This is a genomic window from Tardiphaga sp. 841_E9_N1_2 (assembly GCF_051811065.1).
GTDB classification, from domain to species: Bacteria; Pseudomonadota; Alphaproteobacteria; order Rhizobiales; family Xanthobacteraceae; genus Tardiphaga; species Tardiphaga robiniae.
Genome location: NZ_JBPWQC010000001.1, coordinates 1 through 115,343, shown reverse-complemented (window position 1 = coordinate 115,343; position 115,343 = coordinate 1). Strand labels below are relative to the sequence as shown.

The following is a 115,343-nucleotide window of genomic DNA, read 5'->3' as shown; positions in this document are numbered from 1 at the left end:
GTCGACGTCGAGGTCGTTGGTCGGTTCGTCGAGCAGCAGGACATTGGCGCCGGACTTCAGCATCTTGGCGAGATGCACGCGGTTGCGTTCACCGCCGGACAATGCGCCGACCTTCTTCTGCTGATCGCCGCCCTTGAAGTTGAACGACGAGCAATAGCCGCGCGAATTAACTTCCTTCTTGCCGAGCAGGATCAGTTCGTTATTCCCCGAGATTTCTTCCCAGACAGTCTTCTTGCCGTCGAGCGCATCGCGCGACTGATCGACATAACCGAGATGAACGGTCTCGCCGACGGTGATCGTGCCGCTATCGGGCTTCTCCTGGCCGGTGATCATCTTGAACAGCGTCGTCTTGCCGGCGCCATTGGCGCCGATGACGCCGACGATACCGCCGGGCGGCAGCTTGAAGGTCAGATCATCGATCAGCACGCGATCACCATAGGCCTTGGTGAGACCTTCGAAGTCGACGACGTTGTCGCCGAGGCGCTCGGCCACCGGAATGGTGATCTGCGCACCCTGGGTCTGCTTCTCGCTGGCCTTCTTGAGCAGCTCGTCATAGCGCTGGTAGCGCGCCTTCGACTTGGCCTGACGTGCCTTGGGCGACGAGGCGATCCATTCCTGCTCGCGTTCCAGCGTCTTCTGATGGGCTGCGTCCTCGCGGCCTTCCTGTGCCAGGCGCTTCTGCTTCTGCACCAGCCAGGACGAGTAGTTGCCCTCGTACGGAATACCGCGGCCGCGATCGAGTTCGAGAATCCAGGACGTCACATTGTCGAGGAAATAGCGATCATGGGTCACGATCAGGATCGCGCCGGGATAGTTGCGCAGATGGCCTTCCAGCCATGAGACGGACTCGGCGTCGAGATGGTTGGTCGGTTCGTCGAGCAGCAGCAGTTCGGGTGCATCAAGCAGCAGCTTGCAGAGCGCGACGCGGCGGCGTTCACCGCCGGAGAGCTTGGTGACGTCGGCATCATCAGGCGGACAACGCAGCGCGTCCATCGCCTGGTCGACCTTGCTGTCGAGATCCCAGAGGCCTTGCGCCTCGATCTCGTCTTGCAGCTTGGTCATCTCGTCGGCGGTCTCTTCCGAGTAGTTCATCGCCAGCTCGTTGTAGCGATCGAGAACAGCCTTCTGCTTGGCGACGCCAAGCATGACGTTCTCGCGGACGTTCAAAGACGCATCGAGCTGCGGTTCCTGTTCGAGATAGCCGACGCGCGCGCCCTGCGCGACCCAGGCCTCGCCGGTGTATTCCTTGTCGAGGCCCGCCATGATCTTGAGCAGCGTTGACTTACCGGCGCCGTTGACACCGAGCACACCGATCTTGGCGTCCGGGTAGAACGACAAATGGACGTTATCCAGCACCTTGCGGGTCGGATAGGCCTTGGTCAGACCCTGCATGAAGTAGACGAATTGGCGAGCCATCGTGATCCTTGAAAACCGTCGCGGGCGTGAAAAATGGGTTGTCGCTGATGTAGCGGCGTGGCCCCGAAAGGGCAACCGGGGGTCTTAAGGATTTGGTAACTCTGCACTTCTTCGAGGCAGCCATTATGACAATTAAAACCGCTTTTTAACGACTTCCGCCAAGAGTGCTCCCAGGGCGATCAATCATGCCCCTCGCGACTGAAGTCGCGGGCAGACAGGCGGAGCCTCGTCATGGCGATCATTACATCAGTCCCCTCTCCAGCCGCCGAAACCCGCGCGGCGCGCCCAGGCCTACTCCACGAAATCCGGACGTTCTGGCAGCTGTTCTTCGTCGCCGCCTTCGATCCTTACCGGCCCGAGCAGCATTACATGCGCGGCCCGGGCCCCGCCTGTCGCGCCAAGGACCCGTCCGCGCCGGTCCCGCCCTCACATTAAGCTGATCGCACTGCCGCCGACGATGCAGACGCTTGCGCACGCCCGCGAGGCGCGCAATGTGTCCATCCCCTGACGGCTTCAACACCGTCATCACCACACCGGATGGACGATCCCATGACGCGGCTGCGCTGTGCAATTCTCGACGACTATCAGAACGTGGCCTTGAGACTCGGCGACTGGAGCGTGCTTGACGATCGCATCGAGGTCACGGTCTTCGACAAGCCATTCGCGTCGGCAGACGAGGCAGCCACGGCGCTGAAGGATTTCGAGATCATCTGCGCCATGCGCGAGCGGACGCCGTTTCCACGCGCGATGTTCGAAGCGCTGCCGAAACTCAAGCTGCTGATCACCTCAGGCATGCGCAATGCCGCGATCGATTTCGAGGCCGCCAAGGCTCATGACGTCACCGTCTGCGGTACCGCGATGGTGGGCAATCCGACGGCCGGCCTGACCATCGGCCTAATGCTGGAACTGACCCGCAAGATCGGCTTTGAAAACGCACGCATGAAGGCCGGCAAGCCTTGGCAGGTGACGATCGGCGAGGACATCGAAGGCAAGACACTCGGGATCATCGGCCTCGGCAAGCTCGGCAGCCAGGTCGCCGGCATTGCCCGCGCGCTTGGCATGAAGACCATTGCCTGGAGCACCAATCTGACGCCCGAGGCCTGCGAAAAAGCCGGCGTGACCTACGCGACCAAGGAAGAACTGTTCGCTCAGGCCGACATCATTACGATCCACCTCGTGCTGAGTGATCGCTCACGCGGATTGGTGTCACGGGTGGATCTCGCGCGGATGAAACCGACAGCCTATCTCATCAACACAGCACGCGGCCCGATCGTGGATGAAGTCGCGCTGCTCGAGACCTTGCAGGCCGGGAAAATTGCCGGTGCCGGCATCGACACCTATTCCCATGAACCACTGCCGCTCGACAGCCCGCTGCGCAAGCTCGACAATGTCGTGATCACGCCGCATCTCGGTTATGTCACCGCCGAAAATTACAAGCGGATCTATGCGGAGATGATCGAGGGGATCGGCGGCTGGTTGAACAGCGCCCCCGTCCGCAAGCTCAACTGACGCAAGCGTTCAAAACGCAAAAGAAAACGGGCGCTGTGTGATCACACAGCGCCCGTTTTCTTGAAATCAGCTGAAGGAAATCAGCGAATGCTGACCGGGGCCGGTAGCGGCTGAACCGATGTCGGCTGGGTACCGGGCAGCGGCGCCGGCGCGGCGCTGGCGCTCGGGCCGGGGACCGGCTGCGCGGAGGCGGTCGTTGCCGGAGCCTTGCCCGGCATCACCACCACGCGGGTACCGACCTTGACGCGCTCGAACAGATCCGAGACGTCGTCGTTGAGCATGCCGAAGCAGCCCGACGACACGGACTTGCCGATAGTCGACGGCTGGTTGGTGCCGTGAATACGATAGACCGTCGAGCCGAGATACATGGCGCGGGCACCGAGCGGATTGCCTTCGCCGCCGGCCATAAAGCGCGGCAGATAGGGCTGACGCTCGATCATCTCGGTCGGCGGATGCCAATCCGGCCACTCTGCCTTGCGAGTGATCTTCTGCACACCGTTCCAGGTGAAGCCGTCGCGGCCGACACGGACGCCATAGCGCATCGCGCGGTTGTTGCCGAGCACATAGTACAAATAGAAGTTCGGCGTATCGACGACGATGGTGCCCGCGGGCTCCTTCGTGACGAAATTCACTTCCTGCCGGCGGAACTGCGGCGGCAACTGCGCCGGACCAGTTTCTGGCTGATCTTCCGGAGGCAATGAAGCCACCATCACAGAGCTGCCATTGGCACCAAGACCCTGTCCCTGCACCGAGCCGGTCACAGGGGCACCCTGCCCGCCCATGCCTTCAGGCGGACGCACTGCGCCATCACCGTTGCCACGGTTCGAATAGACCACCGCCGGCGGCGCCATCGGGCGGCCGTAACGCGGGTCGTCCGGCGACATCACCGGCCCCTGCGGCATGGCGCGATCGGAATAAACCGGGGCAGCACCAGCAGGACGACCATAGCGCGGGTCATCCGGAGACATCACCGGGCTCTGGGGCGCAATTCCGGGCGCGGACAGCCCCGTCATCGGCCGGCCACCACGAGAGGGCGGCGCGTCATCTTCGTCGAGTGCGTCAAAGTCCGGCATGGCGTCCAGCGCGCGATCGGCGCGCGAATTGGCCGGATAGCCGCCCGGGGGATAATTGGGATCGGCCGGAATCGAATAGCCGCTTGGCGTGCCCACAGGATAGCCCTGCGCCACCGCGAGCGAATGACCCGCGACGCTACCGAGAGCCACGGTCGCCAATGTCGTCAAAACACGCTTGATCATCATTGCCCTTGTATAAGCTCAAGCAAAAACCGGAACATGCCGTCAGATCGCGCAGGATAGCGGCGCATTCAAGACAATTCCGGAAAAAAGCTTCCCATTTCGGTCATATTCGCGAGATCACACGCCGGCGTGGCTATCTTGCCTCACCCCCGCTGAAATCACTGCTCAGGAATGCGTCCTCAGTTGTGCATCTCACTTTTTAACAAACGGTTCCTGAGGCCGTGCGTTATCCTCAAATGGTCCTGATTCGCGACGCTTTGGCGGCAGCCGATTCTGCGGAACGGGCCGCTTCCAGTGTTGTCACCGCGTCCCCGTCGTTCGAAAGCCTTCCACGGTCTGTCCGAAGGCGGAACTGCCATTCATGCTTCCGGGTTTCCGATTTCTGTTCGCAGCCGTCCTGCTCACAGTCTCGTTGGTGGTCTTCGGCCTTGGTGCCGCAGCCCTGCTGCGCTCTGCCCATCAGGAATTCGCGACCATTCCGACCAGGCGCGCGCCGCCGACCGTCTTTGCCCAGCAGCCCGTCGAAGCTCCGCCGACATTGGCCATGCTGCGCGTCGAGGCACCAGTGCCCACCCCTGAGGCTGTCGCGCCACCAGCGGTCCCCGTGACATCGGCGGCAGAACAAGTGCCCCCCATCGCGGCTCCTGCGGAGCTGGAAAAGATTGCCTTACCCGAGACCGCCGCGCCCCTGTCGACCCAGGCCGCAGCGGCCGCCGAGATGACTGCCCCGGTGGCGGCGACGCCGAAGCCTGAAGTTGCAGCGAAGTCGGAAGCAACGAAGGTCGAAGAGCGGGAACCTCTAACGACGGTTGCCGTCGCCCCAGCGACCTTCGTCGAACCAGTTGCTGCCCCTCCTCCCGAGCCTGCCACCGTTCCAGCACCAGCCGCCGCAGCAGAGGTTGTAGCGGGGCCACAACAGACGGCCACGCTGACCGACGATGACGCAAAATTGTCTTCGACGAAAATTGCGATGCTAGGCGGACCGCCCGTCGATACCGAGTCGGTTCCACTGCCAAAAGCGAAGCCTGCTGCAGAGCCCGCCAAGAAGATCGTGAAGAAGCGCATCGTCGTCAAAAAGCGGCGTGTGGCCGCTAGGCCTATGGCGGCCGCTGCACCACAGCCAACTGACCCGTTCGGATTGCCGGTCGCGCGCTGACCTCGACCCCGGTTACGCCGGTCCGGTCGCGACGGGCGGACCGTCGGGCTGCCCCCATTCCGACCACGAGCCGTCATAGAGCGCTGAACCGCGCACGCCGAGACGATAAAGCGCCAGCGTCAACACCGCCGCAGATACGCCCGAGCCACACGTGGTGACGATGGGCTTGTCCAGATCGAGCCCCGTGCCGGTGAAGGCTGCGCGCAATTCTTCGAGCGGCTTCATCGTGCCGGTCGCAGCGTCGAACAACAGGTTGTAAGGCAGGTTGCGGCTGGCGGGGATGTGACCGGAGCGAATGCCCGCGCGCGGTTCAGGGACACTTCCCTCAAAGCGATTGGCGGCACGCGCATCGATCAATTGCTCTTTGCGCGAATCCAGATTGGCAACGACCTGCGCCTTGCTGCGGATGTACGATTTGTCGAGCGTGGCGTTGAAAGTGCCAGGCTTCGGTGACGACTTTCCGGTCTCCGTCGCGCGACCTTCGGCCTTCCATTTCTTCAGCCCGCCATCGAGCACCTTCACATTGGCGTGGCCGTAAGAGAGGAACATCCACCACGCCCGCGGCGCCGCGACCCAGCCACCCGCATCATAAGTGACGACCGTATCATCAGAGGAAATGCCGAGCGCGGCGATGTCGCGCGCGAACTGGTCAGCATCCGGATACATATGCGGCAACGGCACGGAGTGATCGGAGATCGCATCGACGTCGAAGAACACCGCGCCCGGAATATGCGCGGCGAGATAGTCATCGACCGGCAGCGGCAACACGCCGGGCATCTTGAACGACGCGTCGACAACCTTGACTTTGGGATCGCCGAGATGCGCGGCGAGCCATTCGGTCGAGACGAGAGGATCTGTGGATGTCATGCACAAGTGCCCTTTTATTTTGAAACACCGTCATGGCCGGGCTTGTCCCGGCCATCCACGTCTTCACTCGCGGCAAGACGTGGATACCCGGCATTCGCCGGGCATGACGGCCGAGAGTTACGATTACTTCGACGCCTTCGGCTCGACCTTCTCGACCGCGCCGCCTGCATTGCGCCAGGCGGTGAAGCCGCCGCCCAGATGCGCCACCGGCTTCAGGCCCATATCGGCCGCGGTCTTGGCGGCCAGCGCCGAGCGCCAGCCGCTGGCGCAATGGAAAATGAACTTCTTGTCTTCCTGAAAGATCGGCTTGCCATAGGGACTTTCCGGATCGATCCAGAATTCCAGCATGCCGCGGGTGCAGGAGAACGAGCCGGGGATCTTGCCTTCGCGCTCGATCTCGCGGGGATCGCGGATATCGACGATGACGACGTCAGGGCTCTGCGCAGCCTTCATCACGTCTTCGACGCTCATCGTCTCGATCTGCGCGTTGGCTTCGTCGAGCAGCGCCTTGTAGCCGCGGGTAATCGTCTGCGTCATGCTTTCCGCACCAGTTCCTTCATTGCACCTTCGAGACCTTCAATCGTCAGCGGATACATTCGCTCCGAGAACAGCCGGCGAATGATGGTCGTGGACTCCGAGTAGTCCCAGTGCCGCTTGGCGACAGGATTGAGCCATACCGCATTCGGATAGGTCTGCGTGATGCGCTCCAGCCAGACCGAGCCGGACTCTTCGTTCACATGTTCGACCGAACCGCCGGGCACCATGATCTCGTAAGGCGACATCGAGGCGTCGCCGACGAACACGATCTTGTAGTCATGGGCGTATTTGTGCAGCACGTCCCAGGTCGGCGTGCGGTCCGTGAAGCGGCGTTTGTTCTGCTTCCACACGCCTTCATAGAGGCAGTTGTGGAAGTAGAAATACTCCATGTGCTTGAATTCGCTCTTCGCCGCCGAAAACAGTTCCTCGACCTGCTCGATATGCGAATCCATGGATCCACCGATATCGAAGAACACCAGGACCTTGACCGCATTGCGCCGTTCCGGCCGCATGTGGACGTCGAGATAACCATGATTGGCGGTCTCGCGAATGGTGGTGTCGAGATCGAGTTCATCCGGCGCACCGGTGCGGGCAAACTTGCGCAGACGGCGCAGCGCCACCTTGATGTTGCGGATTCCAAGCTCGACATTGCCGTCGAGATCCTTGAACTCGCGCTTGTCCCAGACCTTCACCGCGCGCCGGTGGCGGCTCTTTTCCTGGCCGATACGGATGCCTTCGGGATTGTAGCCTTCGGCACCAAACGGTGATGTCCCGGCGGTGCCGATCCATTTGTTGCCGCCCTGATGACGTTCCTTCTGCTCTTCAAGGCGCTTCCGCAGGGTTTCCATGAGCTTGTCCCAGCCCATGGCCTCGATCTGCTTCTTTTCTTCCTCGGTGAGATATTTCTCGGCGAGCTTCTTCAGCCACTCGGCCGGAATCTCCGCCTTTTCCATGGCGTCGAGCAGGCTCTCAAGCCCCTTGAAGACCGTCCCGAACACCCGATCGAACTTGTCGAGATTGCGCTCGTCCTTCACCAGCGCTGCACGGGACAAATAATAGAAATTCTCCACCGACTGATCAGCGAGGTCGGCGTCGAGCGCCTCCATCAGCGTGAGATATTCGCGCAGGGTCACCGGGACCTGTGCATCGCGCAGCGATGTGAAGAATTGCAAGAACATGATTGACAGATTGCCCGACCACCCGCGTCCGTCAAGGGCCGGATGTGGTAGAAGCCTACACAGCTCCGTGGCGCGCCATCGCGGCGCATATCCGGAATAAGCGAGATTTGTCAGTCAAACCGGGGCGAATTCCGCTCCGCGGCATGGTCAAGCAATCGCTTGTCAGATTGCAGGTATTTGTTTCAACAATTCCGGCGTCAGTAACCACGCAGCGCGGTGTCCCGCCATCGGCGGGCATTCTTAGCTATCGTGAAAGCAACGACGGCCATGGTGATGGCCTGTTTTGCTGTCAACATAGAATCGAATGACCGTACCCACGACACTGACCAGCAGTTCGCCGAGCCGACTCTCCGCGCCAGGTGTGATCGTCACGCTGTTCGTGCTGGCGATGAGCGCGTGCGTGCTCGGGCTTGTCGTCTGGAAGGCGCTCGATGCCCGCCAGACCGTATTGGCGCAAAGCGAAACCGACAGTCGAAACCTCGCACATTCGCTGGTCGAACATGCTTCGCGCTCGATACAGGCCATCGATATCGCCATGAGCGGGATGGCGGATCTGCTGAAGTACCAAAACCCACAGCCGGATCGCTTCAACACGTTTCTGGCCAACACGGCGAATGCACTGCCACAGCTGCGCGAAATCGGTGTATTCGATACGCTTGGGAACTGGCGCTATTCCTCGCTGCCGGAAACGCCAACGCACAATAATTCCGACCGCGACTATTTCACCTATCATCGCGATCACACCGACTCCAATATCAGGATCAACGCTCCCATCACGTCGCGGCTAACCGGCCGCACGTCAATCATCCTGTCGAAGCGGATCGACAGCCCCGATGGCAGCTTCAAAGGCGTGATGACGGGCGCGATCGACAATCAGTACTTCAGCGATTTCTACAAAACATTCCAGATCGGCGAGAGCGGCGGCATCAGCCTGATCCGAAGCGACGGCATACTGCTGATTCACTGGCCATCGATGGAGGTTGGAAAGGACCTCTCCGGAACTCAACTCATTCAGACCCGTCTGAAACAGAGTCTGGCAGGCTTCTACAAGATCGATTCGCCGTTTGACGGTATCACCAAATATTTCAGCTACGAGCAAACCACGCAGTATCCGCTGATCGTGACAGTTGCGATTCCCGAGGATCAGGTGCTGGCCATATGGAAGAGCAACCTGCTGTCCGACGTTATCGTTGCTTCAGTCCTGCTCTGCACCGTGATCCTGCTCGCCGCACTGCTATCGACCCAGTTCCGCTTCCGGCTCAACATGGAACACGCGCTTCGCCAGCGCGAGTCCCGCTATCGCCTGCTCGCCGACAACATCGCCGATGTTATTATCCTGCTCGATCGCTTTGGAAATATCGTCTTCGTCTCGCATTCGGTCGAATTCGTTTTGGGGCATAATCCGAAAGATCTGCTCGGGCGCTCCTGTTTCGAACTGGTGCACCCGGAGGATGTGGAAGCCGTGAAGGCGGCCAGCGCGCAATTAAAAGATCTCACAGCGAACCGCACCGTGATTTTTCGAACTTATCGTGACGACCATTCACTCGCTTGGGTGGAGGTTAACTTCAAACTGGCCACCCGCCAGATCGATCGCGACAAGGTCGAAATCGTAGGCGTGCTACGCGACGTCACCCTTCGAAAAAGCATGCAGGACGAGTTGACGTCGTTGAATACAAAGCTCGCCGAACTCGCGACCACTGACGGGCTGACGGGGCTCGCCAACCGCCGCACACTCGACGGCTTTCTGCGCCGCGTCTTTGAGCAGCACGACGAGATGTCGGTGCTTTTGATCGATGTCGACAACTTCAAGGGCTATAATGACAGCAACGGCCACCAGGCCGGCGACGAATGCCTGAAACGCGTCGCATCCGTCATCGCCGACGCCACGATCAATACGCCGGCATTGTCCGCACGTTATGGCGGCGAGGAGTTCGCCATCGTTTTGCCGGACGTATCCGAGGCCGATGCGATCACTATCGCGGAAGCCCTGCGTTTTCGAGTCAGGGCATTGGAGATTCCAAATATGGCATCAACCCGTGGCCACCTGTCGATCAGCGTCGGCGTCGCCAGCCGGAACAGCCTCACCTCGAACGAAGCCGTCCTGGTCGGCGAGGCCGATCTGGCGCTTTACGAGGCCAAACGACGTGGTCGAGATTGCGTTGTCGCCAATTCGGCGCTGCAACGCGAATATTTCAGCGCGGGCTTTTCGCACAACGGCTGATCCGCCAATTGCCGCCAGACCGCCCGGCTTTTCCCCGCCATGATATGTTCTTCGTCATCGCAAAAGGTCCCGCGAAGTGCCCGGAATGGTGGCTGGACCTGACCAATAATTCAATTAAACTTCGCCCGGAAACGTGCCGGCTGGCCAAATTGGCCGACGGCTGATGATCACAACAGGAATGGCGCGTCACTTGATGTCGCCCGCGAAGGATTGATCCATGGGAATTCTCGCAGCATTGCTGATCGGTGCCATTGCCGGCTGGTTGGCCGGGTTGATCGTTCGTGGCGCCGGCTTCGGCCTGCTCGGCAATATCGTAATCGGCATCATCGGCGCACTGGTCGCTGGCTGGCTGCTACCGCGATTGGGTGTGAGCCTTGGCGTCGGGGCGATCCGCGACATCATCAACGCCACCATCGGCGCGGTGATCGTGCTCGTCATCCTGTCGCTGATCCGGCGCTGACGTCGCATCCCCTCACTCTGCGATCGCCTACCGCGATTCCCATCATTTTCGGCGGCGCGCGTCCGCGCGACAAGAAGAACAAGGCAAAGTCTCCATGAAATTTACCGGCACCGAAAACTATGTCGCGACCGATGATCTCAAGGTCGCGGTCAATGCCGCTATCGTGCTCGAACGCCCGCTGCTGGTGAAGGGCGAGCCGGGCACTGGCAAGACCGTACTGGCCGAAGAAGTCGCCAAGGCGCTGGGCGCACCGCTGCTGACCTGGCACATCAAGTCGACCACAAAGGCGCAGCAGGGCCTGTACGAATACGATGCCGTCTCGCGCCTGCGCGACAGCCAGCTCGGCGATCCCCGCGTCTCGGATATCGGCAACTACATCAAGCGCGGCAAGCTGTGGGAAGCTTTCACCCATGCAGAGCGACCGGTGCTGCTGATCGACGAAATCGACAAGGCTGACATCGAATTCCCGAACGACCTTCTGCTCGAGCTCGACCGCATGGAATTCCATGTTTACGAGACCGGCGAGACCATCAAGGCGGCAAAGCGCCCTATCGTGATGATCACATCGAACAACGAGAAAGAATTGCCCGACGCGTTTCTGCGCCGTTGCTTCTTCCACTACATCAAGTTCCCCGACATCGACACCATGAACCAGATCGTCGAGGTCCACTTCCCCGGCATCAAGCATCGCCTCGTCGCCGAAGCGATGCGTATTTTCTTCGAGGTGCGCGATGTGCCCGGCCTCAAGAAGAAGCCATCGACGTCGGAACTGCTCGACTGGCTGAAGCTGCTGGTCAATGAGGATATGTCGCCGGAGATGCTGCGGGAGCGCGACCCGCGCAAACTGATTCCGCCGCTGCACGGCGCGCTGCTGAAGAACGAGCAGGACGTGCACCTGTTCGAGCGGCTGGCGTTTTTGAACAGACGGGAAGTCTGATCCCACCATCGAGGTATACAGCCTTCACGAAAAACCGTCCTCAGGGGCGGTTTTTTAATACCTATTCCAGAGATATTTTTCAACTTCAGTATACATAAACTGGTTCTAATCCCCGTTTTATTGAGATATCGTCCCTTCAAACGCCATCCCTGTATACAAACAGGACTCAAGAACTGCGCCACGGAGGAATACGATGCCCGCTTCATTCCCGCTGAACGCCTGGTACGCCGCCGCCTGGGATGCCGACATCAAGCACCAGCTTTTCCCGCGCACGATCTGCGGCAAGCATGTGGCGATCTATCGACGCTCCGATGGCGGCGTCAGCGCGCTGGAGGATGCCTGCTGGCACCGGCTGGTGCCGCTGTCCAAGGGACGTCTCGAGGGCGACACGGTGGTCTGCGGCTATCACGGCCTGAAATACAACGCGCAAGGCCGCTGCACCTTTATGCCCTCGCAGGAGACCATCAATCCCTCCGCCTGCGTGCGCTCCTATCCCGTGGTCGAGCGGCATCGCTTTATCTGGCTGTGGATGGGCGACCCGGCGCTGGCAGATCCGGCACTAGTGCCGGACATGCACTGGAATGACGATCCGGAATGGGCCGGCGACGGCAAGACGATTCACGCGAAGTGCGACTACCGCCTCGTGGTCGACAATCTGATGGATCTCACCCACGAGACTTTCGTGCACGGCTCCAGCATCGGCCAGGACGACGTCGCTGAATCTCCTTTCGATGTCACCCACGGCGACAAGACCGTGACGGTGACGCGCTGGATGAAGGGCATCGAAGCGCCGCCATTCTGGGCCGCGCAGTTGCGCAAGCCCGGCCCCGTCGATCGCTGGCAGATCATCCACTTCCAGGCGCCGAGCACGGTGAATATCGACGTCGGCGTCGCACCGGCCGGAACCGGCGCACCGGAAGGCGATCGCTCGCAGGGCGTCAACGGCTTCGTGCTCAACACCATGACGCCGGAAACCGAGACCACCTGCCACTATTTCTGGGCCTTTGTACGCAACCACCGCATCACCGAACAGAAGATCACCACGGAAATCCGCGAAGGCGTCGCGGGTATTTTCCGCGAGGACGAGATCATTCTCGAAGCGCAGCAGAAGGCGATGAACGAGAATCCGGACCGCGTATTCTACAACCTCAATATCGATGCCGGTGCCATGTGGTGCCGGCGGGTGATCGACCGCATGGTGGCGAAGGAAACTACGCCCAAACTGCAGGCGGCAGAGTAAAATCATGAGCGAACGCGATACCGAACGCTCCGTCTCGCAGACCGTCCGTGCGCAGCTGGCACTGCGCGACATGATCCTGTCCGGGACGCTGCGCCCGGGCGAGCGCATCAGCGAATTGCAGGCTGTCGATATCACCGGCGTCTCGCGCACGCCGGTACGGCTGGCGCTAGTGCGACTGGAAGATGAGGGCCTGCTGCAGGCAATCCCGTCCGGCGGCTTCATGGTGAAGGCGTTTTCCGAGCGCGATATTCTCGACTCCATTGAGCTGCGCGGCACGCTGGAAGGCCTTGCGGCGCGCTTCGCCGCCGAGCGCGGCGCCAGCGCGCGCAATCTCGAACCGCTGAAAGAATGTCTGTCGGATCTGGATCAGCTGGTGCGGCAGGATCCGATCTCGGTCGAGGCCTTTTCAGCCTATGTGACGATGAACGCCCGTTTCCATGCGCTGCTGACTGACCTTTCCGGCAGCGCGCCGGTGATCCGGCAGATAGATCGTGTTTCGGCGATGCCCTTTGCCTCGCCCAGCGCCTTCGTGATGGCGCAGTCGGCCCTGCCGGAAGCGCACAACATCCTGCTGATCGGCCAAGAACATCACCGCATCGTCGTCGACGCCATCGAAAATCGCGAAGGTGCGCGCGCCGAGGCGATCATGCGCGAGCATGCGCGGCTTGCCGTGCGCAATCTGCGGCTGGCACTGCGCAATCGCAACCATCTCGACCTGCTGCCTGCACTGGCATTGCTGACCTCGACACCGGCGGATTGACGGAGACCTTCATGCGTTTTGCAGAACACTGGATGGGATGCCGCGTCGAGGCCACGCGCAATGTGGCGCCGAACATTCGCGAGATCACGCTGAAGCCGGATACACCGCTGTCGTCCTACCCTCTCGGCAGCCACATCAATGTCAGCCTCCTGATCGACGGCCAGCCACAGACGCGATCCTATTCGCTGGTAGGAGAACGCAGCAACGAGTTGCTGCGTATCGCTGTGCGGCTGGCACCGGATAGCCGCGGCGGCTCCAAAGCCATGTGGGCACTGCAAGTCGGCGCGCGGCTGGAGATCTCCAGCCCGTCATCGCTCTACGACATCGACTGGAATCGTGGGACATACTGCCTGATCGCCGGCGGCATCGGCATCACGCCGATCACCGGCATTGCCGCAGCGCTCCACAGCAAAGCCATCGACCTGCAGCTGCACTATGCAGTGAAGGCCCGCAGCGAAGCCGCCTATCTCGATGAACTATCGACGCTGCTCGGCGACCGCCTGACGGTGCACGCCAGCCATGAAGGCGCACGACTGGATTTCGCCGCGACCTTTGCTGCCTTGCCTCACGATGCCATTGTCGTCCTCTGCGGCCCGATGCGGATGCTGGAAGCAGCCCGGCGCGAATGGAACGCTGCCGGGCGCGCGCCCGCTGATCTGCGCTATGAAACATTCGGCTCCAGCGGTCTCCTGCCAACTACGGAATTTCGCGTCCGGCTGAAGGACAGCGGTGCCGAGATCGTGGTCCCGCAAAGCCGCTCGATGCTGGCAGCGCTCAACGACGCCGGCTTCGAGGTGATGTCGGACTGCGAACGCGGCGAATGCGGGGTCTGCGCCATCGATGTCCTCGCCATCGACGGCGAAATCGATCATCGCGACGTGTTCTTCAGCGATCACCAAAAGAGCGGCAATACGAAGATCTGTCCCTGCGTCTCGCGCGTCGTCGGCACAGTGACGGTGGATACGTTGTATCAGCCGGACGCTGTCTGACCGTCAGCGTTCACCGCGCAGCGACGCAATCATCGACATGATCGCGAGCAGTATGACCACGGCGCCATAGACATAAGCCACGACGGCCAGTCCGGCATATGGCACAGCCACACCTGCAGCGAGTGCCGGTAGGCTGAAGGCCAGATAGGACAACACATAGAACGCCGCCAGCAAACCGGCGCGCTGATGCGCCTCAGCGGTCGGCAGCAGCGTGCTCAGCGAGCCGGCGAAGGACGCGCCGAAGCCGAAACCTGCGATCACCGAACCGGCAAACAGCATCGCAACGCTGTGCTGCCAGATGCCGAGCAGCGAGACGAGGACGCCCAGCGACAGTGCGGCCGTGCCAATCACCAGCAACCGCTGCGCCGGAAGCTGCCGAAGGGCGGCCACGGTCAGTGCTGCAGCGAGCATCAGGGTCGCGACCACGACGCCCCCGACCCAAGGCGCGGAGACGCCCATCGTTGTTGCGACCACCGTGGGCATCAAGGACAGACTGAAGCCGCCCAACGCCCATGTGGCGACGGTGGCCGGTGCAACGCGCAGCAGCGCGGCGCGCGATTGGCTGGGCACGCGCACATGCGGCCGCAGCGAGGCCAGCGCTCCCGATTTGCGCGACACGGTCTCGGGCATCACGAACAGCAGCACAATCATCACAGCCGTCAGCGCGAATAGAACCTCATAAACCAGATGCAGCGGATCGGGCGCGAAGGTGACGAGCGCCGCCGCGCCGAGCGCGCCGACCATCAGGCCAAGAAAGGCGGTCACGCTGTTGAGGAGCGGTCCACGCTTGCGGTCAGTATCGAGGATCGCAGCACCCAATGCCGTTGTCGCCGTGCCGACGCACAGGCCCTGCACGGCACGCGCGAGGATCAATTGCCCGACATCACTGGCATAGGAGAACAGCACCATTGCGATAGCATTCAGCAACAGACCGCCGAGAATGACCGGACGGCGTCCGACATAATCGGACAGGCCGCCGACTGTCAGCAGCGCGGCCAGCAGGCTGATCGCATAGACCGCAAACACCAGCGTGATCATCAGCGGCGAGAGGTGCATCGACTGTTGGTAGAGCCGGTACAGCGGCGTCACCGCGCTACTACTGGCCGCGACCAGCGCGGCCCCGGCAAAACTGAATGCCGTCATGGCCGATGGCTGCAACACCCAACCGGCTCTGGCTGGTGATGCTTGGGCGTTGGAAACACAGGTCTTTTCGGCGCTGCCTTGCATGGCTCGTTCCTAAAAGCTAAGTAATTGCATTAGGCATCTAGGTCGCCCGAGAGCTTAATGCAAATATTTTGCGTTAAGAATCTCAGTTTTTCGCACATGTGCGACCGTGGGAGAACGATGTGACGGTGAAGGAACGGGTCCGGATCGGTGGACGCAGCGCGCGGATACAGAGCGCCGTGCATGATGCTGTCCGCAAATTGGGCGCTCTTTCCACCCGAAACCAGATCACCGTGCCGCAAATAGCTGCCGAGGCTGGCGTGACGCCGTCGACCATCTATCGGCGCTGGGGCGATCTCTCCGCGCTGCTCGCCGACGTCGCCGTGGCGCGGCTGCGGCCGATCGCAGATCCCGACGACACTGGTGCGGTCGAAACCGATCTGCGCGCCTTCATCGAGCAATATGCCGAAGAGATGTCGTCTCCGGTCGGCCAGGCCTTGATGCGGGACGTGTTGTCGGCACTGAAGGAGGGACTGCCCAGCGCCTGCGCGGGCTTCACCTGCGATCACCTCACCACCCTTAACGCACGCGCCAAAGCGCGCGGCGAGACGCCCTTCGACATCGACGAGGTGATCGACCATGTGGTCGCGCCGATCATCTATCGCGCGCTGTTCAGCGAACAAATACCGACATCCGATTATTGCAATCGCCTGATTAACCGGATTTATCCGCCTGCCCGCAAGCGACGCACCGCCGGCTGATCGTCAGCGCGGCTTCTCGTCCAGCTGATAGGTCAGATGCGCCTTCACCGTCGGCCATTCGCCGGGCAAGATACTATAGACAACCGTATCGCGCAGCGTGCCGTTCGGCGCGATCTGGTGATTGCGCAGGATGCCGTCCTGCTTGGCGCCGAGCCGCTCAATGGCGCGACGGGACTGATGGTTGAAGAAATGCGTGCGGAATTCCACCGCGATGCAATCCAGCTTCTCGAACGCATGCCCGAGCAACAGCAGCTTGCACTGGGTGTTGAGCGCGGTGCGCTGCACCCACTTGCCATACCAGGTCGAACCGATCTCGACCCGGCGGTTGGCGGCATCGACATTCATATAGGTCGTCATGCCGGCGATCTTGCCGTCGGCATCTTTCACCGTGAATGGCAGCATCGCGCCTGATGCCTGCAGAGCGAGCCGACGGTCAATCTCGGCGCTCATCTTTTCGGGCGTTGGGATCGCCGTGTACCAGATCTTCGAAAGGTCGCCTGACTTGGCGGCCTCGATCAGGCCATCGCAGTGATCTTTGGCAAGAGGTTCGAGCCGGGCGTGAGGTCCACTGAGCGTAACGGGTTCAAGCCACGGCATCGATCGTTCCTTCAGGCTACTTGTTCAAGAAATTGAGCGGCAAGCCACCGCGCGGCCAGTCCATCGCGATCAGCTCGCCCTTGCCCGACAGCGTGATATAGGCCGTCTTCAGCTCGGGGCCGCCGAATGCGATATTCGTGGTGACGCGGTCGCCAGTTTGTATCTGTTCCACCAATTTTCCGTCCGGCGCAATCACCGAGATGCATCCGCTGACCAGCGTTGCGACGCAGACGTTGCCCGAAGCTTCGACCGCGAGAGAATCGAACATCTGGTAACCGCCAAGGCCCGCGATGGGTCGACCACGCTCGCCGCGATAGATCACATCAGCCGGCTTCACCTCACCGGGTGCACCGACGTCAAAGGCCCACAGCCGCGCCGTCGGCGTCTCGGCCACATAAACGGTCTTCTCATCGGGCGACAGGCCAATGCCATTGGCGGGCAACATGCCGAAATGCCCTTCGACGACTTCGGTGGCACCCGGCTTCATGTAATAGAACGCGCCGACATCCATATCGCGATGCCGGCGCTTGCCGAGATCGGTGAACCAGAGCCCACCCTGCTTGTCGAACACCAGATCGTTCGGCCCCTTCAGCGGATGCGCACCGCATTTGTCGAACAGGGTTTCGACCTTGCCGTTAGAGAGGTCCACGCGCTGGATCGAGCCGCCGATATATTCATGCGGCTCCGGCGCACCGGGCATGATGGCGCCGCGCGATGCCGCCCAGCTGAAACCTCCATTGTTGCAGAGATACATCTTGCCGTCCGGACCGAGCGCAGCGCCATTCGGGCCGCCGGGAATTTTCGCGACCACTTCCTTGCGGCCATCGGGCCACACCCGCGTCAGTTGCTGCGCACGTATCTCGACCAGAATGACGGAGCCGTCCGGCATCACCACCGGGCCTTCGGGGAATGCGAGATCGGTGGCGAGGACACGGATGTTGGGGCTGGACATGGAAACTCCCTGACATTTTTTTGGTTTGTTATCGCACCCTGGGTGGGCGACGCAGCGTGACGAAAGTAGAGCAAACATGTCCGGCGCTGCCAAGCCGCGCAAATGCATGGCCGCTTGCGTGGAATTTCCATTCGGCTTTAGCTGCAATCAACGATAACGCGAAAAGTCCGAGGAAACCGATGCCGACCACCCCCGCAGTTGTGCCTGGAGCCGATGACGAAGTGCTCTACTCTGTCGCCGATGGCATCGCGACCGTCATGCTCAATCGCCCGCAACGGTTGAACACGATCTCGCGCGAGATGCTGACGCAGCTCAGCGATCTGTTTCTGAAAGCGGACGCTGATCCCGAAGTCCGCGTGGTGATCCTGACGGCCACCGGCCGCGCCTTCTGTGCCGGACTCGACATGGCCAACGCCACCAAGGGCACCGGCATCGGCTCCGCTAACGACGCCAACAACAGCCGCACCACGCTCGATCTGAAGACAGCGCCTCCGATCGTGATGTTCAACATGGAGAAGCCGACGATCTGCGCCATGAATGGTGCCGCCGCCGGCTATGGCATGGACGTCGCACTCGGCTGCGACATGCGCATCATGGCGGAGAGTGCCAAATTCGCCGCGGCCTTCGTGAAACGTGGCGTGGTGCCTGAATCCGGCGGCACCTGGTTTCTGCCGAGGATGATTGGCTGGGCCAAGGCAGCCGAGCTGATCTTCACAGGCCGCACACTGTCGGCGCGCGAAAGCCTCGAAATGGGCCTTACCAACGAGGTGGTTGATGATGCTGAATTGATGACGCGCGCCAATGCAGTGGCGGCCGAGATTGCCGCCAATGCGCCGCTCGCAGTGCAGGCTGCCAAACGCATGATGCGCTCAGGTCTGTCCGAGAGCTTTGGCGACCACGTCCATCACGTGTTCCTGCAATTGCTGCCGCTGTTTCGCACAGCGGATTTCCGCGAAGGCATGGCGTCGTTTCTTGAAAAGCGCCCAGCCAAATTTACTGGCAAGTGAGCGCGACGCACAAACATAGACGCGGTGTTGTGCGCCGCGTCATGCTTTGCTGATTAAGTCAGCTTTCCAACTTCAAGGCTTGGTGCATACTCCCGGCATTCGAGCCGCATCACAAAAGCCTGCATAGACGGGCCGATGCGGTTGATCGAACCACAGGGAGGACACTTGACCATGCAGCATGACTGGAAAGTTCTGCGAGTGACTTTGCTCGCCGGCGTTGTCGTAGCGCTTACGTCCACCGCAAGCCACGCGCAGAAGAAATACGATACTGGCGCCACCGATACCGAGATCAAGATCGGCAACATCATGCCGTATAGCGGCCCGGCGTCCTCCTACGCGACGATCGGAAAAACCGAGGCCGCCTATTTCAAGATGATCAACGAGAAGGGCGGCATCAATGGCCGCAAGATCACCTTCATCAGCTATGACGACGGCTACAGCCCGCCGAAGACGGTGGAGCAAGCGCGCAAGCTGGTCGAGAATGACGAAGTGCTGTTCATCATGAACCCGCTCGGCACGCCGGGAAATACGGCGATCCAGAAATACATGAACACCAAGAAGGTGCCGCAGCTGTTCGTCTCGACGGGCGCCGCGAAATGGGCCGATCCGAAGAACTTCCCTTGGACCATGGGCTGGCAGCCGAGCTACCAGGCCGAGGCGCGCATCTACGCGCAATACATCATGAAGAATCATCCCGGCAAGAAAGTCGGCGTGCTCTATGCCAATGACGACTTCGGCAAGGATTACATCATCGGGCTGCACGAGGGGTTCGGCGATAAGGTCAAAGATTACATCGTCTCTGAGGTGCCTTACGAGACGGCGTCACCGACGGTGGATTCACAGATCGTGCAGATCAAGGCAGCCAATCCGGATGTCTTCATCAACATCGCCACGCCAAAATTCGCTGCACAGGCGATCAAGAAGGTCGGCGAGATGGGCTGGAAGCCCGTTCACATCGTCACCAATGTCTCGGCATCTGTCGGCAGCGTGATGAAGCCCGCGGGCTACGCCAACTCGCAGGATGTGCTCAGCGCGGCCTATATGAAGGATCCCAAGGATCCGACATGGAAGAACGATCCCGGCATGCTGGAATGGTCGGCCTTCATGGACAAGTACTATCCCGAAGGCGACAAGGAAGACGGCGCCACCGTGTTCGGCTACGGCGTCTCGCAGGGCATCGTCCAGGTGCTCAAGCAATGCGGCGACGACCTCACGCGCGAAAACATCATGAAGCAGGCGGCGAGCCTGAACATGGAGATCGGCATCTATCTGCCGGGCACCAAGATCAAGACCAGCCCGACCGACTTCAGCCCGCTGGAGCAACTTCAGATGCAGCGGTTCAAGGGCGAGAGCTGGGAGCTGTTCGGCCCGCTGATGTCCGGCGAGAAGAACTCGTAAGCAATACGCTCCGGCGTCCCCTCTCCTGAGCCAGAGGGGACGCACGCGTGCTGAGCCACGCGCTCTCGTTGCTGGCCCCCTCTCCTCAATCGTGCATACTCGACGCAAGCCGCGGCGATCGATGGTCCACTCAGATGGACCGCACCGCGGAAATACAAGACGTCAGAGGAAACGATGCTCAGGATACTGCCCCGGGGAATGACTCTCGCTTTTGCCGCGCTCATGCTCGGCGTGCTGGCCACGCCATCTCACGCACAAAAGAAATACGATCCGGGCGCCAGCGATACCGAGATCAAGGTCGGCAATATCATGCCCTATAGCGGGCCGGCATCTTCCTATGCCTCGATCGGAAAATCCGAGGCGGCCTATTTCAGGATGCTGAACGATCAGGGCGGCATCAACGGCCGCAAGATCAATTTCATCAGCTATGACGATGCCTACTCGCCGCCGAAGACGGTGGAACAGGCGCGCAAGCTGGTCGAGAGCGATGAAGTGTTGCTGTTGTTCAATCCGCTGGGCACGGCGACCAATTCCGCGATCCAGAAATACATGAACCTCAAGAAAGTACCGCATCTCTTCGTATCGTCCGGCGCCTCGAAATGGGCCGACCCAAAGCACTTCCCGTGGACCATGGGCTGGTCGCCCAGCTACCACAATGAGGGGCGCATCTGGGCTGCATGGATTCTGAAGAACCATCCCGATGCGAGGATCGGCGTGCTGTTCCAGAACGACGACATGGGGAAGGACTATTTCAGCGGCGTACGCGAAGGACTCGGCGACAAGGCCGACAAGATGATCACGGTACAGGCGAGCTTCGAGACCAGCTCACCGACAGTAGATTCGCAGATCGTCCAGATCAGGACCGCCAATCCCGATGTGTTCCTGAACATCGCCTCGCCCAAGTTCGCCGCGCAGGCGATCAAGAAGGTGGCCGAGCTGAACTGGAAACCGGTGCAGATGCTGGTCAACGTGTCGCAATCGGTCGGCTCGGTGATCAAGCCCGCAGGCTTCGACAATGCGCAGGGCGTGATCAGCGCAGCCTATATGAAGGACCCCACCGATCCGCAGTGGAAGGACGATCCGACCATCAAGGAATGGCTTGCCTTCATGGACAAGTATTATCCCGACGGCGACAAGAACGACATCTACACGCTGTACGGCTTCGGCATCGCGCGCACACTGGCGCATATTCTCGAACGTTGCGGCGACACGCTCACACGGGAGAACGTGATGAAGCAGGCCACCAGTCTCGACTATGAGGTCGGCATCTTCCTGCCCGGTACCCGCGTCAAGACCAGCCCAACCGACTACAGCCCGCTGCAGCAGTTGCAGATGATGCGTTTCAAGGGCGAACGCTGGGAACTGTTCGGACCCGTGCTGAGCAGCGAGTAGGACGAGAGCGCCCTACTTCGCTGCATCCTTGGCAGGCGCTGGTGCATCCTTAGCCGCCGGCGCGTCTTTCGCGGCAGCTGGAGCTTCCTTCGCAGCCGGCGCCGGCTTCTTCTGCGCCGCCTGCAGCTCCTCCACCGTTTTCTGCAGGGCAACGACGGTAGCCTTCAGCGCCTCGACCTGACGGTTGGTCGCATCAAGCCGCTGTTGCTGATCAAGCCGCAGCTTGCCCAGCGTCTGCTGGAGGAAATTGACGTTGCTTTGCAGGCAGCTGGTGCGGCGCTCCATGGTCTTTTCGACCGTGCAGATCTCGATTCCCGGCACATCCTGCGCCTGCGCCTTGGCGGCGCCCAAAATGGTCAGCAATGTCATCGCTAGGATTGTTCGGCCGCGCATCATTTTCCCCATCATGTCCGTCATGCCGCCAAGACCAAGCGGTGCTGGCGCCCGGCTGTCAACCAGGTGTGATGGAAACGAAGAAGATGTCCGCCCGTTCCTTGGACCGGAGCACCTCATGGCGACGCGTGAACGACGGCTAGCCGAATTCGATGGCCAGGGTGATCCTGAGCCTGATCAGGCGGTGCAAGTGTTGTGCGAGGACCACAGCGGCACCTATCAACTGCCCTTCCCTTGCGTGTTCACGGATGGCGAATGGCGCAATGCCGAGACGGGCAGCATGGTCAAGGCACGCGTGGTCGGATGGCGGCTGCCACGTACATCGTGATGGCCGTGTGCCTGCTTTAGGGGGCCGGGGCTCCGGACGACCGACTTACTCGTACAGATACCCGACCGGCTTGCCTTCGGTCCGCAGCGGGCGAATGTCCTTCTGTGTAATAATCTTGGCTGCCAGGCCGTCGATTTCGTCGCGCTGGGTCGGCGTCCAGCTTCGAAGCTGCTCCATGCCCTTCAGAAGGCCAAGTCGAAGGACTTGCGTATTTTCGCCGAGACCGATGAGGCTGGTGGATCTCTTGCCTGCCGTCACCACGTCACCGGCGGCAAGTTCGAACGTCTTCCCAGCACTATCCACGAATTCGGCCGTGCCGCGAATGACGCGATAGACGACAACCTCACCTCTCGCGAAAGAAGCGGCATCCACGGCCGCCGCTGAACTCTTCGGCAAGAGTGACTTGCCATGCGGATCGGTTGCGATGATATGACCCGTAACAAGATGACCGCTCGGAGCCTCGATGCCAATATCGCGCACATAGACGGGCGCCGCCGACTTGATGCTGTCATCAACCAGCGGCTTGAAGAGCGCATCCAGTGCCAGCGGGTCCTGAAGCCAGAAGCCTGCATCATCCGGGCGATCATGCAGCGCATGGGTCCAGGCCATACGTGGCGTCTCGGCTTCGTTGATCTGATCCGGACCCACGATTGTCGGGTTCGGGAAGGTCGTCGGATCCGTCACGAAGGCTTCGAGAAACTTGCCGGAGTAGCCCATGGAGAGGGGATCGGGCACCACCGTCTGCGGCGTCTTCAGGTTCTCCTCGGTAGACAATCCCGACCAAGTGTAGAACAGCTGACGATGCACGATCGCGCTTTGCAGCATCACTGCGCCAGGGCCGACATTGTAGAAGCGCCCATCGTAATCGAAGGTGAACATGCCCGACGTAACCAGCACGAGCTGGAAGCCGCCTGGTGGCAGGTGGAGATGGAAATCGGTAGGACCAGTATCTTCGCGATAGATCGGCAGATTGGTCGCGACCTCATGGAGCAGGAAAGTTTCGTTGTTGGCGTGAAAGCCCTCATTGGCGCGGCTATAAAGTGCCTGCGGGCGATAGGTCGCCTCGTATGTCGTGTCCTTGTGCCGATCGATCGCTACGAAATCCCCATGATTCAGGCGGAGAGGATCGCCGTTCGGGTGCTTAAGCCCAGGCCATTTGAGGTCGATCGCAGCATGTACATTCATGGGATCCTCCAACGTGTTTAAAAACACCCGGGGACCGAACTGTGATTGGCGTGCAATCGATCGGCAGCCAACGCAATGCGGCTCGCGAGAAATTGCTGCTATGCGAAAATCGCGCCAGCTGGCGTCAAAGGCGTTTTGATACCAATCGCGCTCGTCAGCAGGTGATCTGGCGGCCAAACCGCGCAAATCCTCGGGCGAGCGCTACAAATTCTGGATACAAGTTGAGCACGCCGTGCCCGATCCGTAAGCCGGCGGGGCGTTGCCGAACTATCAATCAGTACTCGACCTCGAGCTCCTCGATATCGGTAGGCTCCTGCCTGGCCGCGGCAATCCATTCCTGCATTTCGGGCAGGTTCATCACCATGCTGGCATAGGCTGATAGCTGCGGATCGAGCTTGACGTCATAGGTCGCGAAGCGCGTCACCACCGGCGCATACATGGCGTCCGCCATGCTGCGGGTGCCGAACAGGAAAGGGCCGCCGGACTTCGACAGACACTCACGCCAGATCGTGCAGATCCGGTCGATATCGGCTTGCGCGCGCGACCAGACCTTGAAGTTCGGAAAATGCCCCTTGATGTTGACCGGCAGCGACGCGCGCAATGTCGTGAAGCCGGAATGGATTTCGCCCGAAATCGAGCGGCAATGCGCCCGCAGGATGCGGTCCGCCGGCAATAGCTTAGCTTCCGGCATGATCTCGTTGAGATATTCGGCGATTGCCAGCGTATCCCAGACCACCGCCCCTTCATGGCGCAGGCAGGGCACCAGGATCGATGAAGACAGCAACAGGATCTCGGCCTTGGCGGAAGCATCGTCCGGCGCCGTAACGACTTCGTCGAACTCAAGGCCTGAGAATTTTGTCAGCAGCCACCCTCGCAATGACCACGACGAGTAGTTCTTGCTGCTGATGGTGAGTGTTGCGTTGGCCATGACCTATCCCCTTACGCCCGAACCCAGGCAGCCCGTCAGCCCTCGGGGTAACCGGTTCCCGGCTGCCCATTGCTTGTGCTGCTTTAATTTTATTCAGCAAACCACGTGCCAGTTTTCCAGACGAATTGACTCTTCTCTGGCTTCAATATTGCATAGCAACAAAGCAGGGATAGCTCCGGATGATGTCAATGATGTATCAGGCCTACCAGAATCACATGGATCTGACAGCACCGTGGCGCACCGGTGCGTCTGCCGCATTGAAGTACCTCAATCTCGTCCCGGCCGGCACGTCCGAGAAACTGTTCGGTCGCCTCGCGGCAGCACTTGAGCTGATCTCGCGCTCCGCCCTCACCTATCATCGGCCCGAATTCGATATCGGCAAGGTGATGGTCGGTAACAGCGAGCATGAGGTGACGGAAGAAGTCACCTTCAAGACACCATTCGGATCGCTGCTACACTTCAAGAAAGAGAATGCACCGGAGCAGCCACGCATGCTGCTGGTGGCGCCGATGTCCGGCCACTTCGCGACGCTGCTGCGCGGCACTGTGAAGACCCTGCTGCAGGACCATGACGTCTATATCACAGACTGGCACAACCCGCGCGACATACCGCTCGATCAGGGCAAGTTCGGCCTCGACGAATATACCGAGCACCTGATCACATTTATGAACGAGCTCGGCCCGCGTTCGCACATGGTCGCGATTTGCCAGCCATCCGTGTCGGCGCTAGCTGCAGCAGCTATCATGTCGGAAGACAATCACCCCGCCCGCCCGGCAAGCCTGACACTAATGGCGGGCCCGATCGATACGCGCATTCAGCCGACCAAGGTCAACGAGTTCGCCAAGAGCAAGCCGTTGAAGTGGTTCGAAGAGAACATGATCAACTACGTGCCGTTCCAGTGCAAAGGCGCGTTCCGGCAGGTCTATCCCGGCTTCATTCAGTTGACTGCATTCGTCTCGATGAATCTCGAGCGGCACATCAAGTCACATGTCGATCTCGCCAATCATCTCGCCAAGGGCGAGACCGAGAAGGCGGAAGTCATCAAGACGTTCTATGATGAATATTTCGCCGTGATGGATCTGCCAGGAGAGTTCTATATCGACACCATCCGCGACGTGTTCCAGGAGCATCTGTTGCCGCAAGGCAAGCTGACCTACAAGGGCCGGACCGTGAACTGCGCATCGATCAAGCGCATGGGGCTGATGACGGTCGAGGGCGAGAAGGATGATATCTGCTCGATCGGCCAGACTTTGGCAGCCCAGGATCTCTGCACCGGCGTGCGAGCCTATCGCAAAGTCCATCACATGCAGGCCGGTGTCGGCCATTACGGTGTATTCAGCGGACGCCGTTGGAACAACGAGATCTACCCACTGCTACGCGATTTTGTTCACGTCAATTCGTGAAACCCTGCGTTGTATACAAATAGTCGGGCGCTTCACCCAAATTGGTGACGCGGATATCGCAGGAATGACCTACGTCGATACCGGGAATTGTTTCGCCGCTGCTTCAGCAGCACAGCAGCGGTTTCTTATTACCGCTTCGGCGGACCGTGTATTGACGACTGCACGATTTTTCACCGGACATACTTACGCATCAAGGCCGGCCATCGTGCCGGCCTTTTTCGTGGATTTTTCAGGCGTCCCGGTCTGGGATCAATTGAACTCGCGGCTGGCCCAGAAGCCGAACCAAGTCCACCTGCCGCTCGACGCCGGTTTTCAAGAAGACGGATTTCAGCTGGGTCCGCACGGTGTTCAAGCTGACGCTCTGCATTTTCGAGATGGCGGTGACTGAGTTGCCATCGATTAAAAGGCTGGTGATCCGCGCTTCAGCCGGCGTCAAATCGAACAAGGCCTGCAGAAGCTCCGGACCCGGGCTGCGCTGCTGGTGGGTGATCGGCGTCAGGAGCAGAATCGACATAGCGCCCGCAAAAACATCGAGGCCAGCCAGACGGAGGGGCAGCACATGCGCGATCAAGGGTGGGCTGTGCTCAGTCCCAGAAATTGGAATTGAACGGCCCGTTTTCGACAGAGACAAGGGCTTGCTCAGCGCCTCGATAAACATGGTCTGAGCGACCTGCGAGGCGAACTGCACCTGATCCTGCGCGCCAATGCCGACAATCGTCGTGCTGGAAATGAACCCAGGATTGGCCGCGATAACGCGCCCCTCCTGACTGACAGCACTCGCGGGAAGACCAATCATCTGAAGTGTTGCAACCGCCGTACGGGCGCGTTCGAAGCCCAGACGACCAGACAACACCGCCGCACGGGCCAGATGAGGCCGGAGGCCATCCAGTTGATCCGCCACAGCGCGTTCAACCGGCCCCTTGGCGTAAGCCTTCTCTACCGAAATCACGAGCGTATCACCGGAGGGAGACCGTACCGAGGTACCGGCGCACCAGCCGAGACCCGCCGGCCGGAGAATGTCCCGATAGAAGCTCTCATTGTCGAGTTCTTCCATCGTGAACCGGTCCAGGTCCGTCAGAAACCACGGCTCGTTTTCCGCGATTAGTCTGGCGCTTCGTGGATTCTTGGTCGCATAGGGACTCTTGGTCCAACGATCGATCCGCTCGCGAATTCTCTCGGATGACGTCCACCGCGGAATGCCAGGCGCGGATGCGAAAATCATCGCACCTTCGGCATCTGCCATCTCCGCCAGGCGATCAAACACCTGCGGCCAACGCTCCGGCAAAACTCCCGCTTCATAAATCTCGTCAACGAGCGTTTCAAAATTCACGGATGTATCCAGCAAAACGGTTTCCGGCGGCTCGCGTCTCGGTCATCACGGTCAGAAAGCAGCACCCACCATGCAACACCGCAGACACCAGACAATTCCCGAGACCATTCGGAAATCTGCGATCACGATGCTGATGTGCGCGAAATGCCACTTTCGCCAGCCGCCGTTCAGGAGGCGAATGGCATTGTGACCGCCTAACTAGACCGATCCCGCACTGCTCGCCAGTGCAAAGCGAGAGGTTTTATGCCAGAGGCGCTTTTGCCGGCGGCAACTCCCGCGGCAAAATCAATGCAGCGACGATCACCAGCGCCGACAAGGCGGCAAAGGCGTGCAACATCATGATGAAGCCACCCTGCTCGTACAACCACGCGACAAGCCCGACCGAGGCTCCCGCTGCGGTAAAGCCAACGAAATAACGCACGGCGTAGGCACGCGACCGCCACTCCTCGCTTGTATACTTGCCGACGATCGCCTCGTTGACGGTGATCTGCCCGAACAGACCAATGATAATGCCGATCGCGACGACAATCAGTGAGATGTTCGATTGCGACGCTGCGAAATACAGGAACGGCGCGAGCACCAGCGACAACGGAACGCTCACCGCCTTCAGCGAGTGCTTATCGATCAGTTTGCCGATGTTGTACTGGGTTGCCGCGCCGAAGACATAAACGCAGGCGGCAATGATGCCGAGCAATGCCGGGCTGTCCGTCATGTCGGACAAACGCTCGGCAAACAGTTTTGGCAGCGCGACGGTGATGGCGTTGAAGACGGTGGAGATCGCGACCACCGTGACCAACAATGCAAGGATCACACGCCACATGTCGGACTTCGCGACGCGCGCTTGCGCCGCCGCCTGTTTGAATCCCGAGCGATCTTCATGTGCGACCTCGCGCATGAAGACAACACCAGCTGCAACAGTGACGAGACCGGGAATGATGAAGGCCCAGCGCCAGCCGAGGAACTGACCGAGTACGCCGGTGATCAGTGCGGAAGACGCCACGCCGAAATTGCCGAACACGCCGTTAATGCCCATCGCGCTGCCGAGCTTGTCGGCATAGGAGACGATCATCGCCGTGCCGACCGGATGATAGATCGACGCGAACAGGCCAACCGAGAACAGCGCCGCACCAAGCTGCAAAGGCGTCTGCACCAGGCCGACAGCCATCATCGACAGACCGATGCCGTAGAAGAAGATCACCATCATGTGGCGACGGCTCCAGCGGTCCCCGAGCCAGCCGGTCACCAGCGAGCCGGCTCCAAACGCCATGAAGCCCGGCGTCGCATAGGGCAGCAGCTCGGTATAGGTCATATGCATGGCCGGACCCATCACGAGCACCGCTGCCGCAAAGATCAGCATCGCGTAGTGGTCGATGAAATGGGCGACATTAACGAGAGTGATGACCCGGCTGGGGACGTTCATGAATCGATTCCTTGGCAATCTTGGAATGCCGTTATATGAGCTTGCTCTAACGGGATGTTGCCAATGAATGTCGCAGAACCGCCAATCCTGGACTTATCCGATCGCCGGCGCCCGGCGACCGACGGTGTCCACATCCTGGCGACGCGCTACCCCAAGGGCATCCGGCTGGACACCCATGCCCATCGCGAGGCGCAACTCGTGTTCGCCGCTGCGGGCACTATGCAGGTCACGACTCCAAAGGGCCGCTGGTTGGTGCCACCGGACCGGGCAGTCTGGGTGCCGGCCCACCTGCCCCACGCCATCGACGTTCTGGCCGACATCGAGATGCGCTCGCTGTATTTCAACGTCGACTGGCTGGCGCAGGATCGACGCAATGGCGATCTCGCCGCGGAGTTCGTGGTTCGCGTATCGCGCCTGCTGCACGAGTCGATCCTGGCGCTGTTCGATGGGCGCGATGACGTCGCACGCAATCGGCTGTTGATCGAGATTGCCATGCTTGAACTGCATCAGGCAGGCGATCCCGCGACGTTCATGCCGCTGCCGCAAGAGCCGCGCTGCCGACGCGCCGCGGAGATGGTGCTGGCCGATCCGACGCAGACTTACGAGATCGAAACACTGGCGCGCGCCGTCGGCACGTCTGCACGTACACTATCGCGGCTGTTTTCGGCAGAGACGCAATTGAGCTTCAAGAGCTGGTGTCAACGCGCACGGATCGCGGAGGCGATCGAGCGTCTGTCGATGAACCGTAACGCGTCGGTGAAGCAGCTCGCTGCCGATCTCGGCTATGCCAGCTTCTCGGCGTTTTCGCACGCGTTCCGGCAAGTGACCGGCAAGAGCCCGACAGAGTTTATCGAGGCGAAGTAGCGCCGCTTAGCGCGGCACCACCGCAGTCGCCTCGATCTCGACGCGCGCGGCGAGTTCAACCAGACGCACGACCTGCACCAGCGCCATCGCAGGATAATGCGGTCCAAAGATCTCGCGATAGGCCTGACCGAGCGCTTTCAGATTGCCGAGATATTCTTCCATATCGACGACATACCAGGTCAGCCGCACGAGATGCTCGGGCTTCGCGCCACCTTCCGCGAGAATGTCGGAAATGTTCTGCAGTGCCTGACGCACCTGCGACACGAAATCCGGCTTCAGCTTCTCCTCAGCATCCCAACCGATCACGCCGCCGGTCACGACGATGCGGCCATCGGCCGTCATGCCGTTGGCATAGCCCTTGGGCTTCGGCCAGCCACTCGGCTGCAATGCGCGCGAAACGGATGCTGCAACATCGCCCTTTGCGTTTGGCACCACGGTCAATGTCGGGCCTTTTGGTGCATTCACCGGGCAATCCTCCCTGAAAGAAACGTCTTCAAACTTATGCGGCAACGGTCGGTGACGCGCCCGCCGCAGCCTGCTGGCGAAGCGCAAAGCGCTTCAGCTTGCCGGTCTCGGTCTTGGGCAGTTGCGTCACGAACTCGATGGCGCGCGGATATTTGTAAGGCGCGATCTCGCGCTTCACGTGGTTCTGCAACTCGGTCGCCAGCGCGTCGCTCCCTGCCTGACCGGGAGCCAGAACGACATAAGCCTTCACGATCATGCCGCGATCGGCATCGGGGCAACCGACAACGCCGCAATCGACGACGGCTTCATGGGTGAGCAACGCAGCTTCAACGTCCGGGCCGGCAATATTGTAACCCGCCGACACGATCATGTCGTCCGAGCGCGACTGATACCAGAAGTAACCATCCTCATCCATCAGGAAGGTATCGCCGGTGATATTCCAGCCGTTCTGCACGAACTTCAGTTGACGCGGATCGGCGAGATATTTGCAACCCGTCGGGCCCTTCACGGCGAGACGGCCTAGCGTGCCGGGTGCCACTTCGTTGCCCTCGTCGTCAACGATCTTGGCGACATAGCCGGGCACCGGCTTACCCGTGGAGCCCGGGCGGATTTCTTCCTCAATGGCGCAGATGAAGATGTGCAGCATTTCGGTGCCGCCGATCCCGTCCATCAGCTTGATGCCGGTGGCCTTCAGCCATGCATCATAGGTGCCCTTCGGCAACGTTTCGCCGGCCGACACGCATTTGCGGAGTGTCGAAAGATCGTACTGATCAATCTTGCCGAGGATGGCGCGATAGGCGGTCGGCGCCGTGAAGCAGACCGTGACCTTGTGCTTGGCGACGGCCACAGGCAGCTCTTCCGGGCCGGCCTTCTCGAGCACCACGAAGGATGCACCGATATGCAGCGGGAACAGCACGCCACCGAAGCCGAACGTGAAGGCCAGCGGTGCCGAGCCGATGAAGCGATCTTCCGGACTGGCGCGCAGCACATTGCGCGCAAAACCGTCGCACACCGCAAGCATGTCGCGGTGGAAATGCATGGTGCCCTTCGGGTCGCCCGTCGTGCCCGAAGTGAAGGCGATCAGGCAGATATCATCCGAAGCCGTATCGACAGCGGTGAATTCCGAGCTCGCCTCGGCGATCATCTTGTCGAGTTCGGCTTCGCCGGTGCCCCAATAGACAACGCGCTTGAGTTCGGGCGAAACCGCCTTGGCCTTCTCCATCTCGTCCGACAGCTTGCTGTCGCATAACGCCAGCGAGATCTTCGCCTTCTGCAGCGGATAGGACAGTTCCTTGGCGCGCAGCAGCGGCATGGTCGACACGCAGACGCCGCCGGCCTTGATGATGGCGAGATAGGTCGCAACCATCATCGGATTGTTGGCCGAACGCAGCAGCACGCGACCGCCGGTAACCAGGCCAAGCTCGTTGACCAGAACGTTGCTGATCTTGTTCACGAGCTCATAGAGCTCGCGATAGGTGTAGCTCTCGTTCAGCCCGATCATGCACGGCGCATCGCCGCGCCCCTCGGCGACCCAGCGATCGAGAAATGGCACCACGCAATTGATGCGCGGCGGATAGTGAAATTCCGGCCGGGTGAACAGAAACTCCGGTAGCTGTTCCGGCGGGGGCATATTGTCCCGCGCGAACGTATCAACATGCGCCGTAAAAGGCTTTGTCAGCTGAGTATCAGCGGCCATTGCAATGCTCCCGTCACGTCAGATGCCCGGCAACGTCATCCAAATATCATTTTAGACTTAAAACAGTTTTCCGCAACTGCGGAGTCTTGCGGCACGCCGAAATTTTCGGCTGACAACGTCGATTTGCGCGGATTGTTTAGGCAAGTCAGCCTAAAGCGTGGCCAGCGCCTTTAGCCGCAGCACCATGGCGGACTGCGGATCGGCTAGCGGTGCGACGGCGGTAAAATGATTTGCGCCGGGAAGCGCCTCGAAGCGCGCGGGAATATGGATACCCCAGGCATCGACGATGCTTTGGCTCTGTCGCAAATATTCGACACCCTCGTCGCTGCCAACCACCGCATCGAGAGACCCGTGTAAAGGCGCCGGCCAGAACAACGGGCTGACCTCACGGGCACCGGCATCGTTCAAATGCAATGCATTGTTGATCGACGTCGGCACCAGCGGCGCCAGATCGAACAACCCGGAGATCGCATAGGCACCGACAATCAGGTCCTGCGGCAGCGCGGAATCGAGCGCGCGCCAGTCCGTCGCCAGCATGCAGGCCGCGAGATGACCGCCCGCCGAATGGCCCGACACGACGAGCCGCCTGCCGAGCTTCGCCAGCTCGCGGGTCGCCGCACGCATCTGCGCGATGATATCACCGACCGAGACGTTCGGACACAAATCGTAGCTGGGGATCGCCACGCTGATGCCATGGCTGTTCAGCCCGCGCGCCAGATGGCTGAAGAACGAGGCATCCAGCGCCTGCCAGTAGCCACCGTGAATGAAGACGACAATCGGACCTTTGTCGCCAGCGGGAAAGTAGTCGATCGTGTGCCGTGCGCCTGAGCCATATGGAATGGCCCGCATCTGCACGCCGCTGTCGCGATAGGCTTTGGCGTCCTGTGCCCAGCCGGCGATCAGCGCAGAGCTTTCCGGCACTTTTGCGCGATTGTTGTATTCGGCTTCGAGATCGATCACTGCACTCACCGCGTCGCGTTTACGGCACCTTGCCGTTCGCTGCCTTTTGCGCCGCTTTCTGCGCAGAAGCCTTGGTCTTGGCCAGTAAACGCATCAGTTCGCGGACATCCTTCGGCGCCAGATCCGTGAAGATTTCAGCGATCCAGGTCTCGTGTTCTTCGGCCATCTTGCGGAACTCGGCGCGGCCTAGTTTGGTAAGCCGTATCACCTGCACCCGACGATCGGTGTCGGAGGTGCGGCGATCAACGTGGCCGGATTCCACGAGACGCTCGACCAGGCCGGTCACGTTGCCGTTCGACACCATCATCCGCTTCGAGACATCCGACAGGGTCATACCGTCGGGCACCTTGTCGAGCTGGGCCATCAGGTCGAAGCGCGGCAGCGTGACATCGAAGCGCTCGCGCAAGCGGCTGCGGACTTCGCCCTCGATCAAGGTCGTACAGGTCAAGAGCCGGAGCCACAGGCGCAGTTCGTCGCCGTGATCATCGGGAAGTTCGACGGCCTTGGTCTCGGAATCGAGAATCATGATGCAATCTTACCTGCTTGAAGCTCCTGCGGCGGCCGAGAGACCGGCAATCCACAATCTCGTACCGCCCCATACCGATCCTTTGACCTTCAAGGAATTTCCGTCCGACCGCAAGCCAAAACGCCGCAGCCTTGACCGCCGTCGATTTTGAATATTTCTTTAAGGTTCAAATAAATTGGCCTACGGTTTGCATAGCGTATTCGGCTGATTTCTGACGCCTGGAGGTCATTTACATTGCTTGCGGCTGCGCCCGTCGTGAGCATAATCTAGGCAAAAGAACAGAATTCTGGGTTGGCACGTTTTTCGGCTGCCTGTCGCGGCCGAGTGGAGGAGAAGTTAATGAAGCAGTCTTTCAAACTGGCCGGTTTGGCCGCCCTGATGATGAGCGTTTCGGCCATCCCGGCCATGGCGCAGGAAAAGATCAAGGTCGGCGTGATCGTGTCGCTGTCGGGCGCCGGTGCCGTGCTCGGCCAGCAGGCCCGCGACGGCTTCAATCTCGCGGTCAAGGATCTCGGCGGCAAGATGGGCGGCAAGGACGTCGAAGTCATCGTCGTCGATGACGAACTCAAGCCGGACGTCGCCGTGACCAAGGTCAAGGGCCTTCTGGAGCGTGACAAGGTCGACTTCGTGGTCGGCCCGATCTTCTCAAACATCCTGGGCGCGATCCACAAGCCGGTCACCGAGAACAAGACCTTCCTGATCTCGCCGAATGCCGGTCCGTCGAGCTACGCGGGCAAGGAGTGCAATCCGTACTTCTATGTGACGTCGTATCAGAACGACCAGATCCACCAGATCCTCGGTAACGTCGCCCAGAAGCGCGGCTACAAGAAGATCTATCTGATGACCCCGAACTATCAGGCCGGCAAGGACTTCGTCGCCGGCGTGAAGATGGACTTCAAGGGCGAGATTCTCGAAGAGTCTTTCATCCCGCTTGGCACGCTCGACTTCCAGGCCGAGCTCTCCAAGATCGCATCGATGAAGCCTGATGCCGTGCTCACCTTCATGCCGGGCGGAATGGGCGTGAACCTCGTCAAGCAGTACAAGCAGGCCGGCCTGCTCGACCGCATCCCGTTCCTGTCGACCTTTACCGTCGATGAATCGACGCTGCCGGCGCAGCAGGACGCGGCGATCGGCATGTTCGGTGGCTCGAACTGGGCACCGACCCTCGACACTCCGCAGAACAAGAAGTTCGTGGCAGAATACGAGAAGGCCTATAACAGCGTGCCGGCGACCTACGCCTTCCAGTCCTATGACGCGGCCATGCTGATCAATAGCGCCGTCGTTGCCGTGAAGGGCGACCTCTCGGACAAGGCCAAGGTGGCTGCAGCCATGAAGAAGGCCGACTTCCCGTCAATTCGTGGCGGCTTCAAGTTCAGCAACAACGGCTATCCCGTTCAGGACTTCTTCCTGACCAAGGTTGCCAAACGCGCTGACGGCAAGTTCCAGACCGAGATCGTCGAGAAGGTGTTCTCGAACTACGGCGATCGCTACGCCAAGGACTGCGCTGCGCAGTAATCGCCCTGGCGATCACTCATCACCGGGCCGTTGCCGCGAAGGCGGGACGGCCCGGTGTTTTATCGGCCCGTGTTTATCTCAGTATAGAAACCAAGTTATCTGATGACCCTCACGCTTGCCCTCGTCCAGATCCTGAACGGCCTGCAGTTCGGATTGATCCTGTTCCTGATCGCCGCCGGCCTCACGCTGGTGTTCGGCGTCATGGATTTCATCAATCTTGCGCATGGTGTGCAATACATGGTCGGCGCCTATCTGGTCGCCGCCTTCACCGCCATGACCGGAAGTTTCGTCGCCGGCCTCGCACTGGCGCTGCCAGCAGCCCTGATCTTCGGTCTGTTTCTGGAGGTCCTGATCTTTCGGCACCTGTATGACCGGGACCATCTCGATCAGGTGCTCGCGACCTTTGGGGTCATCATCTTCCTCAATCAGGCCGTGAAATACATCTGGGGCGCTGCGCCGCTAAATGTTGCAATTCCTGACGCGCTGTCCGGCGCGGTCGAGATCACCGACGGCATGCTCTATCCAGTGTGGCGTCTCGTCATTATCGCCGTCGGTCTTGCTGTCGGCCTCGCGCTTTATCTCGTCGTCAACAAGACCAAACTCGGCATGCTCGTGCGTGCCGGCGCCAGCAACGCTGCCATGGTCTCCGCGCTCGGCGTCAACATCCGCCTGCTGTTCACCATCGTGTTCGGCGTCGGCGCCATGCTCGCGGGCTTCGCCGGCGCCATGGTTGCACCGATCCTCTCGGTCGAGCCCGGCATGGGCGACAATGTACTCATTCTTGCTTTCGTGGTGATCGTCATCGGCGGCATCGGCTCGATCCGCGGTGCCTTCATCGCGGCGCTGCTGATCGGTCTCGTCGATACGCTCGGACGTTTCTTCGCGCCCACGCTGCTCAAGCTGCTGCTCGATCCCTCGGCGGCCAGCCAGACCGGCCGCGCCATTGCGCCGATGCTGATCTATATCCTGATGGCTGCGGTACTGTTCTTCCGGCCATCCGGCCTGTTCCCGTCCAAGCAGTAACGGGAGCAGACCATGAACAATCTCGTCGACCTCGACGCCCCCGCTTCCCCTGCCCTCGCAACGCCGCTGCGTACCAGCCGCGCCTATGTGCTGCCGCTGATCGTTTTCGCGATCTTCGCCCTTGTGCCACTCTCGGTGCTGTGGGGATCGCAGAGCTTCATCCTGGCGCTGGTCACGCGCATCATGATCCTGGCGCTGGCCGCCATGTCGCTCGATCTGCTGATCGGCTACGGCGCGATGATCTCGTTCGGCCATGCCGCCTATGTCGGCCTTGGCGCCTACAGTGTTGCGATCCTCGCCAGCCACGGCATCACCGACGGCTTCATCCAGCTTGCGGTGGCGCTTGGTGTCTCGCTCATCTTCGCTCTCTTCACAGGCGCGATCTCGCTGCGGACCAAGGGCGTCTATTTCATCATGATCACGCTGGCTTTCGGCCAGATGCTGTTCTTCCTCGGCACTTCGCTGGCTGCCTATGGCGGTGACGACGGGCTAACACTGGCCTCGCGCAGCATGTTCTTCGGCTCGAAGTTCCTGAAGAACGATGTGGCGATGTATTACGTCGCCTTCGGCGTGCTGCTCGGCGCTTATCTGCTGCTCCGCGCCATCGTCGCGTCACGCTTCGGTCGGGTGCTACGCGGCATTCGCGAGAATCCCGTGCGCATGGAGGCGATCGGCTTTGCGCCCTATCGTTATCAGCTGACGGCCTATGTCATTGCCGGCATGATTGCCGGCGTGTCGGGCTTTCTGCTCGCCAACCAGACCGAATTCGTCAGCCCGGCCTATACGGCCTGGCAGCGCTCCGGCGACCTGATCTTCGTACTCGTGCTCGGTGGTCTCGGCTCACTGCATGGCGCGATCATCGGCGCAGCCGTGTTCAGCCTGCTCGCAGATATCCTGTCGCATTACACGGAGAACTGGGCACTGATCTTCGGACCCATCCTCATTCTCGTCGTGCTCTATGCCCGCGGCGGCATTACCGGATTGTTCGGGAGCAAATCATGAGTAACGCTCCGCTTCAGCTGCAGAACATCTGCAAGAATTACGGCGCGCTACGCGTCACCGACGATGTGTCGCTGAATATCGAGGCCGGCGAATTGCACGCCATCATCGGCCCCAACGGCGCCGGCAAGACCACGCTGATCCACCAGATCTCCGGCCACGCGCAATCGGACTCCGGCCGCATTATCTTTGACGGCCAGGACGTCTCCCGTTTGCCAATGGCAGAACGTGCGCGGATGGGCCTGGTGCGCTCGTTCCAGATTACCTCGATCCTGCCGCGCTTCTCCGCGCTGGAGAATGTCGCCATCGCCGTGCAAGCGCGCAGCGGATCGAGCTTCAGTTTCTTCGGAAATGCGTCGAAGGAGCCGGCACTGAATGACGCCGCGATGGCGCTGTTGTCGCGCTTCGGCCTCGTCGCTCGCGCAAGCGTGCCGGCCGGGCAGATGTCGCATGGCGAGAAACGCCAGCTCGAAATCGCCATAGCGCTAGCGGCGAAGCCGAAACTGCTGCTGCTCGACGAACCCCTCGCCGGCACCAGCCACGATGAATCGCAGCGGCTGATCAACACGTTGCAGGAAGTGCGCAAGGAGCTTCCCATCGTGCTGATCGAGCACGATATGGACGCCGTGTTCGCGCTGGCTGACCGCGTCTCGGTTCTCGTTTACGGCCGCATCATCGCGTCCGGCTCGCCGCAGAGCATTCGTGACAATGCGGCGGTGCGCGCCGCCTATCTCGGCGAGGAGGCCGCCTGATGCTCTCAGTCTCAAATCTCCAGGCGGCTTACGGCGCGGCCAAGGTGCTGTTCGATATCTCGCTCACCATCAATGCCGGTGAAGTCGTCACCCTGCTCGGCCGTAACGGCATGGGCAAGACGACCACCATCAACGCCATCATGGGCCTGATTCATCCGACTGGCGGCACGGTCACCTTCGACGACAAGCCGATGGCAGGCTTGCCGTCCTATCGTATCGCCCAGGCGGGCATTGGCCTCGTGCCGGAAGGTCGCCAGATCTTCCCGACGCTCACCGTGGAAGAGAACCTGATCGCCACCGCCGCCGTGCGCCATCCGCCGGCGCGCTGGACGCTGGACAAGATCTACGAGCTGTTTCCACGCCTCAAGGAGCGCCGCAGCAATCTCGGCACGCAATTGTCGGGCGGCGAGCAGCAGATGCTGGCGGTCGGGCGAGCGCTGATGACCAATCCGAAGCTGCTCATTCTCGATGAAGCCACCGAAGGCCTCGCCCCGCTCATTCGCCTTGAGATCTGGAATTGCCTGAAGAAGCTCAAGGCCGAGCGTCAGTCCATTCTGGTGATCGACAAAAATGTCGATGCGCTCGCCGGCTTCGCCGATCGTCATGTAGTGATCGAAAAGGGCCGCGTCGTGTGGACCGGCACATCCGAGCAACTGAAGAGCGACTCCACCGTGAAGGACCGTTTCCTCCACGTTTGATCAACTGTTTTCGAGTACCACCCGACGCGTCGTAATGCGTGACCCAAGGAAGGACCAACCATGAAGACCGAGATCGCCGGCATCACCCGCGCCAATGAAGGCATGCAGGGCATCACCTGGAACATCCTCGGCCAGACCTATGTGCCGAAGAACTGCACCGAGGATTCGTTCTCGTGGCACGCCACTTTCCCGCCCGGCACCTTCGTGCCGCCGCACATCCATCCCGACCAGGATGAGTATCTCTACATCCTCGAAGGCAAGCTCGACTTCTTCCTCGGCGGCTCCGAAACTTCAGCCACGCCGGGCGATCTGGTGCGGCTGCAGCGCGGCATTCCGCACGGCATCTTCAACAAGTCCGATCAGAACGCCAAGGTGTTGTTCTGGGTTTCGCCGAGCCGCCGGCTCTATGACCTGTTCTGGGCGATCCACAACATGAAAGAACAGAAGCCCGAGGACGTGGTGGCGCTCGCCGCCGAATACAACATCCACTTCCTGCCGCCGCCTCCCGGCGCGTAAGGCGCGGCGCTTTTAGCTTCAGACACCAACGCAAAATGGCCGGGCAAAGCCCGGCCATTTTCGTATCAACTTGATCGCGCGTGTAGCGGTTGGATCAGCCGTTCACCACCGCTAGCCCGGGCTGCGCAGCAAAGCCAGCCTTGTGCGCATAGCCCTTCACAATCGCTTCACGCTGCGCGTAGCTCAGAACGTTCTCGACATTGTCGAAGCCATCCGGCGCGATCTGCTCGACAGCATCGATCACGCCTTCCGGACCGCCGCGGCGGTTGGAGCGCACGATCTCCGCGGTCATCGGCAGGCGCTTGCGCTCATAGGCCATCAGCGCCTGGCGCGGATGTTCGGCATGGGCCAGCGAGTCGGCCAGCGCGCGCGCATCGAGGATCGCCTGCGAGGCGCCGTTGGAGCCGACCGGATACATCGGGTGTGCGGCGTCGCCGAGCAGGGTGACGCGGCCACCCGACCAGTATGGCAGCGGATCGCGGTCGCAGCAGGGATATTCCCAGAACTCAGGCGTCGCCGTGATCAGCGCCGGCACGTCGATATGCGGCACATTGAAACGCGCCACATGCGGCATCAATTCGTCGCGCTTGCCGGGACGTGACCAGTCCTCGCGGCGCGGCGGCAGCGTGCCCCCCTCGCCGGTCTTCACCAGCACGGCCCAATTGGTCAGCCGGTTGCCCGGCGTCTCACCTTCGGCAATCGGATAGACCACGACCTTGGCGTGGAGACCGCCGGCGACGATCATCGAGTTGCCGCTGAGGAAAGCCGGCCAGTCGCGCGCACCGCGCCACAGCATCAGGCCATTCCAGACCGGATGTCCTTCATTCGGGAACAGCGTGCTCCGAACCTTGGAGTGGATACCGTCAGCGCCAATCAGGATATCGCCGCGCGCGGTTTCGACATGGTTGTTATTGCGATCGAAGAAATAAGCGGTGACACCACCTTCGTCTTGCGTGAAGTGGCCCAGGCGACGACCGGTGTGAATCGCCTCGGCGCCAAGGCGCTCTTCCACCGCACGATGGATCGCACTCTGCAGGCGGCCGCGATGGATCGAGAATTGCGGCACGTCATGGCCGGCGCCGAAGCCGCGCTTCTCGCGCCAGACTTCCTGCCCGTGACGGTTGAGATAATGCAGCTCATCGGTGCGGATCGCCACCGCATCGAGGCGATCGAGCAGACCGAGACCAGCGAGTTCACGGATCGCGTGTGGCAGCGTGTTGATGCCAACGCCGAGTTCGCGGATTGAGTCAGCCTGTTCGTAGAGTTCGCAATTGATGCCCCGCGCCCGCAGCATCAAGGCGGTGGTCAGACCGCCAACGCCGCCACCCACGATGATTGCTTTCATCAGCTCAACTCCACTCGATACAATGCCGCAGGATGGGTAGAGCCCTTGCGAAACCCATCAACGATACGCGCCGCAGTCATGGGTTTCGCTTCGCTCTACCCATCCTACGATTGTGATCAATAAACTCGCATGCCCAGTCATTCAGCTGCAAGTGGCTTAGCGGCCTCCGCCCGCATCTCGGCGCGGGTCTTCGGCTTAGCCTTAATTTTCAGGTCTTCGAAATCCTGCTTGTCCCTGACGCTGTTGCGGAAAATCTGGTCCTTGCCGGGCATATATTGTGGCGGGCAATAGGCGTCCTTTGCACCATACCAGGCCGCCGCCTTGATGGTGAAGGACGGGTCAGTCAGGTGCGGACGGCCGAGCGCGACGAGGTCCGCACGGCCGGCGGCCAGGATCGTGTTGACCTGATCGGCTGACGTGATGTTGCCGACGCACATGGTGGCGACACGCGCTTCATTGCGGACCTGATCCGAGAACGGCGTCTGGAACATGCGGCCGTAGATCGGACGCGACTCCTTGACGGTTTGCCCTGTCGAGATATCGGCGAGATCGACGCCAGCCTCGGCGAAGGCGCGGGCGATCTGCACCGCGTCGTCGCCGGTGTTGCCACCTTCGGCCCAGTCGGTCGCCGAGAAGCGAACCGACATCGGCTTGTGCGCCGGCCACGCTTCACGCATCGCCGTGAACACTTCGAGCGGGAAGCGCAGACGATTTTCCAGCGAACCGCCATATTCATCGGTGCGCTTGTTGGTCAGCGGCGACAGGAAACTCGCCAGTAGATAGCCGTGCGCCGTGTGCATCTCGAGCATGTCGAAGCCACAGCGCTCACCGCGGATCGTGGCGGCCACGAACTCTGCCTTGACGCGGTCCATACCGGTCCGATCGATTTCCGCGGGTACCTGACTGTCCGGATAATATGGTAGTGGCGAGGCCGAGGTGATGTCCCATGCGCCCTCAGACAGAGGCCGGTCCATGCCGTCCCACATCAGCTTGGTCGCACCCTTGCGGCCGGCATGGCCGAGCTGCAGGCAGATCTTCGCAGCCGACGTGCTGTGCACAAAATCGACGATGCGCTTCCACTGCGCTTCCTGCTCGTCGGTCCAGAGACCTGCGCAGCCGGGGGTGATGCGTGCGTCACGGCCGACGCAGACCATTTCGGTGAAGACGAGACCGGCGCCGCCAATGGCACGCGAGCCATAATGCACCAGATGGAAATCGTTCGGCACGCCCTCTTCCGCCGAATACATACACATCGGCGACACTACGGCGCGATTGGCAAGCACCATATCCCGCATCTTGAACGGCTGGAACATCGGCACTTCCGGCTTATCAATATCGACGTCGAAGCCCTGCGCGCGCACCTTCTGCGCAAACGACTTGTCGACTTCCTTGACGAAGTCCGGCGCGCGCAGCGTCAGGTTATCGTAGGTAATCGCCTTGGCGCGGGTCATGACGCCGAAAGCGAACTGCACGGGGTCAAAATCCCAAAAGCGATCCACGTGCTCGAACCAGACTAGCGACACGTCCGCTGAATGCTGGATCTTCTCGACCTCCTCGCGGCGACCGTGTTCATAGTCGTGCAACCCGGCCTCGACAGTGGGCGCCTTCGCCATCGCATCATGCAGCGCGATGGCATCCTCCATGGCGAGCTTGGTGCCCGAACCAATGGAAAAATGTGCCGTCGCCTTGGCGTCGCCGAGCAGCACCATGTTGTCCTTGACCCAGCGCTTGTTGCGGATCATCGGGAAGTTGCGCCACATCGAACGGTTGATCAGCAGCTTGTGGTCACCGAGGAACCACTTGAAGATCTCATGCATCCGATCGGCGGATTCCTGCTCGCCGAGGCCTTCCAGGCCGGCGCGCTTGAAGGTCTCAGGATCGGTCTCGAAGATCCAGGTCGAGCGGCCCGCCTCATACTGATAGGCGTGGGCGATGAACGGACCCCACTCGGTTTCCTGGAACAGGAAGGTGAAGGCATCGAGCGGCTTGGTCGAGCCCATCCAGGTGAACTTGTTCGAACGCAAATCCACTTCGGGCGCGAAGTGCTCGATATGCTTGTTACGGAAGTGGCTGTTGATGCCATCAGCCAGCACGATCAGATCGGCATCGGCGAAACGCGCTTCGTCGGTGATATCGACTTCGAACAGCAGATGGACACCGAGTTCGCGGGCACGATCCTGCAGGATCATCAGCAGCGTACGGCGCGAACAGCCGCAGAAGCCGTTGCCGCCGACGCGGTGGACAGTGCCGCGGAAGTGCACGGCGATATCGTCCCAGTACGCGAATTCCTGGGTGATGCGCTGATAGCTCGGAAGATCGTATTTCTCGAAATTGTCGAGGGTGGCGTCGGAGAACACCACACCGAAACCGAAGGTGTCGTCAGGGCGGTTGCGCTCATAGACCGTGATCTCTGCCTGCGGCCGCTGCTTCTTCAGCAGGATCGCAGAATAGAGGCCCGCCGGCCCGCCACCGATAATCGCGATCTTCATGACAGCCTCCGCAGTCGTGCCTGGATGGAGATATTTTAAACCTAAAACAATTCCTGGCAAGCCTGACAAACCGGCAATTCGCCAGCTTTGATGCACATCAAATTGTCAATCGGCGCGATGCATCTTGAATTTGCTCGCGCCAGCGCGAGGCGACTTGTTGAAACTCTGTCATGGCCGGGCCTGACCCGGCCATCCATCTTACCACCCGCATTGCCGCCAAAGATGGATGCCCGGGTCAAGCCCGGGCATGACGGTGCGTGTGTCTCAATTACCCTCGAACTTCGGCTTCTGCTTGTTCGCGAAGGCATGGAACGCCCGGGCGAAATCCTCCGTGGTCATGCACAGTGCCTGCGCCACCGCCTCGGCTTCGATCGCCTCTTCCACCGACATCGCCCATTCCATCGACAGCATGCGCTTGGTCATGGTGTTGGCATAGGTCGGGCCTTCGGAAATCTGCCTGGCCAGTGTCTGCGCCTGGCTCAGCACCTCTGCAGGCGCGACGATGCGGCTGAAGAAGCCCCAGCGCTCGCCCTCCTCGGCCGTCATGAAGCGGCCGGTATAGAGCAGCTCCGACGCACGGGACTGGCCGATGATGCGCGGCAGGATCGCGCAGGCGCCCATATCGCAGCCGGCGAGACCTACCTTGTTGAACAGGAAACCGACCTTAGCGCCGGTCGCCACCAAACGCATGTCGGAAGCCATCGCCATGATCGCGCCGGCACCAGCGCAGATGCCTTCCACGGCCGCCACGATCGGCTGCGGGCAGGCGCGCATCGCCTTGACCAGATCGCCGGTCATGCGCGTGAAGGCGGTGAGATCCTTGGTATTCATCTCGATCAAGGGGCCGATGATTTCAAACACGTCGCCGCCCGACGAGAAATTGCCGCCGGCACCGGTGACGACCACGACCTTGACGTCGTCATCCATCGCACAAGCGCGGAAGAAATCCGTCAGTTCGCGGTAGCTCTGGAAGGTCAGCGGGTTTTTGCGTTCCGGCCTGTTCAGCGTCACCGTCGCGATGCCATCGGCCACTGCCAGCAGGAAATGCTCAGGCTTGAACTCGGCCAGCGGCAGCGTGACGGGATTGGCGACCTTGTTCTTGACCATGACTGACATATTGGCTCCCGGTAATTTGTTCGGTTCTTGTTGTTGCGGTTCGATCAGACTTCGCCGCCAGCGACGGCGATGCTCTGGCCGGTGATGGAACTGGCGCCAGTGCCGCACAGCCACAACACGGCATCGGCGACCTCGCCGGGCGTCACCAGACGGCCCTGCGGATTGTGCTTCGCCAATTCGGCAACAGCTTGTTCGCGCGTACGGCCGGTCTTGCTCATGATGTTGTCGATGCTGCCTTCCAGCAGATCGGTTTCGGTAAAGCCTGGGCACACTGCGTTGACGGTGACACCGCTTTTCGCGACTTCCAGCGCCACCGAGCGCACGAGACCGATGACAGCATGCTTCGCAGCGCTATAGGCGCTGACATAGCCATAGCCCTTGAGGCCAGCCGTCGAAGCAACCGCGACGATGCGGCCGCTCTTGCGCTTGACCATCTCGGGCAGCACAGCCTGCGTTGCATAGACGACGCCCATGAAATTAACGTCCATCATGCGCTGGAACAGTGCTGCATCCGATTTCACGAATGGCGCAGACTCCGCAGCACCCGCATTCGCCACCAGAATATCGATCGGCTGGCGTTTCGCGGCATCCGCAATCGCGGCATTCAGCGCGGCTTGATCGGACACGTCGGCGGCCATCGCATGGTGCGCGTCACCAGCGGCAACGACCTCGTTCAGCACTGCAAGATTGCGACCCAGGATGGTGACGGTCGCGCCGGCCTGCACCAACGATGCTGCAATGGCGCGGCCGATGCCGCGGCCGCCGCCGGTCACCAGAGCGTGGGAGGAGCGAGACAATCCGGACATACGTCACCTTCCGCAGGCTCTCCATGAGCCTGCCTGGATATTATTTTAGACTTCAAGCTTTTGCAAGAAACAGGCAGGCCATGCTGCTAGCGGCTGCGGCGGAGCGTATCCGACGGGCTCTCGCCATAACGGGCACGGTAGAAGCTGGCCATCCGGCTCGGATGGGTAAAGCCAAGATCGAAGGCCATATCGATAACACGCTCGCCCGGCGCCGCCCGCAGCAGTCGTGCATTCAAATGCGTCAGCCGGATATCGAGCAGCGCATCGGAAATCGACATGCCGAAATGCTTCTGAAAGCCGAGCTGCAGCGACCGTATCCCGATGCCAGCTGCGCGCGCGAGCCGATCGAGATCGAGCGGCTCGGTGGCATGAGCCTCAAGATAGTCCCGTGCCTTTCTCAGCACTGACGGCGGCGGACCAAGGCGCGCAAGGGTGCGGTCGATGGTGTCGGTGAGCGTATGTCGCTGACCTGTCAGCAACAGTCCAATCACGGAGTCACGCAGGGTCGCCGCCATCATGGGCGAAATCTGCTGACCGGGTCCGCGGTGCTCTGCGAGATCGACCAAATATTCGATCTGGGACCGGATCGCGAGGCCGAACGGTGTGTCGAGAGCGACCTGCGGATCGAACTCGATGACCGCTCCGGATTTCTCCGTCAACGCCGCCGCGCGCTCCTCGACGAGCCGTCGTTCAACCAGCAGGATCAATTTTGCGCAATCGTCCTGCCAGACCATCTTTGTTGGCATGGTCGGCGACAGCAAGGACGCGAAACGCCCTGCGGACGCCTCTATCGTGCGGCCACCCGTATCGATCCGGGCACCGCCATGCATTGGTATCTGCAGCAGGAAGAAGCGATCGAGACAGCCGGGATCGATCGATACCGAACCGCCATAGGACACATAGTTCACCGAGAAGCCATCGAACGCGGCACAGTTATGGAGCGCGTGAAAATCCGGCCAGGAGCGCTGCAAGGGGTCGAGCGCATGCGGACAGAAGATGCGCCCGATCGAATCGGCCGCCTCGTCGATATCCTTGGTGAAAACGCGGGAGAACGCCGCAAGCCTTGCGCCGCGGGCCGGCTGGGCATTCCCTGATACGGCTGCGTCCAATACCATGGTCCGATCGCCCGCGTTATTTGAAGCCTAGACTATCCATGTCCCGTCACGCCGCATAGTCGGCGCCCCGCCGCAAATATTGCCGTGCTGCACAACGAATGCGCAGGCCGGCGCCTGCCAAAGATGAGTGTGCAGCGCAACGCGCCTGCGCCCCTCCCCCTACCGGTAATTATTTCGTCGTTTGGATAGCGGATTCGTTCAACGGCTAGAGACAGGCCCCGAGGTCACGCAGCATCCTTGCAGACGTGAAACCCAAGGGAGCAGGACCATGGCGGCACTTGAAAAAGGCATCACCCAGAACGGCACGGGATATGGTGGCACCACGTGGAATATCCTTGGACAGGTCTATTTCCCGAAGGCCGTAACCGACTCCACCTTTGCTTTCGAGACCAACAGCGATCCCGGTCAGTTCGTGCCGGTGCATATCCATCCGACCCAGGAAGAATTCATCCTGGTGCAGGAGGGTATTCTCGACCTCAAGCTCGACGGCCAGTGGGTCCGCGCCCATGCCGGCGATCTGGTCCGTCTGCCACGCGGCATTCCGCATGGCTACTTCAACAAATCGGACAAACCGGCCCGCGCGCTGTTCTGGGTCTCGCCGACACAGAAGCTCGAAGCCCTGTTCAAACAATTGCACAATATGAGCGACATTGAAGCAATCGTCCGCGTCTCTGCCGAGCATGAAGTAAACTTCCTGCCGCCGGAAGCCAACGACTAGGCCTCGCCCACCGAACTTCATCTTCACGTATCGCGGACGTTCCGCGCAGACACCCGTCTGCGCGTATGAGCCCGCACGCACGCCATACAGCACTGCATTCAGACAGGAGACGAGCCATGGTCAAACAGAAGAATGTTTGCGTCATCGGCGCCGGCATTGCGGGCCTTGCCGCCGCGAAATCCTTCACAGCACGCGGGCACAAGGTCACGGTGCTGGAGCGCAGTGGCGATCTCGGCGGCGTATGGGAGCCCGCCCGCTCTTATCCGGAGGTGCAGACCCAAAGCCCCAAGGAACTCTATCGGTTCACCGGCAAGCCGATGCCGGCGAGCTATCCGGAATGGCCGAAGGGACCGCAGGTCCATGCCTATCTCACAGACTATGCACGCGACTATAATCTGATCCCGCTGATGCGTTTCAACACGACCGTCGTCAGCATGAAACGCCGCGACGATGGCCTGCCCGGCTGGACGCTGGAGACACGCGATGCGGCTGGTAACACCGCGCAGGAAACATTCGATTTCGTGGCGGTCTGCACCGGGCAATTCAACGAACGCAAGGAGCTACATCACCCCGGCGAAGACGCGTTCAAGGCCGGCGGCGGCGTGATCCTGCACTCGGCGGAGCACACGGATTCATCTATCGTCAAAGGCAAGAAGGTCGTCGTGCTCGGCGGCTCAAAATCGGCCACCGATATCGCCGTGCATTCGGTCAATGCCGGCGCCAGCGCCGTTACCTTCGTCTATCGCGAGCCAGTCTGGCGCATTCCCTATTTCATCGGCGGCCTGATCAACTTCAAGCGCATCCTCTATATCCGCGCCCAGGAGGAGATGTTTCGGGGCTGGGGCTTGACTGCGCTCTCGCGGCTCAATCACGCCATTGCCAAGCCATTCATCTGGGCCAACTGGCGCGGGCTGGAGGCCATGTTGAAGACCCAGCTCAAGCTGAAGAAATGCGACATGGTGCCGGAAGGACGCATCGAGGACGGCATCAACTGCTCGGTGCCGATCGCCACGCCGAATTTTTTCCCGATGGTCGCCGATGGTCGCATCAAGGCCATCCGCGGTACCTTCGATCACTACGACGGCAAGACCATCGTGATGTCATCAGGCCAGCGCGTCGAAGCTGACGTTGCTGTGCTGGCAATCGGCTTCACACTCGGCGTGCCGTTCCTGCCGCAGCAATATCGCGACAAACTCATCCAGGATGACGGTCAGTATCGGCTGTATCGCGTCATCGCCAATCCGGATTTGCCGGACATGGGATTTGTCGGTTTCAATTCCAGCTTCTGCTCGGTGCTGACGGCGGAAATGGCCGCCAACTGGCTGGTGCGCTATGCCGACGGCAAGCTGGCGAAGCAGCCGACGGCAGCCGAGATGCATCGGAACATGGACGAGATGCTGCATTTCAAGCGCGTTGAGCGTCCGGCCGCCGGTGTCTATGGCGGACTGTGTGTGGCGCCCTATCACTTCAAGCATTTCGACGAACTGCTCGACGACATGGGCGCCACCAGCAAACGGCGCAGCGCGCTGGTGGAGAAGTTCACGCCGCCGGATGCGGACGCCTTTGCGCGGTTTCTTGCGTCGGCTCCGAACTACAAAGCGGAGGCGACTGCCGCGTGATCGTCAGGCGAGCCGTGATCGGCTTGCCTGATCAGCTCACTGTGCCTGGGCAGCCTTGATCAGCTCGCGACCGATGATGACCTTCTGGACTTCGGTTGCCCCTTCATAGATGCGCAGCGCGCGAATCTCGCGATAGAGCTCCTCGACCTTGACGCCCGACTGCACGCCCATGCCGCCGAAGATTTGAACCGCGCGGTCGATCACTGTCTGTGCCGCTTCGGTCGCGAACATCTTGGCCATGGCGGCTTCGCGTGTGATGCGCGCCGCGCCCTGATCCTTGGTCCAGGCCGAGCGATAGATCAGCAGTGCGGAGGCATCGATCGACGTGGCCATCTCCGCGAGGCCCGCTTGCGTCAGCTGAAGATCGCCCAGCGTATGGCCAAACATTTTCCGCGTGACCGATCGATGCAGCGCTTCATCGAGCGCGCGTCGTGCGAGGCCGAGCGCGGCAGCACCGACGGTCGAGCGAAACACGTCGAGCGTCGCCATCGCGACCTTGAAGCCTTCGCCGTCCTTGCCGATACGGTTCGCCAGAGGCACGCGGCAATTCTCGAATTTCAGCGTGGCCAGTGGATGCGGCGCGATCACATCGATCCGCTCTGCAATCGTGAAGCCAGGCGTATCCGCGTCGACAACGAATGCGCTGATGCCGCGCGCGCCGGATTCGCCAGTACGCAGGAACACCACATACTGGTCGGCAATGCCGCCATTGGAGATCCAGGTCTTGAGGCCATTGATGCGGACATGATCCGGACCATCAGGCACCGCCGTCGTCGTCATCGCAGCGACATCCGAACCTGCATCGGGCTCTGACAGTGCAAACGCTGCAATAGCCTCGCCACTGCCGACGCGTGGCAGATAGCGCGACTTCAACGCCTCCGAACCGAACAGGCTGATCGGACCGGTACCCAGTCCCTGCATCGCAAATGCGAAGTCAGCGAGACCGCTCTCATAGGCCAGCGTTTCGCGGATCAGACACAGCGAGCGCACGTCAAAGGTTGGAAACATTCCGCCATGGCTCGCCGGCACTGCCGCGCGCAACCACCCGCCGTCCCCCAGCGCCTTCACCAGACGCTTGCAGGAACCATCGACGTCATGGTGATCGACCAGACCGGGCAGCGTCGCCTTGGCCCAGCGCGACAGACCTGTGGCCAGCTCGCGGTGATGGTCCTCGAAAAACGGCCAGGACAAAAATGACTGATCGGACATGGCTTCCTCCCTCGATGCATCGGCAATCGACATTGTTTTAAACCTAAAGAAATTTCGGACAAGGGCGATGGCCGGACATCACAACATCGCCTAGCCGAAGGCGCATGGTCCATCACCCGGAGAGCCGACCTCTAAAAACGACGTGCCTTCGGATGAGGCAATCCACAACCCTTTAAGTCTAAAACTATCGCTTTTCATATATCTCGGACATGCTAGGATCGCCCTTGTCCGACAGCACAGGAGGCCTATGCGTGCCAAATTCTGCAGCCCTGACGACGAAGGACGGCCGCTTCGGCTTTGAAGCCAAAGGCGATTCCGCGGCAACGCCGCTGGTGTTTCTGCATGGGATCGGCGGTGCGGGCCGCGGCTGGCGCCACCAGCTCGAAGCGTTCGGCGACCGCTACTACGCCATCGGCTGGGACATGCCGGGCTATGGCGGCTCAAAACAACTGCCAGAGCCAAGCATCCCGGCCTTCGCCGAAGCCCTGAAGGATTTCCTCGCGCAGATTGGCGCCAGGAAGCCCGTGCTGGTCGGTCATTCCATCGGCGGCATGATCGTGCAGCGCTTCATGGTGGACTATCCCGATCTCGCCGGCGCCATCGTGCTGGCGCAGACCACGTCGGCCTTCGGCAGCTCCGACGGCGAATGGCAGAAGAATTTCATCGATGCCCGGCTTGGCCCGCTCGACCGCGGCGAGACCATGGTGTCGATGGCGCCGAAGCTGGTTGCCGGCCTGATCGGCGACAATCCGGATCCTGCCGGCCTTGAACTCGCACGCGACTGCATGGCGTCTGTGAAGCCCGACACCTACCGCGCCTCGATGAAGGCGATGATCGGCTTCGATCTGCGCAAGAACATCGCGAACATCAAAATACCGACTTTAGTCCTATCCGGATCGAAAGACAACAACGCGCCCGCGAAAACCATGGCCAAGATGGCCACACTCGTGCCGGGCGCGACCTATGTCGAACTTGAAGGCGTCGGCCATCTCGCCAGTTTCGAACGTCCGCACGAATTCAACGAAGTACTCGCCGACTTCCTCAAAACCAGCCACAACCTTTCGGGGTCATCCTCATGAACAAGCCCGCCAGTAAGCCAGACCTCGACAGCATCGTCCTCGACAAGCCGATGTTCGATCCGAAAGCCTATCGTCTCGATGACGAACAGGCCGGGCTGATCGCCAAGGCGCGCGAGCTGGCGCAGGCTAACTTCGCCGGTCGCGCGGCGAAGTGGGATACCGAGGCCACCTTCCCGCTGGAGAACTACAAGGACCTGCACAAGGCGGGGCTGCTGGGCATTTCGATCCCGAAAGCCAATGGCGGTTCGGGCGCCGGCTATCAGACCTATTCGCTGGCTGCTGCCGAAATCGGCCGCTATTGCGGCGCCACCGCGCTGACCTGGAACATGCATGTCTGCTCGACGCTGTGGTCCGGCCCACTGGCCGACGACCTCGACATGGATGACCAGATGCGCGCCGAACAGCACCGCCGCCGCGCTATCCACTACAAGCGCATCGTCGAAGACGGCGCGATCTATTCGCAGCCGTTCTCCGAAGGCGGCGCAGCAGCCGCCGGCGGCGTTGCATTCGGAACCGAAGCGAAGCCCGTCAAAGGCGGCTGGATCGTCAACGGCAAGAAGATCTTTGCGTCGCTGTCGGGCTTCGCCGATTACTACGGCGTGCTCTGCACCGAAGTCGCTGAGGGTGAGAAGGCTTCGCGCCGCAACACGCTGTATCTGGCGATTTCCGCCAAGTCCGAAGGCGTCTCGGTCGTTGGCGACTGGGATCCACTCGGCATGCGCGGCACGGTCTCCCGCACGCTGATCTTCAAGGACGTGTTTGTGCCGGAAGATGCAGCGCTGATGCCGCGCGGCGTCTACTTCCAGGCCGCGATGCGCTGGCCGCACATGTTCCTGACGCTGTCGCCGACTTACGTCGGTCTCGCGCAGGCATCGTATGATTTCACCGTGAAGTATCTCCGCGGCGAAATCCCGGGCATGCCGCCAGTCAAGCGCCGGATGTATCCGACCAAGCAGATCGCCGTGGCGCAGATGCAGATCAAGCTCGAACAGCTCAAGTCGACCTGGTTCCAGGCCGTGACCGAAGCCTGTGCCAATCCGAGCAAGGAGCAGGTGCTGCGCGCCTACGCCGCCCAGTACACCGTGATGGAAGGCGCCAACGAACTCGCCGCACTGGCGATCCGCACCTGCGGCGGTCAGGCCATGCTGAAGACGCTGCCGCTGGAGCGCATCTATCGTGACAGCCGCTGCGGTGCGCTGATGCTGCCCTGGACCGCCGAACTGTGTCTGGATCGTATCGGCCGAGAAGCACTCTACGAGGCCGGCGAGAAAGACGAGTAATCGTGGATCTCTCCAGCCTCATCGCCCGCAACGCCGCATTCACGCCGGACAAGCCCGCGATTCATTTCGAGGGCAAGACACTCAGCTATGCCGTGTTCAATGCGCGGATCGAGGCGACGGCGAAGGCACTGAAGGCGGAATGCGGCGTTGGTCGCGGCGACCGCGTCGCGATCCTGAGCATGAACCGGCCCGATTATCTGGTTCTGCTCTATGCCTGCGCCCGCCTCGGCGCGATCATGGTGCCGCTGAACTGGCGCCTCGCGGTCGCCGAGCAATTGTTCATCCTGTCCGATGCTTCGGTAAAGGTGCTGGTGCTTGAGGAAGGCTTTGCGGCCATCCTCCCGTCGCTTGCGAAGGACTTGCCGGATACGCGCGTGATCGCGTTCGATTTCGCGCCTGATGCCCCCGGCCAGACATTCGACACACTGCTGTCCCGCGCTTCCGGAGATGGCCGCAATCCGCATACCGACCTCTCCTGCCCGCTGCTGATCGTCTACACGTCAGGCACTACAGGGCGCCCCAAAGGCGCCGTGCTGCGCCAGGAAGCCGTGCTGTGGAACGGCGTGATGAGCCAGCACATGCATGGGCTTACGTCAGACGATCATGTCCTGACCGTGCTGCCATTCTTCCATGTCGGTGGCCTGAACATCCAGACAACGCCGGCGCTGCATCACGGCGCTACCGTAACAATCCATGCGCGCTTCACACCCGACTCCACGCTGGAAGCGATCACGCGGGAGCGACCCACCCTGACCGTTTGGGTACCCGCGATCATTCAGGCAATGAGCGAGCATCCCGCCTGGGCTGCGACCGACGTGTCCTGCCTCAAGGCCGTATCCACCGGCTCCAGCATCGTGCCGCCGCATCTGATCGAACGCCTGACAGCGCGCGGCATTCCCGTGCTCCAGGTCTATGGTTCAACCGAGACCTGTCCAATCGCGGTCTATACGCGGCTGGGCGGCGACCTATCGCGTACGGGATCGACGGGTTTGCCCGGCCTGTGCTGCGAAGCCATGATCATCGACGACAACGGCCATGAACTTCCTGCCAAGTCGACCGGCGAGATCGCGGTGCGCGGCCCCAACGTGTTCTACGAATATTGGGGCAACGAGGCCGCGACGCGCGAGGCGCTGCATGACGGCTGGTATCGCACCGGCGATATCGGCACGCGCGATGATGACGGCTATTTCTGGGTCCATGACCGCAAGAAGAACATGATTATTTCCGGCGGCGAGAATGTCTATCCCGCCGAAGTCGAACGCGTGCTGCTCGAACATCCCGATGTCGCCGATTGCGGCGTCGTCGGTGTGCCCGATCCGAAATGGCAGGAAGTACCAGTCGCCTATGTGCTGCTGCGGCCGAATTGCAGCGTGACCGCCGAGACACTGAAGGCCCATGTTCTCGCGCAGCTCGCCCGCTACAAGCAGCCGCGCGACATTGTGTTCGTCACAGACCTGCCGCGCACCGCGCTCGGCAAGGTGCAGCATTTCAAATTGAAGCAGGACAATCCTTCGTAGGATGGGTAGAGCGTCTTCGCGAAACCCATCAACGACACGGCACAGAGCGATGGGTTTCGCTTCGCTCTACCCATCCTACGCTAGAACTTAGAGGACGAAGATGAAGATCGCAGTATTGGGTGGCGGCAACGGTTCGTTCGCAGCCGCGGGTGATTTCGCACTGCAGGGCCATGACGTCCACCTGTGGCGCCGCGACGCCGAGGCTGTCGCCGAACACAAGAAGGCCGGCTCGCGCATCAAGGTCAAGAATGCGCAGGGCACGCACGATACGCAATTGACGCTGGTAACGACGGACATTGCGGAAGCGATCAAGGACGTCGAACTGATCTTGTGCCCAGCCCCTGCCTTTGCGCAGCCTGATATCGCCAAACGGATCGCGCCGTATCTCAAGGATGGTCAGGTCGTCTATCTGCCGCCGGCGACCTTCGGCTCGATGATCTTTGCCAAGGCCGCACATGACGCGGGCAACACGGCCAAGGTCGCCTTTGCGGAAACCGGTACACTGCCCTGGCTCGCGCGTAAGCATGGCCCGTTCGAGGTCGCCATCACCATCCGCGCCAAGCGGCTGCCGACCGGCGTGTTCCCGCTTCACATGATGGACTATGCCTGCAAGGTCATCGACAAGGCCTTCCCCGGCGTCATCGAGCCGTGTGGTGATGCGTTGTCCGGTGCGCTGATGAATGCCGGTCCGATCATTCATCCACCGCTGATCGTGATGAATGCCGGGCCATTGGAGCATTTCCCGACCTGGGACATTCACAAGGAAGGTACGCAGCCCGCGATCCGCCGCGTCACCGACGCGCTCGATGCTGAGCGCATCGCGATCCGCGAGGCCTTTGGCTACAACGGCGCGCATTTCCCCCTGGCGGATCACTACGCCAAGGAAGGCGAAGAGTGGATGTATGGCCGCGGCTCGCATGATCGTCTCACCGACAGCGGTGACTGGCGCGAGCACATCGTGCTCACCGAGCACCGCTACATGCGCGAGGATCTGCGCACGGGCCTGTCGTTCTTCCTGTCCTGCGCCACGCTCGCGGGCGTCGAGACACCGCTGGTCAAAGCCTTCCTCGCCATCGGCGGCGCGATCTGCGGCGAGAACTTCCTGCAGGGTGGCCGCACGCTCGCAAGCCTCGGCTTCGGCGATCTCGATCAGGCCGCGCTGCTGAAGCTACTGCGCGAAGGCTTTGCCGCATGAGCGCCCGTGCCGCCATCGCATGTCTTGGCGCGGGCCGCATGGGCCGCGGCATTGCCGTCGCCTTCGCGTACGCGGGCCACCATGTCGCGATCGTCGACTTCAAGGCGCGCGACGCGGACAAGTTCAAGGCACTGGAAGCCGAGGCACTGGGCGAGATCCGCAAGACCTTTGCCAGTATGGCGCGTTTCGGCCTGCTCACCGAAGCTGACATCGAGACGCTGGTGTCGCGCGTCAGCGTCGTGCCGGAAGCCGGCGCAGGTGCCGCACTGAGCGGTTCGGCGATCATCTTCGAAGGCGTGCCGGAAGTACTCGACCAGAAGCGTGACGCTTTGGCCCGCGCTTCGCAACTCGCAGGCCCCTCGCCGATCATCGCGTCGACCACATCGACCATCCTCGTCGACGACATCTCCAGCGCCGTCGACCATCCCGAGCGCTTCCTCAATGCGCACTGGCTGAACCCGGCCTATCTCGTGCCACTGGTCGAGGTCTCGCCGGGCGCCAAGACCGATCCGGCGATCACCGCGCGGGTGAAGGAAATGCTCGAAGGCATCGGCAAGGTCCCCGTAGTTTGCGCCGCGACGCCCGGCTATATCGTGCCGCGTATCCAGGCGATGGCCATGAACGAAGCCGCGCGCATGGTCGAGGAAGGTGTTGCCAGCCCCGAGGATATCGACAAGGCGATCAAATACGGCTTCGGATTCCGCTTCGCAGTGCTGGGCCTCTTGGAATTCGTCGATTGGGGCGGCGGCGATATTCTGTATTACGCCAGCAAGTATCTCACCGGTGCGCTGAACAACGACCGCTACGCGTCGCCGGAGATCGTCGGCCGCAACATGGCCGAGGGCAAGATCGGCCTCAAGACCGGCGAAGGCTTTCTCAATTACGAAGGGCTCGATGTCGATGCCTATCGCGAGGGACGGCTGTCGGCATTCGTGGATCTGCTGAAGCACTTCCAGTTGCAGAAGCCGCCGGTTTTGTAGCGACTGCGAACTCGGCCCCTCATCCTGAGGAGCCGCACACTTGCGCGGCGTCTCGAAGGATGGCCGCACATCCATTCATGGTTCGAGACGGCGCCGAAGAGGCGCCTCCTCACCATGAGGGCTGAGTGTTTGATAGCTGTCTTCACACTTCCGGAAAGCCCCGCAGCAGATAGCTGCGCAGCCAGTGCAGCAGGCTGTTCAGGATCAGGCCCAGCATCGAGATCATGATCAGCGGCACGAACATGTCCACGGTCTGGAACGTGCGCGCGGCCTGCACCAGCATGTGACCTAGGCCATCGGTCGAGGTGATCATCTCGGCGAGGAACACAACGATGCAGGAGATCACGAGGCCGATGCGGCAGCCCGTCAGGATCGATGGCATCGCGGCGGGCAGCACCACCTTGAACAGGATCTGCCAGCGCGGCGTGCCGGTGGCCATCGCCGACCAGATCAACTTCTGCTCGACCATCGACGCGCCGTAATAGGTCGAGAGCAGGATCGGGAACAGCGCGTCGGCAGTCACCAGCGTGATCTTGGAGGCGTGGTCGAAGCCGAGGATCAGCAGCAGCGCGGGATACAGCGCGATCTTCGGGATCGGCGCCAGCACGCGCACCAGCGGCTTGACGACGGCATTGACTGCCGGGCTCACCGCTGCAGCAAGACCGATGAACACGCCGACGACCACGGCAATGCCGAAGCCGGCGAACAGACGGATCAGCGTCGCGGCGATATCGTGCAGAAAGTCGCCGTTGAAGAAGTCCTTCGCCAGCTTTCCGAACACCGCGCCCGGCGGCGGCAACAAGCTCGTCGGCGCGAAGCCGAACGAGATCAGCGACTGCCACAGCGCGATGAACAGCACGATCGGCGTGATGCCCAGCAGAACCGAATTGATGCGTTCCTGGTTCATGTTGCGCTCACGTAAAGCTGAGAGGCATGTCGTCGCGCGGTTGCGACCAGCGCACGAGCGACAGGCGAAGCTTCTCGAAGGCCGCATCGAAGATGATGCCCATGGCGCCGATGATCAGGATCATCGCGAACACCGTGTCGTATTGTGCCATGTCGAGCGAGTTGAACAGGATGTTGCCGGCGCCGGACTGGCGCGCGATCATCTCGGAGGTGATCATGGTGATCAGCGCCAGCACCAGACCCGTGCGGCAACCCGTGAGAATTTCAGGCAGTGCTGCCGGCAATACGATGCGGAGCATGCGCATCGGCGCCGACATACCCATCGCCGCACCGGACCACAGCATCTTTTCTTCGACGGCCTTGGAGCCCTGGAAAGCGTGATAGATGATCGGCAGGCTGACACCAAGGAAGATGACGAGGATCTTGGAGACGTCGCCGACGCCCATCCACAGCATGATGATGGGCATCAGCGCTGCTTTTGGCACCGGATAGATGATCATCATCAGCGGATTGAAGAAGGCCGCGACAGCCTTGATGCGCCCCATCAGCAGACCGAGCGGGATCGCAAACATCACTGCGAGTACGAGGCCGATGGCCATACGACGGATGGAATCGAGAATGTTCAGCAGCGATCCCTTGTCCCCGAGGATCGACGGAATGGCCTTGATCGACTCCAGAGCCGTTGGGAAGCTTTCGGTATCCAGCCGCAGCGAGGCAATCTGCCAGACACACAGCAACCCGATGCAGGCGAACAATGGCGAAAGTGTCTTGAGCACCCCGCGCACGGTCATCACAGATGGTCCTTGCCGTCGTCGATCATCTTTTCGATGTCGACGATGTATTTCTGGAACCGTGCGTCGAGCAGCAGATCGGCGCGCTTGCGCGGCCGCGGCAGATCGATATCGACGATTTCCTTGATCGAGCCCGGCGAGCGCGACATCACGATCACCTTGTCTGAGAGATAGACGGCTTCCTCGACCGAATGCGTGACGAACAGCACCGTCTTGCGCTGTGTATCCCAGATGTCGAGCAGATCGTTCTGCAGCCGCGTGCGGGTATGCGCATCGAGCGCGCCGAACGGCTCATCCATCAGCAGCACGGCGGGATCGTAGGCCAGCGTGCGCGCGATCGCGACGCGCTGCTTCATGCCGCCGGAAAGTTCTTTCGGATAGAAATTCTCGTAGCCCTTCAGGCCGACCATCTCGAGCAGCTTGCGGCCGCGCGTTTCGGCTTCAGCCTTCTTCATGCCCTGCTGGCGCATGCCATACATGACATTGCCGAGCACGTTCTTCCACGGAAACAGCGCGAATTCCTGAAACACCGGACCGCGATCGGGACCTGGTCCCGTGATCGCCTTGCCCTTCACCTTGGCGACGCCATCGGTGGGCTGCACGAAGCCGCCGACAATATAGAGCAAGGTCGACTTGCCGCAGCCTGATGGTCCGAGGATCGAGACGAAGGCGCCGTCTTCGATGGTGAGGTTGATATCCGACAGCGCCAGATGGCTTTGCTTGCCGGAGGTCTGGAAGCGCTGCGAAACGTGATCGATCTCGATCATGGCTGAAGCTGGTTTGCGGCCGGATAAAGGTTCCGACTCGGCGTGAGCGTCCGAACGTAGCGACACCACCTGCATTCCCGGTCCTTCATTTGCCATGCACGCATTGCAATCACGACGGCCCGACTGTGTCCATCATGCTGACAGACGCAGCCTAGCCGGAAACTGCAATTACTTTAAGCTTCAAATTTATGCGGGCAACGCCTTTTTGCTAGTCAGCGCCTGCCGCGAACAGGGCAGCTTCCCGCAGCAGGGCTTTCGGCGCTTTTGGTGCGTTTAGTCGCGGAAATACGGCTCCACCGGGCCCGTCAACTTGATCAGCAGCGGATTGCCGTACCGGTCCTTTGCCGCGCCGGCGGGCACCTTCACCCAGCCTTCGCTCACGCAATATTCCTCGACATTGGTCTTCTCGGCACCCTTGAAGCGAATGCCGACATCGCGCTGCAGCACTTCGGCATTGTAGAACGGGCTTCGCGGATCGGTGGACAGGCGATCGGGCAGATCGGCTGATGCGTTGGTGTTGTCGGTCATAGCAGCGCCTCGATTTTCTCTCGCAGTGATTCAGGTTTGGCGGTCGGCGCAAAACGCTCGACGACCCGTCCGGAACGGTCGATCAGGAATTTGGTAAAATTCCATTTGATTCCCGAACCCAGCAATCCGGACTTTTCAGATTTCAGGTAATTATACAATGGATGCGCCCCGGCGCCATTCACGTCGATCTTCTCAAACAGTGGGAAGGTGATGTGGTAATTGGCCTCGCAGAAGCTCTCGATCGCCTTGGCGTCGCCCGGCTCCTGCGCGCCGAACTGGTTGCAAGGAAAGCCCAGCACGGAAAATCCGCGCGACGCAAAATCCTGCTGCAGTCTCTCCAGCCCCGCATATTGCGGCGTGAATCCGCAGGCGCTGGCGGTATTGACGATCAGCAGCACCTTTCCTTCGAACCGCTTGAGCGCGACAGGCTCACCTGTCAGTGCGTTCGCAGAAAAATCGGAGATGCCGGTCATCGCACTGATCCCTCTCAGGCCGTCACGGGATCGCAAGGCATCGGCGGGGTACCGCCGGCCTCGATGGCTTCGCCGGCCAACAGACACAGATCCTCGCGGTAACGGCCGGCGACGATCTGCACGCCGGTCGGCGCACGGCCGACAAGACCCGTGGCGACGCTGAGCGCCGGCAGGCCCATGAAGGGAATCCCGATCTGCGGCATCTGGGCGGCCCAGACGCGATCGAAGCCTTCCTGGCCCTGCATATCCAGATGATCCGGGAACGGCAATTCGCCGGACATCGGCATCAGCACCACCGCATAGGTCTGCAGGAACAGCTCCCAGTCGCGCACGAAGGTGGAACGGCGCACCAGCGCGCGGGAGAGGCCGCCATTCTCGAAGTCCTTGAGCTTGTCCTTCTGTCCGCGCAGACAGACCAGCGCTGCGGGATCGCCCTCGCGTTCGGCCGCATCCAGCATGCCCTGATAGCCATCGCCGAACCAGAGCTGCGTCTGCAAGGCGGCGGCCTCGCGCAGGGCCGGCGTGTTCTCGACTTCCTCGACGACCCACCCTGCCCGCTCCAGCCGCTTGCCGGCATCGCGCACGGCAGCTTCGACGTCGGCGGTGATGGCGAGACCATCAGGCCGTAAGCACATGGCGGCACGCTTCTCGCGCGTCGGTCCTTCGAGCGGCGCCGGCACCCACCAGGGATCGCGCGCGTCGGGCTGCGACATCGCGGCGAGGCCAAGACGGACATCGTTGATGGTGCGCGCCAGCGGGCCGGACACCGCGGTGATCTGGCCGGAAATGATGCGCTCGGGCAGCGCCTGATTGTAAGCCGCGATGCGGCCGAGCGTGGGACGCAACCCGTGCACGCCGCAGGCATAAGCGGGATAGCGAATCGAGCCCGCGATATCGGTACCATGAGCGATATGACCGATGCCGGCGGCGACCGCGCTGCCTGCGCCGCCTGACGAGCCGCCCGGCGTCAGCGAAGGATCGCGCGGGTTTTTGGTATCACCATAGAGCTGATTGGTGGTGAACCAGCGATAGGAAAATGCCGGGCAATTGGTGCGGCCGATGATGACGGCGCCAGCCTTCAGCAGATTGTCGATCACCGGGCTGTTGGTCTTGGCGATGATCTCGTTCTGGATCTTCACGCCATTCGATGTCGGATAGGTCGCGTAGTCGATATTCACTTTGACGGTGATGGGCACGCCGCCGAGCGGGCCGACATCGTCGCCGCGCGCAATCGCCGCATCGACCGCATCCGCCCGTGCCAGCGCCTCATTGGGTCGATGGTCGACCACGGCATTGATGGCAGGGTTCACAGCATCGAGCCGTGCGAGGCCAGCCACCGTCGCCTCCTTGGCGGACACCTTGCGGTCGCGAATGAGTGCGGAGAGGTCAGTTGCCGACAGGCGCCAGAGATCGTTCATGCAGTGCTCCATTGCTTGTCGCTTGTTAACGCAGGCGGCCGGAGATTGCCAATCAGGCACGATTTCGCAGTCTCGCGGCGCCGAAGCGTCCGAGCTATGAGCATTCCTTCCCACCCTCAATCGAGAGGGCGTGCGGAACGCCGGGTGCCCGTTGCACCCTTGGGCCTGATGCGAATGCGGTCTTCCGCAATCTAGAGTGCATCAGGACTTTCGGAGGCGCCGAGCAAGTGCCCGACGTTCCGCATACGGTGTTTTTTCGGTTGCTTGCACATCTGCCATGGCGAACGGTCCCATCACCAAAATGTCCCAGGGCGGAGGGACAGGGTAGCCTCAAGCGAATAAGCCGAACGCGTTTTGACTTGGTCGTCCGTCACACTGTCCAGGGAGTCTTTCCATCCCAAGATCGGCCGTCTCCTTGCCAGTGGCAGTGCTGGCGCAGATCCGTCCTGCCCGAAGACAGACGTCACCCGTGAACCGCGTAACGCCGCATCTCCGGCGTCCACCGCATCCAGCCCCGCGAACGTGACGATCGCGCTCGCCCCTCTCATCGGGGCCGGACGAAGGGGAAAATAATCCATGGCGGGATATTGTCAATAAGAAATAGGAAAAAATGTTAGGTGCTGGCTCGCCGCCCCACACTCGTCATTCCCCGGCAAACCAATTGGTTTGCCTGAGGGCGTGGCCGGCTCTTGCCGGATGCGAACCCGGAATCCCAGCATGTTCAGCGCAAAACACTCCGAGATTCCGGGTTCGCGCTCTGCCGGCTTCGCCGGCGTCGCGCGCCCCGGAATGACCAGGAGCGGCGTATCCGCCGCTCCTGGTCACTTCACCCTTGCGAGAAAATAAGCCAGCTCCACGATCTGCGCTTCGGAGATTGACTGCATCACGTCGGCCATCGTCGCGTCGTAACCATGGCGGGAGTTGTCCTTGTATTCGCGCATGGTCTTGGCGAGGTAGTCCTCGCGCTGATTGGCGATGCGCGGAATGTTGTCGCGGCCCGAGAAATCAGCGTTGTGGCAGCTATCGCAGCGAAATTGCGATGTCAGCGCTTTCGCAGCCTGCATTCGCGCAGGATCGCCCGCTTCCAGTGCGATAGGCTTCGGCAGCGTGGCGAGATAATCCGAGAACAGGCGCAGGTCGTCATCGGTGAAATCCTTCACCATGTCGTTCATCGGCTCCGCGACGCGGAGCTTCTCGCGAAACATGTAGATCTGGATCAGCGAATAGGCCGGCTGCTGCGCACCGAGCGACGGCGTGTTCTCGGTTTCGGAGACACCCTTCTCGCCGTGACAACCGAGGCACGGCGCGGCGCGCTCGGCGATGGGTTCGGCGGCGAAGAGTGGGGACGTCGAGAGAAAAAGAGCTACGATGACGGCAAACGGGCGCATCGGCTTTGAACTTTCTGAATACTGAAACTCCGGCGTGGCGAATTCCTTCTCCCCGCTTGCGGGGAGAAGGTGAGGATGAGGGGGACTCTCACCGCGCTCGGAGCAAGTGGAGAGTCCCCCTCACCCGACTTTCACGCGCTTCGCGCGTTGCAGTCGACCTCTCCCCACCCGGCGAAGCAAAGCTTCGCTAGGCGGGGAGAGGTGAGAAAACGTCGTCACTTCTTGTCCGCCACCTTCTGCTTGCCATAGGTGATGCGATAGATCGCGCCGTTCCAGTCGTCGGAGACCAGCAGCGATCCGTCCTTCATCTGCAGCACGTCGACGGGGCGGCCGACATATTTGTTGTCCTCGATGAAGCCGGTGAGGAACGGCTCGACGGACTTCACCGTGCCGTCCTTGTTCAGCTTCGCGACAACGACGTCTCCGCCGAGCTTCTGAGTCTTGTTCCAGGAGCCATGGCGCGCGATGAAGATCGCATCCTTGTAGGCGGCCGGGAACATCTTGCCGGTGTAGAACCGCATGCCCAATGCCGCCGTATGCGACCCGAGCAGGCCGACCGGCGCGGTGTAGTCGGCGCAGGACTTGCCCCAGCCGAATTCCGGATCGAGGATATTGCCCTGCAGGCAATATGGCGCGCCGAAGTCTTCACCCGCCTTGGTGACACGGTTGAGTTCATCTTCCGGCACCGCTTCCGACATCCAGTCGCGGCCGTTGTCGGTGAAGTACATCTGCTTGGTGGTCGGATTCCAGTCGAAGCCGACGGTGTTGCGGACGCCCTTCACATAGATCTCGGCGCCGGTGCCATCGAGATTCATGCGGCGGATCTGGCCATGGGCCTCGTCATGCAGCACGTTGTTGCCGGGCTGGCCGACCGGCACATAGAGTTTGTTGTCCGGCCCGATGCCGATGAACTTCCAGCCATGGGCTTCATCCTTCGGCAGGTTGTCGTAGATCATGGTCGGCTTCGGCGGGTTTTCGAGATTGTCTTCCACCTTGTCGATCTTCGAGATCTTCGACAGTTCGGCGATGTAGAGCGTGCCGTCCTTGAAGGCGAGACCGTTCGGGCGATAGAGGCCGGAGGCCAGCACCTTCACCTGGCGCTTGCCGTCATTGTTGATGACCGCGTAGACCTTGTCGACAAGACGGGAGCCAACAAAGACCGTGCCCTTGTCGCCCTCGCGCATCGAGCGCGCATTGGCCATGCCGGCCGCATAGACTTCGATGTTGAAGCCGGCGGGCACTTTCAGTTTGGCAGTCGGCAGCTTGTCGGCGGCGGACGGAATCGGCGGCGGCGCGACGGGCGCGAGCTTCGCTGCGGCAGCGCCATCGGGACGACCGATCAGCGGCGAGCCGGGCGGCAGTGCAGGCGCGGCGGCAACGGCCGGTGCTGCGGGCGCCGGAGCGGCGGCTTGTGGTGCGGCCGGCGCAGGCGCCGCTGCGGGAGCAGCGGGCGCTGCACTCGGAGCTGCTGCAGGAGCCGGTGTTGCAGGTGATGTATCGGACTGCTGGGCAAAAGCGCCGCTTGTAAAGACACCGATGAACGCACCGGCAAGCAATGCCCGGCGCGCGGACGTGTAGACACTCATGAATCTCTCCCCTTTTTTTTACGGAAGCCTTCTCTGCTCGCAGCACATGAGATGCGCCGCCCCCGAGACTTTCCGGATCGCACTGTTGGATATTTTTATGTCGCTGCGCAATCAAAACATCACGCGCGAGCAAGCCTGTGCGGATTCCCGCAATCGGCTAAAGCCTTTTCGGTTCTGATAGAGTTAGAACCGAGGCTCTAGCGTTGTGTATTGACGCGTTTTCTTGACGCGAACCGGTGCCCACTTCGCTCGAAAACGCTCTAATGCCGCGTTGCGGACTCATCGGTGGCATCGAGCAGTGCTTCGGTGAACGGAAATTCAAGCACGATCTCGCCGTCCTTGTCCGTGACTTCCAGCACCGCTTTGAGCAGATCGCTCGGCGTGCCCTCGGAGCGCAGCAATTGCAGGATCATCGACCGCGCCACATCCCAGGCATGATCGGGATCCCGCAGTTCCTCGCCTTCGGGATCGACCACCAGCTCGTCGTTGATGCGTGTGTTGAAGAAATAAAGCGGCATGGCAATTCTCTTGGCACTGGGCTTGGGCGCTGACGCAGAAGATTTCAGACCACGCGAATATCCCGGAAGATGCGGCGGGCCGAGGACGAATCGGTGCCTTTCAACCAAAGGCCTTCGCTATCTATGGAACGTTCTCGCCTTTGCAATGTTGCACCGCAATCCGATTGTGCATTGCACGCATATTGTACCCCCATCGCTTCACATTGTGATGACGAAGTTGTTGGCGAACCTTTGAGCAGGGATTAGAGTTGTGGTTATGCAGTACCTGACTGCAGAGAAGCGGGAGATAAATATGGCCTGGAAAGCACCGAAGATCGTCGAAGTTGCAGTCGGCATGGAAATCAACATGTACGCCTGCGCAGCGCGCAAGTAAGACTTGAGCTCACGCTAAGATCTTAAGTTTTGGGGGCGCCTTCGTCATTGACGGGCGCCCCGCGTCTTTTTACGAGACGCGAATTGGCCGGGATTCAGGGCGATCTCATGTTGCGTGTTGTCGTTCTTGGAGCCGCGGCCGGCGGCGGTGTTCCGCAATGGAATTGCGGATGCCTGATTTGTCGTGCGGCGCGTAATGAGCGACCCGAACTGCGGAGCGGGCAAGCCTCCATCGCGGTGTCTGCCGACAACGCCAACTGGTTCCTGATCAATGCCTCGCCCGACCTGCGACAACAGGTCACCGATACGCCCCAGCTTCACCCCCATCCCGATCATGTCAGACACTCGCCGATCGCGGGCGTGATCCTCACCAATGGCGAGGTCGATGCGGTGGCCGGGCTCTTGTCGATGCGGGAAGGTTCGCCATTTACAATCTATGCGCACACACGTGTGCTGGCGATCCTGAAAGCCAACAGCATTTTCAACGTGCTCTCGGACAAGAATGTGCGCCGCGAAGCCATCGAGATTGATACGTCTTTCGAACCGAAGCTGCAGGATGGCACGCCGTTCGGCCTGGAGGTGTTGCCCTTCAGCGTGCCCGGCAAAAGCGCGTGGTATCTCGAAGGCCAGGCGCATCCGGCCGGTGAAGATGGCGACGGCGACACGCTGGGTCTGCGAATTGCCGAGAAGGCCACCGGCAAGTATTTCTATTTTATCGCGGCCTGCGCGCGGGTGACGCCCGAACTGAAGACGCGCATCTCCCGCGCCCCGCTGGTGTTCTTCGACGGTACCGTGTGGCGCGACGACGAACTCATCGCGGCAGGATTGGGCCAGAAGACCGGCCAGAGCATGGGGCATCTGTCGATGTCCGGCGCGGATGGCGCCATCAGTGAACTGGCCAATGCCGGCATCGCCAGAAAGTTCTTTCTGCACATCAACAATTCGAACCCGGCGCTGCTGCATGATTCCACCGAGCGCGCCGCATTGACCACCGCCGGCTGGCAGATTCCCGGCAATGGCATGGAGATCACGCTGTGAATGCCCCAGGTGCTACCATGACCAGTGCAAACACGATCGGCGCCAACGCTATTTCCGCCTATTCGATTTCGCCAGGGGTGCCGCTGGATAATGCCGCGCAACTGGAAGAGACGCTGCGGCATATCGGCGCGACGCGCTATCACAGCCTGCATCCGTTTCATAAATTGTTGCACGGCGGCAAACTCAACAAAGGCCAGGTGCAGGCCTGGGCGCTGAACCGCTATTATTATCAGAGCACGATCCCCATTAAGGACGCCGTGGTGATCTCGCGCTTCCGCGACCGCGCGACACGCGTGGAATGGCGGCATCGCATCGAGGATCACGACGGTGATACCGGCGCAGAAGGCGGCATCGAGCGCTGGCTGAAGCTGACCGAAGGGCTCGGCCTCGACTCAGCCTATGTGGAATCCACCGAAGGCATCCTGCCGGCGACGCGTTTCGCTGTGGAGGCCTATGTGCATTTCGTGCGCGACAGGACGCCGCTCGAGGCCATCGCCTCGTCGCTGACGGAACTGTTTGCGCCGAACCTGCATGAAGAGCGCATCTCTGGCATGCTGAAGCACTATGACTTCGTCAATCCGGACATCATGAGCTATTTCAGCCGCCGCCTGACCCAGGCGCCGCGCGATGCCGGCTTCGCGCTGGATTACGTCAAGCAGCATGCCACGACGCCGGCCGAGCGCCGCGCGGTTTGCAATGCACTGATCTTCAAGACCAATGTGTTGTGGGTGCAGCTCGATGCGCTGTATCATGCCTATGTGGACGGCCATGTGCCGCCGGGCGCGTTCGTCCCGGCCAAGTAAGAAGGCAACGATGACGGAGCTCCGCAGCAATCGTCGGATCAGTGTCAGCGAGGCGAGCAAGCCGGTCTTGCCGCGCCACGCCAAGCTGAAGTTCGACGAGACGCGCCAGCGCTGGGTGATCCTGGCGCCGGAGCGCGTGCTGGCGCCGGACGATATCGCCGTCGAAATCCTCCAGCTTTGCGATGGCGAACGTAACGTCGCCGATATCATCGACCTCCTGGCGGCGAAATACGCCGCGCCGCGCGACGATATCGGTACCGATGTTCTCGCGATGCTGCAGGATCTCGCCGACAAGGGCTTTCTCACGCAAGCGCGGGAGAAGACATCATGAGCCCCACCCTCACCGACGCCAGCCGCGTCTTCACCGATCCCGCCGACAGTCTCGCGATCATGGAGCGCACGCGCTCGACCGCCGAGACCTTCGGCATTCCCCTCGCCGTGCTGGCCGAACTCACCCATCGCTGCCCGCTGCAATGTCCATACTGCTCCAATCCCGTGGAACTCGACCGCGGCAGCACCGAGCTGACCACCGACGAATGGAAGAAGGTGCTGTCCGAGCTCGCCGAAATCGGCGTGCTGCAGATCCACTTCTCCGGCGGCGAACCGACCGCGCGCAAGGACATCGTCGAGCTGGTGCAGCATGCGACGGATGTGGGCCTGTATTCCAATCTCATCACCTCGGCGGTGCTGCTGACGCGCGACAAGCTCGCAGCGCTCGCCGATGCCGGGCTATGCCATGTACAGATCAGCTTCCAGGGCAATGAGCCCGTGGTGGCGGATCGCGTCGGCGGTTACAAGAATGGCCACAACAAGAAACTCGAAGTCGCCAGATGGACGCGCGAACTCGACCTGCCGCTGACGGTGAACGCCGTGATGCACCGGCAGAACCTGCATCAGCTCGCCGATATCATCCTGATGGCCGTGGATCTGGATGCCGACCGGCTGGAAGTCGCCAATGTGCAGTATTACGGCTGGGCGTTGAAGAACCGTGCCGCCCTGATGCCGACGATCGATCAGATCGACGAGACCAGCCGCATTGTCGAGGATGCGCAGGTGCGCCTGAAAGGCATTCTCGATATCGACTATGTCGTCCCGGACTATTACGCGCTGCGCCCGAAAAAATGCATGGGCGGCTGGGGCCGGCAGTTCTTCAACATCTCTCCATCAGGCAAGATCCTGCCGTGCCATGCCGCCGAGACCATCACCGGGATGGAATTCGAATCCGTGCGCTCCAATCATTCGATCGCCTGGATCTGGCAGAACTCCGAAGCCTTCAATCGCTATCGCGGCACCGGCTGGATGCCCGAACCGTGCCAGAGCTGCGCGTTCAAGGAAGTGGATTTTGGCGGCTGCCGCTGCCAGGCCTTCGCGCTGACCGGCGACGCCGGCAATACCGACCCCGCCTGCACGCTGTCGCCTGTTCACGCCGAAATCTTCAAACTGGCCGCGACGGAATCCACTGAGGGCCGCGACCGCTTCATCTATCGCAACTTCAAAGGCGGCACGCTGGAGCCGGACGCGGACCACGTTCATGGCCGCTGATGTCCCCGCCCCGGTGAATGCGGACCTGTTCGCGCCGCTGACCTCGGAACATTTCGATGTCGGCGACGGCCACGCAATCCATGTGGAGAGCGTCGGCCGCAGCGACGGCATTCCCGCGGTCTATCTGCATGGCGGCCCCGGCTCCGGCTGCCAGCCCGATCACCGCCGGCTGTTCGATCCGCAGCGCTTTCACACCGTGTTGTTCGATCAGCGCGGCGCCGGCCGCAGCAAGCCCAAAGGCCAGCGCGAGGCGAACACGCTGCCGCATCTGATCGCGGATATGGAAACGATCCGCACCCAATTCGGCTTCGACAAATGGCTCGTGGTCGGCGGCTCCTGGGGCGCGACGCTGGCGCTGGCCTATGCGCAGGCCCATCCCGAACGCGTGACCGGCATCGTGCTGCGCGCAACCTTTCTCGGCACGCGGGAAGAATTGCACGATGTCTTCAACGTCATGCTGCCGCGGCATTATCCCGGCCTGCATGGAGATTTTCTGAGCGCCCTTGCCGAAGCCGAGCGCGCCGATCCGCTGCCGAACTTCTATCGCCGCATTCTCGATGCCGATCCGGCCGTGCATGTCCCGGCGATCCGCGCCTGGGGCGGCACCGAAGCCATCCTCTCGGAAATCGCGCCGAAGCGCACACGGCTCGACCTTGCCGAGCTTGGCAACCAGACGCGGCCGATGCCGGCTACGCCAGCGATGGAAGCGCATTACTTCAAGCACGACTGCTTTATGCGGCCGCATCAGCTCATGGAAGACGCCGGCAAACTCACCGGCATTCCCGGCGTCATCATTCAGGGCCGTTACGACTTCCTCTGTCCGCCCGCGACGTCGCATGCCCTGGCCAAGCGCTGGACGAATGCCGAGGTGCGCATCGTTGAAGGCGCCGGTCACAGCCTGTATGACCCCGGCATGCGCGATGCGGTCATGAAGGCCATCGCCGATGTGGCGTCGAAACTGAAATAGGACTTCTGGAATGCCGATCAAAGGCACGGGAATGCTGATGACGTCGATGGATATCGACGCCAGCCACGAGCAGGAATTCAACGCGTGGTACGACCGCGAGCATCTCGCCGAGCGCGTCGCCATCGAGGGCTTTGTCGAGGCCCGGCGTTACGTGGCCGTGAATGCCAGGCCGAAATATCTCGGGCTCTATTCAACTGCGACATTCGACGTGCTGGACAGTGATGCCTATCGCACGGCGCTGGCCAACCAGACCAAGTGGTCGCTGACCAATATCGGCCGTTTCCAGAACATGCTGCGCTCGGTGGCTCGGATCACTGTGAGCCGCGGTCAGGGCCGCGGCGCGGCACTTGGACTGGTGCGCATCCGGCCACCCGCCGAAGGCGCTGACAAACTGCGCAGCGCCATCGAAGCGCAGCTCGATCCCGGCGATATCAACGGCATCATCTCCATGCATTTGATGGAAAGCGATCCCCGCCTCTCGAAGCCGCTCACCGACGACCCTGCCGCGCCCAATCCCGCCGCCCGCGACTGGTATGTGATGATCGACGGCACGGATGTCGAAGCCGTCGCTGCGATCATGAAGGGCCGCTTCACTGCGGGCATTGCAGCGGCAAAGGCAGAGTTGATTTCCGAGGGGACCTACCGGCTGATGTGGGACCTGGCGAAGAGCGATCTTTGAACTCACGGTCGACGCGGCCTTTCTGAACCTCGCCCCGCTTGCGGGGAGAGGTCGGAGTCGGCGCGCAGCGACGGCTCCGGGTGAGGGGGAGTTAGAGGTGAAGCTCAGCAAAAGCCCCTCACCCCACCCTCTCCCCGCAAGTGCGGGGCGAGGGAGTGCATCGACCGCGCCCAGCCTCGATTGAACGCATCCCGCTTCTGAAGCGACCAAGGTGAACTTGCCCGCAACGGGCTGCCTCTCCTTGCGAGACGTCGATGACCATCCGTGTGCTGTCCCTTCTGGTTCTCACCGCCGCTCTGATCATCGGCAGCCCGCTGGCGCGTGCCGAGGACGAGCCGGCCAAGGTCGATGCGGTGAAGGCAGCCGAATTCAACAAGCGCATGTTTGCCGGCCCGCTGGGTCCGAAGCTGACCTATGCCTGCTTCGTCCGGCGCTATGACGCCGAGCATCTGGCACGGCATCCCAAGCAGAAGGTCAGCACCATGAAGCTGCTGGTCGTCGCCGGGCATCCGCCCGAGGAAAGCTACACGCCCTACTCGTTCCGGCTCGGCTTCAAATATCGCCATCGCAAAGGCGACTGGGATTCCAGCGGTTCTTGCGGCCAGATCCAGGATACCGACAAGGGCCAGGAAGTGAAGTTCGCATGCAGTGTCGATTGCGACGGCGGCGGCATTGCGATCGGCTTGGCCAAAGACATCGACGCAACGCTGGTCCGCGTCGAGCGCGTCCGCATCTGGCAGAACAGTAAGCCCGATGAAGAACCCGGCACCGACGCGCTCACCGGCGGCGAAGACGACAAGATTTTCCGGCTCGATCGCACGAGTCTGAAGGAATGTGAATCCTTGATCACGGACCGCAAGGAACTCGCGGCGATGCGCAGCAAGTAAGCGTGATTGACGCCAAATCGGAGCCAACCATGAATCGACGCAGCCTATTGTGGACCGCCCTGTCGACGGTCGGCGCGGGACTATTGGCATCGCGAGCGAGTGCCGCGACGGCCGACCAGAAGCCGCCTGCCAAGCTCAAGGTCGTCTATCATCTCGCCGATGCCGACCGGGTGAATTTCGCGCTTGGCAATATCCAGAACCATTTCGACGGTGTCGGCGGCCCCGACAACGTTACCATCGCGCTGGTCGTGCTCGGGCCGGCACTGAAGTCATTTGCCCGGGCTTCCGCCAATCCCGACATCACCGCGCGGGTCACCAAATTCACCAAGTCCGGCCTGCAACTGGCCGCCTGCAGCAACACCATGAAGGCGCAGGATGTGACGCTGGACGGCCTGCTGCCGGGCTTCACCATCGCCGACCGCGGCGGTGTCGTCCGGATCGCCGAGCTGCAGTCGCAGGGCTATCTGTATATTCGGCCTTAGGCATCGCTTCGGACGAGCATGTTGGAAATTAGAACTCGTCATGCCCGGGCTTGATCCGGGCATCCATCTTTATGTCCGCTGGAGGAAGTTGGATGGCCGGGTCAAGCCCGGCCATGACGCGGAGAGGTTCGCGATCCGCATCTCACTGCACCGCAGTCGCCCGCGCGAATACCCACAAAACCGACGCACAAAATTTGCACAATTGTCATGCCGCCGGGCCAATCTGGCGAACACGGAATTGCGATCCGGCCCCCGCGACCTGAATGGAACCGTTCGGCTTGCCATGCGTAGGGGTTTGGGGCGATCATTGGAACCGGGCCGCGGAACGTTTCGCGCGGCGATCGGCCTTTTGATAATTGCGAACAGAACAAGGCATCATGAATCCCGTCAAAGCACTCGAATCCCATGGTCAGGCCGTTTGGCTGGACTTCCTCGCCCGCGGCTTCGTCGCCAAAGGCGACCTCAAGAAGCTGATCGACACTGACGCCGTGAAGGGCGTGACGTCGAACCCGGCGATCTTCGAGAAGGCGATCGGAAGTTCGGACGAATATGATGCCCCGATTGCCGAGGCGCTGAAGTCCGGCGACAAATCGCCTGCCGACCTGTTCGAGCACATTGCCGTCGAGGACATCCAGCACGCCGCCGACGTGCTGAAACCGGTTTACGACAAGATGAAGGGCGACGACGGCTTCGTCAGCCTCGAAGTCTCGCCCTATCTCGCCAATGACACCAAGGGCACGGTCACTGAGGCGGAGCGCCTGTGGGCGAGCGTCAAGCGCCCAAACCTGATGGTGAAGGTGCCGGCAACGCCGGAGGGGCTGCCCGCGATCCAGCAACTGATCGGCGAAGGCATCAGCATCAATGTGACGCTGCTATTCGCGCAGAAGACCTATGTGGAGGTCGCCGAGGCCTATCTGAATGGTCTGGAAAAATATGTTGCCGGCGGCGGCGATCCCTCGCATGTGGCCAGCGTCGCCTCGTTCTTCGTCAGCCGCATCGATGCGCAGGTCGACAAGCAGCTCGACGACAAGATCGCCAAGGCCAATGATCCATCCGAGAAGGCGCGGCTCAAGGACCTCAAGGGCAAGGTCGCCATCGCCAATGCGAAACTCGCCTATCAGGAATATCTGGAACTGTTCGCCGGCCCGCGCTGGGAGAAGCTGAAGGCCAAAGGCGCAAAACCGCAGCGCCTGCTCTGGGCCTCCACCGGCGTGAAGAGCAAGGACTATCGCGACACGCTCTATGTGGAAGAGCTGATCGGCAAGAACACCGTCAATACCGTGCCGCCCGCCACGCTGGACGCCTTCCGCGACCATGGCGAAGTGCGCGACAGCCTCGAAGAGAATGTCGAGGATGCCAAGAAGGTGCTGGCCGATCTCGCCAAGACCGGCATTTCGCTCGACGCGATCACGACCCATCTTGTCGAGGACGGCGTCAAGCTGTTCGCCGATGCGGCCGACAAGCTATACGGCGCTGTGGCGCACAAGCGCGCAACATCGCTGGGTAACGGGATCGGATCGCAGAAGCTGGCGCTGGGCGACGGCATCACGAAGAAGGTCGCGACCTCGACCGAAGACTGGCGCGCGTCCGCAAAGATCCGCCGGCTCTGGCATAAAGACAAATCGGTCTGGACCGGATCGGATGAAGACAAGTGGCTGGGCTGGCTGAACAGCGCCTTTGCCGAGAAGGCCAAGCTCGCCGACTACAACGACTTCGCCAAATGGGTGAAGGCGCAGGGATTCACCGATGCGGTGGTGCTCGGCATGGGCGGATCGAGCCTCGGGCCGGAAGTGCTGGCGCAGACTTTTGCCAAGGTGTCGGGCTTCCCGAAATTGCATGTGCTGGACTCCACCGATCCCGCACAGGTGCGCGCCATGGGCGCTGCGGTGACCACGGCCAAGACGCTGTTCATCGTCTCCAGCAAGTCCGGCGGCACCACCGAGCCGAATGTGATGAAGAACTATTTCTTCGACGAGGTGACCAAGGCGGTCGGCGCCGACGAGGCTGGATCGCACTTCGTCGCCGTCACCGATCCCGGCTCATCGCTGGAGAAGGTCGCGAAGACCCAAAAGTTTGCGCGCATCTTCCATGGCGACCCGACCATCGGCGGGCGCTATTCGGTGCTGTCGCCATTCGGCCTTGTGCCGGCCGCTGCTGCAGGCGTCGACCTCACCAAACTGCTGGATCTCACGCTGTCGATGGTCCGCTCCTGCGGGCCGGATGTGCCGCCCGCTGAAAATCCCGGCGTCCAGCTCGGCCTTGCGATGGGCAATGCCGGGCTCGATGGCCGCGACAAGGTCACCATCCTGTCCTCGAAGAAAATCGCCGATTTCGGCGCATGGGCCGAACAGCTCATCGCCGAGTCCACCGGCAAGGACGGCAAGGGCCTGATCCCGATCGACGGCGAGACGCTGGGCGAACCTTCCGTCTATGGCACGGACCGCTTCTTCATCGACCTGCGCACATCTGGCGAAGACGACAAGGCGCATGACGACAAGCTCGCCGCGCTTGAAAAGGCGGGCCATCCCGTCGCGCGCATCGTGATGCCGTCCATCGATCATCTCGGCCAGGAGTTCTTCCGCTTCGAAATCGCGACAGCCGTCGCGGGATCGATTCTGGGCATCAACCCGTTCAACCAGCCAGATGTGGAAGCCGCCAAGATCAAGACGCGCGAGCTGACGGAAGCGTTTGAGAAGACCGGTTCGCTGCCACCGGAGACGCCGGTGGTGTCGTCAAAGGAAGCCGATCTCTATACGGACGATAGCAATGTCGAACTGCTGAAGAAGGCCGGCGCCAATGGCGATCTGACGTCATGGCTGAAGGCGCATTTCCGCCGCGTCACGCCCGGCGATTACGTCGCGCTGCTCGCTTATGTCGAACGCGACGGCGAGCATATCGACACGCTGCAGCACATGCGTATGGCGGTGCGCGACAAGAAGAAGGTGGCAACCTGCGCCGAATTCGGCCCCCGCTTCCTGCATTCGACGGGCCAGGCCTACAAAGGCGGGCCGGATACCGGTGTCTTCCTGCAGATCACCGCGGACGATGCCAAGGATCTCGCCATCCCCGATTACCGCGCCTCGTTCGGTGTCATCAAGGCGGCACAGGCGCGTGGTGACTTTGGCGTGCTGACGGATCGCAACCGCCGCGCCCTGCGCATCCATCTCAAGGGCGATCTCAAGGCCGGACTTGCTGTTCTCGACAAGGCGATTACTGCCGCATTGAACTAAACGACGATCCGCATGGCCCGGACATTGCTTCGGGTCATGCGCAATCAATAAAGGACATCACACAATGCAGCTCGGCATGATCGGTCTCGGCCGAATGGGCGGAAATATTGTCCGCCGCCTGATGAAGAACGGTCACACCGCCGTCGTCTATGACAAGGACGCCAAGGCCGTCAGCGGCCTCGCCTCCGAAGGTGCCACCGGCGGATCGTCGCTGGAAGATTTCGTGAAGAAGCTCGACAAGCCGCGCGCCGTCTGGGTCATGTTGCCCGCCGGCAAGATCACCGAGACCACCATCGATGCGCTGACCAGGCTGCTGGAGCCCGGCGACACCGTCATCGACGGCGGCAACACGTTCTGGCAGGACGACGTCCGCCGCGGCAAGGCGCTGAAGGAAAAGGGCCTGTATTACATCGACGTCGGCACGTCCGGCGGCGTCTGGGGCATCGATCGCGGCTACTGCATGATGATCGGCGGTGAAAAGAGCGTCGTCGATCGTCTCGATCCGATCTTCAAGACATTGGCGCCGGGCATCGGCGACATCCCGCGCACGCCGGGCCGCGACAACAGCGATCCGCGCATCGAGAACGGCTACATCCACGCAGGCCCCGTCGGCGCCGGTCACTTCGTCAAGATGGTCCATAACGGCATCGAATACGGATTGATGCAGGCCTATGCCGAAGGCTTCGACATCATGAAGAATGCCAATATCGAGGCGCTGCCGGAAGCGCATCGCTTCGATTTGAATTTGCCTGACATCGCCGAAGTCTGGCGCCGCGGCAGCGTGATCCCGTCATGGCTGCTCGACCTCACCTCCTCCGCGCTCGCCAAGAATGAGACGCTGGATACCTATTCGGGCTTCGTCGAGGACTCCGGCGAAGGCCGCTGGACGGTGAATGCCGCCATCGACGAGGCGGTCCCCGCCGAAGTTCTGACGGCGGCGCTGTTTGCGCGGTTTCGCTCGCGCAAGGAGCACACATTTGCAGAGAAGATTCTATCCGCGATGCGCGCCGGTTTCGGCGGCCACAAAGAGCCCGATCAGCATCCGGATCCAAAACGGCAGGACGCGCCTGATATCATCAAACCAAAGGCGTAGCCCGCATGACCGAGATACAAGCTCCAGGCCCTGCCAAATCCAAGAAGAAGCCAGACCCTTGCGCATTCGTGATCTTCGGCGTCACCGGCGATCTCGCCCACCGGCTGGTCATCGCGGCGCTGTATAACCTGCAGGCGGCCGATCTTCTGCCGGAGAAATTCTGCGTCGTCGGCATCGCCCGCAAGGACATGACCGGCGCGGAACTCCGCGATGACCTGATGAAGGGCCTGAAGCAATATGCGACGCGCCCGGTCGACGACGCCATCGCGCAGAAGCTGCTCAATTGTGTCACCTGCATCGAGGCCGATCCGGGCGAGCCGGAATCCTTTGATCGCATGCGCGAACAGCTCGACAAACTCGAGGAAGCGCGCGGCACCGGCGGCAATCGCCTGTTCTATCTGGCAACGCCGCCTTCGGCCTTCGCGCCGATCGCGCGCCAGCTCGGCCGTACCGGGATGCTGAAGGAAAATGGCTCGTGGCGGCGCCTTGTGGTGGAGAAGCCGTTCGGCACCGACCTCGAATCCGCGAAGAAGCTGAACAGTGAACTGCTCGGCCTGATGAACGAGCAGCAGATCTACCGGATCGATCACTATCTCGGCAAGGAGACGGTGCAGAACATCCTGGTGCTGCGCTTTGCCAATGGCATGTTCGAGCCGATCTGGAATCGCAACCATATCGATCACGTGCAGATCACCGTGGACGAGAAACTCGGCGTCGGCCATCGCGGCTCGTTCTATGACGCCACCGGCGCGCTGCGCGACATGGTGCCGAACCATCTGTTCCAGCTGCTGTCGCTGGTGGCCATGGAACCGCCCGCGCGGTTCGAGGCCAATGCGGTTCGCTCCGAGAAGGCCGAAGTGCTCGCCGCCGTCACCACGCAGACCGAAGCCGAAGCACTGCAGAATTCGGTTCGCGCGCAGTATGTTGCTGGCCATGTCGGCGATACCGACATTGGTGATTATCTGAAGACCAAAGACGTCAAGGATGGCAGCACCACTGAGACCTATGCAGCGATGAAGCTGTCGATCGACAACTGGCGCTGGGCCGGCGTTCCTTTTTATCTGCGCACCGGCAAGGCACTCGGCATCAAGCGCACCGAAGTGGCGATCAAGTTCAAGCAGGCACCGTTCGCGATGTTCCGCGACATGTCCGTGGAAAGCCTTGCCGAGAATTTCCTGGTCATCGCGGTGGAGCCGAACGAAGGCATCTCGCTGAAGTTCAACACCAAGGTGCCCGGTCCGGCCGTGGAGATCGACGGCGTCGAGATGAAGTTCCGCTACAAGGACTACTTCCAGGCCGCGCCAGCGACGGGCTATGAGACGCTGATCTACGACTGCATGATCGGCGACAACATCCTGTTCCAGCGCGCCGACAGCGTGGAAGCCGGCTGGCGTGCCGTGCAGCCGTTCCTCGATGCATGGAAGAAGGCCGGCAAGGATGGGCTGAAGACCTACAACGCCGGCAGCGAAGGTCCCGAAGAAGCCAACGACCTGCTCAAGCGCGACGGTCGTAGCTGGCGCGTGCTGAGCTGACGCGATGACAGCGCCCAATCGCCATATCGTCGTGGTCGAGGATGCGGTGGCTCTCGCCGAGGCCGCAGCCGACCGGCTGATCGAGCGCATCGAAGCCAATCCCGGCCGCATCGCCATCTGCATGACCGGCGGATCGAGCCCGAAGCGGCTCTATGAACTGCTCGCCACCGAACCCTATCGCAGCGAAATCCCCTGGGATCGCGTACACTGGTTCATCGGCGACGACCGCTTCGTTTCTTCAAGCGATCCGCTCAACAACATGAGTATGGCGCGAACTGCGTTTCTGGATGCATGCGCGCCGCTTGCGAATGTGCACCCAATCAAGACCGATGCGGCGAATCCGGATGAAGCCGCTGCGCTCTATACGCGCGAGCTGCAGTTGTTCTACGGAGCCGACAAGCTCGATAAAGCCAAACCGCTGTTCGATCTGGTGTTGCTCGGCGTCGGCCCCGATGGCCACGTAGCGTCGTTGTTCCCCGGCTATCCAGCCATCGAGGTGACAGAGCGCTGGGTCGTCGGCGTGCCCGAAGCCCATGTGAAGCCGTTCGTGCCGCGCGTCAGCCTGACGCTGCCGGCACTGGCCTCATGCCGCGAGATGCTGTTCCTGATGAGCGGCGAGGACAAGCGCGCAATCCTGACGCGGGTGCTGAAGGGCGAGGATCTGCCAGCCAATCGCGCGCGGTCGGACGGCGAAACCGTTTGGCTGTGCGACAAGGCCGCCCTGCCGGACGACGCGCGTGGCTGACACCGCGCCCAAGACTCTGGCACCCAAGATCCTGGCACCCAAGGCTCTGGTGGTGATGGGCGTCTCCAGCTCAGGCAAGAGCACGATCGCGAAGACACTTGCTGAACGCCTCGGCTGGCGCTTCGCCGATGGCGACGATTTTCACCCGAAGGCAAATATCGAGAAGCAGCGCGCGGGCCAGCCACTCACCGACGACGATCGCTGGCCCTGGCTGCAGAGCATTGCCGACGAGATCGACCGCGTCACCGCCGATGGCCAAAAGCTTGTCGTCGCCTGTTCTGCGCTCAAGCGCGCCTATCGCGATCTGCTATTGCACGGCCGCGACGACATTCGCATCGTCTATCTCGACGGCTCCAGGGAGCTGATCGCCAAGCGCATGGCGGCGCGGAAGAATCATTTCATGCCGCCGACGCTGCTCGACAGCCAGTTCAAGACGCTCGAAATCCCCGGACCAGACGAACGTCCCATGACAGTATCCATCGACGACGATGTCGACGGCATCGTCTCCGCCATCATCAAACAACTGCCGGCCTGAAGGATCAAACCATGACCAAGATCGCTCTCGTGGTGTCCGATGTCGACGGTACGCTCGTCACCCACGACAAACGCCTCACCGACACGGCCAAGGCGGCCGTGAAGAAACTGGAAGACGCCGGCATCGGGTTCACGATCACGTCGAGCCGCCCGCCCGTCGGCATGCGCTTCCTGGTGAAGCCACTGGGGATCACGCTGCCGATCGGCCCGTTCAACGGCAGCTCCATGGTGGACGGCGACCTCAAGCCGATCATGCAGCACCTGATCCCGGAAGCTGCCACCAAGCGCGCCATCGAAGTGTTGGAAGACCACGGCGTCGATATCTGGATTTTCACCAATGATGAATGGGTGATCAAGCGCGACGACGGCAAATATGTGCCGCATGAGCGCGACACCATCCAGCATGAGGCCGTGATGGTGGATGACTTCTCGCCCTATCTTGCCAAGGCCTGCAAGATCGTCGGCGCCAGCGCGGACTTTCCGTTGCTGGAGCGCTGTGAGGGTGCGATGCAGAAGGCGCTGGGCGATACAGCTGTCGCCGTGCGCTCGCAGAACTACTATCTCGACATCACTCCGCCCAACCAGAACAAAGGCACCTTTGTGCAGGCTATGGCGCAGCGCCTCGGCATCTCCCTTGAGGCCATCGCCACCATCGGCGACATGCGCAACGACCTGCCGATGTTCAAGGTGTCAGGCATGTCGATCGCCATGGGCAATGCGAGCGACGATGTGAAGTCGCAGGCGACGGATGTGACGACGTCGAATGAGGAGGAAGGCTTTGCGGGCGCGGTGGAGATGATTCTGAAAAGGAATGCCACGTGACGTAGCCCCCTCCCCCTTGCGGGGAGGGTTAAGAGAAGAGCTACTTCGCCCGCTCCACCTTCTTCTCCTGCGGACGCTTGGCGCTCGCCAGATTATGCGCCACGGCGATCAGCGCGATATGGGTCAGCGCCTGCGGGAAATTGCCGGTCTGGCGTTTGACGCCGCTGTCATATTCTTCCGCCAGCAGGCCGACATCATTGGCGATCGCGACGACGCGATTGAAGAGTTCTTCCGCCTTGGCGATCTCGCCCATCTTGATATAGGCCTCGGCCAGCCACAGGCTGCAGGCGAGGAACGCACCCTCGGCGGGCTGAACCTCGCCGGTGACCTCGCGCGGATCGTGGCGCAGCACGAAGCCGTCACGTATCAGATATTTCTCGACCGCTGCGATCGTGCCCTTCACGCGAGGATCGTCGGCCGGAAGAAAACCCAGAGCCGGCAGCAGCAGAATGGCGCCGTCGAGCACGTCCGAGCCATAGGATTCCACGAAGGTATTTTCGCGGGGATCGAACCCTTTCTCGCAGACGTCGCGGTGAATCTCTTTGCGCAGTTCCTTCCACTGGTCGACAGGGCCCTTGAGATTGAATGTCTCGGCGCTCTTGATGGCGCGGTCGAACGCAACCCAGCAGCCGACTTTCGACAGCACATAGTGCTTGCCGGGGCCGCGGCGCTCCCAGATGCCGTGATCGGGCTTGTTCCAGACCGAAGCGAGATGTTCGAGGATCTCGCATTCCACCGCCCAGGTGCCATCCTCGAGATCGAGTTTGGCAACGCGGGTCTGGTGGAAGGCATCAATCAACTCGCCATAGACGTCGAGCTGCAGCTGCGCATGCGCAGCATTGCCCACGCGCACCGGCAGCGCGCCGCCATAGCCGGGTAGCCAGTCGGCCTCCCATTCGAGCAGGCGACGCTGGCCCATGATGCCATACATGATCTGCATCTCGGCCGGCGCGCCGGCGACGGCGCGCAGCAGCCAGCGATACCAGGCGCGGGCCTCATCCGTGTAGCCGCTGTTCATCAGCACCAGCAGCGTGAAGGTCGCGTCGCGCAGCCAGCAGAAGCGATAGTCCCAATTTCTGGAGCCGCCGAGCTTTTCGGGCAGCGACGTGGTCGGCGCCGCGACAATACCGCCGGACGGCGCATAGATCAGCGCCTTCAGCGTGATCAGCGAGCGCATCACGAGATCGCGGTGCTCGCCTTTATAGGTGCAGCGGCTGCTCCATTCTTTCCAGAATTCCTCGGTGTCCTTCAGCGCCTCGTCAACGTTGATCGGCGCCGGCACCTTCAGATGCGACGGCCCATAGGTCAGCACGAACGGGACGCTGTCGCCCTGTTTGACTTCGAATTTCGCGACGGTCGTAAGGTTCTCGCCATGGGTCTCGACGGGCGTGTGCAGCACGGTCATGTCGGGCCCGCAAATCGCCAGCACTCCGCCGTCCTTGTCGCGCTTCACCCAAGGGATGGCCGCGCCGAATCCGAAGCGGATGATCAGCTCCATCCGGACCGTCACCGTGCCGCGATCGCCGCGGACGATGCGCACCACATCGGAAGCGGCGCCGCGCGGCGGCATGAAGTCGATCAGCGTGATGGCGCCGTCGTCCGTCTCCAGCGTGGTTTCCAGAATGAGCGAGTCGCCGCGATAGCGCCGTTTGCATGCCGTGATCGGAGCGTCGGGCGTGATTTGCCAGCGGCCGTGATCCTTGGTGCCGAGCAGCGCGGTAAAGCACGCGTCGGAATCGAAGGCCGGCCAGCACAGCCAGTCGATCGATCCGTTGCGGTTGACGAGAGCGGCGGTCTCACAATCGCCGATCAGCGCGTAATCTTCGATATTGCTGTACAAAGTCTTTCCGCCACCTGACAAAATTTAGGTCAATGCGGACAGACTCCTGTCCGCGGTTGCAATGTGCAGCGCGTCACGATCGATCGACGTGGCCATCGTCTCCACCGTGGCCGGCAGCCGCTGCCGCCAGTTCGGATGCTCATTGATGGTGCCGGGAATATTCGGCTGATCGATCACACCCAACAGGTCTTCCAACGCGAGGGCCAGCAAACGGGTCCGCGTGCGCGCGAGAAAGTGAGCGACGGCGTAGAAGTCTTCGGTATTGATGCCCTGGGCTCGCAGCGCCTCGCTGAGCATCTGCAGCGCGTAACGGCGGGCATCGTCGCTCTCGCCGGGATCGATGCCCAGCGAGCGCTTCAGCTGCAGATCGTGCAGGCTGCGCCAGCCGGCATAGGTCGGCAGATCATGGGTATTGAATGTCACCAGCGCATTCGGTGCGTAATAGTCGATACCGCGGAAGGCATAGCGTTCATCACGCTCGAACATCATCACCAGATACGACCAGATGCCCCAGGATGCGAGATGATCGCGGAAGCCGTCCGGCACGGTACCGAGGTCCTCACCGATCACCACACAGCGATTGGCGACGCTCTCCTGCGCCGTCACGGCCAGCAGTGCTTCCAGCGGCATCTTTACATAGGCGCCGTTGTCGGCGTCGTAGCCATGCGGCACGACGTAAAGCCGATTGAGGCCGAGCACGTGATCGAGCCTGACGGCGCCGGCATAGCGCATCGAGGCGCGCAACATGTCCTTGAACGGCGCGAAGCCCTGCACTTCCAGCCCTGCGGCATTGAAGCCGGCGAGACCCCAGTTCTGCCCGGCGGGCTGCAGCGCATCGGGCGGCGCACCGACTGACAGATGACGCGAGATCGCGATCTGCTCGTTCCAGGCATCGAAGCCGCCGGACTGCACGCCGACGGCGACGTCGAGATAGAGGCCGACGGGCATGCCGAGCTTCGTCGTCAGATCGAAACACGCCTTGAGCTGCAGATCGGCATTCCACTGCACATACTCGATGTAAGCCACGTCCTTGCCGTCCGGCCCGGCGCGGAAGGCGTCGCAGGTCGCGTCATCGGGCAGCAGCCATTCCGACGGCCAGTCCCACCACGCGGTCTGGTGCTGATGGCGCAGCACTTCGAAACAGGCGAAGCGCGTCAGCAGCGGCGCGCGCTCGGCGCGGAATGCGGCAAAGGCCTTCTGACGCTCGGATGTCGGATCGGCATAGAAAGCCTCGAAGGCCGCGCGCATGCCCTTCGACTTTGCCGCAGCAATGTCAGGGTAATCGACGAACTTGCTGGCGCGCATATTCGCCAGCATATCGCCGCTGTCATGGGCCGCATATTCGGGCAGCGCCTCGACGTCGATATAGAGCGGATTGAGAAACAGCCGGCTGTTCGGCGAATACGGACTGCATTCGGCCGGCCTGTCGTCGAAGAGCGCATGCAGCGGGTTGAGACCGACACCGCCGGCGCCGAAACTGGCGGCCAGTCTGATCAGGTCCTGCAGATCGGTGAAGTCGCCGATGCCCCAGTTGCGCTCGGAGCGCACGCCGTAGAGCTGTACGGCGAGAATCCAGGACCGATCGAAGGTACCGGAAAATGCCTTGGACGGCGCGACGATGAAGGGCGCCTCGTCGGGGAATTTCTTGGCGTCGACCAGCCTGAGCCGGTGCACGCCGACCGGCAGGTCGCGCGGCCAGGTGATCTCGCGCCCCTCCGTCGTTCCCTCGGCGATAACCTTAACCCCGTCGAGAATTTTCCAGGTCAGGGGAAACGTGGCAGCCTCATTGAGGACCGTGCGGGCACCCTCGCCGGCCCGGACCACGACCGGACTCGCCACGAAGCGATGCGGTGTGCGCACCGGCATGGCGTCCAGAATGAGCTTCAGGGCAGCTTCGCCCGTGGTGTGCCACTGGCCTTGACCGTCGTGAAAACCGGTCTGGATTCCGAGTTCGGCAGCTTTAGTGAAAAGGTCCATTCGGCACGCTGTTTGCAGAGCAACAATCGAAAGTTGCTGGGAAATTTCTGAATTTGCGGAAGAGGATAGCCGATTTCAACGCGTCGATCTAAGCTGAGTTCCATGGGGAACCAAACCCCTGTCACGGGGCTTTGTATATGATCGCACCGTCTCTTTTTGAAAAATCGAACAGGGACGACACCTCATGATGGCATCACCGTGAACAGAACATCGCAAATCGTGGACACCGCCGGTATCGGCGGGGCTTTCCATATCGAAAACATCTATCCGATCATCGACGCTGGCCGCTTCCCGGTCAAACGCATCGTGGGCGAACCTGTCGCCGTCTACGCCGACCTGTATCGCGATGGTCACGAGATCATTGCCGCAGCCATTGTCTGGCGCCGCGAGCAGGACCGCGAGTGGAATCGGGTCCCGATGACGCTGGAGGTCAATGACCGCTGGGGCGGCACATTCACGCCTGACCGCATCGGCCGCTATGTGTATGCGATCGAGGCCTGGACCGACGAATTCGCGACCTGGCGCCACGGCTTCGAACTGAAGCTGAAGGCGGGACAGGATGTCACACTGGATGCGCTGGAAGGCGCCGGTCTGATGACCAAGGCGCAGAATGGCGGGCCCGAGGCTTCGGCGCTCATCGTCAAGCAATGCGAGAATTTCCTGCAGACCGGCGACAATGAGCCGCTGCTGTCACCTGAGCTGCGCACCGCCATGGGCGAGGCACAGTTGCGCCCGGACCTGACGCGCTCACCTTTGCTGCCGCTGATGATCGACCGTGAACGTGCCCGCAACGGTGCGTGGTACGAGATGGTGCCGCGCAGCCAGAGCACGGTGCCCGGCCAGCATGGCACGTTCCGCGACTGTATTGCCCGCCTGCCCGACGTGCAGGCCATGGGCTTCGACGTGCTGTATTTCACGCCGATCCACCCCATCGGCAAGACCAACCGCAAGGGCAAGAACAACTCGCTGACCTCCGAACCAGGCGATGTCGGCAGCCCCTATGCCATTGGCGGCGCCGAGGGCGGCCATGACGCGATCCACCCCGAACTCGGCACCATAGAAGATTTCCATGCGCTGATCGCTGCGTGCAAGGAGCACGGTCTGGAAGTGGCGATCGACGTGGCCGTGCAGTGCTCGCCGGATCATCCGTGGGTCAAAGAGCATCCGGACTGGTTCAAGCGTCGGCCCGACGGCTCGATGAAATATGCCGAGAATCCGCCGAAAAAATACGAAGACATCCATAATCCCGACTTCGACAGCGAGGACGCGGGATCGCTGTGGAATGCGCTGCGCGACATGCTGCTGTTCTGGTGCGACCAGGGCGTCAAGATCTTCCGCATCGACAATCCGCACACCAAGCCGTTGCGGTTCTGGGAATGGGCGATCCACGAGGTGCAGTTGAAGCATCCGGACGTGCTGTTTCTGGCGGAAGCCTTCACACGCCCGAAGCTGATGAAGGGCCTCGCCAAGCTCGGCTTCTCGCAGAGCTATACCTATTTCACTTGGCGCACCGCGAAGTGGGAGATGGAGCAATATCTCAACGAACTATGCGGCTATCCGGAGCGCGAATTCTATCGCCCGAACTTCTTCGTCAACACGCCGGACATCCTGCCCTATCACCTGCAATCCGGCGAAGCCTGGATGTTCAAGGCCCGCGTGGCACTGGCGGCCGCGCTGTCGTCGACCTATGGCATCTATAACGGTTTCGAATTGCTCGAACACGAGGCCATTCCGGGCAAGGAGGAATATCTGAACTCGGAGAAATACGAGATCAGGACCCGCGACTGGAATGCGCCGGGCAATATCAAGCCCTACATCACCGCGCTCAATCACGCGCGCCGCGCCAACCCGGCACTGCAGCAGACATCGAACCTGCGCTTCATGCCGGTGGAGAACGACAACATCATCGGCTTCGTCAAGGAGTCGGTGGACGGCACCAATACAGTCGCCGGCGCCATCGCGCTGTCGCGCGATCCGTATGAATTCTGGCTGCCGATCGACACGCAAGTCACGGTCGATGGCGAGAAGCGCAACGTCGCCGCCGTCGAGAACATCATTACCGGCGAGCGCCATGGCGTCGAATGGGGCGGCATCCGCCTGCGTCTCGATCCCCAGCGCGATCCCGCCATCTTCTTCCGTTGCCTCGCCTGAAAGCGTTGACATGAACGTAATGACCGATATCGACGTTAAAGCGAAACAGCGCGCCGAGGAGATCGACAAGCTCTGGTACAAGGACGCCATCATCTATCAGCTGCATGTGAAGACCTTCGCTGACAGCAACCATGACGGCATCGGCGACTTTATCGGCCTGACCGAGAAGCTGGATTACCTGCAGGATCTCGGCGTCACCACCATCTGGCTGATGCCGTTCTATCCGTCGCCCGGCCGCGACGACGGCTACGACATCGCCGACTATGGTTCGATCCATCCCGACTTCGGCACGATGAAGGACTTCAAGCGCTTCATCCACGAAGCCAAGCGCCGCGGCTTGCGCGTGATTACCGAACTCGTCATCAATCACACGTCGGACCAGCATGACTGGTTCAAACGCGCCCGCCGCAGCCCGGCCGGCTCCAGTGCGCGCAACTGGTATGTCTGGAGCGACACCGACCAGAAATATCAGAGCACCCGGATCATCTTCACCGATACCGAAAAGTCGAACTGGACCTGGGACCCGGAGGCCAAGGCCTATTACTGGCACCGCTTCTTCTCACATCAGCCGGATTTGAATTTCGACAATCCGCGCGTCGTCTCTGCCGTGGTGCAGGTGATGAAACGCTGGCTGGATGCCGGCGTCGATGGCTTCCGTCTGGACGCGATCCCCTATCTTGTCGAGCGCGACGGTACCAATAACGAGAACCTGCCGGAAACGCACAAGGTCATCAAACATCTGCGTGCCGAGCTCGATGCCTATGCGCCGGGCAAACTGTTGCTGGCCGAGGCCAATCAGTGGCCCGAAGACGTGCAGGAATATTTTGGCAACAGTGATGAATGCCACATGGCCTATCACTTCCCGCTGATGCCGCGCATCTATATGGCGCTGGCGCAGGAAGACCGCTTCCCGATCACCGATATCATGCGGCAGACGCCGGACATTCCTGGCGACTGTCAGTGGGCGATGTTCCTGCGCAATCACGACGAGCTGACGCTGGAAATGGTCACGGACGTCGAGCGCGACTATCTGTGGTCGACCTATGCGAACGATCCGCGCGCGCGCATCAATGTCGGCATTCGCCGTCGCCTGGCGCCTTTGATGGACAACGATCGGCGCAAGATCGAGCTGCTGGACTCGTTGTTGCTGTCGTTCCCCGGCACGCCGATCATCTATTACGGCGACGAGATCGGCATGGGCGACAATATCTATCTCGGCGACCGCAACGGCGTGCGCACACCGATGCAGTGGGCACCGGACCGCAATGGCGGCTTCTCGCGCGCAGATCCTGCGCGGCTCTATGCACCGCCGATCATGGATCCAATCTACGGTTATGAGTCGGTGAACGTGGAGGCGCAGTCGCGCAGCCTATCGTCACTGCTGTCGGCGACCAAACGGCTCATTGCTGTCAGAAAATCGACGCTCGCTTTCGGTCGCGGCACCATGACCTTCATCCGCCCCGACAACCGCTCCGTTCTCGCTTATGTGCGCCAGCTCGGCGACGAAGCGATCCTCTGCGTCGCCAACCTGTCGCGCGCCGCGCAGGCCACCGAACTCGATCTATCGCCGTGGAAGGAACGCGTGCCGCTGGAAATGCTCGGCCGCACCAAATTCCCGCCGATCGGCGATCTGCCTTACATGATCACGCTGGCGCCTTACGGCTTCTACTGGTTCCAGCTGCAGCTCCGCGATGTCTCCGAGCATTCGCAGCCGCCGGTGGTACCGGAATTCGAAACGCTGGTGGTGCCGCTCGGCTCGACCTGGATGACTCTCGCCCGTACGCGCGGTGTGTTCGAGCGCGACGTGCTGCCCTCCTTCCTGGCGCGCAGCCGCTGGTATCCGGAGCGACAGCCAAAGGCGATCCAGCCCGCGCTCACCGGCGCGATCCCGTTCTGCGAGATCGGCGACAATCGTCCATGGCTGGTGTTCTTCGAAACCACGCAGCGCAATGTGGCGACGCGCTATCTGCTGCCCATGCAGATCGAGTGGACCCGCTTCGATCGCGAACGCTACAATCCGAAAGCCTTTGCCGCTGTCCGCCAGGGCGCACGCGAAGGCACCCTGCTCGATGTCGCCACCGACCACATCTTCATTGCGCTGCTGCTGCACAATTTGCGCATTTCACTGACCGTCGAAGAAGAGGGCAACCGTCTGGAATTCCGGCCGACGACCAAGCTCGCCGAAAAGCCGGCTGCGCCGCTGGAGAACATCCGTGCGGTCGAAACCGAACAGTCCAACAGCACTGCATTGGTCGACAACGATTACGTCGTGAAGATCTATCGCAAGCTGCAGGCCGGCATCAATCCGGAGATCGAGGTCAGCCGTTTCCTGACGGATATCGCCGGTTTCACCAATACGCCGGCTTTGCTTGGCAGTGTCGAACTGGTGGAGGGCGATCAACGCACCGCCGTCGCCATCGTGCATGCCTTCGTGCAGAATCAGGGCGATGCCTGGACGGTGACATCGGCCTATCTCGACCGTTTCGCCGATGAGCAGCGTCTGCTGGCGGTGGATGACCACGCGCCTCACAGTGAAGAGCAGGTACCGTATCTACTCTATATGTCGCAGACCGGCCGCCGTGTCGCCGAGATGCAGATGGCGCTGGCCAGCCGCGACGACATCCCGGATTTCAAGCCGGAGCCGACGTCGCCTGACGATATCAGGCTCTGGATCAATGAAATCGTCACGCGTGCGGAGCCGGTATTTAGTGCGCTCGCCCAACGTCGCAATGCTGCAAAGGATTCGGATCGCGCGCTGATCGATCAGGTGCTGGAACTGCGCCACGGCTTGCGGGGGTGGCTGACCGAGCTGCTGCCGGAGAATATCGATGGACTGAAGATCCGCCATCACGGCGATTTCCATCTCGGCCAGATGCTGATCGTCAAGGATGATATCTTTATCATCGACTTCGAGGGTGAACCGCGCAGGTCGATCGATGAGCGCCGCCGCAAGGCGCCCGCTGCGCGCGATATCGCCGGGCTCATTCGCTCGATCGATTATTCGGCAACGGCAGCGCTGGAACGCGCGCTCAAGGTAACTTCGGACGACACCGGCAAGCTGGCAGCCGCACTGGACGCCTGGCGGGAACGTGCCACCACGGCTTTCGTTGACGCCTATCGCGAGACCATGACCGATGCGCGGCTGTGGCCGGCAGACGCGGGAGCCACCAAAGAAATGCTGAACTTCTTCCTTCTGGAAAAGGCGCTTTATGAAATCGAATACGAACTTGCGCATCGGCCAGATTGGCTGCGCGTGCCGCTGACTGGCATCCTGCGCATTCTGAACCAGTATTCTGAGGAAGCCGTATGACCAATTTGCCCGCCGAGGCTTACGCAATCGTCGAAGGCCGCCACTCCGATCCATTTCACTATCTCGGCCCCCACAAGGAAGCCGATAAGACGGTCGTGCGCGCTTTCCTGCCGGAAGCCGTGAAGGTCGATGCCATTGATGATCACGGTGCGACGACGGCATTGGAGCGCGTGCATGACGCCGGGCTGTTTGTCGGCGCGCTGGCTAATGGCTCGACCAAGTATCAACTGCGGGCGCGCTATGGCGACAGATCCGTCGATCTTGACGATCCTTATCGCTTTCCGCCGATCCTCACCGAATTCGATCTCTATCTGCTCGGCGAAGGCACGCATCAGCGGCTCTATGACAAGCTCGGCGCCCATCCGATGGTGCTCGAAGGCGTCAACGGCGTCGGCTTCGTCGTGCTTGCACCCAATGCAAAGCGCGTCAGCGTGGTCGGCGATTTCAATTTCTGGGATGCGCGGCGTCATCCCATGCGCGTGCGCGGTGCCGGCTACTGGGAGCTGTTCATCCCGGGCGCGATGCCCGGCGATCACTACAAGTTCGACATCATCGGCCCGCATGGACAGTTGACGCAAAAATCCGACCCGATGGCCTTCGCCGCCGAGCTGCGGCCCTCCACAGCGTCCGTCGTGCTCGACGAAACCAGGATCCCGCATCCGCGCCATGCCCCGGATCACATCAATGCGCTGAACAAGCCGATGTCGATCTATGAGGTGCATCTGGGCTCGTGGCGCCGCAAGGGTGACAATGAATGGCTGACCTATCGCGACCTAGCAGAGACGCTGCCGCGCTATGCCCGCGATCTTGGCTTCACCCATGTGGAATTCCTGCCCGTCAACGAACATCCGTTTGACGGTTCATGGGGCTATCAGCCGACCGGCATGTTTGCGCCGACGAGCCGCTTCGGCACGCCGGCAGAATTCGCATTGCTGATCGACGCTTGCCACGCCGAAGGGCTCGGCGTGCTGCTCGACTGGGTGCCCGGGCACTTCCCGGATGATCCGCATGGCCTCGGCAATTTCGACGGCACGGCCCTTTATGAACATGCCAACCCGCTGCAGGGCCGGCACATGGACTGGGGCACGCTGATCTACAATTACGGCCGCACCGAAGTCGTGAACTTCCTCGTCTCCAACGCGCTGTTCTGGCTCGAGCGTTACAATGTGGATGGGCTGCGCGTCGATGCCGTCGCCTCGATGCTGTATCTCGATTACAGCCGCGAAGCCGGCGCCTGGATTCCGAACAAATATGGCGGTCGCGAGAATATCGAGGCCGTCAGCTTCCTGCGCCGCTTCAACACCGAGGTCTTCGCCAAATTTCCGAATGCGACCACGGCGGCGGAGGAATCCACTGCTTGGCCGCAGGTCTCACGCCCCGTTGAATTCGGCGGGCTCGGATTCGGCTACAAGTGGAACATGGGCTGGATGCATGACACGCTGAATTACATCAGCAAGGATCCGATCTATCGCAAGTACCAGCACAACGACATTCTGTTCGGGCTGCAATACGCCTTCTCAGAAAATTTCGTGCTGCCGCTATCGCATGACGAAGTCGTGCACGGCAAGCGGTCCATCCTGGGCCGCATGCCGGGCGACGACTGGCAGCGGTTCGCCAATCTGCGTGCGTATTACGCCTTCATGTTCGGACATCCCGGCAAGAAGCTGATGTTCATGGGCTGCGAATTTGCCCAGGAGCGCGAATGGAATCATGACACGTCGCTGGACTGGCACCTGCTCGAGCAGGACAAGCATGCCGGCATCCATTCGCTGATCCGCGATCTCAACGAGCTGTATCGCAACCAGCCGGCACTGCATGAACTCGATTGCGATCCCGCGGGCTTCGAATGGATGATCACCGACGATGCCGGCAACAACGTTTTCGCCTGGCTGCGTAAGGGCGCCAACCCGCGCACGCAGTGCCTCGTGGTCGTGAACTTCTCGCCCAACGTCTATCACGATTACCGCGTCCGCGTGCCGTTCACCGGCGCCTGGCGCGAGGTGTTGAATTCCGACGCCGCGCATTATGGCGGCAGCAATGTCGGAAATTCGGGCGAAGTCATTGCCAAGGGGCTTGTCCCCGAACTCAGTCTGACCCTTCCACCGCTGGCCGCACTCTTTCTCGTACCGGAATTCTAGAGCATGAGACTATCTGCCGGCATGCCCTCCCGCCTCGGCGCAAGCTGGGACGGACGGGGGACCAACTTTGCCTTGTTCTCTGCGAACGCCACCAAGGTCGAACTGTGTCTGTTCGACAGCCAGGGGCGGCGCGAGCTCGAGCGCATCGAACTGCCGGAGTATAACGAGCACGTCTTTCACGGCTATCTCAACGATGTCTCGCCGGGCCAACTCTATGGCTATCGCGTGCACGGGCCCTATGAACCGGAGCATGGCCATCGCTTCAATGCGCACAAGCTGCTGCTCGACCCCTATGCCAAGAAACTGGCCGGGCGTCTCGTCTGGAGCGATGCACATTTCGGCTATCGCACTGGCTCGTCGCGCGAGGACCTGTCCTTCGATCGCCGCGACAATGCGCGCGGCATGCCGAAGGCCGTGGTGGTCGACGAGACCTTCAACTGGGGCCGCAAGGAAGCGCGTCCCAGCGTACCCTGGGAAGACACCATCATTTATGAGGCCCATGTCAAAGGCCTGACGCAGACCCGCAAGGACGTGCCGCCAGGGCTGCGCGGGACCTATCGCGGCCTGTCGTCACCGTCGATGATCGAGCATCTCAAACGGCTTGGCGTTACCACCATCGAGCTGCTGCCGGTGCACAGCTTCGTCGATGACCGGCGTCTAGTCGAGATGAAGCTGGTGAATTACTGGGGTTACAATACCCTCTCCTTCTTCGCCCCCGAAGCGCGCTACGGCACCGACAATCCGCTCGATGCGTTCCGCACGACGGTCGCACGGCTGCATGATGCGGGCATCGAGGTGATGCTCGACGTGGTCTATAACCACACCGCCGAAGGCAATCATCTCGGCCCGACGCTGAGTTATCGCGGCATCGACAACGCTTCCTATTACTGGCTGATGCCGGACAATCCACGATTCTATGACGACTTCACGGGCTGTGGCAGCTCGATGAACCTTACGCATCCGCGCGTGTTGCAGATGGTGATGGATTCATTGCGCTACTGGGTCGAGGTGTGTCACGTGGATGGCTTTCGTTTCGACCTTGCGACTACGCTGGCGCGCGGGCCGAATGGTTTCGATCGCAATAGCGGTTTCCTCACCGCCATCCGGCAGGACCCTGTCCTCGCGAACGTCAAAATGGTCGCCGAGCCCTGGGACCTCGGCATGGGCGGCTATCAGGTCGGCGCGTTTCCATCGCAGTGGTCGGAATGGAACGACAAATATCGCAGCGCCATGCGCCGCTACTGGAGCGGCGAAGGCTCGCTGATCGGCGAAGTCTCCAGCCGCATGACCGGCTCGTCAGACGTGTTCAATCATGACGGCCGCAAGCAGCGCGCCGGCATCAACCATGTCACCGTGCATGACGGTTTCCCGCTGGCCGACCTGTTTGCCTATAACGAGAAGCACAACGAGGCCAATGGCGAGGACAATCGCGACGGCTCCTCGGATAACCTCAGCAACAATTTCGGCGTCGAGGGCCCGACCGACGATCCCGAGCTGCTGGCGCTGCGCCGACAGCTGCGCAAGAACCAGCTCGCCTGTCTGTTCCTCGCGCAGGGCGTGCCGCTGCTGCTGGCCGGCGACGAGGTCGGCAACACCCAGGGCGGCAACAACAATGCCTATTGCCAGGACAACGAGATCGGCTGGGTCGGATGGGACAATCTCGGCGACAAGGACGACGATCTCACCGACTTCATCGGCCATATGGCGCAACTGCGGCAGCGCTTCCCGCAGATCACCACGCAGCGCTGGCTCGACGGCCGCCGTGCCGATGGCAGCTATGGGGTACTGTGGCTGACGCCCTCGGCCGACGAGATGACCGAGACGGACTGGGCTTTTCCAGACGGGCGCTTCCTGTCCTATGTGCTTAGCGCTTCCGGCGACAACACCAACCCGATCTTCATCGTGCTGAATGCGGCGCCTGAGGGCATCCCGTTCAAGCTGCCGAAGATGCTGGAATACAAGAACTGGCGGCAGGTGCTGAACACCGCCGACGAAAAGCTCTCCATCGCTATCCTGCCGCCCGGTAGCGATATCGATGCGCCGCCGCGCTCGGTGCTTGCCTTTGCGGGGACGCCAGCATGAGCGCTCATTCGTTCGGACCACAGCTGACCGAGAAAGGCGCGGTCTTCCGCCTCTGGGCGCCGGCTGCGCAACGCGTCGACGTGGTACTTGGGAATCAATCCCATCCCTTGAAGCCCGGCGAAGACGGCTGGTTTACTGCGGAGGTCGCAAGTGTCGAGGCTGGCGACACCTATCGCTTCAGGATCGACGGCAAGACCGACGTGCCCGACCCCGGCTCACGCTTTCAGCCGAACGATATCGCCGGCCCTTCCGAAGTCATCGATCACAGGACCTATGCGTGGCGAGCAGCCGACTGGCGCGGGCGGCCGTGGGAAGAGACCGTGCTGATTGAAACCCATGTCGGTACCTTTACGCCGCAGGGCACCTATCGCGCGATGATCGACAAGCTCGATCATCTCATCGCCACCGGGATCACCGCACTCGAGCTGATGCCGTTGGCCGATTTCGCCGGCAAGCGCAACTGGGGTTATGACGGTGTGCTGTGGTATGCGCCGGACGCGATGTTCGGCCGCCCGGACGATCTGAAGGCGCTGATCGACGAGGCGCATCTGCGTGGGCTGACAGTGTTTCTGGACGTCGTCTATAACCACTTCGGCCCGGAAGGGAATTACATCGGGCAATATGCGCCGTCCTTCTTCGGCGAGGCGCATACGCCGTGGGGCTCGGCGATCAACTATCGCCTGCCGGACGTGCGGGCCTACGCGATCGAGAATGCCGTGGCGTGGCTGCGTGACTATCGCTTCGATGGGCTCAGGCTCGATGCCGTGCATGCGATTCCCGAACAGGGCGAGATCCCGATGCTGCACGAGCTGAGCCGCGAGGTCGGCAAGCTGGCCGCCGACACCGGCCGGCTGATCCATCTGGTGCTCGAGAACGACGACAACCGCGCCACTCTGCTCGATCCCGCCACCAACCCGCCGCGCGGCAAATATCGTGCGCAGTGGAACGACGACTATCACCATGCCTGGCACGTGCTGCTCACCGGCGAGGACAAGGGCTATTACAGCGACTACGCACCGAAGCCGCTCGATCATATCGTACGGGCGCTGGGCTCGGGCTTCGCCTATCAGGGCCAGTCGTCGGCGCATCGCGACGGCGCACCGCGCGGCGAACCATCAGGCGAACTCGCACCGGCGGCCTTCGTGAATTTCCTGCAGAACCACGACCAGATCGGTAATCGTGCGCTTGGCGATCGGCTGGAAACCTTGGCCAAGCCCGAGGCCATCGAAGCTGCACTGGCCATTACATTGCTGGCGCCGATGGTGCCGATGCTGTTTCAGGGCGAGGAATGGGGCTCGAAGGTGCCATTCCCGTTTTTCTGCGATTTCGAAGGCGATCTCGCCAATGCCGTACGCAATGGCCGCAAGAAGGAATTCGCCAGCGCCTACGAAAAATATGGCGACGAGATTCCCGATCCGTTGGACGAGAGCTCGTTCCGCTCGGCCTTCCTCGATTGGGATAATCGCGAAACGACCACGGGCAAGACGCGGCTGACGCTGGTTCGCGAGCTGCTCGCATTGCGCAAGCAGCATATCGTGCCGCATCTCGCTGGCGCACGGTTCGGCCAGGCTGAGGCGAGCGAGGACGGTTGGCTCACGGCCTTCTGGACAATGGGTGACGGCAGCAGGCTGCATCTCACGGCCAATCTTTCCGACAAGGCCGTCAACGCAGCACCGCCGAGCACAGGCACAACAATTTGGGGTAACACTACCACCGGCGTGGGGACGCCGTGGTCCGTCGTATGGCGGATCGGAGATAGATAATGGCTCCTGCGATTCCCGTCGCGACCTACCGTATTCAACTCACCAAGGATTTCGATTTCGATGCCACCGCGGGCATCGTGCCCTATCTGAAGGAACTCGGCATCACGCATCTCTACGCGTCGCCATTCATGAAATCGCGCGCCGGCTCGACCCATGGCTATGACATTGTCGATCACACCAAGCTCAATCCGGAGCTGGGCGGCGAAGAAGGTTTCGAGCGCCTGAGTGCCGCGCTGAAGGCCAACGATATCGGCCTGATCCTCGACTTTGTGCCCAATCATGTGGGCGTGCATTTCGCAGACAATCCTTGGTGGCTCGACGTGCTGGAATGGGGACAGGCCTCGCCGCACGCCGTCTCCTTCGACATCGACTGGGACACCCTGCCCTATCGCGCACGCGGCGGCCTGCTGCTACCGATCATCGGTAGCTCTTATGGCCAAGCACTGGACAATGGCGAGATCGAGCTGAAATACGACGCCGAGGAAGGCAGCTTCTCGGCCTGGTATTTCGAACACCGGCTGCCGATCGCGCCGGAGCGCTACAGCGAGATGCTGCGCACCATCGTCAAGGAAGCCGATGCCGGCAACACGCCAGCCGGCCGCGCAATCCTGACACTGGCGGCCAGGCACAAAGGCCTCCGCCATCCCAACCGGCGGGAAGCCCCGGCTTTCAAGCAGCAGCTGGCGTCGATCGACGGCGCTGCCGAGGTTATCACGCGCGGCCTCGACGCCTATCGCGCCGGGCTGGATCGGCCCGCCCAGATTCAGGCCATGCACATGCTGCTGGAGCGCCAGCACTACAAGCTCGGTCAGTGGCGCCTGGCATCGAGCGAGATCAATTACCGCCGCTTCTTCGACGTCAATACGCTGGCTGGCTTGCGTATCGAGGACGCCGATACGTTCGAGGCGATCCATTCGCTCGTCAAACGGCTGATTACCGAAGACAAGCTGCAGGGGTTGCGGCTGGACCACATCGACGGCCTTCACGATCCCTCGCAATATTTCCAACGGCTGCGCCGGCTGATCCGCGAGGCGCATGGCAACAGCACCAAGCCGTTCTATGTCGTGGTCGAGAAGATTCTCGGCGAGCACGAGAAGCTGGTGCCCTTCGCCGGCGTGCATGGCACCACCGGCTATGAATGGCTCAATGTGATCACGCAGGTGCTGGTCGAAGAAAAAGGCCTGGAACCACTGGGCGAAACCTGGCGACAGGTGAGCAACGTCTCGCCGAAATTCGAACCGCAACTGGTGGAAGCCAAGCGCCGCGTGCTCGATACGCTGCTGCTCAGCGAATTCACCGTGCTGACGCGTCTGCTGGCACGGATCGCCAACGGGCATTATTCGACGCGCGACTTCTCCGCCGACACGCTGCGTCAGGCTTTCGAACTTTACGTGCTGCATTTCCCGGTCTATCGCACCTATCTCTCCACCGCCGGTCCATCTGCCCTCGACCGACAACTGATCGCCACGACCATCGAGAAGGCTCGCGCCGACTGGTTCGGTGCCGATGAAGGCTTGTTCGACTTCTTGCGCGACGCTCTGACGCTGGACCTGCTGAAACCCGGCCGCCCCGCACATAGCAAGCCGCGGGTGCGACGCTTTGCATTGAAGGTGCAGCAGTTCACCGGGCCGACGATGGCGAAGTCGCTCGAAGACACCGCCTTCTATCGCTATCATCGCCTGCTGGCGTTCAACGAAGTTGGCGGCGAGCCGGCAGCGGAAGCGATACCTGTCGCCACGTTCCACGAGATAATGATCACACGCGCGCTCGAGCGGCCGCATGGCATGACTTCGACGGCCACCCACGATACCAAGCGCGGCGAGGATGCCCGCGCGCGTTTGCTGGCGCTGGCCGAAATGCCCGGTGAATGGGCCAGTGCTGTCAGCCGCTGGAAGTTGCTGAACGCGCCGCATCTGATTGTTGACGGCGAAATGCGCGCGCCCTCCGCAGCGTTTGAGTATATGTTGTACCAGGCGCTTATCGGCGCATGGCCGCTCGGCGGGCAGGACAATTCCTTCCTCGAGCGGATGCAGGCCTATGCGCTGAAGGCGGCGCGCGAGGGCAAGCAGGAAACGAGCTGGCTCAACCCCAACGACACCTATGAGAAGGGTCTGCGCACGTTTCTGGAGCGCATTCTCGACCCGGCCCAGTCGCCGGAATTTCTTGCAGCGCTTGAGACCTTTGCCAAACGCACATCGCTGATCGGCGCGTTGAATTCACTCAGCCAGATCACGCTGAAAGCGACCATTCCCGGCATGCCGGACTTCTATCAGGGCACCGAATTCTGGGATTTCTCGCTGGTCGATCCCGATAACCGCCGCCCGGTGGATTTCGCCGAACGCGCGAAAGTGCTGAAGGCACTGCAGCAACCGGATTGGGCGGCACTGGCGCAGCACTGGGATGATGGCCACATCAAGCTCGCCTGGACGCGCGAGCTTTTGAAACGCCGCACCGAGATGGCAGCCGTCTTCACCGATGGCGATTACGAACCACTTGAAGTGACCGGACCTCATGCCGCGCACATCATCGCCTTTGCTCGGCGGCATCAGCGCGACGCGGCAATCGTCGTGATCCCACGCGCTTTTTCCGAAGCGACACAAGGCGGGCGGCATTGGCCGGAGGCGACGGCCTTCGACGCGACAGTGATCGCGCCCGGCTACCTCGTTGAAGGTTCTGCGCAGAAGAACGGCGCGATCCAGCTCTCCGTTGCCAAGCTCTTCAGGCAGATTCCGATGGCGATCGTGAAGGCACATGCCGCGCCGAAACGCATTCGTTCGACGCGTTTGCGATAGCACACACGACAAGGCCGCCCGGGATCGATGGCCGGACGGCCTGGCGGATGTCGTGCCGACTCGAGAAAGGTCGGTTCCCTTCCTCCGCGTGCTCAAAGCTTTTCATCAAATTGTTTGCGAGTGGTTTACGATCAAACTCGTGTGCGCCGCACTATCGCACGGCATTTTTATGTTGCGCAGCAGCAGACATTGAAGATGCGTGAGATTTTCTGCACGCCGCAATCGCCGCTTCAACTCTTTTTTGTGAGCAGCAGATTTCCGCGCGATTTGATCGCCGCCTGCGCCACTTCCGCGAAACGCTGCAGCAACCAGGGCAGCAGCACTTCGACAGTGACATGATCCTCGGCTACATCGACATGACCGGACGCCGCCTGCCCCATGGCACGGACGCGGAAGATCATCCGGTCGCCGTCCCAGCGCTCCTCGTCAACTTTCAACATTGGTACATTAGTTGCTGCGCGTGTCAGTCCTGTCTTGAGCCGGCGCGCAGCTTCCTCGCGGCCGAGACTGTGCGGAATGGAAACGACGAGCGGTGCAGACATCTCATGATCCTTTGTTAGCTCGCACGGATGTAAGCGCGATTTCGCCCGAGGGTAGTCGTAATCGAAGTTTCACTCATGGAACCTTGGGGATGCCTGCGCGTTTTTATCGCATGAAGGCAGCAGGCTTGTCCGTCTGCCAGGCTGAGGAGAAATCCATGTCCATTGGTACTATCATTCTGATCATTCTGATTATCGCCTTGCTTGGTGGTTTCAGCGGTATCGGCGGCGGTCCGTTCTACGGCACCGGCTATTACGGCGGCGGCGGTCTTGGCCTCATCGTGGTAATTCTGCTGATCCTCCTGCTGCTTGGTAAGCTGTAAGAGCGGATATTGATTTCAAGGCGCGCGATCCGGAAGGATCGCGCGCTTTTCCATGTGCGTACGCTCTCACCGTCATCACCCGCGAAAGCGAGTAATGACGGTAAGAGTCATTTCATTTTCCCGATCGCCGACTTGATCGACGACGCAGCATCCTCGTAACCCGCCCACGCCTTGCTCTTCGCCATTAGCGACGGGACGCTGCGCACAGTGAAATTCTTCGGATCCAGATCTTTGCGCAACTGTGGCCATGTCAGCGGCATCGACACCGTGGCCCCCTTTCGCGCCCGCGGCGACAGCACCGAGACCGCGGTCGACATCCGGTCGTTGCGCAGATAATCGAGAAAAATCTTTCCACCACGCAGCTTCTTCGACATGTTGAGCAGATAGCGCTCGGGGTCGTCACTGGCCATGTGCTGGCACACGGCCTGCGCAAATGTCTTCGCCGTTTTCCAGTCGACCTTGTCCTTCGCGCCGTGCAGCAGTGGCGCCACCACATGCAGACCCTTGCCGCCGGTCGTCTTGCAGAAACTCTCCATGCCGAGGCGCGCGAGCCGTTCGCGCATCTCGCGTGCCGCATCCATGACGGCAATGAACTCCACATCAGGCGCCGGATCGAGATCGAACACTAAACGTCCCGGTGTATCCGGAGCATCAGGCGCACAATTCCACGGATGCAGTTCGAGCCCGCCGATCTGCGCGACGGCCGCAAGACCCTCGACGCGATCGATCTGCAGGTAAGGCTTGCGGTCACCGGAGACTTTCACGAGTTCGAGCAGGTTGGATGTCCCCGGCATTGCGTGGCGCTGGAAGAACTGCTGCCCGTCGATGCCGTCGGGCGCGCGCACGATCGAACACGGGCGACCCTTGAGATAGTCCATCATCCAGTCGCCCACGGCTTCGAAATACACCGCGAGACCGCGTTTGGTAACCGGCTCGCCATCGCCGGCATCCGGCCATAGCTCCTTGTCGGGTTTGGAGATCGATACGCCCATGACAACGGCATTGCCTGCCGCAGCTTTTGCGGGCGCGGCTTTTCTTGCGGAGCTTTTGGCAGTTTTCTTCGCGCTGCGCTTCGGCGTCGGCTCGACAAGTTCGGTCCTCTTGGGAGTCTCGGCCTCGACCTCATCGGCCGGCTTGTCGTGCCGCAGCCCCTTGAATGACGCCTGACGCACCATGCCCGCGCCGGTGAAGCCTGCGAATTCGATCTCGGCCACCAGTTCGGGCTTGAGCCAGTGCACGTCCCGGCCACCCGGCGGCGTCTCCTTGCCGCCGAACGGGCTGGTCTTCGCCGCTGCTTTCTTCAGCGCCGGCATGATGCGCGTGACCTTGTCCTGGCCAAATCCGGTGCCGACGATCCCGACATAGGCCAGATGATCGCCTCTATTGACGCCGACCATCAGCGAACGGAACTTGCCGGCATTACTCTTCCATCCGCCGATCACGACCTCATGGCCGGCCCGGCATTTGGCCTTGGTCCAGTGTTGCGAACGGCCGGACATATAGGGCTCCGACAGCTTCTTGGAGACGATGCCTTCCAGCGACAGTTTGCAGGCCGACTGCAGAATGGCGTCACCACCAGTCTCGAAATGATCAACATAGCGAATGAGGCTTTCCTTGCGACGGCCGCGGGCTTTGTCGAGTAGCGCCTTCAATCGCTCCTTGCGCTCGCCAAGCGGCAGCTTCCGCAGATCTTCGCCTTCGGCGAACAGAAGGTCGAACGCGAAAAAAATAAGCGTATCGGTCTCGTCATCCGACAGCGCCGCCTGCAGAGCCGCGAAATCCGGCGCGCCATGAGCGTCAAGGCCGACGATCTCGCCATCGATGATAGCGTCCGGCAGGCCGGTGGCTTCCTTGGCGATGGCCTGAAACTTCTCCGTCCAGTCGAGCCCCTTGCGTGTCTTCAGCGTGGCTTCGCCGTCTTCGACGCGGAGTTGCACGCGATAGCCGTCGAACTTGATTTCATGCGCCCAGCCATCCGCGGAGGGCGGCCGATCCACGACGGTACAAAGTTGAGGCGCGACGAAGCCAGGCATCCTTGCGACCTTGACCGGCTTCATGGAGGTTCTGGCTGCCTTTTTTGTCACGGCGCTCTTTGCTGCAATCTTCTTGGTCGCACGCTTGCCGACATCCGCCTTGGTCTTCACACCCTTCTTCGCACGCGCATCAGCAGCACTCCCCTCGCTGGAATCCCACACCGCGTCCGGCTTGATCTTCGCCGTCTTCGCGATCATGAACGGCTTCGGCGCCTTCCCTTTTCCTGAGGCGATGGCGCTCATGGTCCGGCCGGATGCCACTGACTTATCATCGTCGAGAATGGTGTTGGCGTTGCCCTCCCTCACAAACTCATCGCGATGCTTGATCAGCAACCAGTTGGTGCGCTTGCCGCCATTGCGGTCATGCTTCATGCGCACCAGCACGAAGCCGCCATGCAGCTTCTCGCCATCCAGCGTGAATTTGAGGTCACCTTTCTTGAAGCCCTTGTCCGGGTCGTCGCTCTCCCAATAGCCACGGTCCCACAGCTGCACGGTGCCACCGCCATATTGTCCCCGGGGAATCGTGCCTTCGAAATCGCCGTAATCCAGCGGATGGTCCTCGACCTCGACAGCGAGGCGCTTGTCAGCGGGATCCATCGATGGCCCGCGCGTGACCGCCCAGGACTTGAACACGCCGTCCATCTCAAGCCGAAGGTCGTAATGCAGCCGCGTGGCATCGTGTTTCTGGATTACGAAGCGGCGACGCTTGGCTGGCGCAACCACGATCTTGCCGGATGGCTCCTTGGTGACCGCGAAATCGCGTTTCCGGCGGTAGATCTGAAGCTGCTTGTCGGCCACACCGTCCCCCACTCACCACATTGGGCGCATGATCCGGCCCGGAACCAAAACCGGCAACTGCCGTTGAAGTTCCTGGAAATCCACGCCGGCGCAATACTTTGCGGCCGGTGCGCGTCATTTTGTAGATCGAGTTGGAGGACGAGTATGGCCCCGCCCCGCGCCTACTGGAAAGGCTCTCTCAAGCTGTCGCTCGTCACCTGCCCGGTGGTGCTGTATCCGGCCGCGACCTCGGTCGAGAAAACCAAATTCCACATGATCAACCGTGAGACCGGCAACCGGCTGAAACAGCAGATGGTGGATGTCGAGACCGGCGACGTCGTGGAGAAGGAGCAGAAGGGCCGCGGCTACGAGATCAGCAAGGGCGAATATGTCGAGATCGAGAAGGAAGAGCTCGAGGCCGTGCAGATCGAGAGCAATCACACTATCGACATCGACAACTTCGTGCCGCGCGACGAGATCGATCGGCGCTATCTGAACAATCCCTATTACATCGCGCCCGACGGCAAGGCCGGCGCCGATGCGTTCGCCGTGATCCGCGATGCCATGAAGGACAAGGACCGCGTGGCGCTAGCGCGCATCGTGCTCACCAATCGCGAGCACATCATCGCCATCGAGCCGCTCGGCAAGGGCCTGCTCGGTACCACGCTGCGCTTCCCCTATGAAGTGCGCGACGAGGAGGACTATTTCGACGATATCAAGAGCCCGAGGATTTCCAAGGACATGATCGACCTTGCGGCGCATATCCTCGACAGCAAGGCGTCGCATTTCGATCCCAGCAAGTTCAAGGATGAATATGAGACCGCGCTGAAGACGCTGGTGAAGCGCAAGGCTGCGGGCAAGCCGGTGAAGGTCGTCGAGAAGGAGGAGAAGCCGGACAACGTCATCAACCTGATGGATGCGCTGAAGGCGAGCCTCAAGGGTGGCAAGGGCAAGTCGACCAAACGCGCTTCGTCGTCACGACCACATGTAGCACGCAAGCGCCCGGTCAAGAAGGCTGCGCGGTCATCAGCGCGACATCGCAAGGCAAGCTGAGGGCATGAAGATTTTGGGAATGATCATAGGCATCGCGGTGATGTCGACCGCGGCAGCGCAGGCGCAGCAACTGCAGACACGGGAATGCAACGCCTCGAATATCGCCTTCGTCGCCGAAGCCATCGCCAAGATGGCCGATGGCAAGCAAAAGAAGACCGCTTCCGACGAGATCGGCCTGGCCAGCGAAGCAATGGCGGAGGGCAAGGACGATGAATGCAGGGACCACCTGCTGAAGGCGACGCTGCAGACGAAGTGAGGCGATGACGCTTCGGTCGAAACTGTCATGGCCGGGCTTGTCCCGGCCATCTACGTCTTTTCTCTCCCCAAGACGTGGATCCCCGGAACAAGCCCGAGCATAACGAAGATTGGTTCATATGCGTCGATCAACGTACATCGGCGCAGCCTCAGGCCTTCGTCGACTTCCGGGATTTTTTTGCCGCTTTCTTTTTCCCCGCCGTCTTCTTGCTGGCTTTCTTCACCGTCTTTTTCTTCGGCACCTTCTTGCCCTCGGCGCGAGCTTCCGACAGGCCGATGGCGATCGCTTGTTTGCGGCTGGTCACCTTCCTTTTCGAACGACCACTTCTCAGCGTGCCGGCCTTGCGCTTCTTCATGGCCCGCGCGACCTTTGCGGCGGCCTTCTTGGAATATTTCGCCATTCCATGCTCCCGTTGTGATCGAAACGATCAATCGTCATCATCGGTGATGGTTCCGCGTGGGTGATGTGCGAACGAACGCACTTATGAAATCCCTATAACGCGGCACCGCCGCTCATCTCGTTTTCAAACGGGCAGCCGATCATCTTGCAGCCATTCGCTCAAGCGAATGAACTGGAGACTGCAAGTGATCACCATCGAACCTCCCTCGTGTAGCTCATCCCTCGTTTTCATCGGCAAGAACGGCCGCGGCCAGTGGGTCGCGCAGGAGCAAAACGGCCTATTCGGCGGGTTATTCGTCAGCCGCGCGAATGCCGTGCGTTATGCACTGTTCGAGAACGGCCATCGCCCCGAAGCTATCATCGAGATGGCGGGCCTCATCGAACTCGATATGAACGCCCTGCCTTTCACGGCAGCAACCTCTGTCGAACGGTTACAACAACGGCGCGTCGCCTGAGCTTCCCGCCATGTCCACAGTTGCTCTTCGGGCTCATGCCCTCCCGCAAGCTCATGCCTCCCATCACGCCAACGACTGGCTGCACGGCATCATCGCCGATCTGCCGACGCCGTTCGACACGCATGGCGCGCTCGATCTCCTCACTTTCGCGCGGTTGTGCGAGCGTCAGGTCTGCGCCGGCGCCAGTGCCATCGTGGTCGGCGCGACCACCGGCGAAGCCGACACGCTCACCTCGAAGGAGCGCGCTACGCTGATCCGCACCGCCGCCGGCGTCGCCCGCGGGCGCATCCACGTCATTGCCGGCGCGGGATCGAACTGCACCAGCCGCGCCATTGAATCGACGCGGCTGGCATGGGCTGCCGGCGCCGATGCCGTCATCTCGGTCGTGCCGTATTACAACCGCCCGACGGCAAGTGGCATCGCAGCGCATTTCCGTGCGATCCTGGAGGCGACATTGCTGCCGGTCATTGTGCATGACGCACCGTCGCGTTGTGCCCGTCCGCTGGCCGACGACACGCTCATCGGTCTCGCCGCCTCGCCACGATTGATAGGCCTGCGCGACGACACCGGCGACGCCGGACGGCTCGCGCGATTGCGGCCGCTGCTGCCAGCGGGTTTCCGGATGCTGACGGGACAGGACACCGCAGCCCTGCCCTATCTGCTGCTCGGCGGTGACGGCGTTGTCTCCGCGATGGCCAATGTAGCGCCGCAGCTCTGCCGCGGCATGTATTACGCGGCCCGCCAGGGCTGCCCGCGCTATGCGACGACCATTTCCGACATGCTGGCGCCACTCGCCGCGGCATTGCCGCCGGATCAGGTTACATCGGCAGTGAAATATGCATTGACCTTGCGGGGCCTGGGGAGTGCCGCCGTGCGCCTGCCGCTGATCGAGCTTACAGATGCCGAGCAGCAGCAGGTACGCGCCGCGATGGAAGCGATCTGGGCACAGCCCGACGACGCACCGCCCCTGCGCCGCGCCCGCTAGGCTTGCGGGCGCTCGTTCTTCTCACGACATTTCGGGCCGGGTCCGCGCATATAATGCGCGGCCGGCCGATAGACAGCAGGTCCAATGACGAAACGCCATAGCCGGGCGAGAATGCCCGGCATGATAGTCGCGTAGGAGCCGATACGCGCGAATAGCGCTGCAGAACGGTCTTCCCTCATGGCTCGCTCCGGCGATCCTGAAGCACCGGCGTATCAGCGGCGCGCACACGGACGCGCGCCAGTTCACGCCGCGCGCGGCGCATCTTGTCGGCCACCAGGGCCATGTGGATGGCGGCGAAGAAGCCCTTGATGTGGTTACGCGTCAGCCTGATGGCTACGCAAAGCCGTTTCCATTGGATGTCGCCCGAGTGATGGACGATCGGCGGCTGATTGCGGCTGATGAGATAGGAGCGATAGGCGCTGTCGGCCGAGAAATCGTGCAGCTGCGTATCGCGATTGTAGAACATCGTCATGGTCGTTGTCCGTCTTCTCAAATCCCTGGCGCATGAGCGCGTCGGGATGGTGAGAAGATGCGGACATCGCCATATGAAATCGAGACGGGTAGCCGCGCCTGTTCATAGGCGCGGCATAAAGATCAGGAGGCTGGAACTGCCGGAAAGACCAGCGCTCGCTCAGCTCTTGGCCATGCAGTCTTCGATGTAGAACCAGCGGTCGTCGCCGGCGAGGCCCTTGACCTTGACGTCCTTGCGGCAGGCCTTGAGCTTGCCCTTGTTGGCGCTCCACTTCGCCTTCATGTCCTTCAGACTCTGCTTGTTCAGCTTCATCTTGGCGGGCGCAGCAGGGGTTGCCGGCGTCGCAGGCGCCTGTGCCGAAGCAACGCCCATTGAAGTCACAACGAACAGTGCGGCCAAGAGGCCCGTAGTGATGCGTGTCATCGTTATCCCCGAATGTGCTTGTTTTGAAGATTTTTCGTCAGATGTGAAACGGGACCGGAAGCTTTCGCTGCCGGTCCCGCGCAGGTTTTACTGGAAGATGCGCGCGGCGCTCTGCAGCGTCAGCCAGACACCCCAGCACAGCGGGACACCGACGAAAGCCCAGAAGGCAATGGCTGCGCCGTCGAAACCGCCCTTGCCGATACCATAGGAGCCTCCGCCGGCCGACGCCGCCTCGGCGCCCTTGGCCTGCAACTTCGCGACTTCCTCCGGCTTCATGAACCAGTGCGGCGCCAGTGGCTTCACCAGCATGTTGCAGATCAGTCCCAGCACCAGCATGCCGGCGAGGATGTACATCGTGAAGTCATAGACCTGCGCCCGCGGCACGCCGGCAGCGATCTGGAATTCACGGATGTAGTTCACCACCACCGGACCGACGATGCCCGCAGTCGCCCAGGCCGTCAGCAACCGGCCGTGGATCGCACCCACGAACTGGGTGCCGAAGATATCGGCGAGATAGGCCGGGATGGTCGCGAAGCCGCCGCCATACATCGAGAGGATGATGCCGAAGGCCAGCACGAACAGAACCTTGCTGCCCATCGCCGCGAAGGTCGGCACCAGCGCGTACAGCACGATACCGAGAATAAAGAACGTGTAGTAGGTATTCTTGCGGCCGAGCTTGTCCGACAAAGACGCCCAGAAGAAGCGGCCGCCGATGTTGAACAGCGAGATCAGACCCGCGAAGCCGGCGGCGATGCCGGCGATCGCCGTCTTCTGTGCAGCCGAGAGCTGGCTGAAGGAGAGGTCCGGCGCACCGATCAGCTTGCCCGCAAAGATTTCCTGCAGCATCGGCGAGGCCATGCCGATGACGCCGATGCCCGCCGACACGTTCAGGCAGAGCACGCCCCAGATCAGCCAGAACTGCTTGGTCTTGTGCGCATTGTCGAGATGCACGTGGCCGGTGGTGATCATCGCATTCGCCGTAGCCGGCGGGGTCCAACCTTCCGGCTTCCAGTTCGGTGGCGTGATGCGATAGGAGAACGCACCAATGGTCATGAACACGAAGTAGATGACGCCCATGGCGAGGAAGGTCTGCCAGACGCCGACATCGGTCGGGGTCTTGAAATAATTCATCAAGAGGTTAGCCAGCGGCGATCCGATCATCGCGCCGCCGCCGAAGCCCATGATCGCCATGCCCGTCGCCATGCCGCGACGATCCGGAAACCACTTCACCAGCGTCGATACCGGCGAGATGTAGCCGAGGCCGAGACCAACACCGCCGATCACGCCGGAGCCGATCCACAGCAGCCAGAGCTGATGCGTGTAGACGCCGATCGAACCGAGCACGAGGCCGCCGCACCAGCACATCGCCGAGACGAAGCCCGCCTTGCGCGGCCCGACCCGCTCGAGCCAGCCGCCCCAGATGGCGGCGGAGACGCCGAGCAGCACGAAGAACAGCGTGTACATCCAGCCGAGGCTGGCGACCTTCCAATTACAGGTGGTGGTGAACAGCTCGGTGGCGAGGCTCATGCCCTCGCACACTTCCTTCGAGGCAGGTGTCGTGATTGCTTGCGACAGCGGCAGCCAGAACACGCTGAAGCCGTAGGCCATGCCAATACAGAGATGAATACAGAGTGCAGCAGGTGGAACCAGCCACCGGTTGAAGCCGGCGGTCGCAATGATGCGTTCGCGTTCCAGCAATCCTGGCTTGGTGCCAGACAGTGTTCCGGCGTTGCCCACACTTGTCATGAAAGTTCTCCCCTGCAGCCGACCCTTCTGAGCCGGTCTGCGATTTGAAAAAGTCGCTTCGTCAATTCCCCTGCGGCGCGCGGACAAAGATTCACGCACGCTCGCACTTTAGAACAGGGCCAGAAGCGACTGCGGGAGTCGATAGTCCAAAGGTATCAGGAGCGAAAATTTCTCAATGATTTCCACTGCATCGCAGCAATTCAATCGCGATTTGCAATCGCAGCATTTCGTTTTTCGATGAAGAAGATCATCACATCGCCGCTGCGTTCAGAGGTCTCGATCTGATCACCGCTTTGCTGAATCAACGCAGGGATGTCGATCACTGCGAGGGGGTCCGTGCAGTGGACTTCGAGCCGGTCGCCGACCGACAGAGCCTTCATCGCCTTGCGCGTCATCAGCGCCGGCAATGGGCATTTCAATCCGGTCAGGTCGAGCTTGGTCACGGGCATCGCACAGTTCCATTTGGTGCAACTGCGTTATATCGGGCCAGCGCCAAATGTCATATGCAGCGGTATGACGATGACGAACACATATCCGGCCACTCCGGGCGTACTTCTCGCGGGCGGTCTCGCGCGCCGGATGGGCGGCGGCGACAAGCCGATGCGCGAGATCGGTGGCCGCAGCATCCTGGCCCGCGTGATCGCGCGCATCGCGCCGCAATGCGACGGACTGGTGCTGAACGCCAATGGTGATCCCGCGCGATTTGCGTCCTTCGGTCTGCCGGTGATTGCCGACGACGTCGCGGATTTTCCCGGCCCCCTCGCCGGCATTCTCGCAGGTCTGGAATGGACAGCCGCCAACCGACCGGATGTCACATGGATGCTCAGCGTCGCTGGCGACTGCCCGTTCCTGCCGCGCGATCTCGTCACCCGCTTGCATCAGGCCCGCACCGCGGAGAATGCGCAGCTTGCTGTCGCGTCATCGGCCGGGCAATCGCACCCCGTCGTCGGCCTGTGGGATGTCTCCCTGCGCCATGAGTTACGGCACGCGCTCGTCAACGAGGACATCCGCAAGGTCGGCCGCTGGACGTCCCGCTACAGACTCGCAACCGTGGAATGGCCGACTGATCCTATTGATCCGTTCTTCAATGCCAATACGATGGACGACATCGCCGAAGCCGAACGGCTTGCAAAGCTGGATGACAACTAACGACATATCGCCGTTTGGAATGACATCGACCGAGAAGCGGCCGTCAGGCCGCCTCTCGACATGATGCGATCGCGTCAGAACCTGACAGCGAAATTGCCTCGCAAGGTCTGGTCGGTGACACCGGAGCCAAACTGCCCGCCATAGGTGAGACCAAGAACGGCGTCTGGCGTGACATTGACGTCAAAGCCAAGGTCAGCGACGGCGCCATTCCTCGCAATCGGGACGCCAGCAACGGTGAACGGCGATCCACCGGCGAAGGCCATGGTCGAGGTCGGCGTGACGTCGCCGAAGGCATGACGCCAGCCGAGCATGCCACGCGCCGTCGCGGTCATCCCGTTGCCGAGATCAAAGCCTGTCGACGCCCGAAGCCCCAGCGTGGTGAAGGTGACGCCGGTGGTATCGCTGCGGCTGGCGAGCGCGGCGGCGCCGCCCTTCTCCGTGAAGCCATCGGTCGACAGATTCACATAAGCGAGATTGGCGAAAGGCTCGAAAGCCAGATGGCCAAGCGGCGTCCGCCCTGCCCTGATGCGATAGCCTAACTCGCCGAAGGTCTGCGTGGTGCCGGCGCTGTAGTTGTTCCTCAGCAACTCGGCGACGCCCGGAAACCCTACCGAGCGATTGATCGAGAGATCGTGCCGCGTATAGGCAAGACCGGAGCGGAAAGCGAGATCGCCCCACTGCGTGCCGCCATAGAGGCCGCCATGGTAGTTGTCGCTGGCGCCGGAGGAATTACGATCGCCAACGCGGAAACTCGATCGGCTGTAGCCGCCGATTGCACCGACGCGCCATCCATCGACGAACGGCGCATCGGCACCGACCATGAAGCCGCCGATATCGCGCTTGACGGTTGCAGCATTGCCGTCGCCGTTCCACTGCCCCCAGGAGCCGAAGCCGCGGCCCCAAACCGCAATGCCGTCGGTGGCGGCTGGTGCAAGCACGGGGCGGCCGTTGACATAGGTCGTGACCGGCGCGGCAGCCGCGCCGACGCCGTCAAACGCAGCGCGCAGCCGATCGATCGCTGCCTCGCGCAGGAAGCGGGTATCCTCGATCATGACGCCCTTGACCGAGGCATGCACCTCGCCAGAGATCTGGTCGAAGGCCCCGCGGGCCTGCGCCGCATCGAGCTGCACCAGTGCGCCCACCAATGGACTGCCAACCGGCAGACTATCTGCTCCTCCACCAGCCGCGATCTGATTACGGGTCGATCCGACCGAGGCGAAGGTGACGTTGCTGCGGCTGACGCCAAGATAGACGTTGGTCGCATCGTAGGTCAGGCCGTAGGCCAGGAACGGCGTCACCGTCGCTCCGCTGGCGCTGGCGAAAGTGCCATTGATGCCGCCGGCTGCCGTCAGGATCGTAAACTGGCTCCCGAGAGGCGCGGCACCGGAGGCGACGATTGTGCCACCGTTCAGCGTCGCGCTTCCTGTCGCTGCAATTTTATCCGACTGCCCGGCTGCGTTGGTCTCCACCTGATAGATTGATCCCGCTGCAAACATCACATTGCCATTGACGTTCAACGTACCGATCGAATTGCCGGGGCCGACGATGCCGCCACTATTGGCAGCGATGCCGCCGACCGTGCCCGTGCCGCCCAGGATGCCGCCGCCCGACACCGTCACCACCGAATTGGCGAGCGAGCCGTTCACGGCCAGCCGGCCACCGGTCACGCTGGTCGCGCCGGAGAAGCCGCCCGAATCGCCCGTGAGGATAGTTGTGCCGGCAAGCTGGTTGATCGATCCGGGCCCACTGATATCCGGGGCAAAAGTATAGCCGGTGCTCGTATGATTGAAATTGATCGCGCCGGTCCCGTTGCCGAAAAAGACAGACGCACTATCGAGCGTGCCCGGCGCGGCCGCCGCCGCTCCGGTGCCGCCGCCGATATTGAGCGTACCCACTGAGCCTGCTTGAAAGCCAAGAAGCACATTGCCGCTGACCGATACGACACCACCATTTGCAATCGTGAGCGTGCCGTTTCCCATTTGACCGATAGCGAGGCCATTATTGGCGACGATCAAATGCGAGCCCGGACCTGTGACCGTTGCCGTGCCAACCGAACCTGCGGCCTGCCCTATATAGCTCGTCCATGTTGTACCAACGACCGTGCCGCCGTTCGAAACCACCAGCGTGCCTGTTCCACCGTTACCGACAACAAAATCGCTGGCGGTCAAAATCGAACCTGCGCCATCGACGGTCGCCGCCCCGGAACCACCAAAGTGATCTCCGATAGAGAACTCCCACACTGAGGTGCCGACGGCCGCACCGTTCAGGATATTCAGCGTGCCGGCGCCACGATAGCCGACCACCATTCCCTCAGCATTCCAGACCGAGCCCGCGCCCGTAACGGTCGCAGTGCCAACCGAGCCGAACAGATTGCCGAGGAAGGCCTGGCCGCCCGCCAGGGTGCCACCGTTCGAAATTGTCAGCATGCCGGTATTATTCAGGCCGATATTCGTTGTGCCGGCCGCCGCCGTCCCGCCGCTGATCAGCGTCGCGTTGGGCCCGGTGGTGTTGATCACGACCGATTGGACTGATGTCGGGACGGTGCCAAGATCCCAGTTTCCGGGTGTGTACCAGTCCGTGGATGTCGTCCCCGTCCAGTCGACCGCCATAGCCGGAGCGGGCAAGGCGACGCACACAAGCGTCACACAGCCAATCGCGAGCGCCAGATAACTGGCATTCGTCAGGTATCGCCTGGGTCTTCCGATGGTGCTGGTCGTCGAACGTGGAGACATATATTCCCTCTTGCGAACCGGTAGCCGTGCACCAGAAGTCGCATTGCTCCGCGGCGGTGTCTTGGGCTGGAATGCAGAGGAATTGTCCTGGAGAGAGATGCGTTGCTTTCCCGAACGGTGTGCCCGTCAGGCAACGCTCGATCGGTCAACAGCGCCAATCGTCATTGCGCGCATGCAACTGCATGATCGCGCAGTGACTATCGCGCGCTGCTCGGCGTGCAGCCGAAGCGACGGCGAAAGCATCGATTGAAATAGGCGATGTCGTTGAAGCCGCAGATCATGGCGATCTCGCTGACACGCATCGCACTGCTGTGCCGGTCCTGCAGCATCCTGTAGGTCTTCTGCAGTCGCAATTCGAGCACGCGTTCAGAAAAGCTGATGCCGGTCTCCTGCAAGAGATCATGAACGTAACGCGCCGACAGCTTGAGCTCCCGCGCAACGCCTTGCGCCGAAATGCCGTGGTTGGCGTAATTGTCTGCAATATTCGCCAGGACCGCCTGCAGCCTCGCCGCACGGAGCCCCCGCAGACCCGCCAGCTCGGCGGTCCCGCCCTTCGCACCCGTCGCCAGACCGATGAGGTCGACGATCGTCGTTGCCGCATGCGCAATGAGACCCGGATTCACGAGGGCCGGGCCGGTTTCAAGAAGGTGACAATAACGTTTGAGAAGACCCAGCGCTTCGTTGTCGTCGCCGATTTTCAGTGCCAGCCTGCTATCGATCTGCGGAAATGCTTGCGACAGAACTTCGCGCGGGATCACCACATTCATCCAGACATTCTCGTCGGCGCCAAGCATTTGCAAGGGCTCGGATGCAGTGACGAGGGCCGCTTCTCCCCGGCCGACAGCATAGTCCCGACCGACCTGCCCGCCAGTCAATTCAGTGCCGGCCTTGTTGATCAGCAGAAGATAGCTGTCATTGCTATCATCGGCGATGTTGCGTTCCTTTCGCGTCGCCTGCCTGATCGTTCCGGCCATCTGGCCGACAACCACCGGCCCGATACTCGTAGCTTCGATCACAGCTTCGAAAGGGAGTTTGTCGGACACCGCGTATTCGACCGACCAGATCTCCGCAACGTGAATATCCTGCCACAAGTCAAACTTGGCCTTCTCGCCGAGATGAAGCGGCAAGTCCTTGGACGAAAACGCAGTCTTTTGCACAGGCGGCCTTTCGGTATTCAGGATTTTGGGATGATCGCGTCGGCATCTTTACCGAAGGTCCTTGATCTCCCCGTCCACAGCTCATGGAGCCTTACACGTGCCGAACGGGTTATCGGTCAAGCGCCTCTGGCAAGGCGCAGGCATGTGTCGTGTTGAGATCGCACTTCGTTCGATCCGGCACGGCAACTTTGCATTCCGCCCCATCGAAAGGCGAGCGCGTTGTGATGATTTCCGCTGCGCGCGGCAACTAGCATACAACTACAATATGTCAAAGCGTCGTGATGGGCTCTGCTCGCCTGCTATATCAAGCATTGGATTTCATGCGCTATCGTACTTGTTGCGCCCTCACACCTGCTGCATGATCGGCCCAAAGCTGGGACCTGCATGTGACGCGTAACACAGCTAAAGCACCGGGGAGGCAATATTCATGCGCTTGAAAAGACTGACCGTCACACAACTTTCACTCGCTGGCGCTTTTGCGCTTGCGCTGCTCGCCACATCCGCAAACGCCCAGGTCTCCGACGATGTCGTCAAGATCGGCGTGCTCACCGACATGAACGGTCCGGCCTCGACGCCCTCCGGCCAGGGTTCGGTGACGGCCGCGCAAATGGCCGTGGATGATTTCGGCGGGACCGTGCTGGGCAAGCCGATCAGCATCATCATCGGTGACCATCAGCTCAAGCCCGATGTCGGCGCCAGTCTCGCGCGGCGCTGGTACGATGTCGATCAGGTCGATCTCATTGTCGACGTGCCGGTGTCTGCCGTCGGCCTCGCGGTGCAGAACGTCGCCAACGATCGCAAGCGGCTGTTCATCACCCATTCGACCGGCGCTGCGGACTTCCACGGCAAGTTCTGCTCGCCCTATACGATGCAATGGGTGTTCGACACCCGCGCACTTGCGGTCGGCACCGCGCAGGAAGTGGTGAAGCGCGGCGGCGACACGTGGTTCTTCATCACCGACGATTTCGCCTTCGGCCATGCGCTGGAGCGCGATGCATCTGCCATCGTCACCAAGACTGGCGGAAAGGTGATCGGCTCGGTGCGTCCGCCATTCGGCGCGTCGGACCTCTCGTCCTTCGTGCTGCAGGCGCAGGCCTCGAAAGCCAAGATCATCGGCATCGCCGGTGGGCCGCCGAACAACATCAACGAGATCAAGACCGCCGGCGAATTCGGCGTATTCAAGGGCGGCCAGCAGATGGCCGCCCTGCTGGCGCTGATCACCGACATCGACTCGCTGGGGCTGCAGACAGCACAGGGCCTGCTGCTCACGACCGCCTTTTACTGGGACATGGATGACAAGACCCGCGCCTGGTCGAAGCGCTTCTTCGAGAAGACCAAGCGGATGCCCACCATGTGGCAGGCTGGTGTCTATTCCTCCACCATGGTCTATCTCAACGCCATCAAGGAGGCCGGCACCGACGAGCCGCTGAAGGTCGCCGCCAAGATGCGCGAGAAGCCGATCGAGGATTTCTTCGCACGCAACGGCAAACTGCGCGAGGACGGCTTGATGGTGCACGACCTGATGCTGGTACAGGTCAAGTCGCCCGAAGAGTCCAAGTATCCGTGGGACTACTACAAGATCCTCGCGAAGATTTCCGGCGAGGAAGCATTCGGGCCGCCGGATCCGGCCTGTGTGTTGGGAAAGAAGTAGTAGACGAAAACTATCGGCGGCGCTCCATCTTCCCCTCTCCCCTTGCGGGAGAGGGTGGCCGCGCGAAGCGCGGACGGGAGAGGGGTAGTAGCAAAGCGCGGTGCCCGTGGCGCCCCCTCTCCCGTCTGCGCGCCTTTCGGCGCGCATCCACCCTCTCCCACCTAGCGCAGCTACGCTGCGCGGGGAGAGGGGAAGAAAGAACGGCTACTTCACCAATCCAATTTCCCGATAGTACTTCAGCACCCCGGGATGGATCAGCGCCACATCGGGCGCTGACGCCACCGTGTTCGACGCTGTCGTCTCCTTCGCCTGCGCCAGCCGCGCGCCGAGCGTGGCTTCTGCGCCGTGCAGCGTTTTCGCGAGACGATAGGCGACCTCATCCGGCAGCGTTTCGCGCGCGAGGATGTAGCTCCACGAGCCCACCGACGCGATCGGCACCGGCTGGTTCGGATAGCTGTTGGCGCCCACCAGCATCGGCTTGAGGAAGGCGTGCTTGGCACGGATCTGCGCGATCTCCGCCGCATCGGGCGCAATGAAGCGCGCGCCGCCGGGGCTTTCGCTCATGGCCTTGAAGCCGGGCCAGCCGAGGCCTGCGCCCCATAATGCGGCGACGCGGCCGTCCTGCACCATCGCCGGACCGTCACCGGCGCGGTCGAGATAGACCGCCTGAAAATCCTTGTCCTGATCGAGGCCGATCCCGTCCAGCACATAGCGCGACAGGAACACGAGGCCGGAGCCTTTTGCACCGAAGGCGATCGGCTTGCCGACAAGATCGCGGATCGTCTTGTAGGGGCTGTCAGCGCGGACCACGAACATGCCCGGATTGGAATACAGCGCGGTGATGATCTTGAGCTTCGTCGGCGCCCGGCCGATGCCCTTGAACGCTTCATAAGCGGGCTCGCCGGCCACCAAAGCGAGATCGAGCTGACCGACTTCGAGCAACGGGATGTTCTCGGTCGAGCCTTTGGTATTGCGCGTGGCCAGCGTCAGCGACGGATCGGCCTTGTTCATCACCTCGGCAAAGGCGTCGCCATAGAGCGGGAAGCCGCCGCCGGGCGTCGCCGTGCCGAGACTCAAGCTGAGAGGCGTGGTGGTCGACATCGATTTGGCTCCCTCCTGCGCAATGGCCGTCGTGACAGTCAGGAACGCTGCGCAAACAAGCGGCATCATTTTCATGGGGCACCTCGACGTCGTTCGGTCTGCATCGTTCGACCAAGCTTGTAGGCAAAATCCGAATTCTATGAAAGCATGGAGGTAACGGGCGGCAAGCCCGATCGAACGACGTTGCGCATCAGCGCTGCGATTTTCATGTCTGGGAGGAACTATGATCGCTTTTCTGCGTGCCGCTGTGCTGTGTCTTGTCGGCTTCGCCAGCCTTGCCACGACAACCCTCCCCGCCTCCGCCGCCGGCTATCCGGATCGCCCGGTGCGCTGGCTGATCGGCTTCGCTGCCGGCGGCCCCGTCGATATCGTGGCGCGCATCATGGCACAGTGGCTGTCGGATCATTTCGGCCAGCAATTCGTCGTGGAAAACCGCGCTGGATCGGGTGGCAACCTCGCCGCAGCCGCGGCCGTGACCTCGGCGCCGGATGGCTACACGTTGCTGTTCGTCGCGCCGAACAACGCAATCTCGGCCTCGCTGTACAAGAAGCTGCCTTACGATTTCATCCGCGACACCGTGCCTGTCGCCAGCATCATGCAGCTCACCAATATGCTGGTGGTGTCGAATGGCATGCCCGTGAAAACGGTCCAGGAGTTCATCGACTACTGCAAGGCCAATCCCGGCAAGATCTCCTATGCGTCCTCGGGCAATGGCACCTCGGTGCATATGTCAGCCGAATTGTTCAAGGCGATGACCAAATGCGACATGATCCACGTGCCCTATCGCGGCTCGGCGATCGCCTTTCCCGACATCATCTCCAACAAGGTGCAGTTGATCTTCGACAACCTGCCCACGGCGCTCGAACAGTCGCGGGGCGGCACCGTCCGCGCGCTCGGCGTCACGTCGCCGCAACGCTGGCCCATCGTGCCGGATGTCCCGGCCATTGCCGAGACGGTGCCAGGCTTCGAGTCCATCGGCTTCTACGGCATCTCCGCGCCGAAGGGCACGCCGCCGGAGGTGATTGCCACCCTCAACAAGGCTGTGGGCGAAGCGCTGAAGGATCCGAAGCTGATCGCACGGCTCGCCGAGACCGGCGGTGTACCGAAGCCGATGACGCCCGAGGAATTCGGCAAACTGGTTGCCGCCGAAACCGAGAAATGGCGCAAGGTGGTGGAATTCGCCGGCGTCTCGGTCGACTGAGCAGGGTCGATTGATCCGGGAGCGATTGAGCTAGACGCTCACGGCGACCATGGCGGGCAGCAGCTCAGAACTGCTGACCGCCCCGGCCACGAGATAGGCGAAGCCCAGCAAAGCCAGGAAGCCGAGGAAGAACAGCGCAAAGAGGATGATCGAGAGCTTCTTGGCGAAAGCCGAGATATTGGTGAGGCCGAGTCCGCCGGCAATCAGGGAAATGATCAGACAGATGACAGCCCAGCGAAACACCCGCGCCTCCCGACGTTGAAATTGCGCAGACAAACGCCACCGCCCGGCCAAAGTTCCGCCCCCCGGGAACGCGGCATTGCCCACAGGCGATGGCCGATATAAGGAATGCCTGCACCGCCGTCCCCGGTCCTCACGCCCGCTGGACGCCGGCGGGGCCTGTAGCTCAATGGTTAGAGCCGACCGCTCATAACGGTCTGGTTGCAGGTTCGAGTCCTGCCGGGCCCACCA

103 protein-coding genes and 1 tRNA gene (1 of these 104 running past the window's edge) are annotated in these 115,343 nt (G+C 61.4%); 58 read left to right on the top strand and 46 right to left on the bottom strand.

Annotated features, from left to right (window positions below; all coding sequences use genetic code 11):
• Window positions 1–1,416 carry the 5' portion of an energy-dependent translational throttle protein EttA gene (gene ettA / locus AB8A50_RS00520; protein WP_089267386.1) on the bottom strand. It extends 234 nt beyond the left edge of the window, so the window shows 1,416 of its 1,650 coding nt (coding positions 1–1,416); the start codon lies at window positions 1,414–1,416; the stop codon falls past the left edge of the window.
• Window positions 1,417–1,965: 549 nt separating this feature from the next.
• Between ettA and AB8A50_RS00515 the strand changes: the two genes are divergently transcribed.
• The gene (locus tag AB8A50_RS00515; protein WP_439076399.1) at window positions 1,966–2,925 is read left to right on the top strand and encodes a D-2-hydroxyacid dehydrogenase family protein; all 960 of its coding nucleotides are present in this window, start codon (window positions 1,966–1,968) and stop codon (window positions 2,923–2,925) included.
• Between the two features lie 80 nt (window positions 2,926–3,005).
• Here the strand turns inward: AB8A50_RS00515 and AB8A50_RS00510 are convergent, their stop codons facing one another.
• Window positions 3,006–4,184: a L,D-transpeptidase family protein gene (locus AB8A50_RS00510; protein ID WP_093760602.1), complete on the bottom strand. Its 1,179-nt coding sequence runs from the start codon at window positions 4,182–4,184 to the stop codon at window positions 3,006–3,008.
• Between the two features lie 358 nt (window positions 4,185–4,542).
• Between AB8A50_RS00510 and AB8A50_RS00505 the strand changes: the two genes are divergently transcribed.
• Window positions 4,543–5,337: a hypothetical protein gene (locus tag AB8A50_RS00505; RefSeq protein ID WP_439076398.1), complete on the top strand. Its 795-nt coding sequence runs from the start codon at window positions 4,543–4,545 to the stop codon at window positions 5,335–5,337.
• A gap of 12 nt (window positions 5,338–5,349) precedes the next feature.
• Here AB8A50_RS00505 and sseA read toward each other — a convergent pair whose 3' ends face one another.
• The 3 genes from sseA to AB8A50_RS00490 form a co-directional block, all read right to left on the bottom strand.
• Complete coding sequence (sseA, locus tag AB8A50_RS00500; protein WP_439076397.1) at window positions 5,350–6,204, bottom strand: 3-mercaptopyruvate sulfurtransferase; 855 nt, start codon at window positions 6,202–6,204, stop codon at window positions 5,350–5,352.
• Between the two features lie 123 nt (window positions 6,205–6,327).
• Window positions 6,328–6,741 (bottom strand): rhodanese-like domain-containing protein, encoded by a 414-nt coding sequence (locus AB8A50_RS00495; RefSeq protein ID WP_439076396.1) that lies wholly within the window; start codon window positions 6,739–6,741, stop codon window positions 6,328–6,330.
• Window positions 6,738–7,919 (bottom strand): vWA domain-containing protein, encoded by a 1,182-nt coding sequence (locus tag AB8A50_RS00490; protein ID WP_068732219.1) that lies wholly within the window; start codon window positions 7,917–7,919, stop codon window positions 6,738–6,740. Before AB8A50_RS00490 ends, AB8A50_RS00495 begins: the two co-directional genes overlap by 4 nt.
• 304 nt (window positions 7,920–8,223) lie before the next feature.
• On the opposite strand from AB8A50_RS00490, the gene AB8A50_RS00485 reads away from it, so the two are divergent.
• The 6 genes from AB8A50_RS00485 to AB8A50_RS00460 all read left to right on the top strand — a co-directional run bounded on the left by AB8A50_RS00485 (window position 8,224) and on the right by AB8A50_RS00460 (window position 14,526).
• Complete coding sequence (locus tag AB8A50_RS00485) at window positions 8,224–10,140, top strand: diguanylate cyclase (protein WP_439076395.1); 1,917 nt, start codon at window positions 8,224–8,226, stop codon at window positions 10,138–10,140.
• Between the two features lie 217 nt (window positions 10,141–10,357).
• Entirely contained in the window at window positions 10,358–10,600 is a 243-nt protein-coding gene (locus AB8A50_RS00480) for a GlsB/YeaQ/YmgE family stress response membrane protein (RefSeq protein ID WP_068732215.1), read from the top strand.
• 94 nt (window positions 10,601–10,694) lie between these two features.
• A complete protein-coding gene (locus tag AB8A50_RS00475) occupies window positions 10,695–11,537 on the top strand; it encodes an AAA family ATPase (protein ID WP_068732213.1) in 843 nt (280 codons plus the stop codon).
• Between the two features lie 193 nt (window positions 11,538–11,730).
• Entirely contained in the window at window positions 11,731–12,777 is a 1,047-nt protein-coding gene (locus tag AB8A50_RS00470; protein ID WP_439076394.1) for an aromatic ring-hydroxylating dioxygenase subunit alpha, read from the top strand.
• A 4-nt stretch (window positions 12,778–12,781) separates the two neighbouring features.
• A complete protein-coding gene (locus AB8A50_RS00465) occupies window positions 12,782–13,537 on the top strand; it encodes a GntR family transcriptional regulator (RefSeq protein WP_315841272.1) in 756 nt (251 codons plus the stop codon).
• An 11-nt stretch (window positions 13,538–13,548) separates the two neighbouring features.
• Complete coding sequence (locus tag AB8A50_RS00460) at window positions 13,549–14,526, top strand: PDR/VanB family oxidoreductase (protein WP_439076393.1); 978 nt, start codon at window positions 13,549–13,551, stop codon at window positions 14,524–14,526.
• Between the two features lie 3 nt (window positions 14,527–14,529).
• On the opposite strand, the gene AB8A50_RS00455 is transcribed toward AB8A50_RS00460, so the two are convergent.
• Window positions 14,530–15,669, bottom strand: a complete 1,140-nt coding sequence (locus AB8A50_RS00455; RefSeq protein WP_439076392.1) for an MFS transporter — start codon at window positions 15,667–15,669, stop codon at window positions 14,530–14,532.
• Window positions 15,670–15,872: 203 nt separating this feature from the next.
• On the opposite strand from AB8A50_RS00455, the gene AB8A50_RS00450 reads away from it, so the two are divergent.
• Window positions 15,873–16,451, top strand: a complete 579-nt coding sequence (locus tag AB8A50_RS00450) for a TetR/AcrR family transcriptional regulator (protein ID WP_439076391.1) — start codon at window positions 15,873–15,875, stop codon at window positions 16,449–16,451.
• Between the two features lie 3 nt (window positions 16,452–16,454).
• Here AB8A50_RS00450 and AB8A50_RS00445 read toward each other — a convergent pair whose 3' ends face one another.
• Together AB8A50_RS00445 and AB8A50_RS00440 are read right to left on the bottom strand one after the other, a co-directional pair.
• Window positions 16,455–17,048: a GNAT family N-acetyltransferase gene (locus AB8A50_RS00445; protein ID WP_175367228.1), complete on the bottom strand. Its 594-nt coding sequence runs from the start codon at window positions 17,046–17,048 to the stop codon at window positions 16,455–16,457.
• 16 nt (window positions 17,049–17,064) lie between these two features.
• Window positions 17,065–18,000, bottom strand: coding sequence for an SMP-30/gluconolactonase/LRE family protein (locus tag AB8A50_RS00440; RefSeq protein ID WP_439057662.1), 936 nt, complete (start codon window positions 17,998–18,000; stop codon window positions 17,065–17,067).
• 179 nt (window positions 18,001–18,179) lie between these two features.
• Here AB8A50_RS00440 and AB8A50_RS00435 point away from each other — a divergent pair, with 179 nt between their 5' ends.
• The 3 genes from AB8A50_RS00435 to AB8A50_RS00425 all read left to right on the top strand — a co-directional run bounded on the left by AB8A50_RS00435 (window position 18,180) and on the right by AB8A50_RS00425 (window position 21,797).
• Window positions 18,180–19,007 (top strand): enoyl-CoA hydratase/isomerase family protein, encoded by an 828-nt coding sequence (locus AB8A50_RS00435; RefSeq protein WP_439076390.1) that lies wholly within the window; start codon window positions 18,180–18,182, stop codon window positions 19,005–19,007.
• Window positions 19,008–19,178: 171 nt separating this feature from the next.
• Window positions 19,179–20,405, top strand: coding sequence for an ABC transporter substrate-binding protein (locus AB8A50_RS00430; protein WP_120288995.1), 1,227 nt, complete (start codon window positions 19,179–19,181; stop codon window positions 20,403–20,405).
• A 198-nt stretch (window positions 20,406–20,603) separates the two neighbouring features.
• Window positions 20,604–21,797: an ABC transporter substrate-binding protein gene (locus tag AB8A50_RS00425; RefSeq protein ID WP_439076389.1), complete on the top strand. Its 1,194-nt coding sequence runs from the start codon at window positions 20,604–20,606 to the stop codon at window positions 21,795–21,797.
• 12 nt (window positions 21,798–21,809) lie between these two features.
• On the opposite strand, the gene AB8A50_RS00420 is transcribed toward AB8A50_RS00425, so the two are convergent.
• Complete coding sequence (locus AB8A50_RS00420) at window positions 21,810–22,190, bottom strand: hypothetical protein (RefSeq protein WP_374725678.1); 381 nt, start codon at window positions 22,188–22,190, stop codon at window positions 21,810–21,812.
• A gap of 118 nt (window positions 22,191–22,308) precedes the next feature.
• Here AB8A50_RS00420 and AB8A50_RS00415 point away from each other — a divergent pair, with 118 nt between their 5' ends.
• On the top strand, window positions 22,309–22,518 hold the full coding sequence (locus AB8A50_RS00415; protein ID WP_439076388.1) for a hypothetical protein: 210 nt from the start codon (window positions 22,309–22,311) through the stop codon (window positions 22,516–22,518).
• A 45-nt stretch (window positions 22,519–22,563) separates the two neighbouring features.
• Here the strand turns inward: AB8A50_RS00415 and AB8A50_RS00410 are convergent, their stop codons facing one another.
• Complete coding sequence (locus tag AB8A50_RS00410; protein ID WP_439076387.1) at window positions 22,564–23,703, bottom strand: hypothetical protein; 1,140 nt, start codon at window positions 23,701–23,703, stop codon at window positions 22,564–22,566.
• Window positions 23,704–23,977: 274 nt separating this feature from the next.
• Complete coding sequence (locus AB8A50_RS00405) at window positions 23,978–24,631, bottom strand: glutathione S-transferase family protein (RefSeq protein ID WP_093760630.1); 654 nt, start codon at window positions 24,629–24,631, stop codon at window positions 23,978–23,980.
• A gap of 179 nt (window positions 24,632–24,810) precedes the next feature.
• On the opposite strand from AB8A50_RS00405, the gene AB8A50_RS00400 reads away from it, so the two are divergent.
• On the top strand, window positions 24,811–26,034 hold the full coding sequence (locus AB8A50_RS00400; protein ID WP_175367233.1) for a polyhydroxyalkanoate depolymerase: 1,224 nt from the start codon (window positions 24,811–24,813) through the stop codon (window positions 26,032–26,034).
• Between the two features lie 229 nt (window positions 26,035–26,263).
• Here AB8A50_RS00400 and AB8A50_RS00395 read toward each other — a convergent pair whose 3' ends face one another.
• Window positions 26,264–27,364 carry a helix-turn-helix transcriptional regulator gene (locus AB8A50_RS00395; RefSeq protein WP_141137173.1) on the bottom strand — a complete coding sequence of 367 codons (1,101 nt, stop codon included), beginning with the start codon at window positions 27,362–27,364 and terminating at the stop codon, window positions 26,264–26,266.
• A 241-nt stretch (window positions 27,365–27,605) separates the two neighbouring features.
• Entirely contained in the window at window positions 27,606–28,784 is a 1,179-nt protein-coding gene (locus tag AB8A50_RS00390) for an MFS transporter (protein WP_231077626.1), read from the bottom strand.
• A 63-nt stretch (window positions 28,785–28,847) separates the two neighbouring features.
• Between AB8A50_RS00390 and AB8A50_RS00385 the strand changes: the two genes are divergently transcribed.
• Window positions 28,848–29,648 carry an AraC family transcriptional regulator gene (locus AB8A50_RS00385; RefSeq protein ID WP_439076386.1) on the top strand — a complete coding sequence of 267 codons (801 nt, stop codon included), beginning with the start codon at window positions 28,848–28,850 and terminating at the stop codon, window positions 29,646–29,648.
• A gap of 6 nt (window positions 29,649–29,654) precedes the next feature.
• Here AB8A50_RS00385 and AB8A50_RS00380 read toward each other — a convergent pair whose 3' ends face one another.
• The 4 genes from AB8A50_RS00380 to AB8A50_RS00365 form a co-directional block, all read right to left on the bottom strand.
• Window positions 29,655–30,113, bottom strand: a complete 459-nt coding sequence (locus AB8A50_RS00380) for a RidA family protein (RefSeq protein WP_175367237.1) — start codon at window positions 30,111–30,113, stop codon at window positions 29,655–29,657.
• 34 nt (window positions 30,114–30,147) lie between these two features.
• Window positions 30,148–31,815: an AMP-binding protein gene (locus AB8A50_RS00375; protein ID WP_439079892.1), complete on the bottom strand. Its 1,668-nt coding sequence runs from the start codon at window positions 31,813–31,815 to the stop codon at window positions 30,148–30,150.
• 144 nt (window positions 31,816–31,959) lie between these two features.
• The gene (locus AB8A50_RS00370) at window positions 31,960–32,778 is read right to left on the bottom strand and encodes an alpha/beta hydrolase (protein ID WP_439076385.1); all 819 of its coding nucleotides are present in this window, start codon (window positions 32,776–32,778) and stop codon (window positions 31,960–31,962) included.
• Between the two features lie 10 nt (window positions 32,779–32,788).
• On the bottom strand, window positions 32,789–33,295 hold the full coding sequence (locus tag AB8A50_RS00365; RefSeq protein ID WP_170849792.1) for a MarR family winged helix-turn-helix transcriptional regulator: 507 nt from the start codon (window positions 33,293–33,295) through the stop codon (window positions 32,789–32,791).
• Window positions 33,296–33,634: 339 nt separating this feature from the next.
• On the opposite strand from AB8A50_RS00365, the gene AB8A50_RS00360 reads away from it, so the two are divergent.
• From AB8A50_RS00360 to AB8A50_RS00335, 6 genes are all read left to right on the top strand, one after another.
• Window positions 33,635–34,810, top strand: a complete 1,176-nt coding sequence (locus AB8A50_RS00360; RefSeq protein WP_093760644.1) for an ABC transporter substrate-binding protein — start codon at window positions 33,635–33,637, stop codon at window positions 34,808–34,810.
• 102 nt (window positions 34,811–34,912) lie between these two features.
• Complete coding sequence (locus AB8A50_RS00355) at window positions 34,913–35,833, top strand: branched-chain amino acid ABC transporter permease (protein WP_115033813.1); 921 nt, start codon at window positions 34,913–34,915, stop codon at window positions 35,831–35,833.
• A 12-nt stretch (window positions 35,834–35,845) separates the two neighbouring features.
• Window positions 35,846–36,835, top strand: a complete 990-nt coding sequence (locus AB8A50_RS00350) for a branched-chain amino acid ABC transporter permease (RefSeq protein WP_439076384.1) — start codon at window positions 35,846–35,848, stop codon at window positions 36,833–36,835.
• Window positions 36,832–37,584, top strand: coding sequence for an ABC transporter ATP-binding protein (locus tag AB8A50_RS00345; protein WP_439076383.1), 753 nt, complete (start codon window positions 36,832–36,834; stop codon window positions 37,582–37,584). The genes AB8A50_RS00350 and AB8A50_RS00345 overlap by 4 nt, the downstream gene beginning before the upstream one ends.
• Window positions 37,584–38,282: an ABC transporter ATP-binding protein gene (locus AB8A50_RS00340; protein WP_439076382.1), complete on the top strand. Its 699-nt coding sequence runs from the start codon at window positions 37,584–37,586 to the stop codon at window positions 38,280–38,282. The genes AB8A50_RS00345 and AB8A50_RS00340 overlap by 1 nt, the downstream gene beginning before the upstream one ends.
• Window positions 38,283–38,342: 60 nt before the next feature.
• Complete coding sequence (locus tag AB8A50_RS00335) at window positions 38,343–38,798, top strand: cupin domain-containing protein (RefSeq protein WP_089267419.1); 456 nt, start codon at window positions 38,343–38,345, stop codon at window positions 38,796–38,798.
• Window positions 38,799–38,892: 94 nt separating this feature from the next.
• Here AB8A50_RS00335 and AB8A50_RS00330 read toward each other — a convergent pair whose 3' ends face one another.
• The 5 genes from AB8A50_RS00330 to AB8A50_RS00310 all read right to left on the bottom strand — a co-directional run bounded on the left by AB8A50_RS00330 (window position 38,893) and on the right by AB8A50_RS00310 (window position 45,669).
• Window positions 38,893–40,143 carry a flavin-dependent oxidoreductase gene (locus AB8A50_RS00330; RefSeq protein WP_309946736.1) on the bottom strand — a complete coding sequence of 417 codons (1,251 nt, stop codon included), beginning with the start codon at window positions 40,141–40,143 and terminating at the stop codon, window positions 38,893–38,895.
• A 137-nt stretch (window positions 40,144–40,280) separates the two neighbouring features.
• Entirely contained in the window at window positions 40,281–42,632 is a 2,352-nt protein-coding gene (locus tag AB8A50_RS00325) for a bifunctional salicylyl-CoA 5-hydroxylase/oxidoreductase (RefSeq protein ID WP_439076381.1), read from the bottom strand.
• Between the two features lie 264 nt (window positions 42,633–42,896).
• A complete protein-coding gene (locus tag AB8A50_RS00320) occupies window positions 42,897–43,739 on the bottom strand; it encodes an enoyl-CoA hydratase family protein (RefSeq protein WP_115033806.1) in 843 nt (280 codons plus the stop codon).
• 53 nt (window positions 43,740–43,792) lie between these two features.
• Entirely contained in the window at window positions 43,793–44,554 is a 762-nt protein-coding gene (locus tag AB8A50_RS00315) for an SDR family NAD(P)-dependent oxidoreductase (protein WP_439076380.1), read from the bottom strand.
• An 86-nt stretch (window positions 44,555–44,640) separates the two neighbouring features.
• Window positions 44,641–45,669: an AraC family transcriptional regulator gene (locus AB8A50_RS00310; RefSeq protein WP_439076379.1), complete on the bottom strand. Its 1,029-nt coding sequence runs from the start codon at window positions 45,667–45,669 to the stop codon at window positions 44,641–44,643.
• Window positions 45,670–45,937: 268 nt separating this feature from the next.
• Here AB8A50_RS00310 and AB8A50_RS00305 point away from each other — a divergent pair, with 268 nt between their 5' ends.
• Together AB8A50_RS00305 and AB8A50_RS00300 are read left to right on the top strand one after the other, a co-directional pair.
• Window positions 45,938–46,387 carry a cupin domain-containing protein gene (locus AB8A50_RS00305; RefSeq protein ID WP_315841244.1) on the top strand — a complete coding sequence of 150 codons (450 nt, stop codon included), beginning with the start codon at window positions 45,938–45,940 and terminating at the stop codon, window positions 46,385–46,387.
• 116 nt (window positions 46,388–46,503) lie between these two features.
• Window positions 46,504–48,006: a flavin-containing monooxygenase gene (locus AB8A50_RS00300; protein ID WP_439076378.1), complete on the top strand. Its 1,503-nt coding sequence runs from the start codon at window positions 46,504–46,506 to the stop codon at window positions 48,004–48,006.
• A 36-nt stretch (window positions 48,007–48,042) separates the two neighbouring features.
• On the opposite strand, the gene AB8A50_RS00295 is transcribed toward AB8A50_RS00300, so the two are convergent.
• Window positions 48,043–49,215: an acyl-CoA dehydrogenase family protein gene (locus tag AB8A50_RS00295; RefSeq protein WP_439076377.1), complete on the bottom strand. Its 1,173-nt coding sequence runs from the start codon at window positions 49,213–49,215 to the stop codon at window positions 48,043–48,045.
• 251 nt (window positions 49,216–49,466) lie between these two features.
• Here AB8A50_RS00295 and AB8A50_RS00290 point away from each other — a divergent pair, with 251 nt between their 5' ends.
• From AB8A50_RS00290 to AB8A50_RS00270, 5 genes are all read left to right on the top strand, one after another.
• Window positions 49,467–50,294, top strand: a complete 828-nt coding sequence (locus AB8A50_RS00290) for an alpha/beta fold hydrolase (protein WP_439076376.1) — start codon at window positions 49,467–49,469, stop codon at window positions 50,292–50,294.
• The gene (locus tag AB8A50_RS00285; RefSeq protein ID WP_231077637.1) at window positions 50,291–51,574 is read left to right on the top strand and encodes an acyl-CoA dehydrogenase family protein; all 1,284 of its coding nucleotides are present in this window, start codon (window positions 50,291–50,293) and stop codon (window positions 51,572–51,574) included. The genes AB8A50_RS00290 and AB8A50_RS00285 overlap by 4 nt, the downstream gene beginning before the upstream one ends.
• 2 nt (window positions 51,575–51,576) lie before the next feature.
• Window positions 51,577–53,091 (top strand): class I adenylate-forming enzyme family protein, encoded by a 1,515-nt coding sequence (locus tag AB8A50_RS00280; RefSeq protein WP_439076375.1) that lies wholly within the window; start codon window positions 51,577–51,579, stop codon window positions 53,089–53,091.
• Window positions 53,092–53,191: 100 nt separating this feature from the next.
• A complete protein-coding gene (locus AB8A50_RS00275; protein ID WP_439076374.1) occupies window positions 53,192–54,286 on the top strand; it encodes an NAD/NADP octopine/nopaline dehydrogenase family protein in 1,095 nt (364 codons plus the stop codon).
• Window positions 54,283–55,266: a 3-hydroxybutyryl-CoA dehydrogenase gene (locus tag AB8A50_RS00270; RefSeq protein WP_439076373.1), complete on the top strand. Its 984-nt coding sequence runs from the start codon at window positions 54,283–54,285 to the stop codon at window positions 55,264–55,266. The genes AB8A50_RS00275 and AB8A50_RS00270 overlap by 4 nt, the downstream gene beginning before the upstream one ends.
• Before the next feature lie 142 nt (window positions 55,267–55,408).
• Here AB8A50_RS00270 and AB8A50_RS00265 read toward each other — a convergent pair whose 3' ends face one another.
• From AB8A50_RS00265 to AB8A50_RS00225, 9 genes are all read right to left on the bottom strand, one after another.
• Complete coding sequence (locus tag AB8A50_RS00265) at window positions 55,409–56,173, bottom strand: ABC transporter permease (RefSeq protein WP_439076372.1); 765 nt, start codon at window positions 56,171–56,173, stop codon at window positions 55,409–55,411.
• 7 nt (window positions 56,174–56,180) lie between these two features.
• Window positions 56,181–56,963 (bottom strand): ABC transporter permease, encoded by a 783-nt coding sequence (locus AB8A50_RS00260; protein WP_093760676.1) that lies wholly within the window; start codon window positions 56,961–56,963, stop codon window positions 56,181–56,183.
• Entirely contained in the window at window positions 56,963–57,805 is an 843-nt protein-coding gene (locus AB8A50_RS00255) for an ABC transporter ATP-binding protein (protein ID WP_231081171.1), read from the bottom strand. The genes AB8A50_RS00260 and AB8A50_RS00255 overlap by 1 nt, the downstream gene beginning before the upstream one ends.
• Before the next feature lie 198 nt (window positions 57,806–58,003).
• On the bottom strand, window positions 58,004–58,258 hold the full coding sequence (locus AB8A50_RS00250) for a DUF3297 family protein (RefSeq protein ID WP_120288969.1): 255 nt from the start codon (window positions 58,256–58,258) through the stop codon (window positions 58,004–58,006).
• Entirely contained in the window at window positions 58,255–58,731 is a 477-nt protein-coding gene (locus tag AB8A50_RS00245; protein ID WP_439076371.1) for a glutathione peroxidase, read from the bottom strand. The genes AB8A50_RS00250 and AB8A50_RS00245 overlap by 4 nt, the downstream gene beginning before the upstream one ends.
• A gap of 14 nt (window positions 58,732–58,745) precedes the next feature.
• Window positions 58,746–60,149 (bottom strand): amidase family protein, encoded by a 1,404-nt coding sequence (locus AB8A50_RS00240; RefSeq protein ID WP_439076370.1) that lies wholly within the window; start codon window positions 60,147–60,149, stop codon window positions 58,746–58,748.
• A gap of 821 nt (window positions 60,150–60,970) precedes the next feature.
• Window positions 60,971–61,537: a c-type cytochrome gene (locus AB8A50_RS00235; protein ID WP_439076369.1), complete on the bottom strand. Its 567-nt coding sequence runs from the start codon at window positions 61,535–61,537 to the stop codon at window positions 60,971–60,973.
• 215 nt (window positions 61,538–61,752) lie between these two features.
• A complete protein-coding gene (locus tag AB8A50_RS00230; protein WP_439076368.1) occupies window positions 61,753–63,123 on the bottom strand; it encodes a PQQ-dependent sugar dehydrogenase in 1,371 nt (456 codons plus the stop codon).
• Between the two features lie 260 nt (window positions 63,124–63,383).
• Entirely contained in the window at window positions 63,384–63,641 is a 258-nt protein-coding gene (locus AB8A50_RS00225) for a DUF6894 family protein (RefSeq protein ID WP_089267437.1), read from the bottom strand.
• A 292-nt stretch (window positions 63,642–63,933) separates the two neighbouring features.
• On the opposite strand from AB8A50_RS00225, the gene pqqA reads away from it, so the two are divergent.
• The 15 genes from pqqA (at window position 63,934) to AB8A50_RS00150 (ending at window position 78,367) form a co-directional block, all read left to right on the top strand.
• A complete protein-coding gene (gene pqqA, locus AB8A50_RS00220) occupies window positions 63,934–64,014 on the top strand; it encodes a pyrroloquinoline quinone precursor peptide PqqA (RefSeq protein WP_089267584.1) in 81 nt (26 codons plus the stop codon).
• A gap of 107 nt (window positions 64,015–64,121) precedes the next feature.
• On the top strand, window positions 64,122–65,051 hold the full coding sequence (gene pqqB / locus AB8A50_RS00215; protein ID WP_439079891.1) for a pyrroloquinoline quinone biosynthesis protein PqqB: 930 nt from the start codon (window positions 64,122–64,124) through the stop codon (window positions 65,049–65,051).
• Between the two features lie 17 nt (window positions 65,052–65,068).
• On the top strand, window positions 65,069–65,854 hold the full coding sequence (gene pqqC, locus AB8A50_RS00210; RefSeq protein ID WP_439076367.1) for a pyrroloquinoline-quinone synthase PqqC: 786 nt from the start codon (window positions 65,069–65,071) through the stop codon (window positions 65,852–65,854).
• Between the two features lie 10 nt (window positions 65,855–65,864).
• A complete protein-coding gene (gene pqqD, locus AB8A50_RS00205; protein ID WP_309946761.1) occupies window positions 65,865–66,185 on the top strand; it encodes a pyrroloquinoline quinone biosynthesis peptide chaperone PqqD in 321 nt (106 codons plus the stop codon).
• Entirely contained in the window at window positions 66,182–67,396 is a 1,215-nt protein-coding gene (pqqE, locus tag AB8A50_RS00200) for a pyrroloquinoline quinone biosynthesis protein PqqE (RefSeq protein ID WP_439076366.1), read from the top strand. The genes pqqD and pqqE overlap by 4 nt, the downstream gene beginning before the upstream one ends.
• The gene (pip, locus tag AB8A50_RS00195; RefSeq protein WP_439076365.1) at window positions 67,386–68,363 is read left to right on the top strand and encodes a prolyl aminopeptidase; all 978 of its coding nucleotides are present in this window, start codon (window positions 67,386–67,388) and stop codon (window positions 68,361–68,363) included. Before pqqE ends, pip begins: the two co-directional genes overlap by 11 nt.
• Window positions 68,364–68,373: 10 nt before the next feature.
• Complete coding sequence (locus tag AB8A50_RS00190) at window positions 68,374–69,042, top strand: hypothetical protein (RefSeq protein ID WP_439076364.1); 669 nt, start codon at window positions 68,374–68,376, stop codon at window positions 69,040–69,042.
• 254 nt (window positions 69,043–69,296) lie between these two features.
• Window positions 69,297–69,929: a hypothetical protein gene (locus tag AB8A50_RS00185; protein WP_439076363.1), complete on the top strand. Its 633-nt coding sequence runs from the start codon at window positions 69,297–69,299 to the stop codon at window positions 69,927–69,929.
• Between the two features lie 29 nt (window positions 69,930–69,958).
• A complete protein-coding gene (locus AB8A50_RS00180; RefSeq protein WP_439076362.1) occupies window positions 69,959–70,411 on the top strand; it encodes a DsrE family protein in 453 nt (150 codons plus the stop codon).
• 377 nt (window positions 70,412–70,788) lie between these two features.
• On the top strand, window positions 70,789–73,641 hold the full coding sequence (locus AB8A50_RS00175) for a bifunctional transaldolase/phosoglucose isomerase (protein ID WP_439076361.1): 2,853 nt from the start codon (window positions 70,789–70,791) through the stop codon (window positions 73,639–73,641).
• A 64-nt stretch (window positions 73,642–73,705) separates the two neighbouring features.
• Window positions 73,706–74,734: a phosphogluconate dehydrogenase (NAD(+)-dependent, decarboxylating) gene (gnd, locus tag AB8A50_RS00170; RefSeq protein ID WP_439076360.1), complete on the top strand. Its 1,029-nt coding sequence runs from the start codon at window positions 73,706–73,708 to the stop codon at window positions 74,732–74,734.
• 5 nt (window positions 74,735–74,739) lie between these two features.
• Window positions 74,740–76,266 (top strand): glucose-6-phosphate dehydrogenase, encoded by a 1,527-nt coding sequence (gene zwf / locus AB8A50_RS00165; protein ID WP_439076359.1) that lies wholly within the window; start codon window positions 74,740–74,742, stop codon window positions 76,264–76,266.
• A 4-nt stretch (window positions 76,267–76,270) separates the two neighbouring features.
• A complete protein-coding gene (gene pgl / locus AB8A50_RS00160) occupies window positions 76,271–77,011 on the top strand; it encodes a 6-phosphogluconolactonase (RefSeq protein WP_439076358.1) in 741 nt (246 codons plus the stop codon).
• Window positions 77,012–77,066: 55 nt separating this feature from the next.
• Window positions 77,067–77,546, top strand: coding sequence for a gluconokinase (locus AB8A50_RS00155; protein ID WP_439079890.1), 480 nt, complete (start codon window positions 77,067–77,069; stop codon window positions 77,544–77,546).
• 11 nt (window positions 77,547–77,557) lie between these two features.
• Entirely contained in the window at window positions 77,558–78,367 is an 810-nt protein-coding gene (locus AB8A50_RS00150; protein WP_439076357.1) for an HAD family hydrolase, read from the top strand.
• Between the two features lie 40 nt (window positions 78,368–78,407).
• Here the strand turns inward: AB8A50_RS00150 and AB8A50_RS00145 are convergent, their stop codons facing one another.
• Both AB8A50_RS00145 and malQ read right to left on the bottom strand, forming a co-directional pair.
• Window positions 78,408–80,207, bottom strand: coding sequence for a glycoside hydrolase family 15 protein (locus AB8A50_RS00145; RefSeq protein WP_175367270.1), 1,800 nt, complete (start codon window positions 80,205–80,207; stop codon window positions 78,408–78,410).
• Between the two features lie 24 nt (window positions 80,208–80,231).
• Window positions 80,232–82,184, bottom strand: coding sequence for a 4-alpha-glucanotransferase (gene malQ / locus AB8A50_RS00140; RefSeq protein WP_439076356.1), 1,953 nt, complete (start codon window positions 82,182–82,184; stop codon window positions 80,232–80,234).
• Between the two features lie 198 nt (window positions 82,185–82,382).
• Between malQ and AB8A50_RS00135 the strand changes: the two genes are divergently transcribed.
• Genes AB8A50_RS00135 through treY form a run of 6 tightly spaced genes read left to right on the top strand, consistent with a single transcriptional unit; the run spans window position 82,383 to window position 96,420 of the window.
• Window positions 82,383–84,335, top strand: coding sequence for an alpha-1,4-glucan--maltose-1-phosphate maltosyltransferase (locus AB8A50_RS00135; protein ID WP_439076355.1), 1,953 nt, complete (start codon window positions 82,383–82,385; stop codon window positions 84,333–84,335).
• Between the two features lie 10 nt (window positions 84,336–84,345).
• A complete protein-coding gene (treS, locus tag AB8A50_RS00130; RefSeq protein WP_439076354.1) occupies window positions 84,346–87,645 on the top strand; it encodes a maltose alpha-D-glucosyltransferase in 3,300 nt (1,099 codons plus the stop codon).
• Entirely contained in the window at window positions 87,642–89,783 is a 2,142-nt protein-coding gene (gene glgB, locus AB8A50_RS00125) for a 1,4-alpha-glucan branching protein GlgB (protein ID WP_439076353.1), read from the top strand. The genes treS and glgB overlap by 4 nt, the downstream gene beginning before the upstream one ends.
• A 3-nt stretch (window positions 89,784–89,786) precedes the next feature.
• Window positions 89,787–91,865, top strand: coding sequence for a glycogen debranching protein GlgX (glgX, locus tag AB8A50_RS00120; RefSeq protein WP_093760720.1), 2,079 nt, complete (start codon window positions 89,787–89,789; stop codon window positions 91,863–91,865).
• Window positions 91,862–93,628: a malto-oligosyltrehalose trehalohydrolase gene (gene treZ / locus AB8A50_RS00115; protein ID WP_439076352.1), complete on the top strand. Its 1,767-nt coding sequence runs from the start codon at window positions 91,862–91,864 to the stop codon at window positions 93,626–93,628. The genes glgX and treZ overlap by 4 nt, the downstream gene beginning before the upstream one ends.
• Window positions 93,628–96,420: a malto-oligosyltrehalose synthase gene (gene treY / locus AB8A50_RS00110; RefSeq protein ID WP_439076351.1), complete on the top strand. Its 2,793-nt coding sequence runs from the start codon at window positions 93,628–93,630 to the stop codon at window positions 96,418–96,420. The genes treZ and treY overlap by 1 nt, the downstream gene beginning before the upstream one ends.
• A gap of 230 nt (window positions 96,421–96,650) precedes the next feature.
• On the opposite strand, the gene AB8A50_RS00105 is transcribed toward treY, so the two are convergent.
• Window positions 96,651–96,962 carry a polyhydroxyalkanoic acid system family protein gene (locus AB8A50_RS00105; protein ID WP_439076350.1) on the bottom strand — a complete coding sequence of 104 codons (312 nt, stop codon included), beginning with the start codon at window positions 96,960–96,962 and terminating at the stop codon, window positions 96,651–96,653.
• Window positions 96,963–97,117: 155 nt separating this feature from the next.
• Between AB8A50_RS00105 and AB8A50_RS00100 the strand changes: the two genes are divergently transcribed.
• Window positions 97,118–97,282: a DUF3309 family protein gene (locus AB8A50_RS00100; RefSeq protein ID WP_081422059.1), complete on the top strand. Its 165-nt coding sequence runs from the start codon at window positions 97,118–97,120 to the stop codon at window positions 97,280–97,282.
• Between the two features lie 107 nt (window positions 97,283–97,389).
• On the opposite strand, the gene ligD is transcribed toward AB8A50_RS00100, so the two are convergent.
• Window positions 97,390–100,113, bottom strand: coding sequence for a DNA ligase D (gene ligD, locus AB8A50_RS00095; RefSeq protein ID WP_439076349.1), 2,724 nt, complete (start codon window positions 100,111–100,113; stop codon window positions 97,390–97,392).
• 144 nt (window positions 100,114–100,257) lie between these two features.
• Between ligD and AB8A50_RS00090 the strand changes: the two genes are divergently transcribed.
• On the top strand, window positions 100,258–101,145 hold the full coding sequence (locus AB8A50_RS00090; RefSeq protein ID WP_439076348.1) for a Ku protein: 888 nt from the start codon (window positions 100,258–100,260) through the stop codon (window positions 101,143–101,145).
• A 19-nt stretch (window positions 101,146–101,164) separates the two neighbouring features.
• A complete protein-coding gene (locus AB8A50_RS00085) occupies window positions 101,165–101,401 on the top strand; it encodes a hypothetical protein (protein WP_439076347.1) in 237 nt (78 codons plus the stop codon).
• A 148-nt stretch (window positions 101,402–101,549) separates the two neighbouring features.
• On the opposite strand, the gene AB8A50_RS00080 is transcribed toward AB8A50_RS00085, so the two are convergent.
• Entirely contained in the window at window positions 101,550–101,756 is a 207-nt protein-coding gene (locus AB8A50_RS00080; protein WP_439076346.1) for a DUF6496 domain-containing protein, read from the bottom strand.
• A 229-nt stretch (window positions 101,757–101,985) separates the two neighbouring features.
• Between AB8A50_RS00080 and AB8A50_RS00075 the strand changes: the two genes are divergently transcribed.
• Both AB8A50_RS00075 and dapA read left to right on the top strand, forming a co-directional pair.
• Window positions 101,986–102,255, top strand: coding sequence for a hypothetical protein (locus tag AB8A50_RS00075; RefSeq protein WP_231077671.1), 270 nt, complete (start codon window positions 101,986–101,988; stop codon window positions 102,253–102,255).
• 10 nt (window positions 102,256–102,265) lie between these two features.
• Window positions 102,266–103,240: a 4-hydroxy-tetrahydrodipicolinate synthase gene (gene dapA / locus AB8A50_RS00070; RefSeq protein WP_439076345.1), complete on the top strand. Its 975-nt coding sequence runs from the start codon at window positions 102,266–102,268 to the stop codon at window positions 103,238–103,240.
• On the opposite strand, the gene AB8A50_RS00065 is transcribed toward dapA, so the two are convergent.
• From AB8A50_RS00065 to AB8A50_RS00045, 5 genes are all read right to left on the bottom strand, one after another.
• Window positions 103,237–103,419: a hypothetical protein gene (locus AB8A50_RS00065; RefSeq protein ID WP_439076344.1), complete on the bottom strand. Its 183-nt coding sequence runs from the start codon at window positions 103,417–103,419 to the stop codon at window positions 103,237–103,239. The genes dapA and AB8A50_RS00065 overlap by 4 nt on opposite strands.
• The gene (locus AB8A50_RS00060) at window positions 103,416–103,712 is read right to left on the bottom strand and encodes a hypothetical protein (protein ID WP_176454717.1); all 297 of its coding nucleotides are present in this window, start codon (window positions 103,710–103,712) and stop codon (window positions 103,416–103,418) included. Before AB8A50_RS00060 ends, AB8A50_RS00065 begins: the two co-directional genes overlap by 4 nt.
• A 159-nt stretch (window positions 103,713–103,871) precedes the next feature.
• Window positions 103,872–104,135 (bottom strand): hypothetical protein, encoded by a 264-nt coding sequence (locus AB8A50_RS00055; protein WP_089267466.1) that lies wholly within the window; start codon window positions 104,133–104,135, stop codon window positions 103,872–103,874.
• Window positions 104,136–104,222: 87 nt separating this feature from the next.
• Window positions 104,223–105,881, bottom strand: coding sequence for an OFA family MFS transporter (locus AB8A50_RS00050; protein ID WP_175367285.1), 1,659 nt, complete (start codon window positions 105,879–105,881; stop codon window positions 104,223–104,225).
• 200 nt (window positions 105,882–106,081) lie between these two features.
• Window positions 106,082–106,330 carry a sulfurtransferase TusA family protein gene (locus AB8A50_RS00045; protein WP_089267468.1) on the bottom strand — a complete coding sequence of 83 codons (249 nt, stop codon included), beginning with the start codon at window positions 106,328–106,330 and terminating at the stop codon, window positions 106,082–106,084.
• A 70-nt stretch (window positions 106,331–106,400) separates the two neighbouring features.
• Between AB8A50_RS00045 and mobA the strand changes: the two genes are divergently transcribed.
• Entirely contained in the window at window positions 106,401–107,030 is a 630-nt protein-coding gene (gene mobA / locus AB8A50_RS00040; protein ID WP_309946799.1) for a molybdenum cofactor guanylyltransferase MobA, read from the top strand.
• Window positions 107,031–107,104: 74 nt separating this feature from the next.
• On the opposite strand, the gene AB8A50_RS00035 is transcribed toward mobA, so the two are convergent.
• Entirely contained in the window at window positions 107,105–109,762 is a 2,658-nt protein-coding gene (locus AB8A50_RS00035) for an autotransporter outer membrane beta-barrel domain-containing protein (RefSeq protein WP_439076343.1), read from the bottom strand.
• Between the two features lie 197 nt (window positions 109,763–109,959).
• On the bottom strand, window positions 109,960–110,919 hold the full coding sequence (locus AB8A50_RS00030) for an AraC family transcriptional regulator (RefSeq protein WP_439076342.1): 960 nt from the start codon (window positions 110,917–110,919) through the stop codon (window positions 109,960–109,962).
• A 427-nt stretch (window positions 110,920–111,346) separates the two neighbouring features.
• Between AB8A50_RS00030 and AB8A50_RS00025 the strand changes: the two genes are divergently transcribed.
• Complete coding sequence (locus AB8A50_RS00025) at window positions 111,347–112,570, top strand: ABC transporter substrate-binding protein (RefSeq protein ID WP_439076341.1); 1,224 nt, start codon at window positions 111,347–111,349, stop codon at window positions 112,568–112,570.
• 204 nt (window positions 112,571–112,774) lie between these two features.
• Here AB8A50_RS00025 and AB8A50_RS00020 read toward each other — a convergent pair whose 3' ends face one another.
• Entirely contained in the window at window positions 112,775–113,746 is a 972-nt protein-coding gene (locus AB8A50_RS00020) for a TAXI family TRAP transporter solute-binding subunit (protein WP_439076340.1), read from the bottom strand.
• Window positions 113,747–113,894: 148 nt separating this feature from the next.
• Between AB8A50_RS00020 and AB8A50_RS00015 the strand changes: the two genes are divergently transcribed.
• Window positions 113,895–114,872, top strand: a complete 978-nt coding sequence (locus tag AB8A50_RS00015) for a Bug family tripartite tricarboxylate transporter substrate binding protein (RefSeq protein ID WP_170849793.1) — start codon at window positions 113,895–113,897, stop codon at window positions 114,870–114,872.
• A gap of 30 nt (window positions 114,873–114,902) precedes the next feature.
• Here AB8A50_RS00015 and AB8A50_RS00010 read toward each other — a convergent pair whose 3' ends face one another.
• Window positions 114,903–115,115, bottom strand: a complete 213-nt coding sequence (locus tag AB8A50_RS00010; protein WP_089267474.1) for a DUF1328 family protein — start codon at window positions 115,113–115,115, stop codon at window positions 114,903–114,905.
• A 152-nt stretch (window positions 115,116–115,267) separates the two neighbouring features.
• Here AB8A50_RS00010 and AB8A50_RS00005 point away from each other — a divergent pair.
• Window positions 115,268–115,343: transfer RNA gene (locus tag AB8A50_RS00005), tRNA-Ile, on the top strand.

What these genes read in the sequence shown, in the direction of transcription:
- AB8A50_RS00050 (WP_175367285.1), bottom strand. Translation starts at nt 105,881, where the DNA reads ATGACAAGTGTGGGCAACGCCGGAACACTGTCTGGCACCAAGCCAGGA.
- AB8A50_RS00025 (WP_439076341.1), top strand. Translation starts at nt 111,347, where the DNA reads ATGCGCTTGAAAAGACTGACCGTCACACAACTTTCACTCGCTGGCGCT.
- AB8A50_RS00155 (WP_439079890.1), top strand. Translation starts at nt 77,067, where the DNA reads ATGGGCGTCTCCAGCTCAGGCAAGAGCACGATCGCGAAGACACTTGCT.
- dapA (WP_439076345.1), top strand. Translation starts at nt 102,266, where the DNA reads ATGTCCACAGTTGCTCTTCGGGCTCATGCCCTCCCGCAAGCTCATGCC.
- AB8A50_RS00320 (WP_115033806.1), bottom strand. Translation starts at nt 43,739, where the DNA reads ATGGTCAAGAACAAGGTCGCCAATCCCGTCACGCTGCCGCTGGCCGAG.
- AB8A50_RS00355 (WP_115033813.1), top strand. Translation starts at nt 34,913, where the DNA reads ATGACCCTCACGCTTGCCCTCGTCCAGATCCTGAACGGCCTGCAGTTC.
- AB8A50_RS00225 (WP_089267437.1), bottom strand. Translation starts at nt 63,641, where the DNA reads ATGCCGCTTTATTTCTTCAACACACGCATCAACGACGAGCTGGTGGTC.
- AB8A50_RS00425 (WP_439076389.1), top strand. Translation starts at nt 20,604, where the DNA reads ATGACTCTCGCTTTTGCCGCGCTCATGCTCGGCGTGCTGGCCACGCCA.
- AB8A50_RS00475 (WP_068732213.1), top strand. Translation starts at nt 10,695, where the DNA reads ATGAAATTTACCGGCACCGAAAACTATGTCGCGACCGATGATCTCAAG.
- AB8A50_RS00405 (WP_093760630.1), bottom strand. Translation starts at nt 24,631, where the DNA reads ATGGCCAACGCAACACTCACCATCAGCAGCAAGAACTACTCGTCGTGG.
- AB8A50_RS00275 (WP_439076374.1), top strand. Translation starts at nt 53,192, where the DNA reads ATGAAGATCGCAGTATTGGGTGGCGGCAACGGTTCGTTCGCAGCCGCG.
- AB8A50_RS00190 (WP_439076364.1), top strand. Translation starts at nt 68,374, where the DNA reads ATGCCGATCAAAGGCACGGGAATGCTGATGACGTCGATGGATATCGAC.
- pqqE (WP_439076366.1), top strand. Translation starts at nt 66,182, where the DNA reads ATGAGCCCCACCCTCACCGACGCCAGCCGCGTCTTCACCGATCCCGCC.
- AB8A50_RS00465 (WP_315841272.1), top strand. Translation starts at nt 12,782, where the DNA reads ATGAGCGAACGCGATACCGAACGCTCCGTCTCGCAGACCGTCCGTGCG.
- AB8A50_RS00385 (WP_439076386.1), top strand. Translation starts at nt 28,848, where the DNA reads ATGAATGTCGCAGAACCGCCAATCCTGGACTTATCCGATCGCCGGCGC.
- AB8A50_RS00285 (WP_231077637.1), top strand. Translation starts at nt 50,291, where the DNA reads ATGAACAAGCCCGCCAGTAAGCCAGACCTCGACAGCATCGTCCTCGAC.
- AB8A50_RS00315 (WP_439076380.1), bottom strand. Translation starts at nt 44,554, where the DNA reads ATGTCCGGATTGTCTCGCTCCTCCCACGCTCTGGTGACCGGCGGCGGC.
- AB8A50_RS00300 (WP_439076378.1), top strand. Translation starts at nt 46,504, where the DNA reads ATGGTCAAACAGAAGAATGTTTGCGTCATCGGCGCCGGCATTGCGGGC.
- AB8A50_RS00235 (WP_439076369.1), bottom strand. Translation starts at nt 61,537, where the DNA reads ATGCGCCCGTTTGCCGTCATCGTAGCTCTTTTTCTCTCGACGTCCCCA.
- AB8A50_RS00020 (WP_439076340.1), bottom strand. Translation starts at nt 113,746, where the DNA reads ATGAAAATGATGCCGCTTGTTTGCGCAGCGTTCCTGACTGTCACGACG.
- AB8A50_RS00325 (WP_439076381.1), bottom strand. Translation starts at nt 42,632, where the DNA reads ATGAAGATCGCGATTATCGGTGGCGGGCCGGCGGGCCTCTATTCTGCG.
- AB8A50_RS00515 (WP_439076399.1), top strand. Translation starts at nt 1,966, where the DNA reads ATGACGCGGCTGCGCTGTGCAATTCTCGACGACTATCAGAACGTGGCC.
- pqqC (WP_439076367.1), top strand. Translation starts at nt 65,069, where the DNA reads ATGACCAGTGCAAACACGATCGGCGCCAACGCTATTTCCGCCTATTCG.
- AB8A50_RS00480 (WP_068732215.1), top strand. Translation starts at nt 10,358, where the DNA reads ATGGGAATTCTCGCAGCATTGCTGATCGGTGCCATTGCCGGCTGGTTG.
- AB8A50_RS00175 (WP_439076361.1), top strand. Translation starts at nt 70,789, where the DNA reads ATGAATCCCGTCAAAGCACTCGAATCCCATGGTCAGGCCGTTTGGCTG.
- sseA (WP_439076397.1), bottom strand. Translation starts at nt 6,204, where the DNA reads ATGACATCCACAGATCCTCTCGTCTCGACCGAATGGCTCGCCGCGCAT.
- gnd (WP_439076360.1), top strand. Translation starts at nt 73,706, where the DNA reads ATGCAGCTCGGCATGATCGGTCTCGGCCGAATGGGCGGAAATATTGTC.
- pqqB (WP_439079891.1), top strand. Translation starts at nt 64,122, where the DNA reads ATGTTGCGTGTTGTCGTTCTTGGAGCCGCGGCCGGCGGCGGTGTTCCG.
- AB8A50_RS00470 (WP_439076394.1), top strand. Translation starts at nt 11,731, where the DNA reads ATGCCCGCTTCATTCCCGCTGAACGCCTGGTACGCCGCCGCCTGGGAT.
- pgl (WP_439076358.1), top strand. Translation starts at nt 76,271, where the DNA reads ATGACAGCGCCCAATCGCCATATCGTCGTGGTCGAGGATGCGGTGGCT.
- AB8A50_RS00035 (WP_439076343.1), bottom strand. Translation starts at nt 109,762, where the DNA reads ATGTCTCCACGTTCGACGACCAGCACCATCGGAAGACCCAGGCGATAC.
- AB8A50_RS00495 (WP_439076396.1), bottom strand. Translation starts at nt 6,741, where the DNA reads ATGACGCAGACGATTACCCGCGGCTACAAGGCGCTGCTCGACGAAGCC.
- AB8A50_RS00180 (WP_439076362.1), top strand. Translation starts at nt 69,959, where the DNA reads ATGAATCGACGCAGCCTATTGTGGACCGCCCTGTCGACGGTCGGCGCG.
- mobA (WP_309946799.1), top strand. Translation starts at nt 106,401, where the DNA reads ATGACGAACACATATCCGGCCACTCCGGGCGTACTTCTCGCGGGCGGT.
- AB8A50_RS00065 (WP_439076344.1), bottom strand. Translation starts at nt 103,419, where the DNA reads ATGAGGGAAGACCGTTCTGCAGCGCTATTCGCGCGTATCGGCTCCTAC.
- AB8A50_RS00260 (WP_093760676.1), bottom strand. Translation starts at nt 56,963, where the DNA reads ATGACCGTGCGCGGGGTGCTCAAGACACTTTCGCCATTGTTCGCCTGC.
- AB8A50_RS00090 (WP_439076348.1), top strand. Translation starts at nt 100,258, where the DNA reads ATGGCCCCGCCCCGCGCCTACTGGAAAGGCTCTCTCAAGCTGTCGCTC.
- AB8A50_RS00185 (WP_439076363.1), top strand. Translation starts at nt 69,297, where the DNA reads ATGACCATCCGTGTGCTGTCCCTTCTGGTTCTCACCGCCGCTCTGATC.
- glgB (WP_439076353.1), top strand. Translation starts at nt 87,642, where the DNA reads ATGACCAATTTGCCCGCCGAGGCTTACGCAATCGTCGAAGGCCGCCAC.
- zwf (WP_439076359.1), top strand. Translation starts at nt 74,740, where the DNA reads ATGACCGAGATACAAGCTCCAGGCCCTGCCAAATCCAAGAAGAAGCCA.
- AB8A50_RS00460 (WP_439076393.1), top strand. Translation starts at nt 13,549, where the DNA reads ATGCGTTTTGCAGAACACTGGATGGGATGCCGCGTCGAGGCCACGCGC.
- AB8A50_RS00340 (WP_439076382.1), top strand. Translation starts at nt 37,584, where the DNA reads ATGCTCTCAGTCTCAAATCTCCAGGCGGCTTACGGCGCGGCCAAGGTG.
- glgX (WP_093760720.1), top strand. Translation starts at nt 89,787, where the DNA reads ATGAGACTATCTGCCGGCATGCCCTCCCGCCTCGGCGCAAGCTGGGAC.
- AB8A50_RS00255 (WP_231081171.1), bottom strand. Translation starts at nt 57,805, where the DNA reads ATGCAGGTGGTGTCGCTACGTTCGGACGCTCACGCCGAGTCGGAACCT.
- AB8A50_RS00060 (WP_176454717.1), bottom strand. Translation starts at nt 103,712, where the DNA reads ATGACGATGTTCTACAATCGCGATACGCAGCTGCACGATTTCTCGGCC.
- AB8A50_RS00510 (WP_093760602.1), bottom strand. Translation starts at nt 4,184, where the DNA reads ATGATGATCAAGCGTGTTTTGACGACATTGGCGACCGTGGCTCTCGGT.
- AB8A50_RS00080 (WP_439076346.1), bottom strand. Translation starts at nt 101,756, where the DNA reads ATGAAGAAGCGCAAGGCCGGCACGCTGAGAAGTGGTCGTTCGAAAAGG.
- AB8A50_RS00100 (WP_081422059.1), top strand. Translation starts at nt 97,118, where the DNA reads ATGTCCATTGGTACTATCATTCTGATCATTCTGATTATCGCCTTGCTT.
- AB8A50_RS00270 (WP_439076373.1), top strand. Translation starts at nt 54,283, where the DNA reads ATGAGCGCCCGTGCCGCCATCGCATGTCTTGGCGCGGGCCGCATGGGC.
- AB8A50_RS00350 (WP_439076384.1), top strand. Translation starts at nt 35,846, where the DNA reads ATGAACAATCTCGTCGACCTCGACGCCCCCGCTTCCCCTGCCCTCGCA.
- AB8A50_RS00015 (WP_170849793.1), top strand. Translation starts at nt 113,895, where the DNA reads ATGATCGCTTTTCTGCGTGCCGCTGTGCTGTGTCTTGTCGGCTTCGCC.
- AB8A50_RS00330 (WP_309946736.1), bottom strand. Translation starts at nt 40,143, where the DNA reads ATGAAAGCAATCATCGTGGGTGGCGGCGTTGGCGGTCTGACCACCGCC.
- AB8A50_RS00365 (WP_170849792.1), bottom strand. Translation starts at nt 33,295, where the DNA reads ATGATTCTCGATTCCGAGACCAAGGCCGTCGAACTTCCCGATGATCAC.
- AB8A50_RS00295 (WP_439076377.1), bottom strand. Translation starts at nt 49,215, where the DNA reads ATGTCCGATCAGTCATTTTTGTCCTGGCCGTTTTTCGAGGACCATCAC.
- AB8A50_RS00085 (WP_439076347.1), top strand. Translation starts at nt 101,165, where the DNA reads ATGATCATAGGCATCGCGGTGATGTCGACCGCGGCAGCGCAGGCGCAG.
- treY (WP_439076351.1), top strand. Translation starts at nt 93,628, where the DNA reads ATGGCTCCTGCGATTCCCGTCGCGACCTACCGTATTCAACTCACCAAG.
- AB8A50_RS00485 (WP_439076395.1), top strand. Translation starts at nt 8,224, where the DNA reads ATGACCGTACCCACGACACTGACCAGCAGTTCGCCGAGCCGACTCTCC.
- treZ (WP_439076352.1), top strand. Translation starts at nt 91,862, where the DNA reads ATGAGCGCTCATTCGTTCGGACCACAGCTGACCGAGAAAGGCGCGGTC.
- AB8A50_RS00360 (WP_093760644.1), top strand. Translation starts at nt 33,635, where the DNA reads ATGAAGCAGTCTTTCAAACTGGCCGGTTTGGCCGCCCTGATGATGAGC.
- AB8A50_RS00310 (WP_439076379.1), bottom strand. Translation starts at nt 45,669, where the DNA reads ATGGTATTGGACGCAGCCGTATCAGGGAATGCCCAGCCGGCCCGCGGC.
- AB8A50_RS00430 (WP_120288995.1), top strand. Translation starts at nt 19,179, where the DNA reads ATGCAGCATGACTGGAAAGTTCTGCGAGTGACTTTGCTCGCCGGCGTT.
- AB8A50_RS00045 (WP_089267468.1), bottom strand. Translation starts at nt 106,330, where the DNA reads ATGCCCGTGACCAAGCTCGACCTGACCGGATTGAAATGCCCATTGCCG.
- AB8A50_RS00335 (WP_089267419.1), top strand. Translation starts at nt 38,343, where the DNA reads ATGAAGACCGAGATCGCCGGCATCACCCGCGCCAATGAAGGCATGCAG.
- AB8A50_RS00305 (WP_315841244.1), top strand. Translation starts at nt 45,938, where the DNA reads ATGGCGGCACTTGAAAAAGGCATCACCCAGAACGGCACGGGATATGGT.
- AB8A50_RS00420 (WP_374725678.1), bottom strand. Translation starts at nt 22,190, where the DNA reads ATGCGCGGCCGAACAATCCTAGCGATGACATTGCTGACCATTTTGGGC.
- AB8A50_RS00150 (WP_439076357.1), top strand. Translation starts at nt 77,558, where the DNA reads ATGACCAAGATCGCTCTCGTGGTGTCCGATGTCGACGGTACGCTCGTC.
- AB8A50_RS00440 (WP_439057662.1), bottom strand. Translation starts at nt 18,000, where the DNA reads ATGTCCAGCCCCAACATCCGTGTCCTCGCCACCGATCTCGCATTCCCC.
- AB8A50_RS00435 (WP_439076390.1), top strand. Translation starts at nt 18,180, where the DNA reads ATGCCGACCACCCCCGCAGTTGTGCCTGGAGCCGATGACGAAGTGCTC.
- AB8A50_RS00265 (WP_439076372.1), bottom strand. Translation starts at nt 56,173, where the DNA reads ATGAACCAGGAACGCATCAATTCGGTTCTGCTGGGCATCACGCCGATC.
- AB8A50_RS00345 (WP_439076383.1), top strand. Translation starts at nt 36,832, where the DNA reads ATGAGTAACGCTCCGCTTCAGCTGCAGAACATCTGCAAGAATTACGGC.
- AB8A50_RS00250 (WP_120288969.1), bottom strand. Translation starts at nt 58,258, where the DNA reads ATGACCGACAACACCAACGCATCAGCCGATCTGCCCGATCGCCTGTCC.
- AB8A50_RS00105 (WP_439076350.1), bottom strand. Translation starts at nt 96,962, where the DNA reads ATGTCTGCACCGCTCGTCGTTTCCATTCCGCACAGTCTCGGCCGCGAG.
- AB8A50_RS00445 (WP_175367228.1), bottom strand. Translation starts at nt 17,048, where the DNA reads ATGCCGTGGCTTGAACCCGTTACGCTCAGTGGACCTCACGCCCGGCTC.
- pqqD (WP_309946761.1), top strand. Translation starts at nt 65,865, where the DNA reads ATGACGGAGCTCCGCAGCAATCGTCGGATCAGTGTCAGCGAGGCGAGC.
- AB8A50_RS00400 (WP_175367233.1), top strand. Translation starts at nt 24,811, where the DNA reads ATGATGTCAATGATGTATCAGGCCTACCAGAATCACATGGATCTGACA.
- AB8A50_RS00490 (WP_068732219.1), bottom strand. Translation starts at nt 7,919, where the DNA reads ATGTTCTTGCAATTCTTCACATCGCTGCGCGATGCACAGGTCCCGGTG.
- AB8A50_RS00055 (WP_089267466.1), bottom strand. Translation starts at nt 104,135, where the DNA reads ATGACACGCATCACTACGGGCCTCTTGGCCGCACTGTTCGTTGTGACT.
- AB8A50_RS00505 (WP_439076398.1), top strand. Translation starts at nt 4,543, where the DNA reads ATGCTTCCGGGTTTCCGATTTCTGTTCGCAGCCGTCCTGCTCACAGTC.
- pip (WP_439076365.1), top strand. Translation starts at nt 67,386, where the DNA reads ATGGCCGCTGATGTCCCCGCCCCGGTGAATGCGGACCTGTTCGCGCCG.
- AB8A50_RS00390 (WP_231077626.1), bottom strand. Translation starts at nt 28,784, where the DNA reads ATGAACGTCCCCAGCCGGGTCATCACTCTCGTTAATGTCGCCCATTTC.
- AB8A50_RS00415 (WP_439076388.1), top strand. Translation starts at nt 22,309, where the DNA reads ATGGCGACGCGTGAACGACGGCTAGCCGAATTCGATGGCCAGGGTGAT.
- AB8A50_RS00240 (WP_439076370.1), bottom strand. Translation starts at nt 60,149, where the DNA reads ATGAACGATCTCTGGCGCCTGTCGGCAACTGACCTCTCCGCACTCATT.
- AB8A50_RS00245 (WP_439076371.1), bottom strand. Translation starts at nt 58,731, where the DNA reads ATGACCGGCATCTCCGATTTTTCTGCGAACGCACTGACAGGTGAGCCT.
- AB8A50_RS00455 (WP_439076392.1), bottom strand. Translation starts at nt 15,669, where the DNA reads ATGACGGCATTCAGTTTTGCCGGGGCCGCGCTGGTCGCGGCCAGTAGT.
- treS (WP_439076354.1), top strand. Translation starts at nt 84,346, where the DNA reads ATGAACGTAATGACCGATATCGACGTTAAAGCGAAACAGCGCGCCGAG.
- AB8A50_RS00410 (WP_439076387.1), bottom strand. Translation starts at nt 23,703, where the DNA reads ATGAATGTACATGCTGCGATCGACCTCAAATGGCCTGGGCTTAAGCAC.
- pqqA (WP_089267584.1), top strand. Translation starts at nt 63,934, where the DNA reads ATGGCCTGGAAAGCACCGAAGATCGTCGAAGTTGCAGTCGGCATGGAA.
- AB8A50_RS00230 (WP_439076368.1), bottom strand. Translation starts at nt 63,123, where the DNA reads ATGAGTGTCTACACGTCCGCGCGCCGGGCATTGCTTGCCGGTGCGTTC.
- malQ (WP_439076356.1), bottom strand. Translation starts at nt 82,184, where the DNA reads ATGGACCTTTTCACTAAAGCTGCCGAACTCGGAATCCAGACCGGTTTT.